Below are 114,994 nucleotides of genomic sequence, written 5' to 3'. Positions count from 1 at the left end.
GCAGTATAGCTCGGGCGCTACCCTGATCCGTTGTTTGGATGCGCCCAATGAGAATGCAAACGCCGCGAGTTCGACTGCCGAGCTCGGCAAAGAGCAAGGCAGGAGCCTCGCTAGCCTCTCTACGATGATAGGGCGTAACGCCGCCGATCTAAAGCGGTTCGTCACTCGCGGTTCGCCGCGACTTGCACCGCGGCGTGCGCTGCGGCGGGCATTGCCGAGATCATCGTCGCAAGGCCGCCCAGCATGATCATCGACACCCTCAAACCAGGTGCTTCCGCCGAAGCCGGAGCGGCTCCGCAAGCCGCAGAAATCCGGGCCGAATCATGACATCTGGGAGGCAGAAAATACCATTTGAAAAATACCCCCAAATATCCCGCACATTCAGCTCGCCGTATGGAACGTGTGAAAAGAAAGACCCCCACAAACCAAGCGGTTCTGCGCTTTCCTGACGATGTAAGGTAGTGATGATCGGAGAAATTGGTGGGCCCGGCAGGAATCGAACCCGCAACCTAGCCGTTATGAGCGGCCAGCTCTAACCGTTGAGCTACAGGCCCCACCGCCGCCTGCGTTAGCGCAAGCGTTTCCAAAGAAAAAGGGTGCCAAAGAAAAAGGGCGCTCCCGAAGGAGCGCCCTTTCCGACTCCAAAACGTTGTCGAGCGCAAGCGCCCGACACAGTCTTAGTTCATGTTGTCGGTCTTCTCGTCGGCAGCGTCGCGGACGTTGTCTGCTGCTGCGTTCATGTTGTCGGCTGCGTTCTCGAGCACGTCGGTTGCGACGGCGTTCGAGGTGTTGTCCGCCATGGCGTCCATGTTGTCAGCCTGCATTTCCATGTTGTCAGCCAGCATGTCCGCGTTGTTCTCAACTGCGGCGGCTTCTGGCGACTTGCTGCAGGCTGCGACGGACATCAGGCCGGCGGCAGCAGCGATCAGAACGATCTTCTTCATTCGAATGCTCCCAAGCATAGTTTCACTCGCGGCCGACCCGATTGCCGTCGCGAAGCCCCGTCAAATAGCGGCCCCCGACCGGCGGTCAATCCGCTAAATTCATCGCCCAGCAAGCTTTGCGACAGTCCGATGACGGGCGGGTTGCCGCAACTGGTCACTTTCTTGGCACGACCGAGCCGATTTCCTCGGGCGCATTGGCCACGATCGCGAGCATCGTCGTCCAGGCCGCGACGTTCTGGCGAAGCTGCTCGGGGTCGACCCGGTCGAGCGTATCGTCGGGCGTGTGATGCGTGTCGAAATAGCGCGTACCCGACTGGTTGAGGTCGATCGCCGCGACGCCGAGCGCCATGGTCGGGCCGACATCGGTGCCGTCACCGCCGACCCCTGCGCCGCGCGCGATGCCGAGCGGGGCGAGCGCGGAGGCGAGGCGATCGGCGACCGGCTTCGCGCTGTCGGGCAGGTTGGTCTCGAACCGCCAGACGCGGTCCGCGCCGAAATCGGATTCGCCCGCGGTGGCGTGCCGCTCGGTCTTGTGCGCCTCGGCATAGGCCTTGCCGCCAAAACCGCCGACCTCTTCGGCACCGAACCAGACGACGCGGATCGTCCGCCGCGGGCGCGGGCCGTCGAGGATCCGCTTGGCCGCCGCCGCGGTGATCGCCACGCCGCTCGCATCGTCGATCGCGCCCGTGCCGAGATCCCAGCTGTCGAGATGCCCGCCGACCAGCACGATCCCCGCCTTGGGATCGGTCCCCGGCACTTCGGCGATGACGTTCCCCGATTCGTGCGTGCCCGTCATCCGCGGGGTCAGGACGAGCGTCATCGTGATCGGTTTGCCGCGCGTCGCGATCCGTTCGATCAGCTCGGCATCGGGCACCGACAGCGCCGCCGACGGGATCGGCGTGACGCCCTCGGGGAAGTTGGTCGTGCCGGTATGCGGATTGCGGTGATGATCGGTGCCGATCGAGCGGATCACGATCGCGGCCGCGCCCTTGCTCGCCGCCATCGCCGGCCCCACGAACCGTGCGGGTCCGAACGCGCCATAGCTCGACCCGTCCTGCGTCGGCTCCATTGCGTTGCCGACATAGGCGATCTTGCCGGCAAGGCTCCCCGCAGGCGCCGCCGCCAGGTCGCCATAGGTCTTGAACACCACCACCTGCGCGGTCAGGCCTCCCACGGGCGTCGCACCCGAATTGCCGAGCGCGGTCAGCTTCAGCGCCTGCGGGAAGGGGGCGAGGATCGACCCCGTCTCGACGCCGCGCACCCAGACGGGCATCTGGTACGGCTCGATCCGCACGTTCTTGAACCCCAGCGCCTTCAGCTTCGTCACCGACCAGGCGCGCGCACGCGCCTCCGCCTCGGTCCCCGCCAGCCTGGGGCCGATCTCGGTCGTCATCCCCTCGACGATGTCATAGGCGACGTCGTCCTTGAGCGCGGCATCGCGGAGCGCTGCGACCTTCGCATCGACCGGGGCAGGGGCGGGTGGTGCGGTCCGCTGTGCCATGAGAGGAACGGACAGGGTGGAGGCGGCCAATACCGCGAGCGTGTGCTTCATCATCCGCGACAGCCTATGTCGCTGCTCCCCGTTTGCCAACGGCCCGCCGCATCGCTATCTGCGCACGTCAAATCCCGCCTCATTCAAGCATGGAGCTCGGCACCCACATGGCCGTCCAGTATACCTACGTCATGAAGGGTCTGACCAAGACCTTCCCCGGTGCCGCAAAGCCCGTTCTCAACAACATCCACCTCCAGTTCATTCCGTCCGCGAAGATCGCGATCATCGGCCCCAACGGGTCGGGCAAGTCGACGCTGATGAAGATCATGGCGGGCATGGATCCCGACTTCACCGGCGAGGCCTGGGCGGCCGAGGGCGTCAATGTCGGCTATCTCGCGCAGGAGCCTCAGCTCGATCCGACCAAGGACGTGATGGGCAACGTCAAGGACGGCGTCCGCCCCGTCGCCGACCTCGTCGACCGGTTCAACGCGATCTCCGCCGAGATGGGCGATCCGAAGGACGACACCGATTTCGACGCGCTGATGGAGGAGATGGGCGATCTCCAGGCCAAGATCGACGCGGTTGATGGCTGGGCGCTCGACAGCCAGCTCGAACAGGCGATGGAGGCCTTGCGCTGCCCGCCGGGCGATGCGTCGGTTGAAAATCTCTCGGGCGGCGAGAAGCGCCGCGTCGCGCTCTGCAAGCTGCTGCTCGAGAAGCCGCAGATCCTGCTGCTCGACGAGCCGACCAACCATCTCGACGCCGAGAGCGTGTCGTGGCTCGAGAATTACCTTAAGGAATATACCGGCAACGTCATCCTCGTGACGCATGACCGCTACTTCCTCGACAATGTCGTCAACTGGGTGCTCGAGCTCGATCGCGGCCGCTACTACACCTATGAGAGCAACTATTCGGGCTATCTGGAGAAGAAGGCGCAGCGCCTCAGCCAGGAAGAGCGCGAAGAGGCCGGCAAGCAGAAGGCGATCGCCGACGAGCTGGCGTGGATGCGCCAGACCCCCAAGGCGCGCCAGACCAAGTCGAAGGCCCGTATCCGCGCGTTCGACGAGCTGATGGAGAAGCAGGAGAATCGCGTCGCCGGCAAGGCCGCGATCCTGATCCAGCTGCCGTCGCGTCTCGGTGGCAAGGTGATCGAGGCGAAGGGTCTGACCAAGTCCTACGGCGACAAGCTGCTGTTCGACGGTCTCGACTTCACGCTGCCGCCGGGCGGCATCGTCGGCGTGATCGGCCCGAACGGCGCGGGCAAGTCGACGCTGTTCAAGCTGATCACCGGTCAGGAAACCCCGGACACGGGAACGATCGAGGTCGGCTCGACCGTCAAGCTCGGCTATGTTGACCAGAGCCGCGACGATCTCGATCCGAACAAGAATGTCTGGCAGGAAATCTCCGACGAGCTCGAGATCTTCCGCTTCGGCAAGCAGGAGATGGGCACGCGGGCGTATGTTGGCGCGTTCAACTTCCGCGGGCAGGATCAGCAGAAGAAGGTCGGCCAGCTGTCGGGCGGCGAGCGCAACCGCGTCCACATGGCCAAGATGCTCAAGGAGGGTGGCAACGTCCTCCTGCTCGACGAGCCGACCAACGATCTCGACGTCGAGACGCTGCGTGCGCTCGAGGAGGCGCTCGAGACGTTTGCAGGCTGCGCGGTGGTCATCAGCCATGACCGCTTCTTCCTCGATCGCCTCGCCACGCACATCCTCGCTTTCGAAGGCGACAGCCATGTCGAGTGGTTCGAGGGCAATTACGCGTCGTACGAGGAGGACAAGCGCCGCCGCCTCGGCGACGCCGCCGACCGCCCGACGCGTCTGGCGTACAAGAAGCTCACGCGCTGAGCGTCTGAGACCCGCCGCGGCCCATGTTTCCGGGCTGCGGCGCCCCCCCATCAACCCCGTCATCCTGACGAAAGTCAGGATCCAGGGTCACAGGCGGCCCGCTTGATTGCTCTGGATCCTGACCTTCGTCAGGATGACGAGGGTGGTGTAGGACCGAGCTGGTGCCTGCCACGCAAGCGCCATGTTGATCCCCTAACCGGGGTCGGTAGGAGACATATTGGTCCCCACGAACGGAGCAGGCGTGACAGTTATCGAACACTCCCCCGGTGGAGATGCCCCCCCGGGTGCGGGGGAGCTGCAATACCGGCTTCGCCAGCAATCGATACTGGCCGATTTCGGGATCGAGGCGCTGCGCGCGCGCGATCTCGAACCGATGCTCCAGCGCGCCACCGAATTGTGCGGCGAGGGGATGCGCTCGAAATACTGCAAGTTCCTCGAATATCGCCCCGAGCAGGACAGCCTGCTCGTGCGCGCGGGGATCGGCTGGGCGCCAGGCGTGGTCGGATCGGCCGAGATGCGCACCGATCTCGCTTCGCCCGCGGGCTTCGCGCTCGAGACCGGCCAGCCGGTCATCTCCAACCATCTCGAGAATGAGGAGCGGTTCCGTACGCCCGCCTTCATGGCCGAGCACCATATCCGTCGCGCGATCAACGTGCTGGTCGAGACGTCGGGGAAGCGCTTCGGCGTGCTCGAGGTCGACAGCCCCGACGAGGGCAAGTTCGAGCCCGCCGACCTCGCCTTCATGCAGGGGTTCGCCAACCTGATCGGCGTCGCGATCGAGCGGCAGCAGGCCGAACAGCGTTTGAGCGACGCGATGGAGCATCAGGAGCTGCTCACGCGCGAGGCGAGCCACCGCGTCAAGAACAGCCTCGCGCTCGTCTCGGCGATGCTCAACCTCCAGATGCAGGAGGATGACGACCCGCGCATTACCCGCCTGCTCGGCGACGCGCAGGCGCGCATCACCGCGATCGCACAGACACACGACCAGCTCTGGCGCGGCGAACAGGTCGGGATCGTCGCGCTCGACGACCTGGTCTGCGGAATCGCGACGGGGCTGGCCGAACAGGCGCCGCTGCACCGGATCGACTGCGACATCGACGCGATCCGGATCAGCGCCGATACCGCGATCCCGCTCGGCCTGCTCGTCACCGAGCTCGTCACCAACGCGATCAAATATGCGTACGGCGAGGGTGGCGGCGTCATCGCGGTGACGATTCGCAACGCCGACGGCCGGATCCTGCTGACCGTGTCCGACGACGGCGTCGGGCTGCCCGCCGATTTCGACCTCAAGGCCGCCTCGCGCAAAAGCCTCGGCATGCGGATGATCGGCAGCCTTGCCCGGCAGTTGCGCGGCACGATCGCGATCGAGAATGCCGCGCGCGGCACCTGTGCGGTCCTCGACATCCCCGACCCCAGGATCGTGCTCCCGGACTGATCGCTTGACGCGTGTATGATGTCCGTAGCACACCTCTCCCACAATGACGGGGTGGGGATGATGGACATGCTGATGATGCTAGCGGCCGCAGCGGCTGCGGTGACTGCGCCGCAGGGCGACAGGGTCAAGCCGATCGACCAGTGTTTCGCGATCTACCGCCCCGGCTCCCCAGCAGGCACGCAGGCCGCCGGAGCCGACCAGACCGTCATCGGCGCAACCCGCCAAATCATCCGCGCCATCCGCATCGACGGTCGCCCCGCCTGGGACATCGTCGTGCATCAGCGCGTGCCGATGGCGAATTTCGCGATGCGCGATCACTTCGTCTTGAACCGCGACGATCTGACGCCGATCACCTTCGACAACAGCCGGAGCGGGGTCGAGTATGTCGCGCTGCGCTACACCCCCGGTCGCATCGTCGGAACGAAGACCGACAAGGCCGTCGTCACGCCGATCGACGTCGCGGTGGCTGACCCCATCTGGGAGGGTAATCTCTGGGGCGTGACGTTCGGCGCGTTGCCGCTCGCGATGGGCAGGAGCTTCTCGCTGCCCTTCTACCAGTATGACGGCGGCATCGGCCGCTTCACGCTGACCGTTACCGGCAGCCAGAGCGTTGCGACACCGACCGGGCCCGTCGATGCCTGGAGCGTCGCGGTTCTCAAGGACGGCAAGCCCAGCGCCACCACGCTGATCGCGAAACGCGATGCTCGCGAACTGGGCAGCTTCGCCGCGCGGGGCGGGACGAAGCTCGGCGGCGACTGCACCGGTCTCGACTGAGCGACGGTGCGAGCGCTCAGCGGACCCGCTTGACGTAGATCCGACCGCCGTCACGGCGTTCGGTCTGGAAATTGGGCACCGCCTCGATCAGCTCGGACAGATGGTTGAAGCCATAGTTGCGCGCATCGAAGCTCGACCGGTTGCCCGCGCGTTGGCCCAGTTCTGTCAGGCTCTGATAGCCCTTCTCGTCGCGCTTGCCCGCGTTGTAGGCGTCGATCAGCAGCTTGATCAGGTCCGACCCGATCGGCTCGCCGCCGCGCGATCGGCGTGCGGCCGGCGCGGCGGGGGCAGGGGCCTTCTCGCCACCGATCGCGGGCGGCAGCGACAGCGGCATCGGCTCGGATTCGTCGTCGAGCGCGCTGACGTCGATGAAGCGCGTGCAGGCTTGGCGGAAACCCTCGGGCGTGCGGCTGGTGCCAAAGCCATAGACGGGCACGCCGTCCTGACGGATCCGCATCGCGAGCGGCATGAAGTCGCTGTCCGACGACATGATCCCGAACCCGTCGATCCGGCCGCGGAACAGCAGGTCCATCGCGTCGATCGTCATCTTCATGTCGGTCGCGTTCTTGCCCTTGGTCAGGTCGAACTGCTGCTGCGGCTCGATGCCGTGCTTGATCGACATGTCGCGCCACCCCTTGAGCGCAGGCTTGGACCAGTTGCCATAGACGCGTCGGACGTTGACCGTGCCGAGCTCGGCAAGAACGGTCAGCACCGGGTCGAGCGTCGCCGAGGAGGCGTTGTCGGCGTCGATGAGAAGGGCGACGTTGCGGGTTGTGGTATCGGCCATGCCGCCGGGATTAGCCGCGCCCGCGCCCCGCGTCCACGCTCCAAGCGCCGCCACCCGCCGCGGCGAGGTAGAGGAACACGAAACAATAGAGCACCGCCGCCTCGCCGCCATTGGCGATCGGGAAGGGCCCCTGCGGTGCGTGCGCGAGGAAATAGGCCGCCGCCGACATGCCCGACAGCAGGAACGCCACCGGCCGCGTGAACAGCCCGACGATCAGCAACGCGCCGCCCACGACCTCGATTGTGCCCGCGACGTAGAGCAACGGAGTCATCGCCATCGGGAAGGGCGGCAGCCCGAAGAACTTGGAAATGCCGTGGCTGAAGAATACCAGCGCAACGACGATGCGCATCACGCTGAGCAGGCGGGGGGACCAGGTGGCGGGTATCGGCATGGGATCTTCCTGAACGTCGTTGCGGTCCCGCTACGTCCTATGCGCGCGTGCCTGCGTCAACGCGCCGGATGGAAACGGATCGTTCAGCGATGGGAGATCAGGGATAGGCGATCGCGATCACCTCATATTCGCGCTCGCCCGCGGGCAGGTCGACGCGGCGGACATCACCGATCGTGGCACCCCGCAGAGCCCGTGCGAACGGCGAATTCCAGCCGATCCGCCCATTGCCCGCATCGGTCTCGTCATCGCCGACCAGCGTGAGCACGCGTTCGACATCCTCCTCGTCCGCCACCGTCACGCACGCGCCGAACCAGACGCGGCTGCGATCCTCCTGTGCGGCGGGATCGACCACCTTGGCCGCCTTCATCCGCCGCGACAGCCAGCCGAGCCGCCGGTCGATCTCGCGCAGCCGCTTGCGCCCATAGATATAGTCGCCATTCTCCGAGCGGTCGCCATTGCCCGCCGCCCAGGAGATCACCTCGACCAGCTTGGGCCGCTCGCTGCCGAGCAACAGCTCATATTCCTCGCGCAGCACCGTATAGCCTGCCGGGGTGATGTAGTTGGGCCGATCCATGCGTGCCGTCTCGTCCGGTTCAGCCGGGCCGGGTCTTGCCGAGATACCAGGACGTGCGTGCGACGCTGCGGCTCTTGGCGCGGGCGGGGTTCATCAGGTCGTAGACGACCGCATTCTCGATCACGCGCTGCACATAGTTGCGCGTCTCCTGATACGGGATCGCCTCGATCCAGTCGATGATGTCGACTGCACCAGTGCGCGGGTCGCCATTCGCGCGCAGCCACTTGTTCACATTGCCGCCGCCCGCATTATACGCAGCAATCGCAAGCGGATAGCTGCCATAGTTCGCATAGATCCGCTGGAAGTAGCTCGACCCCAGCATGATCGACAGATTGGGATCCGTCGTCAGCGACGCCTGGTTATAGGCGAGCCCGATCTTGCCCGACTGCTCGCGCGCGGTCGCGGGCATCAGCTGCATCAGCCCGCGCGCACCGGCATGGCTGATCGCGGCGCGATCGAACTGGCTCTCCTGCCGCGAGATCGCATGGATGATCGTCCAGTTGTCCTCATAGCCGGCGGGCACGCTGACGGTCGGGAAGCCCGCTGCGGAATAGTCGCTGAGCCCGTTCGCCAGCGCGCTGCGCCCGACCATCACGCCCAGATCGGGGCGGTTGATGCGGGTGGACAGTTCGGCGGCGAGCGCGTGGTCGGTGTCGGTCGTCGCATCCGCGGCGATCTGGCGGACGAACGCGGTCTGGTCCTGCCAGTCGGCGATCTGACCGAGGAACTTGACCGCGCGCACCGTCTCGCGCTGCTCAAACGCGGCGCGCACCGCGGGTGCGATCGCAAGGCTGGCCATCGGCGGTGGCGGGGTCAGCGCGCGGCCCATCCGCTCGGTCGCGAGCTGCCCGTAATATTGATCGCGGTAGCCGGCCGCCTGCGTGTAGAAGGCGGTGGCATCGGCCTGCCGGCCCGCCGCCTCGGCCGCGCGTCCCGCCCAGTAATAGCCTCGCGCCCGCACCACCGGCGAATTCGACCCACGCGCATAGCGGTCGAACAGCGTCATCGCATCCGCCGGCCGCCCGAGCTGCTTCATCGCCGCCTGCCCGCCGAGCCAGGCGAGATTGGTATATTCGTCGCGCTCGGCATAGGATTTGGCCGAGATGTTCGCCCCCGCCGGATAGGCATCGTCGATCTGCCGCGCGATGTCATAGGCGACCTGCCACTGGCCGTCATTCGCCGCGCCGCGCGCATTGGTCACCAGGATCTCGTACCATTCGCCCGCATTGCCCGGCCGGGTGGTCAGCGCCCGCGGCCGCGCGAGCCAGGCGCGCGCGCTCGGGCTCGCGCCGCTGTTGCGCAACCACACCGCGCGGTCGGCGACATAGCCCGCGTCGCCGCGATACGTCTCCATCGTCGCCGCGGACAGGTCGGACGCGTTCGGTGCATTGGTCCGGAAGGCGAGCCGCGCCTCGAACAGCGCGCGCTTGGCAGGGCTGACCAGCGGAAGCTGGCGCTGCGCTGCGCTCGTCTGTCCCGACCAGAGCAGCGCGTCCATCCGCGCGTCCTGATCGTCGCTCGACAGCGCGCCGGGGAAGCCCGTCGTCACCGCGACCTGATCGATCGGCGTCAGCCCGCCCGATCGCCATGCGGTGCGCACCGCGGCATAGGCGCGGTCGCGCTGCCCGGTCGCCTGCAATGCGCGCGCATAGGCAAGATTGCCCGCCGCGGACTGCGGCGGATAGCGCGTGAAGAAGGCGACGACGCTGCCGGGCGCGCCGCTGCCGATCCCCGCCTGACGCTCCGCCGCGCGGCGGTTGGCGGTCTCGTTCGGCCAGCCCGGATGCGCCATCAGAAATCCGGCATAGCTGTCGAACGGCAGCGCGTCGGTCTGTTGCAGCGCGCGCCACTGCGCGATCGTCGAGGCGATCGCGCCGTCGCTCGCCATCGGCTGCGCCTGCGGGCCGATATTCGAAAGCTGCGTCCGGTACCGGTCGAGCGTTTCCTGTCCGACCCCTGAAGATACCGCCGTGCCGGCCAAAGCCGCCAGGACGATGCTCGATTTGAACGCCAATGCTACCATGTGGACAGGATAGCAGTTTAACCCGTATCTGTCCTGAACGAAACGCCCGAATTCAGCGCGGCAGGAGCGCAATATACCGATGTTTGCAGGTTTTTCCTTTGCCGGGTCGATCCCGGCGCTCGTCACGCCGTTCGCCGCGGACGGCGCTTTCGACGAGAACGCCTATCGCGATTTCGTCGAGTGGCAGATCGCCGAGGGCTCGTCCGCGCTGGTCGCGTGCGGCACCACGGGCGAGGCAGCGACCCTGTCCTATGATGAGCATTTCCACGTCGTCCGCGTCTGCGTCGATCAGGCGAAGGGCCGCGTCCCCGTTATCGCGGGGGCAGGGTCGAACGACACGCGCGTCGCCTCGGCCAATCTGCGTGCGGCGCACGAGGCTGGCGCCGATGCCGCGCTGATGGTCCCGCCCTATTACAACCGCCCGAGCCAGGAGGGGATCTTCCGGCATTTCGAGGCGCTCGCCGCCGACGCGCCGCTGCCGATCATCCTCTACAACGTGCCCGGCCGCACCGTGACCGACATCCAGCCCGCGACGCTGGCGCGGGTCGTCACCGCCTTTCCGCAGGTGTTCGTCGGCGTGAAGGACGCCAGCGGCGTGCTCGCGCGCGTCTCGCAGCACCGCGAAGCCTGCGGGCCAGACTTCTGCCAGCTGTCGGGCAATGACGACCTCGCGCTCGCGTTCAACGTGATGGGCGGCACCGGCTGCATCTCGGTCACCGCGAACGTCGCGCCGAAGCTGTGCGCGGAGTTCCAGGCGGCCTGCCAGGCGGGCGATTTCGTCACGGCGCTCGCCTATCAGGACCGTCTCTATCCCCTGCACGACGCGCTGTTCACCGACGCGTCGCCGGGCCCGGTCAAATACGCCATGGCGCGGGTACGGGCCGGCTTCCCCGAGACGCTGCGCCTGCCGATGACCCCCGCCGGCGACGCCTCGCGCGCCGCGGTCGACGCGGCGCTGGCGCACGCCGGCCTGGTCTGATCCCCGTCCGTCATCCTGACGCACGTCAGGATGACGGGGGGACCGACAATTAACGTCCAACGCGATACCACGCCCGCTTCCCCTTCGCCCTCCGACCTCCTACATCGCGCATCCCATGGCACGCCCCAAACCCCCGACCTTCGAAAAGACCAAGATCGTCGCCGAGAACCGGCGCGCGCGGTACGACTATTATATCGAGCAGGTGTTCGAGGCGGGGATCGCGCTGACCGGCACCGAGGTGAAGGCACTGCGCGGCGGCGAAGGCTCGATCGCGGAGGCCTATGCCGAGGTGAAGGGCAGCACGGTCCAGCTCGTCAATTCGAACATCCCCGAATTCAGTCACGGCAACCGCTTCAACCATGAGCCCAAGCGGCCGCGCAAGCTGCTGCTGCACGAGCGCGAGATCAACAAGATGTTCGGCGCGGTCGCGCGCCAGGGCATGACGCTCGTGCCGCTGATGATCTATTTCAATTCCAAGGGCCGCGCGAAGGTCGAGCTCGCGCTCGCCAAGGGCAAGCAGAACCACGACAAGCGCGATTCGGTGAAGGAACAGGACTGGAAGCGCGAGCAGGGCCGGATCATGCGGGATCGTGGATAGGCCGTGACCAGGGCGCCGGTCGGTCTTTTCGGGCGCCTCGCGGCGTGGTCGCATCGCAATCTGCCGACCCGCGATTCGATGGAGCGCAACCGCCTGTTGCGCCCCGTCGCGCACCGCGTGCTCGCGCCCGAACTGTGGCGCTTCACCCGGCGCTCGGTGCCGCGCGGCGTCGCGCTCGGCATGGTCGCGGGGATCCTCGTGCCGGTCGCGCAGACCCCCGTCGCCGCGTTGTTCGCGCTGCCGTTCCGCGCCAATGTGCCGACCGCCGCGCTGACCACCTTCATCACCAATCCGCTGACGACCCCGCCGCTCTGGATCGCCGCCTATTGGATCGGGTCGTGGATGCTGCGGATCGACGCGCACGTCCCCGGCCAGCCGGTCGCCGAAGCCGCCGCGCAGGCCGACTGGATCCCCTGGCTGATGCAGGCCGGCCCCGCCACCGCGCTCGGCCTCCTTGCCATCACCATCGTCGCCTCGATCGGCGGCTATGCGCTCAGCGCGCTCGGCTGGCGGCTCTGGATTGCCCGCAAGTGGCGGCACCGCCACGATAATCGCGGATCGTAACAATCGTCACTATCTGTCGCCCGACGAATTGACGGAGCGTCTTATCGGCGTAGAACACACCGCATCCTGAAGTTCTTCCCCGAGGGTCCCTGATGCGTACGTCGATTGTCACCGCCATTCTGCTCGCCTCCGCCGCAACGGTCTCGGCCCAGACCAGTCAGACCCCGGCCCGACCGGCCGCCCCGTCGCCCGCGCTCGCCGGTGCGGCCAGCGGTCCCGTCGCGCCGAAGGATGCGAACAAGCCGCAGATCGGCGATTTCGGCTTCGACATGGCCGGGCGCGATACCGCGGTGAAGCCCGGCACCGACTTTTTCGACTATGCCAATGGCGGCTGGGAGAAGGCGACGCCGATCCCCGCCGATCGGTCGTCCTACGGCATGTTCCACGTCCTCCAGGACCTGTCGCTCGAACGCACCCGGACGATCCTCGACGCCGCGACCGCAAAGCCCGGCGACAAGGTCGGTGATTTCTACGCGAGCTTCATGGACGAGGCTGCGGTCAATGCGAAGGGCGCGGGCCCGGTGAAGCCGATGCTCGCCGCGCTCAAGACGACCACAGACAAGACCGCGCTCGTCACCCAGATTGCGAAGCTGCAGCGCCAGGGGGTCGGCGGGCTCGTCGGCGTCGGCGTGCAGCAGGACGACAAGGACCCGACCACCTATGTCGTCGGCTTCGGCCAGAGCGGTCTCGGGCTTCCCGACCGCGACTATTATCTGAAGGACGATGCCAAGCTCGCCGCGGTCCGCACCGCCTATCAGGCGTATCTCGCGCAGATGCTGACGCTCGCGGGCGAGCCCAACGCGGCCGCGCGCGCCGCGGCGGTGTTCGCGATGGAGAAGGGCCTTGCCACCGCGCACTGGACGCGGATCGAGAGCCGCGACGCGGACAAGACCTACAACAAATGGACCGCCGCCGATTTCGCGGCCAAGGCGCCCGGTTTCCCCTGGGCCCAGTACATGACCGCGATGGGCGTCACCGGCCGTCCCTTCTACCTCGTCGCGCAGCCGAGCGCGCTGACGGGCGAAGCGAAGGTCTTTGCCGATACCCGGGTGAACGTCCTTCAGGACTATGCGATGCTCAAGGTGCTGCGCGCCTATGCACCCTATCTCTCGAGCGATTTCGACAAGGCCAATTTCGGCTTCTACGGCACCACCCTGTCCGGCACGCCCGAGCAGCAGGTCCGCTGGAAGCGCGGCGTCTCGACCGTGTCGGGCGCGATGGGCGAGGCGATCGGCGAGCAGTATGTCGCGAAATATTTCCCGCCGGAATCGAAGGCCGCCGCCGACCAGCTCGTCAAGAACGTCATCGCGGCGATGGGCGACCGGTTGCGCAACCTCGCCTGGATGGCGCCCGAGACCAAGACCAAGGCGCTCGCCAAGCTTGCCGCCTTCACCCCCAAGATCGGCTATCCGGACAAATGGCGCGACTATTCCGCGCTTCAGGTCCAGCGCGGCGATCTCGTCGGTAACGTCGCGCGCGCCAACGCGTTCGACTATGATCGCGACCTCAAGAAGCTCGGCCAGCCGATCGACCGCGGCGAATGGTTCATGACGCCGATGACGATCAACGCCTATGCCAATCCGACGATGAATGAGGTCGTCTTCCCCGCCGCGATCCTCCAGCCGCCCTTCTTCGATCCGAAGGCGGACCCGGCGATTAACTATGGTGGCATCGGCGCGGTGATCGGTCACGAGATCAGCCACCATTTCGACGATCAGGGCCGCAAATACGATCAGAACGGCAAGCTCACCGACTGGTGGACGCCGCAGGACGTTGCGCGCTTCAAGGTCTTCACCGATGCGCTGGTCAAGCAGTACGACGCCTATGAGCCCTTGCCCGGGCTGCACGTGCAGGGCGGTCTGACGCTCGGCGAGAACATCGCCGATCTCGCCGGGCTGACCGTCGCCTATGACGCCTATCACCGCTCGCTCGGCGGCAAGCCCGCGCCGGTGATCGACGGCACCACCGGCGACCAGCGCTTCTATTATGGCTGGGCGGGCGTCTGGCGCAGCAAGTTCCGCGAACCCGCACTGCGTCAGACCTTGCTGTCCGATCCGCACTCGCCGGGTCACCAGCGCGTCCTCACCGTCCGCAACCTCGACCCCTGGTACGCGGCGTTCGGCGTGAAGCCCGGCGAGGCCAGCTACCTCGCCCCCGCAACCCGCGTCCGCATCTGGTAATCCGCTGACGCCGACCGCCCCAGATATACCCCACCCCGGCGAAGGCCGGGGCCCAGTTGGGGAACAGACGTAACGGCGGATTATCCCTCGTTACCAAACCCTTCCCATCCGTATCTCGCAATCTGTCTCGGCCGACCGCCCGAATTATCCACCACCCCGGCGAAGGCCGGGGCCCAGTTGGGGGACAGACGTAATGGCCGACTGTCCATCGTGACCAAGACCTTCCCAACTGGGCCCCGGCCTTCGCCGGGGAGGTGTACCGCGAACGAAATTCCAGGAGACTCGCATGAAGACCTACATCGCCGCCGGCCTGCTCGCCGCCACCGCGATCACCGGCGTCACCGCCGCCATCTCGCAGACCGCCGAACCAACCGCCGCACCCGCCGCGCCCGCCGCGACCGGCGCGCAATATGGCAGCTTCGGCTTCGACGAAAAGGGCATGGACAAGAGCGTCCAGCCCGGTGACGATTTCTACGCCTTCGCCAATGGCAACTGGGCGAAGACCACCCCGATCCCCGCGGACAAGTCGAACTACGGCGCGTTCAACTTCCTCTCCGACCTGTCCGAGACGCGCACCCGCGGCATCCTCGACACCGCGGCCAAGGACTCGAACTCGAAGATCGGCCGCGCCTATGCGACCTTCCTCGACACCGGCACGATCGAGGCCAAGGGGCTGGCGCCGATCCGGCCATGGCTCGCGAAGATCGCCGCACTGAAGGACCGGTCGGGCTATCCCGCGCTGCTCGCCGAGGCGGATCGCGCCGGGATCGGCGGCCCGTTCGGCAGCGGCGTCGGCCAGGACGACAAAATCCCCGAGCAGTACGCGCTCTCGCTCGGTCAGTCGGGGCTCGGCCTGCCCGACCGCGATTATTATCTCAGCACCGACGCCAAGCTGGTCGAGGCGCGCACCGCCTACCGCGCGCACATCGCGAAAATGCTGACGCTCGCCGGCGAACCCGATGCCGAGGCGCGCGCCGCCGCGTTGCTCGCGTTCGAGACCGAGATCGCCCGGGTCAGCTGGACCCGAGTCGACAGCCGCGACGCGACCAAGACCTATAACAAGATGACCGTCGCCGATCTCGCCAGGCGCGCGCCCGGCTTCGACTTCGCGGGCTATTTCAAGGCGACCGGCACGCCCGTACCGACCGTCATCGTCGCGCAGCCCTCGGCGATCACCGGCATTGCAAAACTCGTCGCGACCGCGCCGATCGGCGTGCTCAAGGACCAGCTGATGCTCCGCTCGCTCGACGGCTATGCGGACGTGCTGCCAAAGGCGTTCGACGCCGAACAGTTCGCCTTCTACGGCACCGTGCTCGGCGGCACGCCCGAGCTGGAGGCCCGCTGGAAGCGCGGTGTCCAGTTCACCAGCGGTGCGCTCGGCGACGAGGTCAGCAAACTCTACGTCGCGCAGTATTTCCCGCCCGAGACCAAGGCCGCAGCCGATGTGCTGGTGAAGAACGTGCTCGCCGCGATGGGCCGCCGGATCGACAAGCTCGACTGGATGGCGCCCGAGACCAAGCAGAAGGCGCATGCCAAGCTCGCCGCCTTCACCCCCAAGATCGGCTATCCCAGCCAGTGGAAGGACCTGTCCGCGCTGACGATCACGTCCGGCGACGCGTTCGGCAACGAATGGCGCGCGAACGAATGGCAGCATCAGGACAACATCGCCAAGCTCGGCAAGCCCCTGCAGCGCTGGGAATGGGGCATGACGCCGATGACGGTGAACGCCTATGCCAATTTCGGCATGGTCGAGATCGTCTTCCCCGCAGCCATCCTCCAGCCGCCCTTCTTCGATCCCAAGGCCGACGACGCGGTCAATTATGGCGGCATCGGTGCGGTGATCGGGCACGAACTGAGCCATCATTTCGACGACCAGGGTTCGAAATACGATGCCAAGGGGCAGCTCACCGACTGGTGGACGCCCAAGGACATCGCCGGGTTCAACGCACTCACCGGCAAGCTCGGCGCGCAATATGACGCCTATGAGCCGCTGCCGGGGATGCACGTGAAGGGCCAGCTGACGATGGGCGAGAACATCGCCGATCTCGCCGGGCTCACGGTCGCCTATGACGCCTATCACACCGCGCTCGGCGGCAAGGCGGCCCCCGTGCTCGACGGCTTCACCGGCGACCAGCGCTTCTATCTTGGCTGGGCGCAGGTCTGGCGCCGCAACTACCGCGAGGCGAATTTGCGTCAGCGGCTGCTGACCGATCCGCATTCGCCGTCGCAGCAGCGCGCCTCGGTCGTCCGCAATCTCGACCCCTGGTACGCCGCCTATCAGCCCAAGCCGACGCAGCGCCTGTATCTCGCGCCCGAACAGCGCGTGCGTATCTGGTGACCGGCCGCGTCCCTGCCCGGGAAACCGGGCGGGGACATGATGCTTGACCCCAAACCCCCGAACAGCGGAAGAGGCATCGCATGGTTTCGCTTCCGCCCCAGACCGGCCTCGGGCCGAACCGCCGCGCCGCCCTTGTCGCGGCGGTGACGGGGATCGCCGCATCGGGGCTGGTGCTCGGCATGATCGGCGACATCGTCGTCGCGGCGGCCTTTCTCGCCGCGGCGATCATCGTCATCGGCGCGGTGATCGTCTGGCGCGTGCTCGCGCGCGCCGGCAGCGCCGAACTGCGCACGATCGACTGGGACTTTACGCGGGCGGTGGCGCAGGCGAGCGGCGATGCAATCGCGGTGACCGATCGCGCGGGCCGGCTGGTCTGCGCGAACGACGCCTATGACGCGGTGTTCAGCGGCTTTCCGACCCCGCCGGGGCTGCCGCTCGATGCGAGTGGGGTCGTATTGCTCGCCGAGGCCGGACGCACCGCATGGCGCGACGGTCATGCGCAGGCGGAGCGGCTGGTCGCCAACGGGCTGCGCATCTCGGCATCGATCACCCGCGCCGGCGACGAGGCGGACATGCTCGTCTGGCGGTTCGTCACCGCGCCCGACTATGACCTCGCGCAGACCGCCGAACGGCTGATCGACGGGCCGACCGGCGACCGGCTCGGCGGCAGCGGGATCATGGCGGCGTTGCTCAGCGCCGACGGCCGCGTCCGCGCGACCAACCGCGTGCTCCGCGTCCGCGCGATCGGCGACGAGCATGAGGCGATCGAGGGACGCGACTTCGCGCGCTTCCTGATCACCGACAATCGCGGCCTCGTCCGCTTCGCGCGCGAGGGCGGCGCGGGGACGCCGCTGCGCGTGGTGCAGGTGCCCTTTGTCGAGGGCGACGACGCCCCCGTCCTCGTCATCCTGCTCGACGACGAGGAGGACGCGCCCGCGATCGGCGCGTCGGCCTCCGCGCATGTCCGCAGCCTCGTCAGCCTGATGCCGTTCAGCATGGCGCTGGTCGATCGTGAGGGCCGCTTCATCCAGATGAACGACTCGTTCCTGCGCGCCGCCGGGGTCGTCGGCGCCGCGCCGCCGCTCTACCCCGGCGATCTCGTCGTGCGCGAGGACAAGACCGCGGTCGCCGACGCGATCCGCCGGTTCGCGGGCGGGCAGACGCATTCGACCGACATGGCGGTCCGGCTGAAGGATCATCCCGACGAGCCGGTCGCGCTGACCATCGCCGGCGCGCGCGGGCTCGGCGACGCCGCGGTCCTGCTCAGCCTCAAGGACAATAGCGAGGAATCGCGACTGAAGCGCGAGGTGGCGCAGGCGACCAAGATGCAGGCGGTCGGCCAGCTCGCCGGCGGCGTCGCGCATGATTTCAACAACATCCTGACCGCGATCATCGGGCACTGCGACCTGATGCTGATGCGCCATTCGCCCGGCGACAGCGATTATGACGACATCCAGCAGATCCGCACCAACTCGAACCGCGCCGCCGGACTGACCCGCCAGCTGCTCGCCTTCAGTCGCCAGCAGACGCTGCGCCCGCAGATCCTGCAGTTGCCCGACGTCGTGTCCGAGGTCTCGAACCTGCTCAAGCGGCTGATGGGCGAGACCGTCCGGCTCGACATGATGCACGGCCGCAACCTGGGGCCGGTCCGCGCCGATCCGGGGCAGCTCGAACAGGTCGTCGTCAATCTCGCGGTCAACGCCCGCGATGCGATCCTGTCCGCCAACCCGCGCGGCGGCGGCACGCTGACCATCACCACGCGCTCCGTCTCGGCGACCGAAGTGCGGCAGATGGCCTCCGACATCCTGCCCGTCGCGGACTATACCGCGCTGATCGTCCAGGACACCGGCACCGGAATCCCGCCCGAGGTCCTGCCCAAGATCTTCGAGCCGTTCTTCACGACCAAGGAATTCGGCAAGGGGACCGGGCTCGGCCTCTCGACCGTCTATGGCATCGTCAAGCAGTCGGGCGGCTATATCTTCGCCGAATCGCAGCCGGGGCAGGGGGCGACCTTCACCATCTTCCTCCCCGTCCACGCCGCGCCCGCCGCGCCGCGGCTCACCGCGCCCAAGCCCGCGGCCAAGCCCGCCGACCTGTGGGGCACGGGCACGATTTTGCTGGTCGAGGACGAGGACATGGTCCGCGCAGTCGCCGAACGCGCGCTCACCCGCCAGGGCTATAGCGTGCTGACCGCGGAGAATGGCGAGGTCGCGCTCGAGATCATGGCGAAGAACGGCCGCCCCGATCTGCTGATCACCGACGTGGTGATGCCGACCATGGACGGCCCGACGATGGTCCGGCACGCCCGCGAGAAATATCCCGACCTGCCGATCGTCTTCATGTCGGGCTATGCCGAGGAACAGCTGCGCAAGTCGATCGACCTCGACAATGTCGAGTTTCTTCCCAAGCCCTTCTCGGTCCAGCAGCTTGCCGAAGCCGCGCGCGACGTTCTTGCGGCACGTTAAGCAACAAGATGTTGGCGCTCGGCGAAATTGCCGCCTAAGGTACAAAATATGAACGTGCCACAGCAGATCCTCATCGTAGAGGATGAACCGTTGATCGCCATGATGCTCGAGGATTTCCTCGAGGTGCTGGACAAGGGCGTCGCAGGGTCCGTCGACACCGTCGCCGATGCCCTGCACCGCATCTCGGCCGGGGGTGTCGACGCCGCGATCCTCGACGTCAACCTGCGTGGCGGTGAGAAGAGTACTCCGATCGCCGAACGGCTTGCAGAGGGCGGCATTCCCTTCGTGTTCGCGACCGGCGGTGGCGATGACGGCCTCGATCCGCGCTTCCGTGACCGGCCCCGCCTGCAGAAGCCGTTCACGATGGACGGCGTCGCCAAGGCGCTCGAAAGCCTCTGACGCCCGCCGCGCTCGCTTTGCGGCGGGTGCCCGGCCACGCCCGCGGCGGATAAAACTGCAAATCCATACGCAACTGTCTTGCGCAAAGGCCCCGTCTCGCGACATAGGCGGTCGCCATGACCCGTATATTCGATAAATCGCGCCTGCCGAGCCGGCATGTCTCCGTCGGTCCAGAGCGTGCGCCGCACCGCAGCTATTACTACGCGATGGGTATTCCCGAAGAGGATATCGCGCGTCCGTTCGTCGCGCTCGCATCCGCCGGCAACAACTCAGCCCCATGCAACACCACGCTCGATGCGCAGGCCGATGCCGCGCAGGCGGGCGTCATCCAGGGTGGCGGGATGCCGCGCCGCTTCAACACGATCACCGTCACCGACGGCATCGCGATGGGGCATCAGGGGATGAAGGCGAGCCTCGTCAGCCGTGAAGTCATCGCCGACTCGGTCGAACTCTCGGTCCGCGGCCATTGCTACGATGCGCTGGTCGGTTTTGCCGGGTGCGACAAGTCGCTGCCCGGCATGATGATGGCGATGCTCCGCCTGAACATCCCGTCGGTGTTCGTCTATGGCGGCTCCATCCTGCCCGGCCGCTATCAGGAGCGCGACGTCACCGTCGTCGACGTGTTCGAGATCGTCGGCAAATATGCCGCCGGTGCCTGCCCGCTGTCGGAGGTGCATGCGCTCGAGAAGGTCGCCTGCCCGGGTCACGGCGCCTGCGGTGGGCAATATACCGCCAACACCATGGCCTGCGTCGCGGAAGCGATCGGATTGTCTATTCCGAACAGCAACATGGTGCCAGCTCCTTACACGACGCGTGAACAGATCGCGGTGGCTGCGGGGGCGCAGGTCATGGAGTGCCTGGCCGACAATATCCGCCCGCGCGACATCTGCACCCGCGAGGCCTTCATCAATGCGGCGCGAGTCGTCGCCGCGACCGGCGGCTCGACCAACGCCGCGCTGCATCTGCCCGCCATGGCGTCGGAAGCGGGGATCGAGTTCGACCTGTTCGACGTCGCGGAGATCTTCAAGACAACGCCGTACATCGCCGACCTCAAACCCGGTGGGAAGTATGTCGCCAAGGACATGTACGAGGCGGGCGGCGTCTACATGCTGATGAAGACGATGCTCAGCGGCGGGTTCCTCGACGGCAGCTGCATGACCGTAACCGGCAAGACTCTGGCCGAGAATATCGACCAGGTGACGTGGAACCCCGACCAGAAGGTCATCTACGACATCAGCACCCCGCTGACCCCGACGGGTGGCGTCGTCGGCCTGCGTGGCAGCCTCGCCCCCGATGGCGCGATCGTGAAGGTCGCGGGGATGCATCGGCTGCAGTTCAGCGGGCCGGCGCGCGTGTTCGACTGCGAGGAGGACACCTTCGCCGCGGTCGAGGCGCGCGCGATCAACGAGGGCGAGGTTATCGTCATCCGCTACGAAGGTCCCAAGGGCGGTCCGGGCATGCGCGAGATGCTCTCGACCACCGCCGCGCTCTATGGCCTCGGCATGGGCGAGAGCGTCGCGCTGATCACCGACGGCCGTTTCTCGGGCGGCACGCGCGGCTTCTGCATCGGCCATGTCGGCCCCGAAGCTGCCGATGGCGGCCCGATCGCACTCGTCGAGGATGGCGACATGATCCATATCGATGCCGAGGCGGGGACGATCGATCTCGATGTTCCCGAGGACGTGATGGCGGCACGCCGCGCGGTCTGGGTCCCACGCAAGACCGATTACGGCTCGGGGGCGCTGTGGCGCTATGCGAAGACCGTCGGTCCGGCGTACAAGGGCGCGGTCACGCACCCGGGAGCCGCAGCCGAAACGCATGTCTACGCGGATATCTAAACGATCGCAGTATCTTGTCGGGCTTGTCTCGCTCCCGCTGGCAGCCTGCGGGAGCGGCAAGCCCGACACCGGTGACACGGCGTCACGCCGCGACGACCCACCCGTCATGCATGTCCCCTGCGCCAAGGGGGCCGCCGCTTTGGCCCCCGACTGCACGATCGAGCAGTCGCGCGGCGCTGATGGCGTGATCCTGACCCTCCGCCACGCCGATGGCGGCTTCCGAAGGTTGCGCGTCGCCCCCGACGGCCGCAGCGTCGTCGCCGCCGACGGGGCGGAGCGGGCGCAGGTCACGGCATCCGCGCCCGGCAGCATCGACGTCGCGCTGGGCACCGACCGCTACCGCCTCCCGGCGACGGTCCAGCCAAGTGCGAACGGCTCATGATCCGGATCGAGGGCCAGCCCGTCCTGACCGCCGCCGAGATGCGCGTTGCTGAGGATGCGGTGATCGCAACCGGGGTCGCGGTCGAGACGCTGATGGACCGCGCAGGCACCGCGATCGCGCACGCGGTCCACCGTCTGGCGGGATCGAACGCCATCTTGATCCTCTGCGGCCCCGGCAACAATGGCGGCGATGGCTATGTCGCCGCGCGCGTGCTCGCCGACCTGGGCGCAACCGTCCGCGTCGCCGCGCTGTCCCAACCCCGCACCGACGCTGCTAGGGCGGCAAGGGCAGGGTGGCCCGGCCCCGTCCAAACTCTCGTGGACGCGACGCCCGCTCCAATTCTCGTCGACGCCCTTTTCGGCACCGGCCTCACCCGCCCGCTGGATGGTCCTTCACCCCAAACCCCAAACACCCCCCCGGCGAAGGCCGGGGCCCAGTTGGGCACCGCTATCGACGACTCGCACGGTTCACCCAACTGGACCCCGGCCTCCGCCGGGGAGGTATCGATCGGGGAAAGACTCCACACCCTGACCAAAGCCGCCACCCTCGCCATAGCCATCGACCTCCCCAGCGGCCTCGCCACCGACTCCGGCCACGCGCTCACGACACCCCCCGTCTTCCACCTCACACTCGCCCTCGGCGCACTCAAACCCGCGCATCTCCTCCAGCCCGCCGCGCGCTATTGCGGCGAGGTCCGCCTCCTCGACATCGGTGTCCCCGTCACCAGCCGGACGGAAGTGCTCAAAAGCCCGCACCTCGCACCGCCCGGACCCGATGCGCACAAATACACCCGCGGCATGGTCGGGGTCATCGCCGGCACGATGGCAGGCGCCGCCGACCTCGCCGCGCTCGCCGCGATGCGCGCGGGCGCGGGCTATGTGACGCTGCTCGGCGACAGCGCCGGCCCGCCGCATGCACTCGTCCGCGCGGCGTTCTCCGACCACGCGCTCGCCAACGACCGGATTGGCGCGCTCGTCATCGGTCCAGGCCTCGGCCGCGACGCCACCGCCCGCGTCCGACTCGATGCCGCGCTCGCCGCCGGCCACCCGCTCGTCCTCGACGGCGACGCGCTCCGCCTGCTCGATCCCGACCGGATCCGCGCGCTCACCGTCCCCGTCATCCTCACCCCGCATGCCGGCGAATTCGACGCGCTCTTCGGGCGATCGGACGACGACAAGATCACCCGCGCCCGCGACGCCGCCGCCCGCACCGGGGCGGTCGTCGTCTTCAAGGGTGCGGACACCGTCATCGCCGCCCCCGACGGCCGCGTCCGGCTCGCGCCCGGCGCGAGCGACTGGCTGTCCACCGCGGGCACCGGCGACGTCCTCGCCGGCGCGATCGGCGCGATGCTGGCCGCAAGGCTCGATCCGCTCGCCGCCGCCGCCGCGGGTGTGTGGCTTCACGGCGAGGCTGCGCGTCGTTCGGGGCCGGCATTTATCGCCGATGACTTGGCGGATGCGCTCCGGTCGGCCAGAGCGTCCGTATGACCAGTGACCCAACGACCAAAACCATCGTCCGCGTCGCCGCGCGCGGCGACGGCATTACCGCCGACGGCCGCCACGCCGCCTTCACCGCGCCCGGCGACACGCTCGCCGCCGACGGCAGCGTGACCCACGGCCCGCACCACCAGACGCCGCCCTGCGTCCATTTCCCGACCTGTGGCGGCTGCCAGCTCCAGCATCTCGACGACGAGAGCTACAGCGCCTTCGTGACCGACCGGATCGCCTCGGCGCTCGACGGGCAGGGCCTGTCCGCGCCGATCCGCACCCCGCATATCTCGCCGGTCCGCAGCCGCCGCCGCGCGACGCTGCATGCCGAGGCCAAGGGCGGCAGGATCACGCTCGGCTTCACCGCCGAGAAAGCGCATCTGATCGTCGACATCAAGGAATGCTGGATCCTCGATCCGCGGCTGTTCGCGCTCGTCGCTCCCTTGCGCAGCCTGCTCAAGCGGCTCAACTTCCGCCGCCGTGCCGACATCCACCTGACGCTCGCGGACCAGGGTGCCGACATCCTCATCACCGGTTTCGCGCCCGAAGGCCTCCCCGCCGCCGAAGCGCTCACCCGGTTCTGCGAGGAGCACGGCATCGCTCGCGTCGCGTTCGACGACGGTCTGGGGCCGGAGACCCGCTGGGAGCCCGATGCGGTGACGATCACGCTGGGCGGCGTTCCCGTGCCGCTGCCACCCGCCTCGTTCCTGCAGGCGACCCCCGACGGCGAGGCCGCGCTCACCGCCGCGGTGCTCGAGGCGATCGGTACGCCCGCCACCGTCGCCGACCTGTTCGCCGGGCTCGGCACCTTCACGCTCGCGATCTCGGCGAAGGTTTATGCCGCGGAGGGCGCGCGCGACGCGCTGACCGCGCTCAAGGCCGCCGCGCACCGCCTGCAACGCCCCGTCTTCCCCGAGCACCGCGACCTGTACCGCCGCCCGCTGACCGTCGCCGAGCTCGACCGGTTCGACGCGGTGGTGATCGATCCGCCCCGCTCGGGCGCGCGGGAACAGGCCGGCGCGCTCGCCGCGTCGAAGACCCCGGTGATCGTCTACGTCTCGTGCAACCCGGCGAGCTTCGCGCGCGATGCCAAGGAGCTCTGCGACGCCGGCTGGCGGATCGACTGGATCCAGCCGGTCGGCCAGTTCCTCTGGTCGACGCATGTCGAACTCGCTGCGAAGTTCGTCCGCTAAGGTGTTAATTCCTCAGGGATAAACCGCAGCCACGAAGAACAACCCATCGGGCGGTGCATTCAGCCCCAGCATCGCCCGATCCTTCGCCGCCAGCGCGTCCGCGACGTCCCCGACCGCCCAGCGCCCCATGCCGACCAGCGCCAGGCACCCGACCATCGACCGCACCTGGTGATGCAGGAACGACCGCGCCGCCGCGTAGACGAACAGCCGCTCGCCCGCGCGCACCACGTCGAGCCGGTCGAGCGTCCGCATCGGGCTGTCCGCCTGGCAATGTGCCGACCGGAACGTCGTGAAGTCGTGCCGCCCGACCAGCGCGCGCGCCGCCTCCGCCATCGCCTCCGCATCCAGCGGCTGCGGCACCTGCCACGCCAGCCCGGCCTCGAAGCTCAGCGGCGCGCGCCGGTTGACGATCCGGTACTCGTACGACCGCCCGATACACGAGAACCGCGCATGCCAGTCGTCGTCCACCACCTCGCACGCCAGCACCGAAACCGGCGCCGGTTTGACCAGCGCGTTCAGCCCCTCCATCAGCCGGAACGCCGCGAGCGGCTTCTCGATGTCGACATGCGCGCGCATCGCGATCCCATGCACCCCCGCATCGGTCCGCCCCGCCGCCTGCACCGCCACGGCCTCGCCGGTCATCTTGAGCACCGCCGCCTCGAGCGCGGCCTGCACGCTCGGCCCATGCTTCTGCCGCTGCCAGCCCATGAAAGGCCGGCCGTCAAACTCCACCGTGAGCGCGAACCGCGTCAAAGCTGAGTCCCCGAGGGAATCGCAAACCCGCGCAGCAGTTCCTCGGCCGATGTCACGCCGCGCCCGGCCCGCTGTACCTGAGTCGGCCGGATCGCACCGTCGCCGCACCCGATCGTCAGCTCGGCATTTACGGTCAGCCCCTCGCACCCGAGAAAGCTGAACGGCAACACGTCCGCCGCCAGCACCTTCACGCGCTCGCCGGCGACCTCGAACCACGCGCCCGGCGCCGGGTTCATCGCGCGCACCAGCCGCTCGACCTCGACCGCCGACCGCTCGAAATCGATCCGCGCCTCCGCCTTGTCGATCTTGGCCGCATAGGTGACGCCCTCTTCGGGCTGCGGCCGGGCAGGGTGGGCGTCGAGATCGCCCAGCACCTCGACCATCAACCGCGCGCCCATCGCCGACAGCTCGGCGGTCAGATCCCCCGCCGTCTTCCCCGCAACGTCAGTCCGCCCCTCGAGCCGAACCGCCCCGGTATCCAGCCCGGCCTCCATCTGCATGATCCCGACCCCGGTCTTCGCATCGCCCGCGAGGATCGCGCGCTGCACCGGCGCCGCCCCGCGCCACCGCGGCAACAGCGAGCCGTGGACGTTAAGGCACCCGAACCGCGGCGCCTCGAGCACCGCGCGCGGCAGGATCAGGCCATAGGCGGCCACCACCGCGACATCAGCGTCGAGCGCCGCAAACGCTTCCCGCGCGGCGAGCCCCTCGGGCAGCGACGCCTTGAACGACACCGGCGTCCGAACCTCGATGCCCAGCGCCTCCGCCCGGACCTGGACCGGCGACGGCACCAGTTCGCGCCCGCGTCGCCCGCCCGGGCGTGCCGGCTGGCAATAGGCCGCCACCAGTTCGTGCCCCGCCGTGACGAGGGCCTCCAGCACCGGCACCGCGAAGTCCGGCGTTCCCATGAAGATGATCCGCATGCCCCTCTCGAACACGCTGGCGGGGAGCGACGCAACCCCCTATCTGGTCGTGATGGCATCCCCCGAGATCGAGGCGCTGACGCAGGCGCTGGCCCGGCTCCCCGGCCTCGGCCCCCGGTCCGCACGCCGCGCCGTGCTGCATCTGCTCAAGAAGCGCGACGCCGCGCTGGGGCCGCTGCGCGAGGCGCTGACCGCGGTCGACGAGCGGCTGGAGAATTGCAGCGTCTGCGGCAATGTCGACACGACCAACCCGTGCGCGATCTGCGCCGACCCGCGCCGTGACCAGCGCTCGCTCTGCGTCGTCGAGGAGGTCGCCGATCTCTGGGCGCTCGATCGCTCGCGGCTGTTCCCCGGTCGCTTCCACGTGCTCGGCGGTCGCCTGTCCGCATTAGAAGGCATCCGTCCCGAGGATCTCAGCATCGACAATCTCGTCCGCCGGATCGAGGCGGGGGGGATCGACGAGGTCGTGCTCGCGATGAACGCGACGCTCGAAGGCCAGACCACCGCGCATTACATCGCCGAGCGCATCGAACGCTTCCCCGTCCGCGTCACGCAGCTCGCGCACGGCCTGCCGGTGGGCGGCGAGCTCGACTATCTCGACGAGGGCACGCTCGCCCAGGCGCTGCGCGCGCGTCGCCCGATGGCCTGATCGTCGCGGCCTAACCCAAATGCTTGACGGCTCAACCCGCCGAACCTAGCTGCGCAGCATGACCGTCATGACCGTTCTCGAAGTCCCCGATCCCCGCCTGCGCCTCGTCGCGGAGCCGGTGGCGTCGGTGGACGATTCCACCCGTACGCTCGTCGCCGACATGATCGAGACGATGTACGACTTCAACGGCATCGGCCTCGCCGCGACTCAGGTCGGCGTGCAGCAGCGCGTCCTCGTCATCGACCTTCAGGAAGAGAAGGACGAAGAAGACAAGCCGATCAGGAATCCCAAGGCCTATATCAACGCCGAGATCCTTTCGGTCAGCGAAGAGATGTCGACCTATAACGAGGGTTGCCTCTCGATCCCCGAGCAATATGCCGAGGTCGTCCGCCCCGCCCGCTGCCGCGTGAAGTGGCTCGACGAGACCGGCGCCGCGCATGAGGAAGAGCTCGACGGCCTGCTCTCGACCTGCATGCAGCACGAGATCGACCATCTCGACGGCGTCCTCTTCATCGACCACATCAGCCGCCTCAAGCGCGACATGGTCCTCAAGAAACTCGCCAAGGCCCGCAAGCTCGGCTGACCCGGCGCCGGTCGTTAAGCCGACCGGCCAACCCAGACCAGTACCCCGGCGAAGGCCGGGGCCCAGGCAGGGAAGCCCCGCGTAATCGCGGGCGGCACACGCCAGAAACACCACCCCCAAAAACACCACCCCGGCGAAGGCCGGGGCCCAGTTGGCACGTCCCCGGCAATCACTCACTACCGCCCGCAAAGCCCAACTCCGCTCCAGTAGCGACCAAGGCCAACGCCCGAAGGTAGGAAAATCCCTCTGTCCCAACCACGTCGTTCGTGCTATGTTCTAACGATGACCTTTCAGACCGTGCCCCCCCAGCCGCCCGCGCCCAAACCCTGCCTAGCCGGGCGCCTCGCCGGAAATTGTACGGATCTCGGCGCAAAACACGCTTATCGTCTCAACATTCGCAACATTGGGACGCTGGCATGACTGAACTCGTGATCGTCGCGCTGCTCGCAGCCGCCGCCGGACTGTTGCTCGGCTGGCTGCTAGCCTCGCGTCGTGCCGGCGCACTCGCCAGCGATCTCGCGGTCGCCCGAACGCGGGCCGCGGACTATGATCTGGTCCGCACCGCACGCGACGCGGTTGAGCAGGAGCGCAATGCCGCGCTCCAGGATCTCGCCACGCTGCGTGCGCAGAATGCCGAGCGGGCCGGGGAGGCGGACCGCCTGCGCACCGATCTCGCGACGATCCGCGCCGACCGCGACGCCGCGCGCACCGAACTCGCCACCGAACATGCCCGCAGCGAGGCGTTCGAGGCGCGGCTGGTCGAGCTGCGCGACGCCAAGGACGTGATGGCCGCGCAGTTCGGCGACGTCGCCAACAAGCTGCTGAGCGACGCGCAAAAGACCTTCCTCGACCGCGCCGACGCCCGCTTCCGCCAGTCCGAGGAATCCGCCGGGCAGAACCTCAAGTCGATGCTCCAGCCCGTCAGCGACCGGCTGCAGCGCTATGAAGAGGGCGTCGCCAAGGTCGAGGCGGAGCGCCGCGACGCGTTCGGCGATCTCAAGGGGCAGATCGAACAGATGCGGCTCGGCCAGGAAAAGGTCTCGACCGAAGCCGCCAAGCTCGTCAACTCGCTGCGCAACGCGCCCAAGTCGCGCGGCCGCTGGGGAGAGCAGCAGTTGAAGAACGTGCTCGAGACCTGCGGCCTGAGCGAACATACCGATTTCCAGACCGAGGTCAGCGTCGCGGTCGGTGATGCCGATGAGCGCGCCGGCGCCCGGCTTCGCCCCGATGCGATCATCCGCGTCCCCGGCGGCCGCGCACTCGTCATCGATGCCAAGGTCTCGCTCAACGCCTATCAGGATGCCTTCGGTGCGGTCGACGAGGCCGAGCGGCTGGTCGGGCTGGCGGCACACGCCGCGTCGATGCGTGCGCATGTCAACGGGCTCGGCAACAAGGCCTATTGGAGCCAGTTCGCCGATACGCCCGACTATGTGATCATGTTTGTCCCCGGCGAGCATTTCCTCTCCGCCGCGCTCGAACATGATCCGACGCTCTGGGATTTCGCCTTTGAAAAGAGGGTCTTGCTCGCCACTCCTACCAATCTGATTGCGATCGCGCGGACGGTTGCTGCGGTCTGGCGGCAGGAAAAGCTCGCCAACGAGGCACGCAAGATCGGCGAGCTCGGCAAGGAGATGCACGATCGTCTCGCCAAGGTTGCTGACGATCTGCGCAAGGTCGGGGTCGGTCTCAACAGCGCGGTGAAGAACTTCAACGGCTTCACCAACTCGTTCAACGGCCGCCTTATGGTCACCGGCCGCAAGTTCCGCGACCTCAATATCGAGACCGGCGCGCGCGATCTCGAGGACGTTTCGTCGATCGACGCGCTGGCGCTCGGCGAGGGGCCGGCACTGATCGAAAAGCCGGAGACCGCGGACGTTTAATCCGTCTTTTCAACGCTGTTGGGCAAGAACCTCATAGGCCATCACCGCAGTGGCAACCGCGGCGTTCAGGCTGTCGGCCTTGCCCAGCATCGGAATCTTGACCAGCGTGTCGCAGCCTTCGGCCATCTCCGCCGGCATGCCCTGGGCCTCGTTGCCGGTCAGCAGGAAGGTCGGGGCGCTGTACGTCGCCGCCCGGTAATCGGTCTCGGTGTCGAGGCTCAGCCCGACCAGCTGCCCGGGACCGCTGCGGAGCCAGGCCTCGAACGGCGCCCACTCGGTCTTGACGACCGGAATGGTGAACAGCGCCCCCATGCTCGCCCGCACCGCCTCGACGGAGAACGGATCGACCGACTCGCCGATCAGGATCAGCCCGCCCGCCCCGACGGCATCGCCGGTCCGCAAAATCGTGCCGAGATTGCCCGGGTCCCGCAGTCGCTCGGCGACCAGCCAGATCCCCGCACTGGTCCGGTCCAGATCCTCAAGTGCCGCGTCGAACTCGTCGAACACGCCGACCACCGCCTGCGGATTGTCCTTGCCCGACAGCTTGGACAGGATGTCCGGCGTCGTCTGGATCGATTCGCCACCAGCCTCCTCGACATCCATCGACAGCGCATGGACCAGCGGGTGGTTGGCGCTCGCCGCGGCGTAGAAGAGCGTGCGGGGCAGGCGGCCGGTCTCGCGAGCCTCGGTCAGGATCCGCAACCCCTCGGCAAGGAACTGGCGTGCAGCCTTGCGATGTCGCTTGTCGCGAAGATCGCGGACATATTTGATCAACGGGTTCGAGAAAGCGGTAATTTCGCGAGGCATTTATCGGCCCTTCGGCGCGCGGAAACAGGGGAGGTTGCTCAACATGCGCTGCTCATGCCCGCCGCAACTCCGCACGGCAAGCGCTGCGGGGAAGGGGGCTCAATCCTCGCCGAACTTGGCTTCGACAAGTTCGACCAGCCGGGCAACGGTTTCGTCCGCGCCATCGCCGGTCGCCGATATGACGATCGAATCGCCCATCGCGGCCCCGAGCATCATCAGCCCCATGATCGACGTTCCCGTCACGCTCCCCGCGCCGTCCTTCTCGACCAGCACGTCGCAAGGTTGCGAGGAGGCAAGTGTGACAAACTTTGCGCTGGCCCGGGCATGCAATCCCCGGCGGTTGGTGATCAGGACCGTGCGCGCAACCGCGGTCACGCGGCCGCCTCGCCGAGAACCTCGGATGCGACGGATATATATTTCCGGCCGGCTTCACGCGCGGCAGCGACCGCCGCCACGACCGTCATCGCCTTGCGGGCCGATCCCAGCCGGATCAGCATGGGCAGGTTCATTCCCGCGATCACCTCCACCCGGCCCCGCTCCATCAGGGAGATGGCAAGGTTGGACGGGGTACCGCCGAACAGATCGGTCAGGACGATCACGCCGCGTCCCGCATCGACCTCGGCGATCGCCGTCGCGATATCCGCGCGGCGTTCCTCCATATCGTCATCGGGGCCGATCGCGATTGCCGCGACGCGTTCCTGTGGGCCGACGACATGGACCATTGCGGTCACGAACTCGTCGGCGAGCCGCCCGTGGGTCACCAAAACTAGGCCGATCATATCAGACGCTTCATACTCATAAGCCGACCGGTGGTCCCTCAAGCGAGTCCTGCGGCGCGGCCCCCAGGTCGCGATGGTTTACCGTGGGCGAAAAACCCTCTGCGCGCAACCGTCCGGCGATCCGTTCGGCGACATGAACCGATCGATGTCTCCCTCCGGTACACCCGATCGCAACGCTGACATAGGACTTGCCCTCCGCCTTGTAGCGCGGCAGCAACAGGAGCAGCAGATCCTCGATGCGGCTGACAGCGGCTTCATAGGCCGGATCGGCCATGACATATTGCGCAACCTCGGCATCCAGTCCGGTCCCAGGACGCAGCTGCGGATCCCAATGCGGATTTCGCAAAAACCGCATGTCGAAGACAAGGTCAGCGTTGCGCGGTAGCCCGCGCGCGAAGCCGAACGACTGGATCGACAGCGTCGGAGCACCCTGATCGTCCTGCGCGAAGCTGTGGCGGATCTGTTGCGCCAGCTCGTTGGCCGCCAATGTGGTCGTGTCGATCAACCGGTTCGCCCAGTCGCGCAGCGGCCGCAGCATTTCACGCTCGCGCGCGATCCCGTCGCCCGCGGGGCGATCGGGGGCTAGCGGATGACGCCGCCGTGTTTCCGAATAGCGTCGCTCGAGTTCTACCCCCGAACAGTCGAGAAACAGCGTCCCGATTTCCAGACCGTGCCGATCGCGGAGATCGCGGATGCGCCCGATGATGCGATCCGCATCAAAATCGCGCGTTTGCGAGCCAATACCAATCGCCAGGGGGGTGGAATCATCCATTTGTCCCTTTGCGCGCGGCGTATCTAGCAACCGATCGAGCAGCATCAGCGGTAGGTTGTCGACGATCTCCCAGCCCAGATCCTCAAGCGTCTTGAGGACGGTCGATTTGCCCGCGCCCGACATGCCAGTGATCAGCAGGATCGGCTTTGATTGGCGCGTCATGCGGAGAGAATTCCGTGTTTCAGAGCCAGTTCAACCTTCAGTGGAGCGGACGCCTGGAGTGGTTCGAGCAGGAGGACCGGGATATCGGCACCAGCGATCCGCCGCGCCTCAAGCTCGGGCATCCGCGGGACCTGACTTCCTAGCCGTACGAGCAAGGCGATGGGTATGTCGACAACATAGGGCATGACGATAATGCCGAGGCCGCGAACCTCGATCCGGCCTGCGATGGAAGCGGGTGGGTGTGCCAGCAACCGGGCACCCGAGCGCACCACGATGGTCTGGTCGTCGCTGACCAGCATTGCGCCGCGGTCGATAAGGCGAAGGGCGAGGTCGGACTTGCCGATGCCGGAAGGTCCTTCCAGCAGGACGCCCTGGCCGCCGATCGAGACGGTCGTCGCATGCAGGCGATCGGACGAGAGGACAGACAGAACTAGGGCTCCCTCATCGTGCATACAGCGGCAGATGGATTACGAACCGGGCACCGCCCAGCCGATCCTCGCGCGATTCGACGGTGATCGTGCCCTGATGCCCCTCGACGATGGTGCGCGCAATGGCGAGCCCCAATCCGGAGTGACGCCCGAAGGCTTCGCCGTCAGGTCTGACCGAGTGGAAGCGGCGAAAGATCGCATCGCGTGCGTCTGGAGGGACGCCCGGGCCCTCATCCTCGACACGAAGGACGACCTCGTGCGCGCCGCGCATTGCAGACAACGTGATCAGGCCGCGGTCGGGCGAGAAGGATACCGCGTTATCGATCAGGTTCTCGATCACACGCTCGAGCCGGGCGCCTTCGCCGAGCACGACGAACGGGCCATCGTCGCTGCGATCGAAGCGAAAACGGATTTCACGTTCGACGTCGCGAGCGAGGCGCTGCGACAGCAAGCCGTCGATCAGGCTGACCATGTCGATCGGTTCGAACTTTGCCCGGCTGAGCTGTGCGTCCAGTCGCGACGCGTCGGAGATGTCGGAGATCAGCCGATCTAGTCGATGGACATCGTCTCGCACGATCGCCATCAGCTGCTCCTTGAGGGCGGGATCCTGCACGCGTGACAGCCCTTCCACCGCAGACCGTAACGACGCCAGCGGGTTCTTCATCTCATGCGTAACGTCGGCGGCGAACGCTTCGGTCGCGTCGATGCGGGCCCTGAGCGCCAGGCTCATGTCCGACAGCGCCCTGGCAAGCATGCCCAGTTCATCCCGGCGCGACGGCAGTCGAGGGACCACGACTTCGCGCGCGCGCCCGAGCCGCACCCGCACCGCCGCCCGAGCGAGACGGCGCAGGGGCCGGACGATGGTGCGTGCAAGGAACAGCGACAGCAGCACGGACACGATTGAGACCAGCAACAGCACCATGCTCAGGCGGAAGCGTTCGATACGCACGGTGCGCGTGATGTCACGCGCGTTCACCGTCGTCATCACCACGCCGCCGCCCGGCACGCGGGCCGCAGCCGTTATCACTGGGGTGCGGTCGGGCGCGCGCCAGACCGTCGTGGAGATGCCATGCCGCAACCGTACGTCCTCGACGTCGGGCCAGCGTTGCCGCGGGCCGCGTTCGCGGTAAAGCGGTGCGCGGGGCGCCATCACGACCACGTCGATGACCGCGTCGAGAAAGCGCGCGGCATCCTGCCCCCAGTCTTCCTTGTCCGGGTCGTGCAGCACGAAACTGCGTAGCCCCAGTGCGCGACTGTCCTTGATGATCTGCCCGTCGCGGTCGAAGACCCGGATCTGCGAGCCCGTATCCTGCGCCAGCCGAACGATGAGCGGCTCACGCAGCGCCGGATCGACTGCGGCGATTGCCTCACCGATCAGCCGCGCCTCGCGTACGGCCTGCGCGACGCGGCTGTCGACGATACGGCTGCGATAGGAATCGAGGTAGAAAAAGCCGCCTGCGAGCAGCAAGAGCGCGAAGATATTGACGGCGAGGATGCGCCGCGTGAGCGAGATCTGACCCGACCAGCGTAATGTCAGGTCGCGACCGTCATCCTCGTTACGATCGCCCACGTCGTCGCCCGAATCGCTCCGTCCCATGCTAATCTTCGGAGAACCGATAGCCTGCCCCATACAGCGTTTCGATCGCGTCGAAATCTGGATCGACCTGTCGGAACTTGCGACGAAGCCGCTTTATGTGGCTGTCGATCGTCCGGTCGTCGACATAGATGTCGTCCTGATAGGCTGCGTCCATCAACTGGTTGCGCGTCTTGACGATACCCGGCCGCTGCGCGAGCGTTTCGAGGATCATGAACTCCGTCACCGTCAGCGTCACGGGTTCGCCAGCCCACAGGGTCCGGTGGCGCGCCGGGTCCATGCTGAGCCGTCCCCGGTCAAGCGGCCCGGCCGCCTCGGCCTCCGTCTCCGTGCCAGGCGACCGGGTCAACTCCGCGCGCCGCAGGATCGCCCGGACCCGCGCAATCAGCAATCGCTGCGAGAACGGCTTCGCGATATAATCGTCCGCCCCCATCGCAAGGCCAAGCGCCTCGTCGAGTTCGTCATCCTTGCTGGTCAGGAAGATGACAGGTATCTGGCTCTTTTCGCGCAGCCGCCGCAACAGTTCCAGACCATCCATACGGGGCATCTTGATGTCGAAGATCGCCAGATCGGGGGGATTGTCCGTCAAGGCCTTCAGCGCGGTCTCGCCATCCGAATAGACCCGCGTGACAAACCCTTCGGTCTGAAGGGCGATCGACACGGACGTCAGGATGTTTCGGTCGTCATCGACGAGCGCGATCGTTGCCGTCATGGTCTGGCTGTCATCTTCTTGGCGCCCGCCGGGATAAATCTCGGGCTGCGTAGGGCAAAGTGCTAGCGTACTCAACCGGGGTACACCAGACCGCGGCGTGAGTTGCACGCCCTCCGGTCGAATTGACCCGGATCACAGGCCCGCCTAGATCGAGCCTCAACGACATACATACGTATGCGCAAGTGTCTTATGGAGAGATGCCGTGTCCGATTTGCGAACCCCTGCCTCAGGGCTCGATGCGCAGGGAATTGAAACACATGCGGAGGTGCACTGGAATCTGGTGACCGCGCAGCTGGTCGAAGCCGCGCTCGACCGGGGTGAGGGGCGTCTGTCCGCCGACGGGCCCCTGGTCGTCGAAACGGGCGCCCATACCGGACGTTCGGCTCAGGACAAGTTCATCGTCCGCGACGCGGAAACCGGCGCGACCGTCTGGTGGGGCAAGAGCAACAAGCCGATGGCTGCGGCGCACTTTGCCGCACTGAAGGCAGATTTCTACGCCGCGCTGGCGCAGAAGAATACGCTGTTCGTTCAGGACCTATATGGCGGATCGCAACCCGATCACCGGGTGAATGTTCGCGTCGTCACGGAACTCGCCTGGCACAATCTCTTCATCCGGACGATGCTTGTCCGTCCGGAAGCGTCGGCGCTGAAAGGCTTTCAAGCCGACTATACGATCATCGATCTGCCCAGCTTCCAGGCCGATCCCGCGCGGCATGGTTGCCGCAGCGAAACCGTCATCGCGGTCAATTTCACCGATCGGCTCATCCTTATCGGGGGTACGAAATATGCCGGGGAGATGAAAAAGTCGGTCTTCGGCCTGCTCAACTACCTCCTGCCGCCGGCCGGGGTGATGCCGATGCATTGTTCGGCAAACATGGGCGCAAACGGCGATACCGCGGTGTTCTTCGGGCTTTCTGGCACCGGCAAGACGACCTTGAGTGCCGATGCCAGCCGAACGCTGATCGGCGACGATGAGCATGGCTGGTCCGATACCGCCGTCTTCAACTTCGAAGGTGGCTGCTACGCCAAGATGATCCGTTTGTCGGCCGATGCCGAGCCCGAGATCTTCGCGACGACGAAGCGGTTCGGAACGGTTCTCGAGAATGTCGTGATGGATCCCACCACGCGCCTGCTTGATCTTGACGATCACACGCTCGCGGAAAATAGCCGGGGCGCCTATCCGATCGACTTCATTCCCAACAGCTCGGCGGACAATATGGGTCCGGTTCCGCGGAACATCGTGATGTTGACCGCCGATGCCTATGGTGTGCTTCCGCCGATTGCCAAACTGACGCCGGATCAGGCGATGTACCACTTTCTGTCAGGCTATACGGCCCGCGTCGCCGGCACTGAAATCGGCGTGACCGAGCCCGATGCGACGTTCTCGACCTGTTTCGGCGCTCCGTTCATGCCGCGGCATCCCTCGGTTTATGGTAATCTCCTGAAAGCGCGGATCGCCCGCGGCGGGGTCGACTGCTGGCTGGTGAATACGGGTTGGACCGGGGGCAAATATGGTGTCGGCAGCCGGATGCCGATCAAGGCTACGCGTGCGCTTCTGAACGCTGCGCTGGACGGCAGTCTGAAGACTGCCGAATTTCGTACGGACCCTAACTTTGGGTTTCAGGTTCCGGTGAGCGTACAGGGCGTCGACGACGCCATCCTCGATCCGCGGACGACATGGGCAGATACCGATGCCTATGACGCGACAGCGGCAAAGCTGGTCGATCTGTTCGTCGAGAATTTCGCGCAGTTCTCGGAGCATGTCGATGCCAGCGTAATGCAGGCGGCGCCGAAGGTGACCGAAGCTGCGTGACAAACCGAGCGGCCCGGTAGGTTCGCGGGTGCCGGACCGGGATGGGGCGTCGAGCCCTTCTCGGTCCCGCCATCGACATTAAACGGGCCGTCCGAGACGTTGCGACGCCCGTCTACTGAGGTTCCACAGCCACCGCGCCGTCCATCACCGCGACGATCCTGACCCGCGTGCCGACCGCCGCGTCGGGCCCGCGTGCGGGCCAGCTGCCGTCACCGACGAGAACACGGCCTTGGCCACCAACGAGCGCCGTCTCGACCATCACGATCTGGCCGATCAATCGCGCCGCGCGGTCGTTCAGCAGCGGATCCCCGCCCTCGACCGGATAGTCACGATACCATCGTTTGCCGATCGTGACCGCGACCACACTCCAGACCGCGAAGGCTACAAGCTGTACGGCGACCGGCAGGTCCGGAAACGCGAGCGCCATCACCCCGGTGAACGCTGCGGCGATCGCCAGAAAGACCAGGAAAACGCCCGGAACAGCCAGTTCCGCGATTCCCAACACCAGCGCAGCGATCAGCCATGCAACGGCCGGTCCGACTCCATACATTAGCTTTTCGGCACTTCGTTGGCGTTCGACAGTTCAAATGGTCCCCTGGGTGACGGCTTCGCTGCCGAGGTGGCTGACGGCACCGTGTCGCGCAGGGCATCCTTCGCAATCTCGCCAATGCCACCCAGCGTTCCCATCAACTGGGTCGCCTCGACGGGAAACAGGATCGTCTTCGCATTGGGCGACGTGGCGAATTTGCCGATTGCCTCGACATATTTCTGCGCGATGAAATAGTTGATCGCCTGCGCGCCGCCCTCCTCGATCGCCTGCGACACGGCCCGGGTCGCTGACGCTTCGGCAACGGCCGCACGCTCGCGGGCCTCGGCATCGCGAAAGGCCGATTCCTTGCGGCCCTCCGACTCCAGGATCCGTGCCTGCTTCTGGCCCTCTGCCCGGAGGATTTCCGAGGCGCGTGAGCCTTCCGCGTCCAGAATGTTTGCGCGCTTCTCGCGCTCGGCCTTCATCTGGCGGCCCATGGCGTTGACGATGTCTGCTGGCGGACGGATGTCCTTGATCTCCACCCGGGTGATCTTGACGCCCCACGGCGTCGTTGCGTGGTCGACGACGCTCAGCAATCGCGCATTGATCTCGTCGCGCTTGCTCAATGTCTCGTCGAGATCCATCGAGCCCATGACGGTGCGAAGGTTCGTCGTCGTGAGCTGCAGCAGCGCCTGATACAGGTCGGACACCTCATAGGCGGCCTTGGCCGAATCCAGCACCTGGAAGAACACGACCCCGTCGGTCGATATCATCGCATTGTCCTTGGTGATGATCTCCTGCCCGGGAATATCGATCACCTGCTCCATCATGTTCACCTTCCGCCCGACGCGGTAGAAAAACGCCGGATAGAAATTGAAGCCGGGCCTTGCGACCGTGGTGAACCTTCCGAAATGTTCGATCGTGTACTGATAGCCCTGACGTACGATCTTGATACTGGTCATCAAATAGAACAGCACCAGCGCCACTGCGAGCCCGGCGACAATCAACCCCATCGGAATATCCCCCATGCGTGTAGTGCCCGGCTATAGCACGCCGTTCGCAGAGGGGCCTAGCCGTACGCGCCCGCTTTGGTTACATGGCGCGCCACCCCACACCCAGGATCGGCAGCTTTCATGGATATCCGCCTCGGCCTCACTTTCGACGACGTCCTTCTGTATCCGGGGGAATCGGACGTGCTGCCAAGCCAGGCGGACACGCGGACCCAGGTAACACGGGGGATAGCCCTCAACATTCCGATCCTGTCCTCCGCAATGGATACTGTGACCGAAGCGGACATGGCGATCGTCATGGCGCAGCTCGGCGGCATCGGCGTGCTACACCGTAACCTGACGATCGAGGAACAGGTTGTCGCGGTCCGTCAGGTCAAGCGGTTCGAATCGGGGATGGTGGTCAACCCGATCACGATCAAGCCGACCGCCACTCTGGGCGAAGCGCAGGCGTTGATGGCCGGCCATCGGATCAGCGGCATTCCGGTCGTCGAGTCGGATGGCAAGCTGGTCGGAATCCTGACCAATCGCGATGTTCGCTTTGCCGGGAACCCGCAGCAGCCGGTCAGCGAGCTCATGACGCACGAGAATCTTGCGACTGTATCGACCGAGGTCGGCAAGGAGGAAGCGCGCCGGCTGCTGCACCAGCGTCGCATCGAAAAGCTGCTGGTCGTCGATGCCGAGTATCGTTGCGTCGGCCTCATTACGGTCAAGGATATCGAAAAGGCCGTCATGTTCCCCGATGCGACCAAGGACGAAGCGGGCCGCCTGCGTGTCGCAGCGGCGACGACCGTCGGCGACAAGGGCTTCGATCGCACGGAACAGCTGGTCGACGCCGGATGCGACCTGATCGTCATCGACACGGCACATGGTCATAATCGTGACGTCGGGCGTGCCGTTGAGCGAGTGAAGAAACTGTCCAACTCGGTCCAGGTCGTTGCCGGGAACGTCGCGACGGGCGACGCCACCCGCGCGCTGATCGACGCGGGCGCGGACGGCATCAAGGTCGGCATCGGCCCCGGGTCGATCTGCACCACGCGGGTGGTCGCTGGCGTGGGCGTGCCGCAGTTGACGGCCGTGATGGATTGCGCCGAAGCCGGTCACAAGGCCGGCGTACCGGTGATCGCGGATGGCGGTATCCGCACGTCGGGCGACATGGCCAAGGCGCTGGCTGCAGGCGCATCGACCGTGATGATCGGGTCGCTGCTCGCCGGGACGGACGAGGCGCCGGGCGAAACCTTCCTCTACCAGGGCCGCGCGTATAAATCCTATCGTGGCATGGGTTCGGTCGGCGCTATGGGTCGCGGGTCTGCGGATCGCTACTTCCAGGGCGATATCAAGGACCAGCTGAAGCTGGTTCCCGAGGGCATCGAAGGGCAGGTTGCGTATAAGGGTCCGGCACGCGACGTCGTCCACCAGCTCGTCGGCGGGATCAAGGCAGCGATGGGCTATACCGGGTCGGCGACGATTCCGGATCTGCAGGCACGCGCGGAATTCGTCCAGATCACCGGTGCCGGCCTGATGGAGAGCCATGTCCACGACGTCACGATCACGCGCGAGGCCCCGAACTACCCGACGCGCTAGCATCGACGCCTCCCGATGCCGCAACGGGATCGGGAGGGCCCGCCGGCCGGGAATGTGGCAAGCGGATACCTGAAATCATTCCCTTCTACGTCCGGGAGGGGGTAGGGGCAGGGGATGATGATGATCCCCTACCAAATCACTGCCCGATATTGCGCAATCCCGGGAGGTCGGCCTTGACCCCGTCGGCGCGGACGCAGGCCGCGATCGAGCTGCTCGACCAGATCATCGCCGCTGCCCGCGAGAGTGGCGCGGCAGCGGACACGCTCATCGCCCGCTACTTCGCCACGCGTCGTTACGCTGGGTCGAAGGACCGTCGCGCCGTGCGTGAGCTCGTCTATGCGGCGATCCGCAAGGCAGGAGATCGACCTGAGAACGGCCGTGCCGCGATGCTGCTGGTGGCCGATGCTGACCCCGCGCTGGCCGCGACCTTCGACGGCTCGACCCATGCACCAGCGCCGATCGGCAAGGATGAACCGCGCGCACGCGCCGGCGTCGCGCCGCAATGGCTGACCAAGGCGTTGCGGGCATCGGGGCTCGATGGCGCGGCGCTCACCGATCTTGCGGGGCGTGCGACGCTCGACCTGCGGGTCAACACGCTCGTCGCGGATCGTCCCGCCGTGCTCGCCGCATTGCCCGACGCTGAGGCGACACCGCACGCTCCCGACGGAATCCGGCTGCCGACCGGCACGAACGTCGAGGCATTGCCGCTGTTCAACGAGGGAGCGCTGGAAGTCCAGGACGAGGGCAGCCAGATCGTCGGGCTCGCGATGCAGGCCAAGCCCGGCCAAAGGATCGTCGACCTCTGCGCAGGCGCTGGCGGCAAGACGCTCGCGCTCGCCGCGATGATGGCGAACACGGGTACCCTCCTTGCCTGCGATACCGATCGTAACCGGCTGTCACGGCTGGCGCCGCGCGCGACCCGTGCGGGCGCCGCGATCATCGAGACGCAGTTGCTCAACCCGACCCGTGAGATCGAGGCGTTGAGCGAATGGGCAGGCCGTGCGGACGGCGTGCTCGTTGATGCGCCTTGTTCGGGAACAGGCACGTGGCGACGCAATCCCGAGGCGCGCTGGCGCCTGACGCCCGACCGCGTGTCCAGATTGCAGTCGACCCAACAGCAGGTCCTGTCGGTCGCGGCAACGCTGGTCAAGCCGGGCGGCGCGCTGGTGTATATCGTGTGTTCGCTGCTTGATGCGGAAGGCACGGACCAGGTTGGATGGTTCCTGGGCGCGCATCCCGGCTGGACGACCGCGCCGCTGTCATTGCCTGCAGGCGCGGTCCATGGCCACGGGGTTCGGCTCGAACCGGGCCGCGACGGCACCGACGGATTTTTTGTCGCGCGCCTTATCAGCCCATGCTAGCCAAACCCGCTGTGCCCCGCCTGGAGACCATCATGCGTTTTTCGACCGTTGCCGTTGCCGCCGCGCTGACGGTCGTGTCCGTATCGACGTCGCTGAGCGGCCAACGGCCCGATACGCAGATTGATGCGCGGTCGTTGCAACTGCTCGCGCAGGGGCGAAGCCTCAAGGCGGCCGGCAATCTCGACGGTGCGACCGACATGCTCGAAACCGCGGTCGCGGTGGATCCGCGCAATCGCGCGGCGTTCGTCGAACTGGGCAGGGTCGCAGAGGCACGCGAACTGCCGGGCAAGGCAATCCGCCTTTACCGCGAGGCGCTGCTGCTCGAGCCCAACGACGTCACCGCGTTGCAGGGGCAGGGCAGTGCGTTGGTGATGAAGGGCGCGGTCGTCCGGGCCCGCGACAACCTCGCCAAGATCCGCACCATCTGCAAGGGTCCGTGTCCCGAAGCCGTGCAGCTTGCCGCGATCATCGCCAAGGGTCCGCCCATCACGACTGCGCAGGTCGTAAAGCCCGCGACCCCCGCCAAGGACTGAGCGGAACGACCTCAGCCGCTGACGGTGAGCGGCCGTGTCTTCGCAGCGCGCGCCAGTGCCACGAAATCCAGCACCGACAAGGTCTCCGCGCGTCGCGTCCCATCGATCCCGATCCGCTCCAGCGCATCGAGAGCACCAGGCACCGACTTCAGGCTCTGGCGGAGCATCTTGCGACGCTGGCCAAATGCGGCGCCGGTCAGCCGTTCGAGCAGGGCGAAGTCGACACCCTCGGGCGCGGCCTGTGGCGTGATGTGGACGACCGCGGACATGACCTTGGGTGGCGGCGTGAAGGCCGATCTGTGGACCGGCATCGCGATCAGCGACGCGCTTCGCCATTGTGCCAGCACCGCCAGACGTCCGTAATGGTCGCTATTGGTGGTCGCGACAATGCGTTCAGCGACCTCCTTTTGAAACATCAGCGTCAGCGATTGCCACCATGGCACCCAGTCCGCCGACAGCCAGCCGACCAGCAATGCGGTACCGACATTATAGGGCAGGTTGGAAACGATGTGTGGCTTTGTCGTGAATAACGCCGGTGCGTCGATCGCCAGCGCATCGCCCTCGATGACCTTCAGCTGCCCCGGGAACGCCTCGCCCAGTTCGGCCAGCGCCGGGATACAGCGGTGATCCCGCTCGATCGCCGTCACGCGCGCACCCGCCGCCAGCAAAGCGCGGGTCAGTCCACCGGGACCTGGGCCGACCTCGAGGACTTCAGCGTCGTGCAGGTCACCCGGCACAGCGGCGATGCGCGCCAGCAATTGCCCGTCGAACAGGAAATTCTGCCCCAGCGCCTTGCTGGCATTGAGGCCATGCCGCGCGATCACCTCGCGCAGCGGGGGGAGGGCCGGTGCCGGGGCGATCATCGACTTTCGGCGCTTTGCGCGGCACGCCGATCGGATGCCTGGCCGGCCATCGCGATAGCCGCGATCATGGCACCCGGTTCGGCGAGGTTTTTACCGGCGATCGGGAATGCCGTGCCGTGGTCAGGCGACGTACGCACGATAGGCAGCCCGAGCGTGATGTTGACGCCTTCGTCAAAATGGATGGTCTTGAGCGGCACGAGCGCCTGGTCATGATAGCAGCAAAGTACCGCGTCATAGGTCGCGCGCGCGCGCGGGTGGAACAAGGTATCTGCCGCAAAAGGCCCGGTCGCATCGATGCCCTCCGCGCGCAGCAGCTCGATCGCCGGGGCGATGATATCAATCTCCTCACGACCGAGCGCGCCCTGTTCGCCCGCATGCGGATTGAACCCGGCAAAGGCGAGCCTCGGGGCCGCGATCCCGAAATTCCGCGTCAACCCACGAGCCGTTGCCCGCCCCTTTGCGACGATCAGATCGACCGACAGCAGGGACGCGACGTCGCTGAGCGGTACATGCGTTGTGATCGGCACGACACGGAGTGACGGGCCGGCAAGCATCATCACGGCATTCTCGCCCGCGACGCCGAACCGTTCAGCGACGAACTCCGTCTGCCCGGGATGGGTGAAGCCAATCGCATAAAGCTTTGCCTTCGATACCGGCCCCGTGACCAGTGCGCGTGCTGCTCCGGTCTTGACCAGTCCCACCGCAAGCTCGAGCGCATGCAAGGCGCAACGGGCGCCCTCGACATCCGGATTCCCGGGCACGATCTCGCCCGCGTCTTCGACGCTCAGCACCGGCAGCGCACCGGCGAATACCGTGGCCGTTTCGGTAGGATCAGCGATCCGGACCACGGGCCCGGACCAGACCCGCTCGATCGCCCGGATGTCGCCGATCGCAACGAACGGGGGCAGATCGTGCGCAACACGCGCGGCCCAAGCCTTGGCGATGATTTCAGGTCCGATCCCCGCGGGGTCGCCCATCGAGACGGCGAGGGGGCGCGACTGCGGCATGTCAGGATCAGCGATATTCGACGACGGCGTCACGACGCAGATCGCGCAGTTTCTGCTGGGCCCGCAAATTGACGCGCTGCTGCTCGAGCTGTCCCTGGATCTGCTCCGAACTCGGCAGATTGCCTGACTGCGGATCGTCGCGTCCGCACAGGACGAGGGCACGTACGCCCTGTTCGGCGGACCCAAACGGCGGACTCGATTCGCCAACCTGCAACTTGAGCATCACTTCCTGAAGCTGCGGCGGAAGATCGCGGATCCGGACCGTATCATTGTCGACAACATCCGCGCCGATGCCCGCGGCGACCTTTTCGACGGTGCCGCACCCGCGCAGATCCTTCGTCGCTCTAGCGAACGCCTCGGCGCGAGCCGCGGCCTGCGCCTGCGAGGTATTGGGCGGGAAGCGCAACGTCAGCTGCTTCAGGCTGAGCCGCGCGTCGCGTGGGTCGGCGGTCAGCACCTGGCGCTTGTCGGTCAGGTACAGGATCGAATAGCCGCCCGACACCTCGATCGGACCGGCCACCTGACCGACCTGCATCGACTGCGTCGCCTGCGCGAGCTCGGCCGGCAGCGTCGATGCACGAACCCAGCCGAGATCGCCGCCGACCGCGCGGGTCGACGCCTCGGAGAATTGCCGCGCATAGGACTCGAACGGCTGCGTGCCCTTCTGGATTTCCTGGATCAGCTGGCGGGCATTGGCATAGACCTGTTGCCCGTTCGTCGCATTCCCGGCGAGGTAGATTTCTTTCAGGTTGAACTCGTCCGTACCCTTGGCCGCCTCGAGGCGGTCGATGATGCCTTTGACCTCCTCGTCACCGACGTTGACGAAGGGCTCGACGCGCCGCCGCAGATAGCGCTGCCAGGCCAGCTCGCCTTCGATCTGACGCTTGAGCGAGCGATCCGACGAGCCGGTCTGCCGCAGATAGGCCGCCATGGTGGCAGGGGTACGGTTGAACCGCTTCGACACCGCGTCATAGCTCTGCGTCAGTTCGGCGGGCGTGATCGTGATGTCGGCGGTCTTTGCCTCCTGGATCTGCAGCGTTTCGTCGATCAGCTGCCGCAGGACCTGGAGCTTCAACCGGTCGCGGTCTTCGGGCGAGAGCTTGGCGCCCTCATTGGCCATCGCGATCAAGGCGACGCGCTGATCGACGTCGGTGCCGGTGATCACGGAGTCGTTGACGATCGCCGTCGGCTTGCGGACGTTCGGATCGACCTTGCCGAAGATCTGAAGGTTCGTCGGCAGGTTAAGCCCGGTATTGTCGGGCACGCTCTGATCGGACACGGTCTGGCCGGATCCTCCAGCGGGCGCGGGCGCAGGCGTTGGCGCGGTCTGGGCAATGGCGCTTGCGGTCAGTGCGGCAAGGACCACAGCGCCGATTACGCGGCCACCACGCGCCGTCAGTCGAACATCATGCTTCAAGGTGTCGGTATCCCATCATCGCGTATCATCGCACGTGCCGCGCGGCCTACCCTGGCTTAGCTGAATGCGGGCTTAGCGGCCAAGATTGGTGAAGGCCAGCGTCAGCAGGAAACTGTTCCCCTTCCGCGCATCACCGGTATCGTTGTACGTCCGCCGCCACGTCGCGCCAAGCCGCAGGCAATCGTCTTCATACTGAACGCCGACACGGTGGCGGATCGGGCTGAAACCGTCGCTGACGGACAGCGGATCTTCCGCTTTGTTCGTCAAATCGACGACCCCCGATCCGAAGGCGGACCAGAACCGTGCGAACTGGACACGGCCAGCGACGCGGATCTCCTCGCGATCGCGCAAATCCTCGATCGCCGCGTCGATGTTGCGGTTCAGCTTGAGATAGCCGACGAGCACATAGGTTGCGCGCGATCCGATCGTCGCGTCGATCTCGTTGCGGCGGATCGCCAGGCTGTCCTTGTCGAGCCGGTAGCGGTGCACCACCGAGACAAAGTCGCGGATCCGTAATTCACTGCGACCGACGATATCGGAGAACCGGTCGCTGAGCCCCGTACCGTCGGGCAGGATCGTCGGCCGCGTACCCAGGCGATAGCTCTGCCCGATATTCGTCGTGAAGGCGATCCCGGGAAGGTCGAGCGCCCATTCGCCGCCATAGGTGGCGCGCGAGGAATCCTCGAACCGGTCATACCCGGCAAACCGGTTCAGTGCGAACAGGTTGGTATCGTCGAGGTCGACGGCGCGCGAATCCTCGTTGGGGATGCGCGTGTTGGCAATGCTCGGTGCGGCTACGAGCTGGACACGCGGCGTGAACCGCTGCGTGCCGCCGAGGAACGTGCCGATGAACGGCCATTTCACGTCGACGGCAGCTGCGCCGATCGCCCGCTTGTGAAATCCTTCGAGTCCGCGATAACTGACGATCGAGGTCGCGTCGGTGTTGTTCGTGTTATAGGCGTCGGCGCGGGCGAATGCCGTGAAGGTGACTTCCTGACCCCAGTTCGTCAGGCGCCGAAGATCCCATTGCGCGCTGGCGAACGCGCGCTGCGTGTCCTGTCCGTCGGTGCGTGTCAGCGCCAGCGTGTTGAGCTGGAGCTGCACGCGGCCCCCGACCAGTCCATCGTCGAAGCGCTTGCGATAGTCGATCTCGGGAAGCGCGATCGGCTGCTGACCTTGGCCGTCATTGACGCGCAGCGTCTGGACGTACCAGCCGGTCAGCGCGAAATAGCTGCTGTCGTCGATCCGCTCGAGGCTGGCCGTGCTGCGCAACCGGTCGTCGCGCGAGATGTCGTAGCGCCGCAGGAACGTCCGGTCGGTCGTCAGGCGGAGCGAGCCGCTGACACTCCAGTTGGGCGTCAGCTGATAGCGCGCCATGCCGTCGAGATAGCCGCGGAACGCCATGCTGGTGTCCGCCGAATTTGCCGTGGTCAGATCGTCGCTTCGGCGGCTTTCGGTCGCATAGGCGCGGAGGCTGAACGCGCCCCTGGTGCTGAGCGCGGAGTAGTCGGCCTGAAGCATCGGTAGGACGCTGGTGTAGAGGTGCGGCGTGACGACCAGGCCCTGGTTGGGCGCGAGCTTCACATAATAGGGAATGCTGACTTCGAAACCGTTGACCCGGCTATAGCCGCCATTGGGCGATAGCAGCCCACTGTCGCTGCCCCCACCGACGGGATTGGAGAATTTGGGCAGAGGCAGGCTGGGAAGGCCGAACAGGTGCAGCCGCGCGCCGGCATAATAGATCCGCTTGCGGTCGGGGCGATAGGTGACGCTGACCGCGGTGATCTTCCACGTTGGCTCCTTGGGGCAACCGGCCGAGTTGACGACGGCGCAGGGCGTATATGCGGCACTGCGCAGTTCGACCGTGCCATCAGCTTCGCGCGTCCCCTGCTTGGCGGCCAGCCTGCCGCCCTGTTCGAGCACGACCAGCATGTTGTCGACCACGCCGTCTTTCAGCGAGTCGGTCAATTCGATCGAGTCGCCATAGGCAATGTCGCCCTGGGGGTTGGTGACCGCGATATTGCCCGTCGCGAGGACCTTGCCGGTCTTGCGGTTCCACACCACCTTGTCGGCGCGCAGCCGATCGCCCTGGCGGAACATGCGGACTTCGCCAGTTGCCGTGACGATGTCGGCGTCGGTGTCATATTCGAGACCGCTGGCGCTGAACTGCACCTGATCCGGGTCCGTTGGGGTCGACGATGTCGGCGTTTCCGGTAGGGGCGGCGCAGCCGGACGCGCCTGGAGATCCTGCGCGCGCGCGGACGCTGGAAGCAGTCCCGATGCGAGCAAGGCGAGCGACAGGGCGCAACCCGCCATAAGGTCGATACGCAACACGATCCGAACCAACCCCTTTTGGAACTGCGGCCGGGCGCCGCCATACCGCGCCGCCTATCGCATCGTCCGCGCGTTGCTGCAATCGCCGTGCGTCGGATCACCGCTATCCACAGGCTTGATCGGCCGCGACCTTGCTTTGCCGCCTCCGCAGCATCAGCTTAGGGGCATCTAGCCCAGTTTATTCAATGTTTTTCGAGGTCCCCATGCAGATCGATTTCACCCCCGTCGCCAAGCCCGATGCGGCCATTCTCGCCGTGCCCGTTGCCAAGGACGGACTGTCCAAGACGCGATGGACCGCGATCGGGGATAGCGTCGAGGCGGTAGCGACGCAGGCCGCGGCCGCTGCCCGCTTCACCGGCGAAGCGGGGGCGATCATCGAGGTCTTCGTTCCGGTCGCGGACACGGTACGCCACCTCCTGTTCGTTGGCGTCGGTGCAGGCAGCGATGCGGATTGGGGGAAAGCGGGCGGTGCGGTCACCGCGCGCCTGCTGACGTCAGGCGCCATTGCTGTAACGATCGACCTGGGTGCCGCCTCGACGCCCCCGAGTGCTGCGGCTGCCGCCCGGTTCGCCGCAGCGGGCCTGCAGCGCGCATGGCGTTACGACACGTATCGCACCAAGCTTGCCGAGACGTCGAAGCCCAGCTTGACGACATTCACGATCGCCGGTGCCCCCGAAGGCACCGACGCGGCATGGGCTGAGCAGGCCGCGGTGAGTGGTGGCATGGATCTGACGCGGTGGCTCGTCACGTCGCCGCCGAACATTCTCTATCCCGAGAGCTTTGTCGAGAAGGTGACGAAGGACGTCGAAGGGCTGGGGCTCGAAATCACCGTCCTCGACGAAGCGCAGATGGCGGAACTCGGCATGGGTTCGCTGCTGAGCGTCAGCCAGGGCTCGCGACGCGAGGCCCGCCTGCTGGCGCTGAAATGGAACGGGGCCGCCGCCGACGTCCCGACGCTTGCCCTTGTCGGCAAGGGCGTGACGTTCGATTCGGGTGGTATCTCAATCAAGCCGGGCGCAGGCATGGAAGACATGAAGTGGGACATGGGCGGGGCAGGGGCCGTCGCCGGCGCCCTGAAGGCGCTGGCGGCCCGCAAGGCGAAGGTCAATGTGGTCGGCGTGATGGGATTGGTCGAGAACATGCCCGATGGCGCGGCGCTGCGACCAAGCGACGTCATCACGTCGATGTCGGGCCAGACGATCGAAGTCCTGAACACCGATGCCGAGGGACGGCTCGTGCTTTGCGACTGCGTAACCTGGGTGCAGAAGACGCATCAGCCTGCGACTATCGTCGATCTCGCGACGCTGACGGGTGCGATGATTGTCGCGCTTGGCACCGAGAATGGCGGCATCTTCGCCAATGACGACGCGCTGGCGGACCAATTGCTTGCGGCTGGTACGGCCAGCGGCGACACGCTGTGGCGTTTCCCGCTGTCGCCGGCCTACGACAAGCTGATCGACTCGCCGATCGCGGACATGAAGAATGTCGGCCCGCGCGGCGCAGGGTCGATCACTGCGGCGCAGTTCATCAAGCGCTTCGTCGACGAAGGCGTGAAATGGGCACATCTCGACATCGCGGGCATGGTCTGGTCGGACAAGCCGGGAACCCACCACGACAAGGGCGCGACCGGCTATGGCGTGCGCCTGCTCGACCGGTTCGTTGCCGACAATTTCGAAGGCTGAACGTCACCTATCCCGTCATCCCGGCAGCGGTCGGGATGACGGGGGGCACTTGGGCGGCAGTCTGAACTCGGGGAATGAGCATAATGCAGGTCGATTTCTACCACCTGACCACCCCGCTCGACCGCGTCCTTCCGCGAATCGCCGAGCGCGTCGTGCAGACCGGCGGTCGCCTTTTGATTGTCGCCGAACCCGAGGCGCAGCGTGTCGCCCTCGATCGGCTCCTCTGGTCCTATGCGCCGGAGAGCTTCCTGCCCCATGCGCATATCGGCGCAGGTGACGACGCGGCACAGCCCGTCCTGATTGCCAGCGACGTGACGACGGCCAACGCCGCGCGCAATGTTGCGATCGTCGATGGTCACTGGCGGGACGCGGCGCTCGATTTCGAGCGGGTGTTCCATGTTTTTGACGAAGAGGCGATTCGCGAGGCGCGGCTGGCATGGAAGGCGCTAGGCGATCGCGACGGTGTCGAGCGCCGGTACTGGAAACAGAACGATGCCGGCCGCTGGGAGCAAGCTGCCTGAAATTGGACGGCATAGGCGTTGCTTTGGGGCCGATCCGCGCCTAAGCGCCGCGCATCCAATTCCCGCCAACACAGGAGCCCGTGACCATCATGGCCGCGAACCGTACCTTTTCGATCATCAAGCCCGATGCCACCCGCCGCAACCTGACCGGTGCGGTCACCAAGATGCTCGAGGAAGCCGGCCTGCGCGTCGTCGCGTCGAAGCGCATCCAGATGACCCGTGAGCAGGCCGAAGGCTTCTACGCGGTGCACAAGGAGCGCCCCTTCTTCGGTGAGCTCGTCTCGTTCATGATCTCGGGCCCCGTCGTCGTTCAGGTTCTCGAGGGTGAGAACGCGATGCAGCGCAACCGCGACATCATGGGCGCGACCAACCCGGCAAACGCCGAGCCCGGCACGATCCGCAAGGAACTCGCTGAGTCGATCGAAGCCAATAGCGTTCACGGTTCGGATTCGGACGAGAATGCGGAGATCGAGATCGCCTATTTCTTCAAGCCCGAAGAAATCGTCGGCTGATGCTCTGGCGGCTGCGACGCGCGACGGTGGGCGATGCGCCCGCCCTCTCGCTCGTCGGAGCCGCCTCGTTTCTTGACGCCTACGCAACAGCATTTGCGGGCGTCGACATCGTCGATCATTGTACGCGGAACAACAGCGTCGCGGTCTTCGAGGCATGGCTCGATGATCCGGCAACGATCGTGACGCTCGCCGAATATGAGCCGGGCCATGCCCCGATCGGCTATTCCGTACTTACGAAGCCTGCATTTCCTATCGACACCGGCCCTCGCGATATCGAACTGCGCCGCATCTACCTCATGAAGCAGGCGCAGGGATCAGGTCTCGGTGCCGCGTTGATGGACCGGGCGCTCGCTGACGCGGCCGAGCGCGATTACGCCCGTGTGTTGTTGGGTGTGTGGGGCTTGAACGCCCGCGCCCGCGCCTTTTACGAACGCCAGCAATTCTCCGTGATCGGCACCCGGCCCTTCAGGATCGGGACGACGCCGTATACCGATCCGGTCTACGCCCGTGAAATCTGACGGTCGCAGGGGTAAGGTGCCTCGTTAGCGTTGTTGGCGTGTCCATAACGCGTCTAGCCTAGCCTGATCGCCGCCACGTTGCCTGAGCTTCAAGCCCTCCAGTTTCAGCGATCGGCCGAACGGAAACACACCGGCTTTCGTGCGCCAGATCACGTCGTAGATGCCGCTTGCCGAACCCGAGACATCGCCGTCGGTATAGGTGACGGCAATGAGGACCGGCAGCCGCCCGGCCTGATCGTCCGCGCCGCCGTCGGTGGCTTTCAGCAAGGCCTTTTCGAACCAGTCGCGTTGGATCTGATCCGTCAGGGCATCCTTGCGCTCGACGCTCAGCGCCGAGGGGAACGCGATCGTCGCCGTCTGGATGTCGTGCCTCTCGTCGCGCAGCAACATCAGCGAATCGCCATTCTCCGCCGCGACGGCTCGGATTTCGAAACGCCGGCTTTCGCGCTGTTCGCTGGCAAGTGCGCTCGCCTTCTCGGCCTTGTCCGCGTTGCGTTCGGACCAGTTGCTCCACAGCGTGAGTGCCGCGATGAGCACGCCAGCGACCGCGAGGACCTCTGCCAGCGTCACCCAGCGGCGACGCGTTTCGGCGGCTTCACGCCGTTCGGTTGGTGTTTCGCGGCTCATCAGACGTCTGCTTTCGACAGGGCGTTCATCGTGTCACGAACTCGGCGAGCGTTCTGGGGTATAGCGCATGTTCCGCGGCCAGCACGCGACTCGCCAGCGCGTCCGCGTCGTCGGCTGGCAGAATCGGGACTTCGGCCTGGCCCAGCACGACGCCGCCATCGAGTTCCTCGGTAACCAGATGGACCGAGCATCCTCCGGTGGCATCGCCCGCCGCGATCGCCCTCGCATGCGTATCGAGCCCCTTATATTTGGGGAGCAACGAGGGATGGATATTGACGATCCGATCGCGCCATGCGGCGACGAGTCCGTCGGAGAGCAGCCGCATATAGCCGGCCAGCGCGATGACATCGACCGCGGCGTCCCGGAGCGCCCGATCGATCGCCGCCTCAAAGGCCGGTTTACCCAACCCGCGGGGAGACAGCGCAAATGTCGCTATCCCCTCGGCCTTTGCCCATGCGATGCCGGCCGCCTCCGGCTTGTCGGACGCGACGAGCACCACCTCATAAGGGCAGTTCGCAGCGCGCGACGCCTCAACCAGCGCGATCATGTTCGATCCGCGCCCCGATAGGAGCACGCCGACGCGCGTTCTGTCAGCCATGAGTCGCGGTCCAGTCGGCGCGCGCGCTCCATGTGCCCGCCGAACCGCGCACGGTGCAGCCATGTGTCCCCGCCTCGATCCGCCCGATCGGGAATACCGTCTCGCCCGCGGCTTCCAGCGCAGCGGTGATCATTGTCACATCGTTAGCGTCGACGATAGCGACCATGCCGACGCCGCAATTGAAGGTCCGTGCCATCTCCTCCGGTTCGATAGCACCCTGCGCCTGAAGGAACGCCATGAGCCGGGACTGCTCCCAGGCATCCGCATCGACGGTCGCGTGAACGCCTTGTGGCAGAACCCGTGGAATGTTTTCGAGCAACCCACCGCCCGTGATATGCGCGAGGCCCTTGATGCGGCGTTCGCGCAGGAGCGGCAGCAGGCCGGCGACGTATATCCGAGTCGGTGCCATCAGATGGTCGATCAGCAGCTTGTCCTGATCGAACAGCGCCGGCCGGTCGAGTTTCCACCCGCGGTCGCTGGCGAGACGGCGGACCAGCGAGAAGCCGTTCGAATGCACGCCCGACGACGCCAGTCCGAGCATCACATCGCCCGCCGCGATATCGCGGCCGGTCAGCATGTTGGTCCGCTCGACCGCGCCGACGCAGAAGCCGGCGAGATCATAGTCGCCGTCCGCGTACATGCCCGGCATCTCCGCGGTTTCGCCGCCGATCAGCGCACAACCGGCCGTCTTGCAACCCTCTGCGATCGACGCGACTACGCGCTCCGCCACCGCGGCGTCGAGCTTGCCGCTTGCATAATAATCGAGGAAAAACAGCGGCTCTGCGCCCTGAACGATTAGGTCGTTCACGCACATCGCAACGAGATCGATGCCAACGCCGTCATGTCGGTTCCATTCGATCGCGAGCTTCAGCTTGGTGCCCACGCCATCGTTCGCCGCGACCAGCAAAGGGTCGACGAAGCCCGCCGCCTTCAGGTCGAACAGGCCACCAAAGCCGCCGAGATCGGCATCGGCACCGGGTCGTCGCGTCGAGCGGGCAAGCGGTGCAATCGCGCGCACCAGCGCGTTGCCGGCGGCGATCGAAACCCCCGCTTGAGCATAGGTATAGGGCGTGGCGGTGTCTGGCGTATCGGTCATGATCGGTGCTGCTAGCCACATCGCGCTTGGATTTCCACGTCTGCTTCGCCAAAAGGCCCGCGTGATGCGTATCCGTGCCCTTCCCATCGCGCTTGCCGGCGCCGCGCTCCTGCTTGGCGGCGGGGCCGTGCTCGCACAGATCGAGGGCGGCAGCCGCGGCGCAGCGCCCGTCGATAGCGGGAGTGCGTACGAGGTCAGCGGCGTCATCGTCGACGTCGCGGGCCCGTCCGCCGACGCTGCCCGCTATGGCGGCTGGCGACTGGCGCAGCGCAAGGCCTGGGTGCAGTTGTCGAATCGGCTGGGCGGGGGCGGCGCGCTGGTGTCCGACGGCACGCTCGATTCGCTGGTTTCGGGTATCGTCGTCGAGAACGAACAGATCGGGCCGCAGCGTTACGTCGCCAAGCTCGGCGTTCTGTTCGATCGGACTCGGGCGGGATCGCTCCTGGGTATCTCGACTTATTCGGATCGGTCGCAACCGATGCTCGTCATACCGGTCCAATGGTCGGGCGGTGTCGGGCAGGTCTTCGAGCAGCGGACGGAATGGCAGCAGGCCTGGGCACGCTATCGGACGGGTAACAGCAGCATCGACTATGTCCGCCCGTCGGGGTCGGGCCCCGACCCGCTACTGTTGAACGTCGGCCAGACGCAGCGGCCCGGCCGCGGCTGGTGGCGGACGATCATCGATCAATATGGCGCCAGCGACATTCTCGTTCCGGTCGTCACGCTATATCGCCAATCGCCGGGTGGCCCGGTGATCGGGGTGTTCGAAGCACGTCATGGCCCCGACAACGCGCTGATCGGCCGTTTCACGCTGCGGGTCGGGACCCCCGACGGGCTGCCGCAGCTCATGGACACCGGCGTCAAGCGGATCGATGACCTGTACCAGCAGGCGCGGCGGAACGGCACGCTGCGGGTCGACTACAGCCTTTCGCCGCCGCCTGCGCCCGATCCCATTGCGACTGAGACCGTCCCGGGCGATGAAACGGCCGACGCCAATACGGCCGTCCTGACGGGGGGCACCGGCCTCTCGATCACCGTTCAGTTCGATACGCCCGCAGCGGCGGCCGTTACCTCGACGGAGGCGGCGCTGCGGGCGATTCCCGGCGTCCGGTCGGCCGCGACGACCAGCCTCGCACTCGGCGGCGTGTCACTGATGCGTGTTGCCTATGATGGCGATCCGGCAGCGCTCAAGGCGGCGCTCGAAGCGCGCGGCTATCAGGTGTTCGGTTCGGGCCAGACCATTCGGATCCGCCGCACCGCACAACTTCTTCCGCCGGACTTGCCTGCGGACAATGCGACGACAGGGTGAGCGCGGATCGAATGACTCAAATTGCGCTGCCGCTCGGTTGGCCGGCGGATCCCCGTGACGACGCCTTCCTCGTAACTCCTTCAAATGTCCGTGCGGCGCAGACGCTGGAGCATTGGGCGACCTGGCCGGTGATGACCGCCATCCTGACCGGTCCGCGAAAGTCTGGCCGCAGCCTGCTCGCACGGATCTTCGCGGCCAAGAGTGGCGGGACGATCATCGACGACGCAGAACGCGTACCCGAGGCACAGCTATTCCACGCCTGGAACCAGGCCCAGGAAGAGCAAAAACCGTTGCTCATTGTCGCTGACGCGGCACCGCCCGAATGGAAGGTCAAGCTTCCTGACCTGCGATCGCGCCTTGCTGCGAGCCCGATCGCGGCGATCGGTGCACCCGACGACGAGCTCATGCGCCTGTTGCTTGCGCATCTGTTCGAGCGCCGCAACGTCGATGCACGGCCCGATCTCATCGACTGGCTCGCGTCGCGAATCGAGCGTAGTCATATTACCGTCACGCGAACCGTCGATGCGCTGGATCAGGAAACGATGGAACGCCGCAAGCGCTTGTCCATTAATCTTGCACGAACCACCCTGACCGAGGCTGGCCTGATCCTACGGCCGCAACTTGCCCTTGATCTGCCGCTTTTCACGTCACCTTAAGCCCCTAGAGGACCGATGAACCGTCCAGCGCATATCGTCCGCCAAGCGGAAGACGACGACGATCCCATCGGCGCTCAGCCGAACGACCGATTTTTCAACCGTGAGCTTTCCTGGCTCGCGTTCAATCGGCGCGTGATCGAAGAGGCGTGCAATCCGGCGCATCCGTTGCTCGAACGGCTTAGGTTTCTCTCGATTTCGGGATCCAATCTCGACGAGTTCTTCATGGTCCGTGTCGCCGGACTGAAGGGTCAGCAGACGCAGGACGTCGATCGTCGCTCGGCCGACGGCTTGACCGCCGGGCAGCAGCTGACCGCGATCATCCGCGAAGCGGACGCGCTGATGGAGAGCCAGCAGGCGGTCTGGGGTGATCTTCGTGTGCTGCTCGACGAAGCGGGGCTGTTTGTCCTGCGCCGCGATGCCGTCGAGGGCGAAGCCGATGACTGGCTCGAAACGCATTTTCGTGAGCAGATCTTTCCGATTCTGACCCCGCAGGCGCTCGACCCCGCCCATCCGTTCCCGTTCATTCCGAACCGCGGCCTGTCGGTAATCTTCGACCTCGTCCGCCGGTCGGACAACGAGCCGGTCCGCGAACTGGTCATGTTGCCGCACACCATGACGCGCTTCGTGCGGTTGCCTGGCGAGCCCGCGCGCTACGTCGCGATCGAGACGCTCCTCAAGCGGTTCGCGCCGGTGCTGTTCCCGGGCTATGAGGTGCTTGCCGCCGCGAGCTTCCGCGTCCTGCGCGACAGCGACATGGAGATCGAGGAGGAGGCGGAGGACCTTGTCCGCTACTTTGCCAACGCGATCAAACGCCGCCGCCGGGGCCGGGTAATCCGGCTCGAGCTGGAAACCGGGATACCGGACGTGCTGGCAGCCGTGCTCAAAGATGAACTGGGCGGGGCCGAGGCGATCATCACCGAAAGCGGCAATCTGCTGGGCATCGTCGATCTCGACGGACTGGTCGAGGAGGATCGCCCCGATTTGAAATTCCCGCCCTTCACGCCGCGCTTTCCGGAGCGAATCCGTGAATTTGGCGGTGATTGCTTCGCAGCGATCAAGGCCAAGGACATCGTCGTCCACCACCCCTATGAGACGTTCGAGGTGGTGCTGGCCTTCCTGAAGCAGGCGGCGAATGATCCCGATGTCGTCGCCATCAAGCAGACGCTCTACCGCGCCGGCAAGCAACCCGCGGTCATCAATGCGCTGATCACCGCGGCCGAGGCGGGCAAATCAGTCACCGCGGTGGTCGAACTCAAGGCACGGTTCGATGAGGAGCAGAACATGGTCTGGGCCTCCGCGCTGGAACGCGCAGGGGTGCAGGTCGTCTATGGATTCATCGACTGGAAGACCCATGCAAAGGTCTCCCTGGTCGTCCGCCGAGAGGGGCAGGCGTTCCGGACCTACTGCCATTTCGGTACCGGCAATTATCACCCCGTCACAGCCAAGATCTACACTGACCTCAGCTTCTTTACCGCCGACGCGGCGGTCGGGCGTGATGCTGCGCAGATGTTCAACTACATCACCGGCTATGTCGAACCGACGGACATGGCCCGCGTCAGCCTGAGCCCGCGCGACCTCCGGAAGAATCTGATGACCCTGATCGACGTCGAGATCGCCAATGCCCGCGCGGGGCGACCGGCAGGGGTCTGGGCGAAGATGAACTCGTTGGTCGACCCTGCGGTGATCGAGAAGCTGTACGAGGCGAGCGGGGCTGGGGTCGAAATCGACCTCATCATCCGCGGTATCTGCTGTCTCCGACCGGGTGTGCCCGGCCTGTCCGAAACGATCCGCGTCAAATCGGTGATCGGCCGGTTTCTCGAACACAGCCGTATCTGGGCTTTCGGAAACGGGAAGGCGTTACCGAATGACGGTGCAAAGCTGTTCATCTCGTCCGCCGACTGGATGCCGCGTAATTTCGATCGGCGCGTCGAATACATGCTGCCGATCCTCAACCCGACGGTGCACGACCAGATCCTCGACCAGGTGATGGTCGCCAATCTCATCGACAACGAACAAAGCTGGGAGCTAGGACCCGACGGCGATTATTCGCGCGTCGATCCCGGCGATCGTCCGTTCAACCTGCATCGGTATTTTATGACCAATCCGTCTCTTTCCGGCCGTGGTGCATCGCTTGCCACGAGCGCAACCGTGCCGACGCTTTCGCTCCGTCGACAGCGATGAGCGTTACCAACCTCCTGTTCGGCACCGCGACGCCAAAGGTTGAGGTCGACGACCATCCGCGCACCGGGATCATCGACATTGGATCGAACTCGATCCGGCTCGTCGTCTATCAGGGGCCGCCCAGACTGCCGGCGATCCGGTTCAACGAGAAGGTGCTGGCGGGCCTCGGCCGCGGATTGGCGGCGACGGGCACGATCGAAAAGTCAGCACTCAAGACGGCTAAGGTGGCGCTTGCGCGGTTTGCCGCGGTTGCGCGTGAGATGGAGTGTTCGACGCTGCGGACGGTTGCCACGGCAGCAGTTCGCGATGCCCGGAACGGTGGTGACCTCATCGCCGCGGCAGAGGAGTTGGGGCTCAAGGTTGAGACGTTGTCGGGCGGACAGGAGGCGAGCGCTGCGGGCTATGGCGTGCTGTCTGCGATCCCTGAGGCGGATGGCATCGTCGGCGATCTCGGCGGCGGCAGCCTTGAGCTCGTACGCGTCCGCCGTGGCAAGATCGAGGACAGCGTCTCGTTCCCCCTCGGCGTGCTGCGTATCGGACCGATGCGGGCGAAACGCGGCAAGGTGCTCGAGCGCCATGTCGCGCGGCTCGTACGCGACGCCGGCTGGGCCGCACGCGGGCAGGGACTGCCCCTGTATCTCGTCGGCGGGTCATGGCGCGCGCTGGCGCGGCTCGATATGGAGTTGTCGGACTATCCGCTGCCGATCATCCATCAATATTCGATGACCGCAGCGACCGTCACGCGCCTCAGTCGCACCATCCCGCAATTGTCCAAGCCACGCCTGAAAGCCATTCCGGGCCTGTCGTCCGGCCGGATCGCGACGCTTGGGGATGCCGCCGCGTTGCTCGGCATTCTCATGCGCCAGCTTGGTAGCAAGACGACGATCGTCTCCGCCTATGGCCTTCGCGAAGGGCTGCTCTACGGCGACCTCAAACCGGCGGCGCGGGCACTCGACCCCCTGATCGAAGCCGCACGCGAGGAGGGGCGCCTGCTCGGCCGCTTTCCCGAACATGGCGATCTGCTCGATCGCTGGATCGCGCCGTTGTTCGTTACCGAACCCCCTGCGGTGGCGCGCTTACGCCACACCGCCTGCCTCCTCGCCGACGTGGGTTGGCGCGCCAATCCGGAATTTCGCGCCGAGCGCGGGGTCGAAGTCGCGTTGCACGGCAATTGGGTCGCGATCGACGCACCGGGTCGCGGTATGCTCGCCCAGGCCCTGTATACCAGCCTTGGCGGTGACCTGGCCGCCGCGGATCCCGTGGAGCGCCTGGCGACACCCACAGAGATCCAGAGCGCAACGGCCTGGGGACTTGCGATGCGTCTCGGGCAGCGAATGAGCGGCGGGCTTGCCGGACCGCTCAAACGCTCGCGCATCACCGATGACGGCGTATCGCTGACGCTTACGCTGCTGCTCGCAGATCGGGGACTCTACGGGGAAGCTGTTGAGCGGCGGCACGCGGCGCTAGCCGCGGCCATCGGCCGGAAGCCGGTGCTCGCGATCGCTTGACCGGAGACGAACGCGCAATCAGGGTCAGGCGCAGGTGAAACGCTCGATCCTGCTCGCGCCGTCGACATAGACATTCAGGCGATCGTTCCGGAAGTCCATCGTCACCACGTCGTTCGGCGCGATCCACCGCAGCGTACGCGCGCCCGATCGGGCCAGCATCACATCCGCGCGCGCATCGCTTGCCCGCTTCCCAACCAGATCGCCCAGTGCCTCAATCTTGCACGCTGCACCGGGCGGGGTTGGCGTCGCAACATCGGGTGCGCCGTCGCGCATCTCGACCGGCATGCACCCCGCCGAAGCAAGCACGACCGCAAGCAGCGCCCGCTTCATGCCGCGTCCTCCGTACGGGTCATTTTCAACTTTCCGTTGATCACCGCAAAGGCCAGCCGGCCCTCGACCAGGTCCAGCGCGTCGCGGCCGAACTGGTCGAACCGCCACCCCTCCAGCATCGGCAAGCCCGTCCGCACGCCCGCGGCCAGCGCCTCGAGCTCGTCGGTCCTCGCAAGAAGTTTCGACGCTACATCAATATCTCGCGAGCGGATTTTGAGAAGGAGTTTGAGCAGATCCGCGACCAGCGAGCCCTCCTTGCCAAGACCCGGCTTGCGATCGTCGCGGGGCGGCAGCTCATCGTCGCCGAGCGGCTGTGCCTGCTCGATCGCGAGCATCAGTCGCGCCCCGATATCGTTGCCAGCCCAGGTGGCCGAAAGCCCCCGGACGCGGGCAAGGTCGGACTGTTTCCGCGGCGGGTGCCCTGCCATGTCACCAAGCGTCTCGTCCTTGACGATCCGCCCGCGCGGCAGATCCTTCGCCTGCGCCTCGAGTTCACGCCACCGCGCCAAGGCCTTCAACCGGCCGAGCACGTCGGGCTTGCGCCCAGAGATCCGAACGCGCTTCCAGGCCAGGTCGGGATCGTTCGCGTAATTGGCGATATCGCCGAGCCGCTCCATCTCCTGGTCAAGCCACACGCCGCGCCCGGTCTTGCGCAGCCGCTCGAGCATCTTGGGGAAGATCTTCGACAGATGCGTGACGTCGCCGATCGCATATTCGATCTGGCGCGCATCCAGCGGGCGCCGCGCCCAGTCGGTGAACCGCGCGCCCTTGTCGACCGCGATGCCGAGCCAGCTGTCGACCAAGTTTGAATAGCCGATCTGTTCGCCCTGGCCGAGCGCCATCGCCGCGACCTGCGTGTCGAACAGCGGGAAGGGGGTCTTGCCCGTGAGGTTATAGACGATCTCGATATCCTGCCCGCCGGCATGGACGACCTTCAGCACGTCGTGATTCTCGACGAGCAGATCGAGCAGCGGCTTCAGGTCGATCCCCGGCGCCATCGGGTCGATCGCCGCGGCTTCCTTGTCGTCGGCGATCTGGATCAGGCAAAGCTCCGGGTAATAGGTGCTCTCGCGCATGAATTCGGTGTCGACGCACACATAGTCGGCGTCGGCCAGGCGCGCGCACAGATTGGCGAGCGTGGCACTGTCGGAGATAAGCGGGTGGATATGCATCGCTCGTCCATAGCGAGGCTCCCCCATGTTGACAAAGGGGCGCCTTGACAAAGGCCGGTAGGGAAGGGAAGCGCGGGCCATCCAATTCCCGTCATCCCAGCAAACGCTGGGATCTCCCGTCGCAGGGCGCACCCTTGCTGCACGAGATCCCCGCAAACGCAGGGACGACGTATGAGAGACGAGACACATGCACGCCTATCGCACCCATAACTGCGCCGCCCTCCGCCCCGAACAGGTCGGCGAGGAGGTCCGCGTCTCGGGCTGGGTCCACAAGAAGCGCGATCATGGTGACCTGGTCTTCATCGATCTGCGCGATCATTACGGCATCACGCAGATCGTCACCGACGTCAGCGGCCCCGTCTTCAAGGTCATCGAGGGCCTGAAGAGCGAGAGCGTCGTCACGATCACCGGCAAGGTGACCGCACGCGCGCCCGAAGCGGTAAATCCGAACCTGCCGACCGGCGGGATCGAGGTCCGCGCGACCGCCGCGACCGTCCAGTCGATGGCAGGCGAGCTGCCGATGCCGGTCGCTGGCGAGGCCGAGTATCCCGAGGATATCCGCCTGCGCTATCGCTATCTCGACCTGCGGCGCGAGCGGCTGCACGCGAACATCATGCTGCGTTCGAAGGTCATCACCTCGCTGCGCAACCGCATGAACGATCAGGGCTTCACCGAATTCCAGACGCCGATCCTGACGGCGTCGTCGCCAGAGGGCGCGCGTGACTATCTGGTGCCGAGCCGCGTGCATCCGGGCAAGTTCTACGCGCTGCCGCAGGCACCGCAGATGTTCAAGCAGCTGCTGATGGTCGCGGGCTTCGATCGCTATTTCCAGATCGCCCCCTGCTTCCGCGACGAGGACGCGCGCGCCGATCGTTCGCCGGGCGAATTCTACCAGCTCGATTTCGAGATGAGCTTCGTCACGCAGGACGACGTGTTCAACGCGATCGAGCCCGTGCTGCACGGCGTGTTCGAGGAGTTCGCCGATTGGCAGGGCAAGGGACGCCAGGTCTCCGCCCTGCCGTTCAAGCGCATTCCCTACCGCGAATCGATGCTGAAATACGGCAGCGACAAGCCCGATCTGCGCAACCCGATCCTGATCCACGACGTCGGCCACCACTTCGTTGACTCGGGCTTCGGCCTGTTCGCGGGCATCGTCGCCGGGGGTGACGTGGTTCGCGCAATCCCTGCGCCGAACACCGCCGAGAAGAGCCGCAAGTTCTTCACCGACATGAACGACTGGGCGCGCGCCGAAGGGCATGCGGGGCTCGGCTACATCACGCAGAAGAACGGCGAACTTGGCGGCCCGATCGCCAAGAATCACGGCGAGGAAGCGACGCGCAAGCTGATCGCGGAGATGGGCCTCGGGCCGAACGACGGCATCTTCTTCGCCGCCGGCAAGGAACTCCCCGCCGCCAAGCTCGCCGGCGCAGCCCGCGCGCGCATAGGTGCGGATCTCGGCCTGATCGACGAGAACCGGTTTGAGTTCTGCTGGATCGTCGACTTCCCGATGTTCGAATATGACGAGGACGCCAAGAAGGTCGACTTCAGCCACAACCCGTTCTCGATGCCGCAGGGCGAGATGGACGCGTTGGAGAACAAGGATCCGCTCGATATCCTGGCGTACCAGTACGACATCGTCTGCAACGGCGTCGAACTGTCGTCGGGTGCGATCCGGAACCACCGGCCTGAGATCATGTACAAGGCGTTCGAGATCGCCGGCTACACGCAGGCCGATGTCGACACGAACTTTGCCGGCATGATCAACGCGTTCAAGGTCGGCGCACCGCCGCATGGCGGCTCGGCACCCGGCATCGACCGGATGGTCATGCTGCTCGCGGGCGAGCCGAACATCCGCGAGGTCGTGCTGTTCCCGATGAACCAGAAGGCCGAGGACCTGATGATGGGCGCACCGAGCCCGGTCAGCCCGCGCCAGCTGAAGGAGCTCAACATCAAGCTCACCGTCGATGGGCCGAAGGACCCGGCCAAGACGGTGACGCCCGCCGCTGGCTGACGCCGAGGCGGCTCGGCCGCCTCGGTCCTTTCCGTCCCGCCCCTAGTGGCCGCCTGATCTTCTGGAGTTTGCTTATGCCCATCGATCTTGCCCATTATGAAGCCGGCGACGCCTATGACGGCAAATACAAGCGCGACTTGGCAAAGCTTCAGAAGAGGCTTGAGCACATCCAGGTCGCGCATATCGTCAACAAGCGCCCCGCTGTGGTGATGTTCGAAGGGTGGGATGCGGCGGGGAAGGGCGGTATCATCCAGCGGTTGTCGGCCGAGTGGGATCCCCGTACTTACCGCGTCTGGCCGATCGCCGCCCCGAGCGCCGACGAGAAGGCACATCACTTTCTCTGGCGCTTCTGGAAACGGTTGCCGGCGGACGGGAACATCGCCGTCTTCGATCGGAGCTGGTACGGCAGGGTACTGGTCGAGCGGGTCGAGGAATTCGCCACGCGCCGCGAATGGGAGCGCGGCTATGACGCGATCAATGCCTTCGAAGCGGGACTGATCGAGAACGACACCACGCTGATCAAGATCTTCGTCCATATCACCCAAGCGGAACAGGACCGGCGGCTGGAGGCGCGGCTGCGCGACCCTTGGAAGCACTGGAAAACCGGTCTCGACGACTATCACAACCGGTCGCGACGCGAGGACTATCTCGCCGCGATGCATGAGATGTTCGCACGCACGGACACCGCGGCCGCGCCGTGGATCGTCATCGACGGGAACGACAAGAAGGCGGCACGGATCGCTGCGCTGACCGTCGTCGCAGATCGCCTGGAGGGCGGAGTCGCGATGGTGCCCCCGCCGCTTGATCCCGCCGTCCTCAAGGTCGCGAAAAAGGCCCTCAAGCTTTAATCGTCGCAAAGCGCAACCCCGCTTTTGGTCGCGGTCCTCTGCAGCTATATCCATTTTGGTCGAAATTCTAACGCCTTCCGAACAACTTATGTTAGCGTGAACAGCTTCCGATGATGGTTAGGCTTGCCCTAAGATAATGGGCGTGTCCGAGTAGCGGACGGCCATTCAGTGGGCGTAGGTCATGACGGAACGCGGTCGAATAGGTGTCGACACCTCAGGGGCGATTGTCGAGGTGGACGCGACGTTCTGCCACACGCTCAATGCGACAGCCGCCATTTTGCTTGGCAGCAACATGCTCGATTTCACCGCGCCTGCCGACCGCGAGCGCTGCCGGCGACTGATGCGTCGCGTGGTGCATACCGGATCCCCGATCAGCACTACCAAAAGGCTGGTCAGAACCGACTCGTCGCATCTCTGGGTGCAGGGCCATTTATCGATCGCGCCGCCAGGGACCGAGGTCTGCGTGACGATGATCTTCGAGGAAACCATGCCTGGGTCCGGCGAGGTCAAACCCGAAGCCTTGTTGAAGACGGCCCAGCTGACGCTGGATGCCCGGCGCGCGCGCGGGGCAATATTCTGCCCGTCGTTGTTTGCCGACAGCGCGTGGGACATCCTGCTTGCGGCCTATGTCAGCGAGGCCGAGGGCGTTCTCCTGACGCCGACCGACCTTGAACCGATGCTCGGGGTCGGACACGCCACACTGACCCGCTGGATTCGCGCGCTCGAGGTTCAGGGGCTGATCGAGTTCGAGGCTGCCGGCGACGGGCGAGCGGGGGGTGCGGCGTTTCAGCTCACGTGCGATGCGCATCAACGGTTCGAACGGTATCTGTCCGATCGATATGCCGTCGCGGTATCGGCTGCGACGGATCTGGAACGGTTCCGCTGAGCCGGTCGGTGCGGTACGACGTGGTAAGTGCGCCCGCTCCGCATATGCGCCGGCGCGGGGGCGTTCTTGCCGGCTTCGCAGGATACCCGTGATATCGGGCGAAGAACCGCATGTGTGTTGTTTCATATAGCCGGGATCGCTATCTGCCTGCCATGAACGAGATGACCCCGCTCGCCGCGCCGCGCGCTCGAAAGCCCGACTGGATCCGCGTCAAGGCCCCGACATCCGCCGGCTTCGCCAAGACCCGCGAACTGATGCGCTCGAAAAGCCTGACGACGGTCTGTGAAGAGGCCGCATGCCCGAATATCGGCGAATGCTGGTCGAAGAAGCATGCAACGGTCATGATCCTCGGCGATACCTGCACCCGCGCCTGCGCCTTCTGCAACGTGAAGACCGGCATGCCCCGCGCGGTCGACCGGATGGAGCCACAGAATGTCGCCGATGCCGCGGCGCAGATGGGGCTGAACCACATCGTCATCACATCGGTCGACCGCGACGACCTTCCCGATGGCGGCGCTTCGCAGTTTGTGAAGGTCATCCAGGCAATCCGCGCGTCGAATCCCACTACGACGATCGAAATCCTGACGCCCGATTTCCGCAACAAGGCGCAGGCCGCGATCGAGTCGATCGTCGAGGCGCGCCCCGATGTCTACAACCACAACCTCGAGACAGTTCCTCGCCTGTACCCGACGATCCGGCCTGGCGCGCGCTATTATGCCTCGTTGCGCTTGCTCGAGAGCGTGAAACGCCACGACCCGTCGATTTTCACCAAGTCGGGCGTGATGCTTGGGCTGGGCGAAGAGCGCCTCGAGATCCACCAGGTCATGGACGACATGCGCTGCGCGGACATCGATTTCCTGACGATGGGCCAGTATCTTCAGCCCACGCCACGCCATGCCAAGGTGGCCGAGTTCGTCACGCCCAAGGCCTTCGATGCCTATGCGTCGATCGCCCGGGCCAAGGGATTCATGCTTGTTGCATCGTCGCCACTGACGCGGTCGAGCTACCATGCTGGGGACGACTTCGCGCAGCTTCGGGCGGCGCGTGATGCCAAGCTCGGGGTCGCACGGATCTGATGCCCAAGCATTCCGAAACACGCCATCTACCCTATACACCCGAACAGATGTTCGATCTGGTCGCCGATGTCGGCCGCTACGCCGAGTTTCTGCCATGGGTCAGTGCGATGCGCGTCCGTTCGAACAGTGAGACGGAAACGCTCGCGGACATGATCGTCGGCTTTAAGGGCTTGCGCGAGACGTTCACGTCACGTGTGCAGAAGACTCGACCGACCGAGATCCTCGTCGACTATGTCGATGGTCCGCTCAAATATCTTCGCAACGAATGGCGTTTTCGTCCTGAGGGGCAGGGGTGCGCGGTCGACTTTACCGTCGACTTTGCTTTCAAAAACCGGATGTTCGAGCTGATCGCGGGTCAGGTCTTCGGTGCCGCATTGCGCAAGATGATTGGCGCGTTCGAGACGCGCGCGGCCGAGCTTTACGGTGCGACATCCTCGACCGGCAGCAAGAGTTCGAGCGCGCACAGCGCAGCCTGAAGGCGGATACCGCCGCGGCCGAGATCGCCAAAATCCTTGCGATCTGCGTCGACATCGCTGCGATCGCCGCCCTTCTCGGCACGGGCGAAGACCACCGTCCCGACCGGCTTCTTCGCCGATCCACCGCCGGGCCCGGCGATGCCGGTGATGGCGACGGCAACATCCGCGCCCGACTGCTCGAGTGCGCCCTGCGCCATGCTCCACGCGACGGCGATCGACACCGCACCGAAAGTCTCAAGCACGTCTGAGCTGATCTTGAGCAGTTTCAGCTTGGCCTCGTTCGAATAGGTCACGAACCCGATTTCGAACACGTCGGAACTGCCCGGAATTTCCGTCAGCGCCGCAGCGACGAGGCCCCCGGTACAGCTTTCAGCAACCGCGACGCGTCGTCCGAGGGCGCGATTTGCCTCGATGACCTTGCGTGCCGCGTCGATCAGCTGGGGAGGGAGAAGGGTATCCATCAGCGGCTCTCCGTTGCCGTGCAGAGCGGAAGGTCGGGCGTCGATCGATCTCCGCGGCGTGCCTTGTCAGCCTTGAGATAGCGCAGCGTCTCGACGACGATGCCAGCGGTGTTCCGCGGCGGCAGCGGCTGGAGCAGCGTCACGAGCCGATCGATCGTCCCACAGTCGCGCGCCGCGATGCGTCCGACAATCTGCGGGACGAGCAGGCTCGTCAGCAATGGCCGGGCATAGTCGGACTGGAGAAGCGCATCGACCGCAGGGTCGCTAAGCTTTACGATCGCGGCCCGAGCGGACGGCCAGGCGCGATCCGCTTCGATCTGATAGCGCGCGATCAGTGTACTGGACTGGTTGCGCACGAGGCTGGTCGCGGGAAGCCTTGCCGCGCAGATTCGGCCCGTTTCACGGATGATGTCGGGCAGCGCGACGAGCGTCATCGCCTCCGCCTCGGGGCCGGAGATGCAGGGGGACTGTGCCGATACCGGCGTTGCGATAAGGGCGGCGAGCGTCAGTGCGGCAGCGAACCTCATGCGCCGACACGGCCACGATTCGAAGGGAGGCTGATCGTCGCGACCGCCTGCGCCGCAATGCCCTCGCCCCGTCCCGTGAACCCGAGTCGCTCGGTCGTCGTCGCCTTCACGCTCACCCGGTCCGTGGCGAGGTCGAGCAGATCGGCGATCCGGTTCGTCATCGCCGCGCGGTGCGGTCCGATCTTGGGCATCTCGCACAGAATGGTCAGGTCGACGAAGTCGATCCGACCGCCTTTGGCCGCGATCAGCTGCGCGGCATGCTGCAGGAACTGCGCGGAGTCGGCACCTTTCCACTGCGGATCGCTCGGGGGGAAATGCGTGCCGATATCACCCGCGGCGATCGTGCCGAGCAACGCGTCGGTCAGCGCATGCAGCGCGACATCGGCATCGCTATGGCCGGAAAGCCCCTTGTCGTGCGGGATCCGGACGCCGCCAAGCCATAATTCCTCGCCCGTTTCCAGCCGATGGACGTCGAAGCCCATCGCGGTTCGGCTTTCATAGGGCGCGCGCGCTTCAGCGGCGGCAAAATCGTCGGGGTGAGTCACTTTGTCGAGCATCGGATCGCCCTGCACCAACGCGACGCTGCCGCCAACCCGTCGCACCATCTGGGCATCGTCGCTGGCATCTTCATCGGCCGGCCAGGCAGCGTGCGCGGCGCGCAGCTTAGCGATCCGGAAGCCCTGCGGCGTCTGGACCCGGTATACGGCCTCGCGCGGAACGACTTCGCCGAGCATGCGACCGGTCAGCGTCGTCGCGCCGCGCGCCAGCGTATCCGCTACCGGCAGCACAGGCACCGCGGCGTCGCTGTTCGTCAGCGCTGCCACGACCGCGCTGATGACCCCGGCAGGAAGGAACGGCCGGGCGGCATCGTGAACGAGAACGTGATCCAAATCGGACAGGGCAGCGATTCCCCTCAGTACCGAATCCCGGCGGGTCCTGCCCCCGACGATGACCGTCGCGTCCGTAACGCCTCCTGCTGCCAGTACCGCCTTTGCATGGTCCAGCTGACCTTCGGCAACGACGACCCTCACGGCGTCGATCGCCGGGTGCGCGGACATTGCGGTAACCGCGTGCATGAGCATCGGCCTTCCCGCAACGGTCGCGAATTGCTTGGGGAGGGTGCCGCCAGCGCGGGTGCCGGACCCGGCTGCGACGATCAGGGCGACGGTGCGGCGCTTTGTCATGGGCGGCGATTAGCGTCTTGAGCGCGGCATCGCCAGTGCAGGCAGTCGTTCCCATGACGTCGCGCACGACGGGAACAGCTAGACCAGCCTTGCCATTTCTGGCATCGCGGCCTATGTTCTGCCTCTTTTTTGGGCAGCTTATGCGTAATCTCTCACCTATCCAGATCGGCACCGTGCGGATTGAAAGTCCGGTCGTCCTCGCGCCCATGACGGGCGTGACGGATATGCCGTTCCGTACGCTTGTGCGGCGATATGGATCAGGGCTTAACGTTACCGAAATGGTCGCGAGCCAGGCTGCAATCCGCGAGACCCGCCAGTCGATCCAGAAGGCGGCATGGGATCGCCTCGAAGAGCCGGTGTCGATGCAACTGGTCGGGTGCACGCCCTATGAAATGGGCGAGGCCGCGCGGCTGAGTCAGGATCGCGGTGCCGCGATCGTCGACATCAACATGGGATGTCCGGTCCGTAAGATCGTCAATGGGGATGCCGGGTCCGCGCTGATGCGTGACGTCAAGCTGGCGACGGCGATCGTATCTGCGACGGTGAAGGCGGTCGATGTCCCGGTCACGTTGAAGATGCGTATGGGCTGGTGCCACGACAGTCTCAACGCACCCGAATTGTCCAGGATCGCAGAAGATCTCGGGGTGAAGCTGATCACCGTCCATGGCCGGACGCGGAATCAGATGTACAAGGGAAGCGCCGATTGGGGCTTCGTGCGCCGGGTGAAGGACGCGGTGTCGATCCCCGTGATCGTCAATGGCGACATTTGTTCGATCGAGGATGCCGAAGCGGCGCTCGACCAGTCGGGTGCGGACGGCGTGATGATCGGACGCGGCGCCTATGGGCGGCCTTGGCTGCTCAATCAGGTCATGACCTGGTTTGCGACCGGACGCCGCGTGGCCGATCCGTCAATCAACGAGCAATATGAAGCGATTGCAGGGCATTACGAGGCGATGCTCGAGCACTATGGGATCGAGACAGGTGTCAACATGGCCCGCAAGCATATCGGCTGGTACACCAAGGGCCTGCATGGGTCGGCGGAGTTCCGGAACCGGGTGAACCAGGTGGCGGACCCCAACCAGGTCAAGGCGATGCTGGCGGAGTTCTACGCGCCCTGGCGTCACCTTGAAGCCGCCTGAGTCGGATCGGCGCGACCGTCCGGGGTTCAACGACGTCTTCGCGGCGCTGCCGGTGGCGGTCGTCGTGGTCGATCCTGACGACAGGATAGCCCATGCCAATGCGCTGGCGGAGCAATTGCTCAACCTGTCGGAACGCCTCATGGTAGGGCAGCCGATCGCGGCGATACTCCCGCCCCCCGACGAATCCCGCAAGCACGATAATCGCGGCCTCGCCGTCTTTGATACCGAGATCGCGACCGCCCGCGGCGTGAAGATCCGCGTCGACTTTGCCGAGACGATCATGCCCGATCATCCCGGCTGGCGCGCGATCACACTGCACGTTCCCGCCATCTCGCGACGGCTGGGCTATTCGGCGGACCGTACTGCGGGCGCGCGCGCGGCAGTCGGGGCCGCGGCGATGCTCGCACATGAGATCAAGAATCCCTTGTCCGGCATCCGCGGGGCCGCGCAGCTGCTCGATGCCGGCGAACTGACCACGCTGATCACGACCGAGGTGGACCGAATCGCGGCGCTGATCGATCGCATGCAGGACTTCAGCGATACGCGCCCGCTCCCGCTCGCCAGCGAGAATATCTACCCGTTGTTGACGCACGCGCGTCGCCTCGCGCTCGCCGGTTTTGCGCGCGGAATCGCGATCGAGGAGCGGTTCGATCCCTCGCTACCGCCCGCGCATATCAATCGCGACGCGGTCCTTCAGATTGTCATCAACCTTCTGAAGAACGCACGTGAAGCCGTTGCAGATCAACCAAATCCCCTGATCATCATGACCACGGCCTATCGCCACGGGATCACCGTCAGCAGCGCGCCGGGCAAACCGCGTCTCCCGTTGCCGATTGAGATCTGTGTGTTCGACAATGGCCCCGGCGCGCCTGCTGATATTGCCGATCACCTGTTCGATCCCTTCGTGTCGGGGCGCCGTGAAGGGCAGGGGCTGGGTCTCGCCCTCGTCGACAAGCTGACGCGCGATATGGGCGGGATCGTGCAATATGCGCGTGAGGGGATTCCAGAAATGACCGTTCTTCGCCTGCTGCTGCCAAGAGCCACATCATGAGCACTGTGCTGGTCGTCGACGACGACGCCGCAATTCGCACCGTCGTCGCGCAGGCGTTGCGGCGCAGCGGCCACGACGTAACCGTCGCCGACAGCCTCGCGCAACTCGAACGCGCCCTGGCTGTGGCGATACCCGACGTGCTGATCACGGACGTGGTGCTGCCCGACGGCGACGGCATCGACCATGTCCGCAATGTCGCCGAACGCCACCCGACGCTGCCGATCATCGTCCTGTCGGCGCAGAACACGCTGACCACCGCGGTACGCGCGGCGGAGGTCGGTGCGTATGAATATCTGCCCAAGCCCTTTGATCTCGACGTCTTGTCGCGTGCGGTGACGGGGGCGCTGGCGCGGGGCGGGGTGCTGTCCGATGACCGGATCGGCGACGAGGATCGTGCACTGCCGCTGATCGGCCGGTCCGCGGCGATGCAGGACGTCTACCGGGTCATCGCACGCGTCATCTCGAACGATCTGACCGTGCTGATATCCGGCGAATCGGGCACCGGCAAGGAACTGGTCGCCCGGGCTATCCACGACCTCGGCCAGCGGAGCGCCGCGCCGTTCATCGCGATCAACATGGCCGCCATCCCGCGCGAATTGATCGAGGCCGAACTGTTCGGGCATGAGCGCGGCGCCTTTACCGGTGCCGCAACGCGAAATGCCGGTCGTTTCGAGCAGGCGACGGGCGGCACGCTGTTCCTCGACGAAATCGGCGACATGCCGATGGAGGCGCAGACCCGGCTGCTTCGCGTGCTGCAGTCGGGCGAGTTCACGAGCGTTGGTGGGGCGCGCACGATCCGGGTCGATGTCCGCATCCTGGCCGCAACCAACCGCGATCTGGCGGCGCAGGTGGCCGCGGGACATTTCCGGGAAGACCTGTTCTACCGTCTCAACGTCGTGCCGGTCACCTTGCCACCGCTCCGCGAGCGACGGCAGGACGTCGCCCTGCTCGCACGACATTTTCTCGATCATGCGGCGATCCAGGGTCTGCCGCGACGTCAGTTGGCGGGGGATGCGATCACCGCGCTCGGCGCGTATGACTGGCCGGGCAATGTTCGCGAACTCGAAAACCTGATGCGCAGGCTAGCGGTGCTCGCGCGCGATGAGGTCATCGGCGCCGAGGCTATCCACGCGATGCTGGGCGCGCGAACACCGACCGCCACTGCAACCGATCTCGACATCGCCGGCGCGGTGAAGGCACTGATTGGGCGGATCGAGCGGGAAAACCCGGCAGCGCTCGACGATGGCAGTCTGTACGACCGCGTCATCGGTGAGGTCGAGCGTCCGTTGATCGAACTGATGCTTGCCCGGCATGGGCAGAACCAGCTTCGCGCCGCACGTGCGATGGGAATCAATCGCAACACGCTGCGCAAGCGTCTCGACACGCTCGGGATCGATATCAGCGGCGACATGACCGAGATGGACGCGGCAGGGTTACGCTGACCCGGCCATTATGTGGTTTCCCGGCAACAATTGTCGTTGTATCACGGCAACGATGATCGCCCCCGCGACGCTTGCCATCGAAGACGACGTGCCACCGCACCGGTTCGCAGTGACGCCTGCGCTTGAGGCGCTGGTGGTCGCGCTGGCGATTACCGTCGCGGTCGCGAGCTATGTGCTCATCAGCGGCGCCAATTCACCCCAGCGTTTGATGCCGCCACCGCTGATTGCGCTGCTGCTGATCGCCAACCTCGTCCCGGGCATCGCATTGCTGATGCTGCTCGGCCGGCGGGTGGCGATGCGGCGCGCTGCGCGGTCCCCGGTTGGCGGTGGCGGCCGCCTGCACGTCCGGCTCGTTGCCTTGTTCTCGATCGTCGCCGCGGTGCCGATGCTGCTGGTGACGATCTTCGCGTCGCTGCTGTTCCAATATGGCGTGCAATTCTGGTATTCGGATCAGGCACGCGGGATGCTCGAAAACGCCACCGAACTCGCCCAGTCGTCCTACGCGCGCCAGCTCAGCCGCTGGGAAGAGGCGAGCGTCACTATGGCAGCGGATATGTCCAATTACCTGCGGGAGCGATCGCTGCAGAGTCCGGGCTTTTCAGGATTTTTCTACCAACAGGTCTATTTCCGGAGCCTGTCCGAAGCCGCGCTGTTCAAGGTCACGCCACAGAACGAAATCCAGACCTTCGCGGTTGTGAACCCCTATGAAATCGACTTTACACGACAGGTGACGCCCGAGGCGATCCGCGAACTCCGGAGCGGCAAGCCCGCCGCAGTATCGGTGACGGGGGATCGTATCCGCACGATCACGATGCTGCCCGGCGCCGACGAACTCTTCCTTTATGCCGGGCGCGTCGAGGATACCAAGCTCCTGTCGGAGCAGACGACGCGCGCCAACGCCGTGCTGGCAAGCTATCGGCAGCTGCTTGCCCGGTCGCGCAGCCTCCAGCTCCTGTTCAACGCAGCCTTGCTGGGCATTTCCCTGCTTATCGTTGGCGTTGCTGTCTGGATCGCGCTGGCTGTAGCGGATCGTCTGGTACGCCCCGTCGGCGAGCTGGTCGATGCGGCACGTCGGGTGGCCGAGGGGGATTTGACCGCGCGCGTGCCAGATCCGCGCAGCCGCGACGAGGTCGGAACGCTGGCGCGCGCGTTCAACCAGATGACCGGTCGGCTGCAGGAGCAGAACAGCGATCTGATGACCGCGAACGACCAGCTCGAGACCCGTCGTGCGCTGATCGAGGCGGTTATGGCGGATGTTTCGGCGGGCGTCGTCGCGACCGCGAAGGACCGCGTGATCCGGATTGCAAATCGCTCTGCGATCCAGCTGCTCGGCGCGGACGGTCTGGTTGGCAAGCCATTGCACGAGGTTGCGCCCGAACTCGACGCGCTCGTGCAGGAGGGAGGACGCGAAGCGATCGTCCAGGTCGGCCAGGCCGGCGATGCGCGGACACTCGCCGTCCGGATCGCACATGCGCCGACCGGCCCGATCCTCACATTCGACGATATCACGCAGCAACTGCTCGACCAGCGCCGCGCCGCCTGGTCGGACGTCGCCCGCCGGATCGCGCACGAAATCAAGAATCCGCTGACGCCGATCCAGCTCGCCGCGGAGCGCCTGCAGCGGCGCTATGGGGGCAAGATCCCCGCGGAGGACGGGACATTTGCGCGGCTCACCGACACGATCATCCGCCAGGTCGCGGACCTGCGCCGGATGGTCGATGAATTCTCGTCATTCGCACGGATGCCCAAGCCCGTCTTCCGCGAGGAATCACTGCTCGACGCCGCACGCCAGGCGATGTTCCTCCACGAGGTGGCGCATCCGGGGATCCGTTTTCTGCTGGTTCATGACGACCCCGGTCCGATGCTCGTGTGCGATCGCCGGCAGATCGGGCAGGCTCTGACGAACATCGTCAAGAACGCGGTTGAGGCGATCGAGACGCGCGGCGACGACGAGGGCGGGGCGGTTACCATGACCCTGACCGAGACGCGCCACGATGGAACGGCGCACTGCGTCGCGATCGAAGTCGCCGACACGGGGATCGGTCTGCCGGTCGAACGCGACCGGATCATCGAACCCTATATGACGACGCGCGCGCGCGGGACGGGGCTCGGGCTTGCCATCGTCAAGAAGATCATCGAGGAACATTGCGGGACGATCGCGTTTTCGGATCGTCCCGGTGGGGGCACCATTGTCACCATGAACTTCGACGCCAGAGCGCTGGTCGCGCTTGATCAGGGGGCATCCGCACCCGAGCCGGCAGGGGATGGCCAGCTCGTCGCAATGACTCGCAATCGGACATGAATTGATGGCGCTCGATATTCTCGTCGTGGACGACGAACGTGACATTCGCGAACTGGTGGCCGGCGTCCTGGAGGACGAGGGCTATCAGACGCGCGATGCGGGCGACAGCGACGCCGCGCTCGAAGCGATCGCGGCGCGGCGGCCGTCGCTCGTGCTGCTCGACGTCTGGCTTCAGGGGTCGCGCCTCGACGGGCTGGAGTTGCTCGACGAAATTAAACGGCGCGATCCGTCGATCCCGGTGCTCGTCATATCGGGTCACGGCAATCTCGACACCGCGGTCGCGGCGATCCGGCGGGGCGCATCGGACTTCATCGAAAAACCTTTCGAGGCCGAGCGACTGCTCCTCATGGTGGCGCGCGCGACCGAGACCGAACGGCTGCGCCGCGAGGTCGCCTCGCTGCGGGCCACGGTCGGCCGCGAGACCGATCTCACCGGCAATTCGGGGGCGATCAACGGCGTCCGGGCAACACTCAAGCGTGTCGCCGCGACCGGCAGCCGCGTGCTGATCATGGGCGGGGCAGGGGTCGGCAAGGAGGTCGCTGCTCGCCTTCTGCACGGCTGGAGCCTGCGCACCGATGCGCCATTCGTGATCGTCAGCGCCGCGATGATGACCCCTGAACGTGTCGACGAAGAATTGTTCGGCGCGGAGGAGGGCGGGGACAAAATCCGCCCCGGGCTGCTCGAGCAGGCGCATGGCGGAACGCTGTTCCTCGACGAGATCGCCGACATGCCGATCACGACCCAAGCGCGGATCTTGCGGGTCCTGACCGACCAGAGCTTTACGCGGATCGGCGGTACCAGGGTCGTCAAGGTCGATGTGCGTGTGGTGTCCGCGACGGCGCGCGACCTCGTCCACGAGATTGCCGAGGGTCGGTTTCGCGAGGACCTCTATTACCGGTTGAACGTCGTGCCGGTGGCTATCCCGCCGCTCGCGGATCGCCGCGAGGACATTCCTGCGCTGGTCCAGCATTTCATCGCGCATTATGCGGCGGAACGCCGGGTCCGGACACCGGAAATCGCGCCCGATGCGATGGTTGCGCTGCAATCCTACGACTGGCCGGGAAATGTGCGCCAGCTTCGCAACGTGGTTGAACGGACGATCATCCTCGCGCCGGGCGACCGACTGGGGCGCATCGATCTCGACCTGCTGCCGGCCGAAGTCCTGGGCGATCAGGGCGACATGGGCAGCGCCGGGGGGACCGCGATCATGGGCTCGCCGCTACGCGAGGCGCGTGAAACCTTCGAACGGGAGTATCTGCGCGTGCAGATCCGTCGGTTCTCCGGCAACATCTCGCGCACCGCGAGCTTTATCGGGATGGAGCGATCGGCGCTGCACCGGAAGCTGAAGCTGCTCGGGATCACCGAGACGCGCGACGATTGATCGCATATCCGTCGCCCGCCCCTATGGACGAAGCGGTACCGGGAACATAGATTAGACGCTCGCCCGGCAATCGGGTGATCTCCGACGCCGGGAAACGGCGCCACGCGGGCAAAGTCCCGCCAAAAACAAGGGTTATCCCATTGGCCGAAAAAATTGGCTCGCTCCAGGACCTGTTCCTCAACGCACTGCGCCGCACCAAGACCCCCGTCACGATGTTCCTCGTCAAGGGCGTCAAGCTCCAGGGTATCGTCACCTGGTTCGATAATTTCTCGGTGCTGTTACGTCGCGACGGTCAGTCCCAGCTCATCTACAAGCATGCGATCTCGACGATCATGCCCGCGGGACCGATGGACGTCGCCGCGATCGTAAACGCCGTCGCAGAAACGCAGAAGAAGCAGCCGCTTCTGCAGGAAATCTTCCTGAACGCGGTCCGCAAGTCGGAAGACAGCGTGACCATGTTCCTGATCAACGGCGTCATGCTCCAGGGCCAGATTGCCGGCTTTGACCTGTTCTGCATGCTGCTCCAGCGCGAAGGTATGGCGCAGCTCGTCTACAAGCACGCGGTGTCGACGATCCAGCCTGCGCGGCCCCTGAACCTTGCCGAGGATCCCGACGACAGCGATGAGACGGATGCGGTGGACGACGCATGATCATGACGGCCTGGGGCAATGCGCATGAGTAGTGGTTTCGACCGTGACCGCGACGAGTTCGCCCGCGGCACGAAAGCGATCGTCGTCTTGCCCGACCAGGGTGATGCGACACGCGATATCGACGCACGGCTTGAAGAGACGGCGGGCCTTGCCGCCGCCATTGGCGTGGAGGTGGTCGAACGGATCGCCTATCGCGTCCGCCAGGCCAAGCCGGCAACGTTGATCGGCAGCGGGCAGGTCGAGCTCCTCGCGACGCAGGTGCGAATGGAGGAAGCGGGGCTCGTCGTGTTCGATGCGAGCCTGAGCCCGATCCAGCAGCGCAATCTCGAAAAGGCGCTGGAAACGAAGGTCATCGACCGCACCGGGCTGATCCTCGAAATCTTCGGGGAGCGCGCGGCGACGGCCGAAGGGCGGCTGCAGGTTGAACTTGCGCATCTCGACTATCAGGCTGGCCGGCTCGTCCGGAGCTGGACCCATCTCGAGCGTCAGCGCGGCGGGTTCGGCTTTCTCGGCGGGCCTGGTGAAACCCAGATCGAGGCGGATCGCCGGCTCATCCGGGACCGGATGGCGCGGCTCCGGCGCGAACTCGAGCAGGTCAGCCGCACCCGCGGCCTGCACCGGGAGCGACGCCAGCGAGCCCCTTGGCCCGTCATCGCGCTAGTCGGCTATACCAATGCCGGAAAGTCGACGCTGTTCAATCGGTTGACCGGTGCCGACGTCATGGCCGAAGACCTGCTGTTCGCGACGCTGGATCCGACGCTTCGGCAAATCCGATTGCCCGGTATCGACAAGGCGATCCTGTCCGACACGGTCGGGTTCGTCTCGGACCTGCCAACCCAGCTCGTCGCGGCATTCAAGGCGACGCTCGAAGAAGTGGTGTCCGCCGATCTGCTGATCCACGTCCGTGATATCGCGCATCCCGATACGGAGGCGCAACGTGCCGATGTCGAGGCGGTGCTGGCGGACATCGGCGTCGACGATATGACCCCGCGGTTCGAAGTCTGGAACAAGCTGGATCTGCTCGATCCTGCCGACCATGACGAGATTGTCGGGGAGGCTGAGCATCGCGAGGATGTCGTGGCGATCTCGGCGCTGAGTGGGGAGGGGGTGGACCATCTCGTCGAGCAGGTCGCTGCCAAACTGACGGATGCGCATCGCCGCTATCACATTACGCTCGATGCGACGGACGGCGCAGGCGCGGCATGGTTGCACGCGCATGGCGAGGTGCTCAGCAGTTTCGCGGACGGGCTGGCCACCACCTATGACGTACGGCTGTCCGACACCGATTACGACCGGTTCAGCCGCCGCGACGTTTGACCGTCTGCCAAAGCGCTTCCTTCTCCTCAAGCGACAAAGCTTCGAAGCCCGCACCGGCGATGTGTTCCATCGCCCGGAACCGGGCTTCGAACTTTGCGTTGCCCGCGCGTAACGCCACTTCGGGATCAATACCGAGGTGGCGGGCATAATTGGCCACAGCAAACAGAAGATCGCCGACCTCTTCGGCCAGTGTGTCGGCGGTTGCTGTCGCAATCTCGTCGAGTTCTTCGTGCACCTTGGCCAAGGAACCGGTTGGATCGGGCCAGTCGAACCCGACCCGCGCAGCACGCTTTTGCAGCTTGTCGGCTCGCGCCAGCGAAGGCAGCGCGGTGGCGACGCCGGCGACCGCACTCTGGTCAGGCTTGTTCGCGCGCTCGGTCGCCTTGATCGTTTCCCAGCCGGGCGATGTCTCCGCCGGACCGAAGATGTGCGGGTGTCGGCGCTCCATCTTGTCGCTGATCGCGTCGATGACGTCGGGCAGGGCAAATGCACCCGCTTCCTCTGCAATGCGGGCATGGAATACCACCTGCAACAACAGGTCGCCGAGTTCGTCCTTCAGATCGGCAAGATCGCCGCGTTCGATCGCGTCGACGACCTCATAGGCCTCTTCGATCGTGTAGCGAGCAATCGTCCTCGATGTTTGAACACGGTCCCATTCGCATCCCGTATCCGGATCGCGCAGTCGCGCCATGATGGTCGTGAGGCGGTCAATCATGGCGGCGCTCCGCATAAAGTGAGGATGACGTGGAGATCGCCGTTGCTACGACAAAATCAAAAGCTTCATAACGAATCACTCTCGATCCGATAATATACATTATGTAAAATGCTCTGGGGTTGGTATGTGTCAGGCCTCGAGGATCTGCCCATCAAAGCCCGGCTCCACTGTGTCAGGCAGTTCGGCCCTCAACGCTACATAGTCCATGCTGTTGTCCATATGGATAAGCGCGGTCCGCCCCGGCCTGAACGCATCGACCCAGCCCAAGACGGCTGAAAGTTGCGGATGCGTCGGATGTGGACGACGGCGCAGTGCATCGACCACCCATACGTCCAGCCCGGTATACAGCGCGGCCATATCGTCGGTCATGATGTTGAAATCGGTCGCATAACCGATTGCCTTGCCATCGGCCTCGAAGCGCAGCCCAGCGGCGTGGATCGATCCGTGCGGCTGATCGGTAACACGAATGTCGATCGCGCCGATCGTCAGCCGGTCCGGAAGGACCGCCCCGGTGATCGTCGACGGATAACCGCTGCGGCCCCGGAACGCATAGGTGAAGCGATCCTCGAGCGCGGCGAGCGTCGCGGGCCGGGCAAAGCCGATCACGGGCGTGCCCATTGCGTGATAGAGCTGTCTGAGGTCATCAATGCCGTGGCAGTGATCAGCGTGATCATGCGTCCAGATGACCGCATCAACCTCGGAGACGTTCGCCGCAAGCAACTGCTCGCGCATGTCCGGCCCTGTATCGATCAGGATCCGCGTTCCGGCATGCTCAACAAGCGCGGAGACGCGCGTACGTCGGTTGCGCGGTTCGGCGGGATCGCAGGCACCCCAGTCATTGCCGATCCGGGGAACGCCGGACGACGTCCCCGAGCCGAGGATCGTGATCTTCACGCGCGATGCGCCACGACCGGCGTATCGCCGGGCCGCGTCTTGGCGAACAAAGTATGGAAGTTTTCGGCGGTCCGCTGAGACAACTCGCCGACGGAGACGCCGCGCAGGTCCGCCACGAACTGCGCGGTGTCGGCGACAAAGCCGGGCTCCCCCGTCTTGCCCCGATTGGGCACGGGCGCAAGAAAAGGCGCGTCGGTTTCGATCAGCAGCCGTTCGATCGGCAAGCGTGCCGCGATCGCCTGAAGGTCGCGCGCGTTCTTGAACGTCACGATCCCCGACAGCGATATATAGAGGCCAAGTTCCAGTGCCTTGTCGGCAAATGCTGCGCTCGCTGTGAAACAGTGGATGACGCCGCCATAGGCCCCCTTCCCCATCTCGTCCGACAGGATCGCCGCGGTATCCTCTTCGGCATCGCGGGTATGCACGACAATCGGCAGGCCGGTTTCACGCGCCGCGTCGATATGCGCGCGGAAGCTCAGCGCCTGGCGTGCACGATCGGAGGTCTCGCGGTAATAATCGAGCCCGGTCTCACCCAGGCCCACGACCCGCGGGTGACGTGCGCGCTCGACCAAACGCGTCGCGTCGATCGCGGGATGGGCATCGGCTTCATTTGGGTGGATGCCGACCGTCGCCCATACATCGGCCTCACGGTCCGCGGTGGCGATCACCGCATCCCATTCACTTTCACGCGTCGAAATGTTGAGCATCGCCGTCACACCGCGCGCCCGCGCGCGATCGAGGACCGCCTGCTGATCCTCGATCAAGCCGGGGTAATTCAGGTGGCAATGACTGTCTGCAAGCATCAGGCGTCGGTCTCCGCAGGCATCTCAAGCCGTGGGAACGCGCCGGTCGGCGCGACGATCCGGAAATCGCTTAAGGCCTGCCGATCATACCAATCGTCATCCGCAAGCGCGGCATGGTCGCGGCCCTCTGCACCGATCTGGTCGAGGACCTTGCCCGCTGCGCTCGGCACGACCGGAAGGATCGTGATGGCGAGCATCCGGATCGCACGCACCAATGTCGCCAGCACCGTGTTCATCCGTGCCGGGTCGGTCTTGCGCAACGCCCAGGGCGCCTGGACGTCGATATACTGGTTGCAGGCAAAGACGCCCCGCATCCACGCCTCGATGGCATGCGACAGAGCGAGGTCTGCAAAGCCGGATCTGAACGCGGCGCAGGCCGCGGTGACGTCTTGGAGCAGCGCAGCGTCGGCCGGCTCGATCGCCGTCGCCATGGGCAATGCACCGTCCAGGTTCTTGGCAATGAACGACAATGTCCGCTGGGCCAGATTGCCGAAGCTGTTCGCGAGCTCGGCGTTGACCCGCGTCACGATCGCCTCGGCCGAATAGCTGCCATCCTGCCCAAAGCTGACGTCGCGAAGGAAGAAATAGCGCAGGGCATCGACGCCGAACGCGTCAGCCAGCTCCATCGGATCGACGACGTTACCAACCGACTTCGACATCTTCTCGCCACGGGTCAGGAGAAAGCCGTGGCCAAAGACGCTTTTGGGGAGCGGGATGTTCGCGGACATCAGGAAAGCAGGCCAAAAGACCGCATGGAAGCGGACAATGTCCTTGCCGATCAGGTGAAGGTCCGCCGGCCAGAATCGCGCCAGATTTGCGTCGTCCGTTCTGGTGTTCGGATAGCCCGTCCCCGTGAGGTAATTTGTGAGCGCGTCGACCCAGACATACATGACATGACCCGGGCTTCCCGGCACGGGCACGCCCCAGTCGAAGCTCGTCCGCGACACCGAGAGGTCGGACAGGCCCCCTTCGACAAAGCGCATGACCTCGTTGCGGCGGCTCTCAGGACGGATGAAGTCGGGGTTCGCGGCGTAGAGGTCGAGCAAGGGCTGCTGATATTTCGACAAGCGGAAGAACCAGGTTTCCTCGGCAGTCCATTCGACCGGCGTGCCTTGCGGAGACCGGCGATCGGCGCCCTCCCCCGTCAGTTCGGACTCGTCGTAAAAGGCTTCGTCGCGAACCGAATACCAGCCCTCATAACGATCGAGATAAAGGTCCCCGGCATCCGCCATCGCTTCCCAGATCGCCTGGCTCGCCGCGTAATGATCGCTATCGACGGTCCGGATGAACCGATCATAGGATATATCAAGACGGTCCGACATCCCGCTGAAATAGGACGACATTTCATCCGCGAACTCGCGAACGGGGACGCCGCGGTCGCGGGCGGCCTGGACCATCTTCAGGCCGTGTTCGTCGGTCCCGGTCTGGAACAGCACGTCGCGTCCGGCCTGGCGCTGAAAGCGGGCGATCGCGTCGGCTGCAACCATTTCATAGGCATGGCCGATATGCGGTCGGCCATTGGGATAATGGATTGCGGTGGTGATGTAGTAAGGGTCGGCCATGTCAGCGCTCCTAGAGCATCCCCCGAAGGAGGTGAAGCCCATGTCGCCGCCTTCATCAGGTGCGCAGTGTCGCAAGGATTCCCGACAGCTCGAAGACGGTCGCCTGCGCATCAAGTGACAGGCCAATGGCGGCGGCCGACAGGTCACGCGCTGCAGCATGCGCGTCGAGGGCGATCTTGAGCCGCGCGCCCGAACGGTCCCGCGCCGCGTGGGCGATGAACGCCGGCACGCGATCGAGAAACGCCTCATAGCGGGGTTGCGACGCCTTCCCAGCAAGGGACTTCGCCAGCCGGAGACGATGGCCGTTATCGCGATCGCCTTCGTCGGCGATCCGCGCAATCGCTTCGTCGAGGCTCGCAATATCGAGACCCGCGTAGCGCAGCGCCCTGCCCGGCGCTCCCTCACTCGCACGTACGAGGGCAGATATCTCGTCGTGGTCGAGGTCCGGCTGCGCCAGTCGCAACGTCACCGCGACCTCGTCGGGCGTCAGTGCCTCGAACCGCAAGACCCGGCACCGCGACCGGATCGTTGGCAACAACCGTCCCGGCGCGTGGCTGACCAGGAGGAATATCGTCCCGGCGGGTGGTTCCTCAAGGTTCTTGAGCAACGCATTGCTGCCGCCGCGCTCCAGATCGTCGATCGCGTCGATCATGACGACCCGGCGCGGGCTCATCGATGGCGTCGTCGCAAAGAGCGGCTGGAGCGTGCGGACCTGCGCGATCGTTATACTGCGCGCAAGATCCTGGTCGGGCTTTTCAGGATCCTTGGGCAGACGCGTCAGCAGGCGGAAATCGGGGTGCGAACCCGCCTCGATCAGCGCGCGCGTGGGGTCGCCGGCCGGCACGGCAAACCCGCGCGGCTCGGTCGACCCGCCGCGCGCATCGGCCAGCATGCGCATCGCCGCCAGCCGTGCGAAGCTTGCCTTGCCAACGCCCTGCGGGCCGGTGAACAGCCACGCATGGTGAAGCGCGCCGCTTTGCATCGCCGCGGCGAAAGCGGACTGCGCCGCGGCATTGCCGATTATGTCGGTCATGCCGGCGACGGGCTCACCCGAACGGTGCACACGCGCGCCGGCACGCCGAGCCTCAACCGAACAGCCCGGTAAGCCCAGACCAAGCGCGCCCGAAGAACCCGGCTTCGGCAACGTCCTTTTCCGCGACCAGCGGCATACGCTGCTCGACCCCGTCAGGCATCGACACGACCAGATCCGCGATGTGCTGGCCCGCCTTGATCGGCGCCTTGATCGGCCCCTGATAGACGACCTTGGCGTTCAGGTTCGGCGATGTCCCCGCCGGCACGGTGACGGTCAGCGCCTTGGGCGCCATGAGGCCGACGCTCGATGAGCCGCCCATCTGCACGCTGGCCTCCTCGACCTTCCGACCCTTCGCTACGATCGGCTTGGACTGCCACGCGCGGAAGCCCCAGTCCATGAACCGTACTGACTCGTTCGCGCGCTCTGTCGAACTCTTCAGGCCGGCGACGACCAATACCAGACGGCGACCATTCTGCTCGGCCGACCCGGTGAATCCGTATCCGGCTTCTTCGGTATGTCCGGTCTTCAACCCATCGGCACCCGCGACGCGGCCGAGCAGCGGATCACGATTGGCCTGGGTAATCGCGCTGCCGCCCATGGTCTTGCCCCAGGTGAAATCGCGCTTTGCATAAAATTGCTTGTAGAGTTGGGGATGGTTGGTGATCGTCGCCGATGCCAGCTTGGCCAGATCATGCGCAGTGACATAGGTCACGCCGTTGTCTGGCCACCCGTTCGACGTCCCGAAATGACTGTCCTTGAGGCCGAGCTGTGCCGCGACGCGGTTCATGCGCTCGGTAAAGGCGGGCTCCGAACCCGAGATCGACTCCGCGAGAACGACGCAGGCGTCGTTGCCCGACAATGTCACGATGCCATATAGCAGATTGGCCACGCTGACGCTCTCGTTCGCCGACAGGAACATCGTCGAACCCGCTGACGGACCATGCCATTTTGCCCAGGTCTCCGGCCGGACGGTGACCATGTGATCGAGCTTGAGCTCGCCTTTTTTGAGCATGTCGAACGCGACATAGACCGTCATCATCTTCGCCATCGACGCAGGCGGCATACGGCGATCGGCATCCCGTGCGAACAGGACCGCGCCCGACGACAGATCTTCCATATAGGCGATCGGTGCGCTGGTCTGGAACTGTGGCGCAGCGGCGATAGACGGCGTCGCAAGCGCGATCATTGCCAGCGGCGCGATGGCGATGCGGCGCCGGACCATTTGAGTAAAGGGCAGCGTGTTCATGGGCAGCTTCGTCATGATATCCGTTACGTCAAAGAGGAACACGATGGGAGGCAGGCTCGCGGCGCCGCCGGGACCTTATCGAAGTCATAGCCGCGCTTGGCAACCGCGTCACGCTTGGCTTTGAGTCTATCGGGCACGCCGGTTAGCGCTCGACTGCATCCGCCAGCAGCCCCACCGACAGCGCATAAAAATTCGAACAATTATAGTCGAGGATCACGCGGTAATTGCTCGTGAGCAGATACGCCGTGGCGCCTGAACCGTCGGGTTCGAGCAGCGTCGCCATGACATTGTCGGCCGGCCACGAGGCGCCTTGCGTCATCACACCCATACCGCGCCACTCGGCGATCGTTCGCCAGCCGCTATGCCGTTCGAACACGCGCGGGCACCGCGGCGACACGAGCCGATTGCGTACCTGCGACCGATCGAATCCCTGCGGCACGGAGACCGCGACGCCCCAGGGTTGGCCACTGCGCCAGCCGGCATTGGTAAAATAATTGCCGATCGACGCCAGCGTATCGGCCGGACTGTTCCAGATATCCGCGCGGCCGTCACCATCCCCGTCACGGGCCAGTCGTAGATAGATGGACGGCAGAAACTGTGGATTGCCCATCGCGCCTGCCCAGCTACCCTTGAGTTGTTCGCGGGAAATGCCCCGGTCGACGATCTTCAAGCCGGCAATGAACTCGCCCGCAAACAGCGATCGCCGACGCCCCTCATAGGCGAGGCTCGCGAGCGACCGCAGAATGTCGAAATTTCCGGTGTAGCTGCCGTAATTGGTCTCATGCCCCCAGATCGCAACCATGATCGATTCGGGCACGCCTGTTTCGCGCTCGATACGCTGCAGCCTGCCCCGCTGCGCCCGATAGGTTTCCCGACCGCGTCCGATCCGCGCCGCGTCGACATGCTGCGCCTTGTACGGCGCGAAGGCCGGAATGGCGCTGCTTGTGCCGCCGCCCGGCTGTGCACGATCGAGCGCGATGACACGCTCGTTCAGCGTCAACGTGGGAAAGACGGAGTCCACCGTACGCGCCGTGACTCCGGCCTCCAGCGCCTGCGTACGAAGCTGGCCGAGATAGGCCTGAAACCCCGCCTCGTCCTGCGCACATGCGGGGGTGGTGACCGCGGTCATCGCCGCGACGGTCAAAGCGCCACGTCGCAACGCACTCGATAGGATAGATTTTGCCCACATGCCGACCGCTCTGCCATAGGGGCGTCCGCATCGGAACCTCGTCCTGACGCAAGCATGGCTCGCATCGACGCGTGGACCGCCCGCTACGCTGCTACCCTTCTCCGCCGAGGCTATCGTTCGGGTGCCGGCCCCGTCCTTCAGTGACGACTTTCCCTGCCCGCCGACACGAAGCTGCTTGCCTTTCGTCAACCGCACCCGCTAAGGGCTGCGGCGTCGGGGAGTGGCGCAGGCTGGTAGCGCACCTGGTTTGGGACCAGGGGGTCGCAGGTTCGAATCCTGTCTCCCCGACCATGTTGCGCTTGATCGCGACAAACCCGATAGTCCGGGATTATTCCATCGGTATGATCTCGACGATGTCGAGCAGGGATTCGAAGCGCGGACGAGGCAGTATCAGCCGCCAGCGCCGGTTACCGATGCGCTCCATCACACCCGCCAGATCGCGATTTGCGTCGGTGCCGTAGCGCATCGGACGCTGTTCGTCGCCCAACGCCATGCTGCCGAGGAAGATCGCACGCGGTCGCGGAGCCGAATCTGCCCGCGATTCGCGGTACAGCGTCCCGGACGGACGTTGCGATCCTCCCAGCCGCGTGAACGTCAGGTCCCCGTCTCCCCCCGTGCGTGCTGGCTGTTCGATGCGGCACGAGAACCAGCCATAGGCAATGAAGCGTGACGCGCCCGCTCCAGGCGCCCCGAGCTTGATCGTGCGACATCGATAGGTGCCGATCGGTGGCAACGGATCGGGGAGTGCCCGGTCCGGATCGAACAATTGAGGATCCGCGGCAATCTCACGCTGCGGGATCTGCGCAAGCGCATCCATCCACGCATCGCGCCAGTCGCGCAGCCTTGCGCGGTCGGCAACCGTCGCTGCCGTGCGCCATCCTGCCCCTCGTCCGGTGGGATCGGTTCGCTCGACTTCGGGGGACGGCGCGCTGGCGATCCGTTTTCCGCCCCCGCAGGCGACGAGCAAGACGCATGTCGCCAACGCCCCGATCGCGCGTCGCGCGTCGGCACGGGTACCGCCGACACCTGTCATGCTGCCGTCCAACCGCCGTCCATCGACAGATTTGCGCCGGTCATCGCGCTAGCCTCGTCGCGGCACAGGAAGAGTGCGAGCGCTGCGACCTGCTCCGGCGTGACGAAGGCCTTGGTCGGCTGCGCGGCGAGCAGAATGTCGTTGACGACCTGCTCGTGGGTCATCCCGCGTGCCGCCATCGTGTCCGGAATCTGATCCTCGACCAGCGGCGTCCAGACATAGCCTGGCGAGATACAGTTGACCGTGATGTTATCGGTCGCGGTTTCGAGTGCGATCGTCTTGGTCAGTCCGGCGATGGCATGCTTGGCCATGACATAGGCCGACTTGTTCGGGCTAGCGACCAGCGAATGCGCCGACGCGGTCGAGATGATCCGGCCCCAGCCTCGGCGCCGCATATGCGGAATCGCCGCCCGCATCATATGCCAGGCCGACGCCATGTTGATCGCGATGATCCTATCGAAGGTCGCGACGGGAAAATCCGCAATCCCCGCGACATGCTGGATGCCCGCATTGTTGACGACGATATCGCAATTCCCCGTTTCCGCGACCGCGCGCTCGACCAGTGCGGCGATCTCGTCGGGGCGGGTCATGTCGGCGGCATCGTAAAGCGCAGTCGCGCCGCTGATTGTACTCAGCGCCGCACGCTCCGCCTCGATCGTCGCGGCGTCACCAAAGCCGTTGAGAACGACACAGGCCCCCTCCCCCGCAAAGGCCCGCGCATAGGCAAGACCGATCCCCGATGTGGATCCGGTGATGACCGCCGTCCTGCCCGCCAGAAACATTGTCTCGTCCCCCATTTTGACGCGGCCAGAACGCCCCGCCTGCCGTACAACGCTTTGTCATGCCTTCCAAAGGTCGGCAGAATACGATTAGACCCGGCAAGCCAATCGGATGCAACTCCGCATCGTCCCATGCATTTCGTTACCACTCCAGAATGAAAGTCTTAAGACCATGCGGCTCGATGATTTCGACCCCAACATCAACGTCGAGGATCAGGGCCGCGGCGGCGGTTCGGGCGGCGGCGGAGGCGGCGGCCTTCTGTTCGGCCTACTGCCGCTGATCGGCAGCCGTTTCGGGTGCGGCGGCATCGTCGTCGTGTTGATCGTGATGGCGCTGTTCGGCGGCCTCGGCAATATCGGTGGCATGCTGGGTGGCGGCTCGGCGCCCAGCGCACCCTCCGGGCAGATAGCGCAAGGTGGGGCCGGCCGCGGCGGCGAACAGGGTTCCGGCACCAACGCGCAGTCGATCTGCACGCTGAACCCCGAGCGACGCGCCGCGTGCAACGCCTTCAGTTCGGCGCAAAAGACCTGGGCCGCGATCTTCGCGAAAAACGGCGAACAGTTCCAGGCGCCCAAGCTCAGCTTCTTCGACGACAATGGCCGTTCGGGCTGCGGCGCAGCACAGGCGGCAATGGGCCCCTTCTACTGCCCGACCGACAACGGAATCTTCTTGGACACCAGCTTCTTCGACGAGCTGGCCAACCGGTTCGGCGCGCGCGGCGACTTTGCGCAGGACTATGTCATCGCGCATGAATTTGGCCACCACATCCAGAATCTGGTCGGCACGTCGAGCCAGGTTTCACGCGCGCAGCAGCGCGCCGGATCGAGCGAGGGCAATGCGCTGTCCGTTCGCCTGGAGCTGCAAGCTGATTGTTTCGCCGGTGTCTGGGCGGCTGCCAATCGCGACCGTCTCGAGCCTGGTGACATCGAGGAGGGCATGACCGCTGCGCAGGCGATCGGCGACGACACGCTTCAGAAGCAGGCTCAGGGCCGGGTTGTGCCGGACAGCTTCACGCACGGCACCTCGGCGCAGCGTCAGACCTGGCTTCGTCGTGGTCTCGACAGCGGAGACCCGAAGGTGTGCGACACCTTCTCCGGCGCGATCTGATTAACTGCCCCCTCCCGCACTGCCGGGAGGGGGCTAAGTGCTCAGAGCTTGACGAGCATCTTTCCGGTATTTCCACCAGAAAACAGACCGAGGAACGCTTCGGGCATCGCGTCGAGGCCATCATGCACGGTTTCCTGCCGCTGCAACGTGCCCGCCTTCAGCAGGGCGCCCATGTCCGTGTAGAACTCCGCAGCCCGATCCATGAAATCGCTGACGATGAAGCCGCGGATCTGGATACGGTTACCGATCAGCCTTGCGAGATAGCGCAGTTCAGTCGCCGCGCCGCTGTTGTAGACGTCGATCATGCCACAGATCGCGAACCGGGCGTGCAGCTTGGCGTGCGCCAAAGCTGCATCGAGATGTTCGCCACCGACATTATCGAAATACACGTCGATGCCGCCCGACCCGAGCGCGGCCACAGCTTCGCCTAGAGCTTTCACGACCGGCGTACCGGACTTGTAGTCGATCACGGCATCAGCGCCGAGCGACTTGACCCAGGCGCATTTGTCCGCGCCGCCTGCCGAACCGATCACCGTCATGCCCTTCGCCTTGGCGACCTGGACGACGGTCGACCCCACCGCGCCCGCCGCGGCCGAAACGAAGACGGTATCGCCGGACTTGGCAGCTGCAACCTCGAGCAAACCAAAATAGGCGGTCATGCCCGGCATGCCGAGCTGCCCCAAAAACGCCTGCGGATCGACCGCCAGTTCCGGCAGCTTCTGAACTTGGTTTGCCGGCAGCGTCGCTTCGTCGCGCCATCCCGCCATATGCTGGACGAGATCGCCCGCCTTCAGACCCTCGGCCCGGCTTTCCACAACTTCGCCGATCGCACCGCCCTGCATCGGCTTGCCCAGCTCGAACGGCGGGGTGTAACTTTTCACGTCGTTCATGCGACCGCGCATATAGGGATCGACCGAGAGCCAGCGGTTGGCGATGCGCACCTCTCCATCGGCCAGTTCGGACTGTGCAACGTCGATCATCTCAAAGTCGGTATGCTTAGGCATGCCTTGCGGACGCGTCTTCAGGCTCCATGCACGGGACATTCTTCACTCCTGTCGTTGAGGTTTCATGACTCGGGTATGGCGCAGAACGGATCCCCCGCCAAGCGGCAGAGGCACAGATTACGTGCATGTCTGCAGCGAGCCTGCCCGTCAATCGCCCGCGCCCTGATCGAAGTTCCGCCGGCCGTTGCCGGGTGCGCCCGTGCGAGCCACGTTCGGGATGAATGTCCCGTGTTCAAAACATGAGGGAGAGCGCGCGGCGGTGGATTGCATGCCGGCGGCGCCATCGCTAATATCGCAATATCCGGCGTCGCCGGACCGCGCGGGGCCGTAGCTCAGATGGGAGAGCGCTGCAATCGCACTGCAGAGGTCAGGGGTTCGATTCCCCTCGGCTCCACCAGCGCGACCTTTTCGATACTGTCACCGTCTTTGATAAAGCGGCAAGTGAGGGCGTGTCCGGCGCTAACGTGTTCGGTGCCGGAGCGGACGGCGCCGCTGATAGAATCTCTATCCTGGGCGGCGGCAGAATCAGCCCGTCACAGCGCCGTCCGTCCGGTGCAGACCGCAAACGCGGCGCCTTGGTGCCGAACATCCCGCGGACGGTCGCAAGCAGTCGCGCGTTGCGCGGGGTCCACAGACGTCAATCGGCCTGCGCATCTGCCGTTTCGGTCTGACGTTCCCACCGCAGATACGTCAGACGATCGCGCAGCCGCGGCTCGCGTGCATGCTGCTCCAGCGTTGCCAGTTGGACGAGCGACGATGGCCCCAGCCGCCCCACATAGCAGAGGTCGAGCGGCGGCCCCGCCTTACCCATTTCGAGCGCTGTGCGAACATTCCAAGCCGCCGCGACCGCGCCAAGATCCACAACGCTCGCCGTCACCAACGCAGTCACAGCCGCCAGCGCATTGGCGTTGATCAGGCACGCCGCCGACCTATCGGCCAGCAATCGCCAGCCGATCAGCGCCAGGCCCGTTGCCACGAGTCCCATCCATGAAGTGCCGACAGTCGCAGCACCGTCATCCCGTAGGCGTCGACATAATCGAGCGTTCGCAATGCACTCGACGCGACCAGCAGCAGGTTCTGGACGAGCCAGACCGTCACCAGCCGCCGCACCAGCGGAAGCGACGCGGCTGTACTGCCCGGACGGAATGCCAACAACACGAATACGCCGGCGAGCGCTGCCGTTACGATCAACGAATACGTGCCACGGTGCGCATAGTCCGCCATCGTCACGCCCGAGGGCACTCCCGCGCCGCTCGACAGGAACACAATGTCGAGCCCATTCTCAACCGCGAAGATCGTATTGAACGTCACGAGTAAGAGAGTCAGCTGCGCCACCGCCGGCTCGAACACCGTACCGATCGAGCGATCGCCGAAACGCGATGGACCCGTCGTATAAGGACTTGGCCGCAGGCTTGCCCAGATGGTGATCAACACGCAGAGGCCGAACAGCGTGCGCCAGATCGTCGCCCACGGATCCGGCAGCACGATTTGCGAAAACGCCCAGCCGATCAGCGGGTTGGCGTTCGCGAACAGCCCAAGGAACGTCGCGCCGCCTACCAAAGGCAACGCGGCGACGGCCCCGATAGCGCGGAAGCGCTGGAGGGCAGTCCTCGACGCTGGCGGACTATCGACACCCGCGCCGCATCCTTCAGCGGCGCAATGGCGGCGGATATCGCGTGCCAGCCGAGCCTGCGCGCCCAGGCGAGCGCATCGTCGAACCCGTGCCGCGGCAGGAGTGCGGCAAGCGAGACAGCCGTCCAGAACAGAACCCAGCCGAGGAAGCTTGGATCGTCGATGAGTACCACCGCCAATCCGGCGCCGGAAAGCAACACCAGTCGCGCCGATCCGTCTTTCCAGATCCCCCGTCGCGTCAGGAACAGGGCGGTAATCCAGGCCAAAGCGAACCCACCAACCACCGCGCCATTGCCGTCGTCGATCGGTATCTCCGCCAGGAAAGGCAGCGCCGATTTTGGCCATCAGTCTTCCATGACGACTCATCTTCGCGCTCCCCGACTGTCGAGGTTCTGCTTTGCAGCGGTCCCGTGAGCGTCAGATCGCAATGTCCGCGTACGATCCGTTCACTTGTCGTACAGATCCTGTGCAGATGATGAATCCAAACCCGGGCGGTGTCCTCAGCGCGCGTTGCGAAAGTCTTGGCGCAGGGCTAGCCTCCGTTCGGGGAGCATCGACACATGGAGTTCAAAATCCGGATCGGCCGGCGTTTCGTAACGAAGCGTTGTCGTCTGTCCGCTACCAGTTCGCCGATGTACAAGCAGCGCCCTCAACATTGCTACGGCTTATGTTCGCGATCTTCCTGACGACCGCTTACGCGCCGTTTGCGATCGCGTTCGTTATAATGTTCGGGATCGGGCTGATCGAGGCGATCGGCCTTGGGCTCGGCCATCTTGATCTCGACGCGGACGTTTATGCCGAAACCGATAGTGGCGTGCTCGATTGGCTCGGGTTCGGTCACGAACTGCCGATCCTGATCTGGCTGACGTCATTACTCGGCTGCTTCACGCTCACCGGGATAGCCATTCAGCAAGGTGCGACCGCGTTGACCGGCGGCCCACTGCACTGGGGTCTCGCCTCGGGTGGTGCGCTGGTCGCTGGCAGCCTGCTCAACACCCTCGCCGCAAACGGGCTTGCCCGGATCATGCCCGGCTTCGAAACCAGCGTGATCTCCACTGACGACTTTCTCCGCCGCCGCGGCACCATCCTCGAAGGCACCGCCCGCCGCGGATCGCCGGCCCGTGCAAAGATCGTCGATCAGCATGGTCAGGCGCACTTCATCATGGTCGAGCCGCACGACGACGCCGACGTGATCGCCACCGGCGAGACCGCCCTGATCGTCCGCCGCGACGGCAAACTCTTCTACGCGCTGCCCGACGCCAACGCGCTCCTGCAGTCGATCTGATCACAATCATAACCGGGGAGGGTTTCATGCCCGCACAGCTTCTGAACGTCCTTATCTACGCCGGTATCGTGCTGTTCGCGCTTGTCGTGATCGGCATCATTCTGACTCGGCTCTACCGGCGCGCGACCAAGGATGTTGCGCTGATCCGCACCGGTTTCGGCGGCGAAAAAGTCGTCCTCAACGGCGGCATCATGGTGATCCCGGTGCTTCATGAGTTGATGCAGGTCCGCCTGACGACGGTGAAGCTGGAGGTCTCGCGCCTTAACAAGGACGCGCTGATCACGCTCGACAAGCTGCGCGTCGACGTCGTCGGGCTGTTCCACATCAAGGTGAAGCCCGACGCGGAATCGATCGCCGCCGCGGCGCAGACGCTTGGCGATTCGGTCAACAGCCCCGACGCGGTGAAGTCGCTGCTCGACGGCAAGCTCGTGTCCGCGCTGCGATCGGTGGCCGCGACGATGACGATGGAGCACCTCCACGCCAACCGCGCCGACTTCATCCAGAAGGTGCAGGAGGCGCTGATGACCGACCTGGACATGAACGGGTTCCAGCTCGAGTCCGTTAGCATCACGCACTTCGACCAGACCGCGTTCGAGCATTTCAACGAGAACAACGCGTTCGACGCCGAGGGGCTGACCGTGCTCACGCGGACGATCGAGGAGCGCAAGAAGATCCGCAACGACATCGTCGCGACCAACCGCGTCGAGATCGAGCAGCGCAACCTCGACGCCAACAACCAGTCGCTCGAGATCGCGCAGGCCGCCGAACAGGCGCGCCTGACACAGGAGCAGACGCTGTCCGCGCGCCGTGCGGAACAGGCCACCGCGATTGCCACCGCCGAGGCCGAGCAGACCCGCCTCGCCGAGATCGCCCGCATCACCGCGGGCCAGGCGCAGACCGTCGCGCAGACCGAAGCCGACAAGGTGATCCAGACCGCCACGATTGCGCGTGACGGCGCGATCCAGACCGCGACGATCGAGCGCGACAGGACGATCGAGATCGCACGCATCACAACAGCGGTGCAGACCGCGCAGAAGTCGGAAGAGGAATCGACCGCCACCGCTGCAGCCAACGAGGCGCGCGCGCTCGCCGTCCGCGCCGAGGAAAGTGTGGCGACGGCCAAGGCGACCGAGATCGCCAACCGCAACAAGAACGTCGCCGTGATTGCCGCCACCCAGCGCGCGCAGGAAGAAGCCGTTGGCATCACCGTTGCTGCAACGGCCGAAAAGGAAGCCGCGGAAGCTCGTGCGAGCGCCCTGCGTACTGAAGCAACCGCCGAAGCAGATGCAGAGAAGGCGCGCGCGGAAGGGCGCGAGGCGGCCTTCAAGGTCGACGCGGCAGGTCAGGCGTCGTTGAACGAGGCGACCAACTTGCTGAGTGACTCGCAAACCGCACTGCTGATCCGCCGCGCAATGCTAGAAGCGTTGCCCGCGATTATCGCTGCGGCGAGCAAGCCGATGGAGAACATCGACAAGATCAGCATCCTGGATGCGCGGGGCCTGCACGGTGACAGTGGCAGCGATGGCGCCTCCGGGGGCGGCCAAGGCAACCTCGCCGACGCTGCGGTCGCAGCCGCTATGCGCTACCGCGTCGGCGGCCCGCTCATCGATGGCCTGATGGCGGAACTCGGCATGACCGGCAGTTCGTTGAACGGCATGCTCGCCGGGAGCAGCGCGGATGCGGCGCCTGCCCGAGCCTCCTCCAACGATGCCCACAAACATTCCGCTTCACTTAATGGTGGGACGGGCAACCCGCCGGCCTGATCGGAGGCACTCGAAGGCCCAGCCCTTGAAAATCGATCTGCGCTTCGAAGAAGACGGAGCGCAGATCTTCGCCAGAAACGCCCTGAGTGTAAGGACCGGGTCCGCCCCTGCCCTGCGTCCAGGCGCGATCGACGGCCCATTGGCAACATTACCCCATCGGCCTTGCGCTCTACCGCGGGTGCCGTTCGAGACGTGCTGTTCGACCCAGTCTGCAATGACAACGCCAAACTCGCCCGTATCGGACGGATCGTGCGATTCGTCGCGTGGGATGCTGCGATCGGCGCAGGCGTGCGGCGATGGTCTGGACCATTAGGGCAACCTGCGGCATCGCGGCCGTGCCAGGGGGCTGGAGCGTAAACGTGTTCAAGACAATGTGGAAAATGCCGGCAAAACTGCTCCGACGTGGGGTTGCCGAAAGCCCTGTCGACGGCGAGGACGCGGCGCCGGTCGCGGACGAGCAGATCGCTTCGGGCTCGCTAGAGGACATGATAAAGGCGGCGGACGAACTTGCCGCCGAGGATGCCGACGCATTGATCATAGAATGCGTCGGTCGCGACCGGCCCATCACCTGGGCGGAAATTCAAGGATTGCGCCATGCGACGACCTTCCCGGTCGGCGTGTAGCAGTCGATTGACCCCTTCCTAGCGGCGGAACTTGCCGAGCAGTCGTTCGAGCAGGCTTGGCTGCATCGCGATCAACTGCTGCTGGCGAAACCGGTCACGATCGGCTGCGGCACGCCGGTAAAGGGCGTCAAGCCTGTCCGCACCATAGCGGTCCGACAGGCGTGGCGGAGACTGATCGACGCGGTGAAACGAGGGCTGGTCGCGCTCGGGTCGGTGGGACATAACAGGCATTGATCGGGTTCCGGTGACAGGATGGCAGCCAAAATACACACGCTTTTTACCACCTTTTCAACACGCTTGGTCGTGAGCGGTTCCCGAAAGCGTGCTGAATCGAGGCGTTTTGGCGAAAACCGGCGGAACTTTCCAGCCTTCCACAAGACCCGTTTCCCGGGTCGAGATTCCGGCATTCGGGACCATCGGCAACGTCTGCTGTACAATCACGACGCAGGTCGGGTAGGCGCCGACCATGGGTGAAATCGACAGACTCGTTCCTTCCGGCGTCATCGAACAATGGGTATTCCATCTGCGGCGGCAGCGGGCCCGTGCGGCGGATACCATCTGGTTGATCGATCAAGGTTTCACGCTTCACGATGGCAAGTGCGGCACGCCGACGCACGACGCGACGGCACGCTGGCGCGCCGAGCAGGAAACCGTCATCGCGGAGGTCAGCGATCTTCTCAAACTCTATGACGAGATCAATTTGGGTCGCGACGTCCCGGCGGATGCCGATAGCGACCAAGGCCGTGCCGACAGGCGTTGAGCATTGTCACGGACCTGACCGGCTAGGCAGTTACATAGGAACGCAGCGATGCGGCAGTCCACGACCCAGATCACGATCGATACCCGCCGGCAGGGGCTGGTCGACATTACCGCCCCGATCCGGCGCTGGGTCGATGCGCAGGCGATGCAATCCGGGTTATTGACGGTGTTTTGTCGCCATACCTCCGCATCGCTGCTCATCCAGGAAAATGCCGCGCCCGAGGTCCGAACGGATATCGAGGCTTATTTCGAGCGCATCGCACCGGAATCAAGTTCGTATCTGCACGACGACGAAGGGCCCGACGACATGCCCGCGCATTTGCGCGCCGCTCTCACGCAGGTACAATTGTCGATCCCAGTGATCGACGCCACGCTCGCGCTCGGCACGTGGCAGGGAATCTACTTGTTCGAGCATCGCCGTCGTCCTCATGGTCGCTCGCTGGCGCTTCATCTGATCGGGGAATGACCCTGCGGCGCGGACGACGGCCTATGACCGCGCCACGCGGTTTATTCATCCAGCGTCATGGACCCGTGGACCAATCCCGTTCATCAACCGTTCCACCACTGAAGGCTAATGTAAGGCGTTTCGCCGCATTCGCCGCGAACGGAGACGACAATCATGTTCATCATGCCTGGTCGCAAGGTCCTGCTGGCAGCTCTCGCCACGAGCACGTTGCTGGTCGCGGGTTGTGCGACCGAAACCACCTACCGCCCGGCCACTGGCCAGGGGTTCAACCGTACCGGCTATAGCGATCGCCGGATCGAGGATAACCGCTTCCTCGTCAGCTTCGCGGGAAACAGCGTCACCTCGCGCGACACCGTCGAACGCTATCTCTTCTTCCGCGCGGCGGAACTCACGCTCCAGCAGGGATATGACTATTTCCTGATGGCGGACCGAGACACCAATCTTCAGTCGCGCACCTATTCGACTCCCGGAATTGGCGGTGGGTTTGGTTATGGCGGTTTTGGCGGCTATTGGGGCCCGTCGTGGCGCTATCGCGGCCGCGGCTTCGGCTGGCGGAGTTGGGATCCCTATATCGGTGGCGGCTTCGGTGGCTTTGGCGGCGGCGGTTTCGGCGGCCCATGGGGCAACGACTTCGACGTCCGCACGATCGACCGCTACGAAGCGACGGCCGAGATCGTGATGCGCAAGGGGCCGATCCCGCGCGACAACATCCGTGCGTTCAATGCCAAGCAGGTCGTCGACAATATCGGGCCGAGCGTCATCCTGCCGAAGTAAGCGGCGTCGCGGCCGCACCGCCGCAACCACGCACACAAGCAAAAGCCGGACCGTCCCCCTGGGACGGCCCGGCTTTTTATTGCCTGCTATGCTGCCATCGGGGCACGGTCGCCAAACGGCCGACCCGAGACAGCAGCGTTCAGACCGCGCCGTGGCACTGCTTGTATTTGCGCCCCGACCCGCACGGGCATGGCGCGTTGCGGCTGACCACGCCTTCCCAGTTCGCCGGATCCTCGCCGATATCCGCGGCCTGGGGCTGTGGGATCTGCATCGGCGGGAGCTGCGAGGTAATGTGCCCCATGGTCCCCGCGTCGCGATCGTAGGAATTGTCCTCGCCGGTGAACGGATCAAAGTGTGTCGTGATGAAATCGGGCAGCTCGGGCAGGCCGACCGGCGCCTGGATCTGGAACTGCGCATGCGCGATCGTCTTGGTCACGTCCTCGCGGATCGTCTCGAGCATCCGCTGGAATAGCGAGAACGCCTCCTGCTTATACTCGTTGATCGGCGTCTTCTGCGCATAGGCGCGCAGATGGACGACCTGGCGCAGCGCGTCGAGCGTCGCCAGATGCTCCTTCCAGTGATGGTCGAGATTCTGCAGCAGGATCGACTTCTCGACCGACGTCCACGTCTCAGTGTCGAGGTCTGCGGATTTCGTCGCGATCGCCTCGTCCGCCATTGCACGGATGCGTTCCTCGACGATCTCGGGATCGATCGCCTCTTCGAGCAGCCACGCCTCGATCTGCGGCTCGAGGTTGAGCACCTCGGCAAGCCGCGTCTTCATCCCCGCAATGTCCCACTGTTCCGGATAGGAATTGGGCGGGCACGCTTCACCGACGATGACGTTGACCGTCTCCGCACGCATGTCCGTCACCACGTCGCCGACGGTGTCGGCATCCATGATGTCCGCGCGCTGCTCGTAGATGACCTTGCGCTGCTCGTTCATCACGTCGTCATATTCGACGACCTGCTTGCGGATGTCGTAGTTGCGCGCCTCGACCTTCTTCTGCGCGGTCTCGATCGCCTTCGACAGCCACTTGCTCCCGATCGCCTCGCCATCCTCGATATTGTTGCGCATCATCTTGGCGAACAGCGTGTCCGGCCCGAAGATCCGCAGCAGATCGTCGTCGAGGCTCAGATAGAAGCGCGACAGGCCGGGATCGCCCTGACGACCCGAGCGCCCGCGCAGCTGGTTGTCGATGCGCCGGCTCTCGTGGCGCTCGGTACCGAGCACGAACAGGCCGCCCGCGGCGAGCACCGCCTGCTTCTCGGCCTCGATCTCGGTCTCGATCCGCGCCGCCTCGGCGGCATATTCGGGCGTGCCCTCGACCAGATCGGGATGCTCGTCGAGCATGCGGAATTCGAGATTGCCGCCCAGTTTGATGTCGGTGCCGCGGCCCGCCATGTTGGTCGCGATCGTCACGGCGGACTTGCGTCCGGCCTGCGCGACGATGTGCGCCTCCATCTCGTGGAAGCGCGCGTTCAGCACCTTGTGCTCGACCGCCTCGCCGACGAGGAACTCGCTCAGCAGTTCGGACTTCTCGATCGATACCGTGCCGACGAGCACGGGCTGGCCGAGATCGGCGTGATGCTTGATCTTCTTGGCGATCGCCGCGAACTTGTCCTTGGTGTCCTTGTAGAACTCGTCTTCCTCGTCGACGCGCTTGACCGTGACGTTGGTCGGGATGCTGACGACGTTGATCTTGTAGATGTCGTAGAACTCGGCCGCCTCGGTCGCCGCCGTACCGGTCATGCCGCCGATCTTGGGGTACATGCGGAAATAGTTCTGGAACGTGATCGAGGCCATCGTCTGGTTCTCGGGCTCGATCTGGACGCCTTCCTTGGCCTCGACCGCCTGGTGAAGGCCGTCCGACCAGCGCCGGCCGTCCATCATGCGACCGGTGAACTCGTCGATGATGATGACCTTACCGTCCTTGACGATGTAATCGATGTCCGACTTGAACATCACGATCGCGCGCAGCGCCTGATTGAGGTGGTGGACGACCTGCGTGTTCTCGAAATCGTATAGGTTGGCGCCTTCGAGCAGCCCTGCCGCCTCGAGCATCCGCTCGACCTTCTCGGTGCCGTCCTCGGTGAGGATGATCGTCTTCTGCTTTTCGTCCTTGTCATAGTCACCGGGGACGAGCTGCTTCACGACCGCATCGACCTGGATATACAGCTCGGATTTGTCGTCGGTCGGCCCCGAGATGATCAGCGGCGTACGCGCTTCGTCGATCAGGACCGAATCGACCTCGTCGACCACCGCGAAGTTGAAGCGGCGCTGCACCATCGAACTGCGCTCGTACTTCATGTTGTCGCGCAGATAGTCGAAGCCGAACTCGTTGTTCGTTCCGTAGGTGATGTCGGCGGCATAGGCGGCGCGACGCTCCTCGTCCGACAGGTTCGGCACGATCACGCCGATCGTCATGCCAAGGAAGGTATAGACCTGCCCCATCCACTCCGCGTCGCGCGCGGCGAGATAGTCGTTGACCGTGACGACGTGGACGCCGTCGCCCGGCAGCGCGTTCAAATAGGTCGCGAGCGTCGCGACGAGCGTCTTGCCCTCGCCGGTACGCATCTCGGCGATCTCGCCGCGGTGAAGGACGATGCCGCCGACCATCTGCACGTCGTAATGCCGCTGGCCAAGCACGCGCTTGGCCGCCTCGCGCACCGTGGCAAATGCCTCTGGAAGCAAGTCGTCGAGCTTCTCGCCGTAAGCGAGTCGGGCACGGAACTTCGCGGTCTGCCCGGACAATTCCTCGTCCGACATCGCGACGAGCGAAGGCTCGAACGAGGCGATCTTCGCGAGGATCGGGTTGAGCGACTTGACGTAGCGGTCGTTGGACGACCCGAACAGCGATTTGGCAAAGCCACCGAACATGGGCTGATTTCCTGATTATAGGGCGCGACGGCACGCGGAGGCACGCACGCGCAAAGAGGAGAAGTGGCCCGCAGGCCGAGAGATCAGGCGCGCGGCGCTATTCGCGCCGACGGTCTACCCAGATAGGGGCCGTGATGATCGCGACGACGGGCAGCGTCGCCGAGGTGGCAACGTCGTCGAGCGAGGCGAGCGCGGCGACCGGTCGTACCGCGACCTTTGCCACCGCCACCGCCGCGGTCTGCGCGCAAATGCTGCCCTGCGCCACTGCCTGTGCGGACTGCCCACGCACACCCGGCACCGCGCCGGTCAGCGCGGACAGGAGGGCAGAAAGGAGAAGCAGCAGGTTCATGCGAGACCGGCTGTATGCGAGCTTGCGCGTAAAATCTACCATTCGTCGGACGGAAGCACCCGGCGAACGCGCGGACGCTCGATCCGTAAGGGGACGGCGTGGTGCGTAGGAACGACGACCCTGACGGACGCTCGTCGACCGTCGACGCGCGCAGATGTCATGCGATAGCCCCCAACCGCACGGGACACCGGTCGACGGGCGGCTGTCAGACGCGACCCGCGATCTTGCGGGCCGGACCGCAGCGACTATGAAGGCCGGATGCAGATCTCGCCGCTCGCCTTGCCCTTCCCCGCCGCCCCTTTGATCGACGGGGTCGTGCCGCATGTCGCGCGTGCCGGCTACAAGGCCTGGGACCGGTGCGACCTGACGTTCGTGACGCTCGATCCGGGGACGGTCGTTGCGGGCGTCCTTACGCAGAGCAAATGTCCGTCGCCCGAGGTCGAGTGGTGCCGTGCGGCGCTGACGCTTGGGCAGGCGCGCGCGCTGGTCGTCAATGCGGGCAATTCGAACGCCTTTACTGGTGCGCGTGGCCGTGCAGCGGTCGAGGCGATCGCCGCACGCACGGCAGCGCATCTTGGCTGTCAGCCTTCGGACGTGTTCGTCGCCTCGACTGGCGTGATCGGTGTGCCGTTGCCGATCGACAAGGCCGAAGCAGGACTCGACGCCGCGTTCGCCGCCGCACCGTGCGGCTGGGAGGACGCCGCCGCGACGATCATGACCACCGATACATTTACCAAGGGCGCGGTGACGACCGCGGTGATCGGCGATCGGACCGTCACTTTGATCGGCATCATCAAGGGTTCGGGGATGATCGCGCCGGACATGGCGACGATGCTCGGCTTCATCTTCACGGATGCCGCGGTCGAGCCCGCGTTTCTCCAGGCCGCACTGTCCAAGGCCAATGCGCCGAGCTTCTCGTGCATCACCGTCGACAGCGACACCTCGACCAGCGACACGGTCCTCGCATTCGCGACGGGCAAGGCGGGCAACGCCCCGCTCAGCGACGACGACAGCATCGGCGCCGACGCGTTCCGCGCGGCGCTGGCCGATCTGTGCCATCAGCTCGCCCTGCTCGTTGTCCGCGACGGCGAAGGCGCGCAGAAGCTGATCGAGATCCAGGTGACCGGTGCGGACAGCGACCGCAGCGCCCACCGCATCGCAATGAGCATCGCCAACTCGCCTTTGGTCAAGACGGCGGTCGCCGGCGAGGACGCCAATTGGGGTCGTGTCGTGATGGCCGTCGGCAAGGCGGGAGAGCCTGCCGACCGCGACACATTGTCGATCCGGTTCGGCAATACGCAAGTGGCTGAGGGCGGGCTCGCGCTCAGCGGCTATGACGAGGCGCCCGTTGCGGATCATCTGAAGGGGCAGGACATCGAGATCGGCGTCGATCTAGCGCTGGGCGACGGTGCGGCCACGGTGTGGACCTGCGACCTGACGCACGGCTATATCTCGATCAACGCCGACTATCGAAGCTGAGCTCACCTCTAGCCGCCACCTCCAAAAAAGGCTGAGGTGGCGGTAGCGGCGCGTACCGTCTTAGGCGAGTTCGCCCTCGAGCCACGCCTTGAGCTGACCCTTGGGAGCCGCACCGACCTTTGTCGCTGCCGGGGCGCCGCCCTTGAACAGGATCATCGTCGGGATTCCGCGCACGCCATACTGACCCGGCGCATCGGGGTTCTCATCGATGTTGAGCTTGGCGATCGTCACCTTCTCGCCCAGTTCCTCGGACAGCTCCTCGAGGCTCGGCCCGATCATCTTGCACGGCCCGCACCATTCGGCCCAGAAATCGACGAGCACGGGGCCGTCGGCGTTCAGCACGTCGGCATTGAAGCTCGCATCGGTGATCTGCTTGGTCGCCACTGAAATATCTCCTTCGTTATACCGTAATCTAGGGTTCGGCTGCACGCGTCTCAACCGTCGACAGCCTAGCTTTGCTCCGTCATCGCATAGCGCGGCTTGTGCCTGTCGAGCATATCGGCTGATATCTCGATCAATCGGGGTGCCGCGGTGTACAGCAACGCCGCCTCGATCGTCCGCCCCGGAAAGATCACCCGCAACGCCGCCGCATAGGCCGCCATCTGCTTGAGATGATAGTCCGGCACCTCGTCGAGCCCGCGCGGCGCACGCCGCCCGGTCTTGAAGTCGATCACCCGGATGGTCTCCGCGCCGATCAGCAGCCGGTCGACCGTTCCAGACACCACGATGCCGTCCGCCAGCGTGGCCGCGATCGGCGCTTCGGCAAGCGAGTCGATACCGAACAGGTCTGCGAAGCGCGGATCCTCGATCACGCCGATCGCGCTTGCTGCGATTTCCGCTCGCGCGGCGGGATCGAGAACGCCACCGGCCTGGCCGAGCCAGCGATCCGCCGCCGCCGCCCGCGAACCGCCGTCGACAGCGGGAAGGCGCTCGAGCAGCTTGTGGATCAACGCGCCGCGTTCGGCCGCAAGCCGCATCTCCGGAGTCGGCGGCGGGTCGGACACCGCATCCTCGCCGAGCGCGGACGGTGACAACGGGCGCGACGGTCGTGATTCCTTCGGTGCCGCGTGCCGGGCCCAGTTGGGTATCGTCTGGGACGGCACGGCCGCGTCGTTAGCAGCGGGCTTGACCGGTACCGGAGACTCCGTCCCGTCGCCGACGAAGACCCGCTCGCCCTCCGCGTCCGGCACGCCCAACGCCGTCAGTGCACGATCCGCAGCGCCATACCAGCTCGTCACCGGCGCAACGCCCTGCGCCCGCGTACCGAGCGCGCCCGCGATGACCAGACGTTCCTCGGCGCGGGTCGCCGCGACATAGAACAGCCGCCAATGCTCCTCCAGTTCGCGCCGCTCGGCTGCCGTCACCACCGCATCGAGGGGGCCACCCCGCTCGCTGCTGCGCGGACGGAACACCGGCAACGGGGCGACCATGTCCTCGGGAGTCCATTTCAGGATCGATCGCGGTGCGGCGGCGGGGTCGGCGGTCGCATCGGCGAGGATGACCAAGGGTGCCTGCAGGCCCTTGGCGCCGTGCGCGGTCATCACGCGCACCGCATCGAGCGGCGCCGACGGATCGCGGACGATGTCGACATCGCCGCGATCGAACCAGTCGAGGAAGCGCTGCAGCGACGGTGTCGTATTGCTCTCGAACGTCAGTGCAGCGTTGAGCAGTTCCTCGATCGGATCGCGCGCTTCGGTCCCCAGTCGCAGGATCAGCTTGCGCCGTCCGTCGAGCGGCCCGGACAGGAGCTCCTCCAGAAACTGATATGGCGTTGCGATGTCCGCACGTGCGAGCATCGCGAGCAGCGGCGCGAGGCGCTCGGCGGACTGCGTCCGCTGAAGATGCCGCCACAACGGGCCGGCCTCACGTGGCGCCGCCGCCATCAGTTCGTCCTGCGTCCAGCCGATCAGCGGCGAGACGAGCAGCGATGCCAGGCTCAGATCGTCTTCCGGCTGCAACACGAAGCGGATCGTCGCGAGAAGATCCTGGACCGCGAGCGGCGCGTTCAGACGCAGCCGATCGACGCCCGCGACGGGCACGCCCTCGGCATAGAGCCGCGCGACGATCAGCGACGCGAGGTCGCCGCGCCGCTTCACGAGGATCATCACATCCTCAGGGCGCAGCCGTCGCCCCTTGCTCTCGAGCATCAGCCCGTCGGGCGCGAGCCAGCGTCGGACCGCCTTGGCGATATCGCCCGCAAGCTTGCGGACCGCATCCTCGACCCAGCCCTCCTCGTCGTCCTCGCTTCCCCCTGCGATGACCGGTGGCCATAGCGTCACGCTGCCCGGGCCCTTGACCTCGCTGGCATGGACCTCGAGCTCGCCGATCGCGCCAAGCCCCGGCTCGCCCGCCGCAGCGACTGCGGCATCGACGAACGCGAGGATCGGCCGGGTCGACCGGAAGGAGTGTGTCAGCGACAGCCGCTCAAGCGGCAGGCCCCGCTCCGCCTCCGGCCATTCGTCGTCACCCGCAACCTCGAGCGCGCGCCGCCCGAAATGCAGCTCTGCGGCGGCGAAGTTGAACGGGTCGGTTCCCTGGAAGCCGAAGATCGCCTGCTTCCAGTCGCCGACCGTGAACAGCGTGCGCGTCGAAGGGGCATAGATGCCGCGCCCGACAAAGAATTCGTCGGCCAGCGCCCGCACGATCCGCCACTGGTCGGCATTGGTGTCCTGCGCCTCGTCGATCAGGACATGCTCGGTCGCCTGATCGAGCTTGTAGCGGACCCATTCGCCGATGCCGGGCTGGTCGAGCAACGCCACGGTCGTCGCGATCAGATCGTCGAAATCGACCCCGCCGACACGCCGTTTCGCGAGTGCATAGGCACGCGCATAGTCGCGCCCGACCTCCAGCCCGTCGGCGAGAAGATCGGCATAGGCCACGCGCTGGATCATCGATGCAATATCCGCACAGGCCGCGCCGACATCCTGTGCCAGGATCTCATAGTCAGGTTCGAGATCGATCAGCTTCTTCTGTGCCTTGCGCGGCTCGCCCTTGGCCGTCAGCACGACGCCTGCGAGATCGGGGAGCATTGCCGCACGGTCCGGCGACGCGAGCCACGTCTCGACCACCGCCGCCTGCTTCAGCCCTGTCGCGGTTCCCCACGCCCGGTTGGCTGCGCCGATCCGCGTGATGGCGTCGATATCCAGCGCCTCGCACCAGTCCGCGACCGCCTCGTCGATATCGCCCGCGGGTAGTTCGAGCGTCCGACGCAACCAGGGCCGGATACCCGACGGCAACGCCTCGAGCGCGGGCAACGCGCGGGCGCAGGCCATCAGGAACCCCTCGGCACCGCCCTCCCCCATCCGCAGCGACAAGCGACCGACGATCTCGACGGGACGTTCCCGCCCCTCACGCTCGGCGTCCGCGAGCATCCCCGCCAGCGCCTCGCGTGCAAGCCCGGCTTCCTCGCGCGCCTCCAAGGGGCGAAAACCGGGGGTCAGCCCAGCTTCGACCGGAAACGCCGCCAGCAGGCCCTGACAGAAACCGTGGATCGTCTGGATCCGCAGCCCGCCCCCCGGCGCGTCGAGCACCTTGGCAAACAGCGTCCGTGCACGATCCTGCAACGCCTGGTCCGGGACCTCCCCCAGGGCGATCAGATCGGCACCCAGCGCGGGACCGGGCATCCGCACCCATGCGGCAAGACGCCCGTTGATCCGCTGTGCCATTTCGGCGGCGCCCGCCTTGGTGAAGGTCAGGCACAGGATCGCGCCCGGATCGACACCGCGCAGCAAGAGCCGAAAGACGCGCGCCGCGAGGACCTGGGTCTTGCCGGTTCCCGCCGATGCGGACAGCCAGACATGAGCGCTGGGGTCACTCGCCGCCGCCTGCGCGCCCTTGAGACGGGGCAATGTGCGAAGCTCGCCGCTATTCACGACCATACCATTCATCGCGGCGCATCAGCTGGTCATACTCGGCATAGGGGGCGTATTCCGGCACGAGCTTGGCGGTGAAGGCGGCGCTGCCGGTCAGCCAGTTTCCCGCGACCTCGGTGAAATTGTGCGCCGCCGTCGCGGTGAATTCTGCGGTCGGGATCTTGTCGCGTTTGCCCTCGGGATCGACCGGACTCTCGACATAGCCAAACGCATCGCGCTTCTTGCCAAGCGACCAATATTCGAACGCACCCGCCTTGCCCGCGACATCGGCAAACCCGCCGCGCTCGGCGATCAGCCCCAGCAACCCCAGCTGCAGGCTATAGCCGGCGCGCACCGCGGTCGCCGAGGGCGGCTTGCCGGTCTTGTAGTCGATGATCGCCAGCTCGCCGCCGGGCAGCCGGTCGACACGGTCGTACCGTCCGCGCAGCGTCACCCCCGCAATCGCGATCTCGCCCTTGCCTTCCGCGCTGGCGACGACCCGGCCATCGACGGCCTGCGCCGCGATCGTACCCGCGATCCAGTCGATCGCCTCGAGCAGCCGCGGCTGCCAGAGCGCGCGCATCATCGGGTGTGTCCGCTCGTCGCGCAGCATCGCCTCGGCCCGCGGCCGCAATGCATCGATCGCGCAGGCGTCGTGCTTCCACCATTGTTCGAGAATGTCGTGGACCGCGGTGCCGCGCCACGCCGCGCTCGGATCCGCATCGACCGGGTCGAGCGGCATCAGTCCGAGCACCCGGCGCGCGTAGAAGGCATAGGGGTCGGCCTTCAACCGGTCGACCTCGGTCACCGAAATCAGCCTTGGCCGCAGCGCGGCGATCGGCGACGGTGCCGGACGGTCGGAGGGCCGGTGCGCCCGCGGATCGTCGAGATCGCGTGTCCACGCCTCCAGCGCCTCGGCGCGCTCGAACCTGTCCCCCGCAAGTGCCTGCAACCGCAGCCAAAGTCGCGACGCCAACGCCGGCGATTTGGCGTCGCGGCGCGCACGTGTGACGATCGCCCGCGGCGCGCCGAGCGCCTGAGCGAAATCATGCGCCGACGTCCCTACCTGCCGCTCGAGGCCCGGCAGCCCTAGCTCGGCGCGTATCCGCGGCGCGAGCCACGGATCTGGCGCGGGACGACCCGGCCACATGCCTTCGTTCAGCCCGCCCAGAACCATCAGGTCTGCGGTCTGCAATCGCGCCTCGAGCAGGCCGTAGATCGCCAGACGCGGATGCGCGCCCTGCAATGGCCGCACCGCAACCTCGTCGAGCAAGTTCCGCAAGAGCTGCGCAAGTTCGCCCGGATCGACGAGTGGCGGACCAGCATCGGCTTCGATTTCGAGATCCGCAAGGCATTGCGCTGCGGCACGCCCTGCGGGGCCGGCCCAGAGTTCATCGCCGCACAGCGCCGCGGCCGTCTCGCGAACGATCGCCAGCAACGGGCCGAGCGGCTGGGCGCCGCGTTCGAAAACCGTGGCGATCGGCGTGAGCAGCGCTTGCGCCTCGGGCCACCAGCGCTTCGCCGTTCCGGCACGCAGATGCGCATCGACAGCATCGAGCCCCGCGGCGGGCCGCGGTCCGCGCAACGCGCGATCGAGCGCGCGAACGCCGTCGAGCCACGCCAGCCGGGTATCGCCACTGCGGACCAGCGGGTGCTTCAGCAACGCCAGCAACGCGAGCGGCGCGAAACGCTGTGCCGCAGCCTCGACCAGCGCGAGGATGAGGGTCCCGGGCGGGAGGATCGACAAGGGCCGGCCCGCGCTGTCGTCGATCAGGATCTGCCAGCGCCCAAGATGCGCCGCGACACGCCGCGCCAGAGCGCGATCGGGCGTAACGAGCGCGGCTGTCCGTCCCGGCTCCTCCAGCACGCCGCGCAAGGCCAGCGCGATCGCCTGCGCCTCTTCGGCGGGCGTTGCCAGTTCGGCGACCGTCACCCCCTTCAGGCGGCGATCCTCTGCCCCCAGCCGGGTCCACTTTCCCGTGAAGTCGGCGGGGGCCAGTGCATTGGCGATAGCGCGGCTTCGGGTCGTGTCGGCGTCATGGCCACCGCCCTCGCGCCAGGTCGCAACCTCGGCGCGCCCGACGCCCATGCGTTCGAGCAGGAGCTTTAAATGAAATTGCGGATGCGTTTCGATCGACCGCCGCGTCAGCCCGGTATCCGGGTTTCGCGGGTGGGGTCCCAGCGCATCCCACTCCTCGTCGGGCAGGTGCAGATCGAGATCCGCGAACACTACCATGCCGCCTGGCAGGTCTGCGACGCAACGCAGGGCGCGCGCGACCGACGGCGCGGAGTCGGTGACGCCCGCAGCGCAGACCAGCCCGGCCGGCGGCGTCGCACGCCACCGCACCACCAATCTGTCGAGCAGCGCGGCGCGCCGAGTCGCCGCGTCGATCCGCCCCAGGCGGGCCAGCTCGCCCGGCCATCGCTGCAACACGACGTCGAACGTCGACAATGCGCGCTGCCAGTGTTCGGTCAGTTCGGGACCGAGTTCGATCTCGTGCAGGCGCGTCGGCGCGACCTCCTCGACGAGCAGCTGGTCGAGCGTCTTGGCGAGTTCGCCGGCAAGTCGGACCGCCTCGGCCGCATCGATCGGATGCCCCCCACGCCGGCGTTCTTCCGACACCAGCCGCGCAAGGATCATCCGCCGCTGATAGGGCGGCACTGCTGGCAGCGGCGGATCGACATCGTCCGCAGGATCGAGCGCCGCGCCGACCGCTTCGCCCAGCCCAGTGTCGCCCAGCGCGATCATCCGCGGCAACACCAGCCCCCCGCCGCTCGCCCGCACGAACGCATCGGTCACCGCCCGGATCGCGCGGTTGTTCGGCAACAGGATCAGCGCGCGGGCGAGCGCCAGCGGATCCTGCCCTGCCCGCCGGAGCAAACCCGCGACCAGCGCGTCGGCAAAGGCGCGATGGGCGGGGATGGTGTAGAGGGTTGGCCCCGTCCGTTCAGCCACCGGCCAGGATCGCCTCGGTCTTCGGAATTGCGCCGGGCGTGCCAACGTCGAACCACAGGCCCTGATGGACCTGGCCAAATGCACGACCCGCGGCGATCGCACGGTCCCAGAACAGGTTCGTCGAAAACGGTCCCTCGGGCCAATCCGCGATGACGCGCGGGTGGAGAATCTGGATGCCCGTAAAGGCGAAGGGTGCGACCCGCCCCGGCTTGCGTCGTCCGGTGATCCGCCCGTCCGCTGCCAGATGGAAGTCGCCGGGACCGCCATGATTGTGCGCGCGGGCGAGCGGAACCATCAGCAGCAGCGCATCCATCGTCGCATCGTCCCAGCGCGACGCAAGCAGGCGGATCGCGTCGACCGGTCCGTCAATCCAGAGATTGTCGCTGTTGACCACCAGAACCGGCGCATCGCCGAGCAGGGTACGTGCCTGAACCAGCCCGCCGCCCGTCTCCATCAACCGGCGACGCTCGTCCGAAATCACGACCTCGATATCGGGGTAACGATCGGTGACATGCGCCTGCAACGTATCCGCCAGATAGTGAACATTGACCACCGCGCGGGCGATCCCGGCACGCTGCAGCCGATCGAAGACATGGTCGATCAGCGCCTTGCCGGCCACTTCGACCAGCGGCTTGGGGCGCGTCGCGGTCAACGGCCGCATCCGTTTGCCGAGCCCGGCCGCCATCACCATCGCCGTCTCGGGCACCGTCCCGCGCGGGATCGGACGGATCATCCGCTGGCCGCTCATGCCGCCAACGCCAGCGGGTCGCCGCGCAATGCTGCCGGCACATTGGCATCGAACCAGGCCGCGACCGGTGCCATCACCGGCTGGGCCAGGTCACGCTCGAGATACGTCCAGACCCGGGGACACAAGGTCGGGTAGCGCAGCTTGCCGTCGCGCTTCCACAGCCGCGTGAAGATGCCGAGGATCTTGGCGTTCCGCTGCGCGCCGAGCACGTGATAGGCGTCGAGAAACTCGTCACCGACGCCCGTCGCTTCGCGGTAGCGCGCGAGCATCGCTGCCTCGACCACCGGATCGACGTCGCGGCGGGCATCCTGCAACAGCGACACGAGGTCATAGGCCGGGTGCCCGGCGAGCGCATCCTGGAAGTCGAGCAGGCCGAGCGCTCCGTCCGGCGCGAGCAGCATCAGGTTCTCCGCATGATAATCGCGCAGGACGGTGACGGGGTCGGTCGCGATCCCGTGATCGAACACGGCGTCCCATGCCGCATCCCAGCCCGCCCGGTCCGGGACGATCCCGAGGGCCGGGCAATACCAGTCGACGAACAGCGCGGCCTCGCGCGCCAGGACGGCACGATCATAGGGTGCGAATGGTCCGGCCGGGTGCGAGTGAAGACGGCCGAGCAGGTCGATCGCGGGCGCGTAGAGCGCCATGCCCTTGTCGGACGATGCGTCGATCGCCTCGCGCAACCGATCATCGCCGAAATCCTCGATCAGCACGAGCCCCTGCGTCAGGTCGCTCGCGAGGATCGCAGGCGCCCGGAACGTCCGCTCGACCAGCCACTGTGCGACCGCGATGAACGGGCGCGGGTCTTCATGTGGCGGCGGCGCGTCCATCAGGATCGCGTGGCGTGTCCCGGCGACGACGCGGAAATAGCGACGGAACGAGGCATCCCCCGCAACCGGCAGGAGCGTCGCCCCCGCCCAGCCATGCGCGTCGAGAAATGCGGCGGCGCCCGCCGGGGGTGTCATATCGGCCATCGCCGCGTCCAACCCTCCGGCACTCCGGCTGTCAAGCCGCGCGTGCCGTCCGGTTCGATCGTGAGGTCGAGCCGAAGCGCGTCCGGCCAATAGTCCGGCCCCGCCCGCTCTGGCCATTCGACGATCAGAACGGAATCATAACGCGCGTCGTCAAGCGCGAGCTCGACGATCTCGTCCGGATCGTCGATCCGGTACAGATCGACGTGGAGCACCGGCAGACGCACCTCGGGTGGTGCATAGGGCTGGACGATCGCGAAACTCGGCGATGGCGCCTCGCCGACCAGACCGAGCGCGGCCAGCAGCCCGCGTGCCAGGCTCGTCTTCCCCGCGCCGAGCGTCCCCGTCAGCGCAATCACGTCACCCGCCTTGACGTGCGCTGCCAGTTTCGCGCCGAACGCCTCGGTCGCGGCGGGATCCTCTAACCGCAGCACGGTCATGCGACCGAACCCGGGCAGCGTGCGTGTCCCTTCAAAGCGATGATCATCTCCGCGGTAGTTCGACCGTGATCAGCGTGCCGTTTCCGGGTTCGGATACGAGATCGATCGTGCCGTTATGCGCCTCGACGAACTGCTTGGCGAGCGGCAGGCCGAGCCCCAGCGCACGATCGCCGATCGTCTTGGATTCGGCGAACCGGTCAAACGCATGCGCGACGCCTTCCGCGCTCATCCCCGCGCCGTCATCCGACACGACGATCCGCGCATGCGTTGCATTGCCGTCGGCGTGCAGGAGAATCCGCCCCCCCTCGGGCGTACCGGCGACCGCGTGACGCAGCAGATGCTCGACGATCTCACGCAGTCGCTTGGGATCGCCGCAGATACGCCCGGTCGAGCGCCCGATCTCGATCGCGAAGTCCAGCTTGCGACGCCGCGCGGTCGCCTGGATCGAGCCTGCCGCGGCGCGGGCGACCACCGCCAGCTCGACATCGGTGCGCACCATCTCGGTGCTCTCGCTCTCGGTCCGGGTCAGGTCGAGCACGTCGTCGACCAGCAGCCCGAGCCGCTCGACCGATTCGAGAATGGCCTCGAGATACCCCCCGGCCTGTTCGCTCATCGGCCCGGCATAGCCACCGTGCAGCATCTCGGCGAAACCACTGATCGACGTCAGCGGCGTCTTGAGCTCATAGCTCATGTTCGCGACGAACGCCGTCTTCACCTTGTCCGCCGCCTCGAGCGCGTTCGCGCGTTCGCGCAAGGCCTGCTCCGCACGCCGGCTGTCGGTGATGTCGAGCATCGTGAACAGCGCGTTGCCGTCGGGCAGCGGGACGCCCGCGAATTCGAAATGCCGGCCGTCGGCAAAGGCCACGCGGCCCCCGCGCTGCTGCCGTCCGGCGGTCGCCGATCGCACGAGATCGGGGATCAGCGCCGACCGGTTGGGCGTCATCAACTTGCCCGCGGCCGCATCGGCAAAGACGTCGACACGCGGATGACCCGCAAGGAATTCCTCTTCGAGGCCCCACAGCACCCTGAATCGGTTATTCCACAATTGCAGCCGGCCGTCGGCGGCGAACACGCCGAGCGCCTCGAACAGGTTGTCGAAGGTGGCGGTACGGACGCGCAGCAGCGTGTCGCGCGCGCTGGCGAGCTGGACATGCTCGGTGCGGTCCTCGAAGATCAGCAACAGCCCGCCATCGGGCAAGGGCTGGGCGACAACGCGCAAATGCGTACCGCCGCGCAGGTGCCAGATCTCCTCGCTCGCGCCGCCGTTCGGCATGGTCCCGGTCTGCATGAACCATGCGCGACGCTCGGCCTTCCATGCCGGAAAGTCGCGGACCTCCGGGAGCCTGTCCGCTTCGCGCATCCGTTCGAGCACGCGGTCGAATTCGGGACGGTCGGCGAGCCACTCCGCCCGCATCGCGAACATGCGCCGGAACGGCTGGTTGCAGAAGACCAGGCCGCGGTCGCCACCGAACTGCGCGACCCCCGCCGACAACCGGTCGAGCATCGCCCGCTGCGCCTCGGCAAAGCGCTTGGCGCCCGAGCGCGCCTGCTCGAGATCCTCGATGTCGATCGCAAAGCCCGCCACCCCGCCGGTCGGCAGCGGCACGTCATAGATCTGGAGCGACCGACGGGCCCCGTCGATCGTCGCGGGCAGGACCTGCTGGTGCGGCCGCCCCTGCTCGCGCGCGGCGGCGGCACCCGCCAGCGGCCCGCCGCGCCCCGATCCCTCGACGAGTTCGAGGCCGCGCGCGACCACGTCCTGCGCATCCTGGCCCTCGACGGCCGCGACATAGGCGGAATTGACCATCGACAGCCTGAGATCGCGCGCCCGGTACCACATCGGCAGCGGCGCCGCTTCGATCAGCCCGGTCAGCGCCTCATAGGCGGCACCAAGCCGCGCCGTCTCAGTGCCGAGGCGCTTGATCTCGGATTCGCTGTCCGTTGCATCGAACGCCCAGATCAGGATGCTGCCAGTTGCCCCCATCGCACCAGGCGCACGCGCGCCGCGCAGCGTGATGGCCCGCGTCGAACCGACGGGGCGGACGGCACGGACGAAGGGCCGGCCCGAACGCTGTGCAGCGGTCACATCAGCGGTCAGCGCGGCAGCATCCTCGGGTGAGAGCCCGGATTCCTCACCCGCCAGATCCATCAGATAGCGTGGCGCCGGAATACCCAGCCAGTCCGCCATCCGCTGCGGCATCTCCACTCGTCCATCCGAGCGGACGACCGTCGCGACGGCCGGCGACCCATCGAGCAACGCGCGCATCGTCGCATTCTCAGCGAGGGTCGTCGCGACGCCGGCGCGCGCGCGCAATCCCAGGAACAGCAGCAGCCCGCCAAGCCCGAGCAGCAGCAGCGTCGCAACGCCGGCCAGAACGGTCGCCCATGTTCCGGGGACCGTCATGTCCCGGAGACACTCTTCGCAACGAGATCGGGAAACACGGTAACCGCCATGGCTCCGTCTACGCCAACAGCGCCCCCCGGGGGAAGACGGCGATCGGGAAATCGCATGCGGCTGATCGGGTGCCTCACCTGCACGCTTGGCGGCTCCGGCGCGTCAGCCCGAGGCGCTGGAAACCCAATCCCTCCAGACTGTTGCAAGGATGAAACACATTGTAAAAAAACGATCCTATTCGTCTCAATCGAGTGGATCGGGCCGCGCCGCGCGGCCTAACGGCGGCGCATCGACGAAGGTCAGCGGCTTTGCCCCTTCGTCGGAATGTTTCAGTCGAGAGTATTAAATGACCCAAGCCTATCGTCGCAGTCTGCTCGCCACGAGCCTCCTCGTTGCGGTTTCCACGCTCCCCGCTGCCGCACAAACCGCTCCGGCAACGCCTGCGGCCACGCCCGAGGCAGCCGCTCAGGCAGAGGCTTTGGAGCCAGCGACCCCGACCCAGACCGCGACGGATCAGAACCCGCAGGGTGCTACAGAAGCGCCGGCAGGCGAGATCGTCGTGACCGGCTCGCGCATCGCATCGCCGTCGGCCACCGCCGCCTCGCCGCTCCAGAGCGTCGGCATCGCGCAGATCCAGCAGGCCGGCGCGATCAACGTACAGGACGTCCTGCTCCAGAATCCGGCATTCGGTACGCCGGGCGTCAGCCGCACCAATTCGAGCTTCGCGACGCAGGGCGCGGGCGTAGCGACGGTCAATCTGCGCAACCTTGGCGAGGACCGCACGCTGGTCCTCGTCAACGGCCGCCGCTTCGTCTCGGGCCTTCCGGGCAGCAGCGCGGTCGATCTCAACGTGATTCCGACGCAGTTCCTCGAGAACGTCGACATCCTGACCGGCGGCGCATCGGCCGTCTACGGGTCCGACGCGGTCGCGGGCGTCGTCAACATGATCTACAAGACGAAGTTCGACGGCATCCAGCTCGACGGCCAAGTCGGCATGTCGCAATATGGCGACGGCTTCGACCGTCAGGTCAATGCCCTCGTCGGGAAGAACTTCGCTGACGATCGCGGCAACATCATGCTGTTCGGTGGCTATTCGAAGCAGGGTACAGTGCTGAAGCGCGACCGTTTCACCGAGGCGGGTTCAAGCGCCGTCGATTCGACAAGCCGCGGCTATCTAACAGGCAACGATGCCGAGCTGTTTACGCCGCAGCGGCCGTATCTTTCGGGGTTTGCGCCGCAGGGTCGCTATTATGCCGGCGACAGCACCTTCACCTATGGTCAGGATGGCGCGCTGCGCGATTGCGCGTCCGCCAACGGCACGGGGGGCTGCGTCAATGCCGATGGTACGGCCGCGGGCCCGGACGGCTTCAACCGGTCCGACTTCCGTTATCTCGCCGTTCCCGTCGAGCGCTACGTTGCCGCCGGCCGCGCAAATTACGAGGTGTCGCCTGCACTCAACCTGTTCGTCGAGGGCAATTATGCCAAGACCAAGGTCAGCACCGTGATCGAGGCGTTCCCCCTCGATTCGACCTTCAGCAACCCACGCAATTCGGGCCAGATCCCGATCCAGACGGTCGTCGGCGGCGTAACCTATCGCAACCCCTATGTGCCAGACGCGATCTTCAATGCTGCGACGGACACCGACAATGATGGACTGCGGGACATCTATTTTGATCGCCGTCTCGCCGATTTCGGACCCCGGACGATCCGGTCCAGCCGTGACCTGTTCCGCATCGCGGGCGGCGCAAACGGCAAGTTCCTCGAAGACCGCTTTAACTATGAAGTTTATGGGATCTATGGCCAGACCAAAGAAGACCAGGTCGGAACCGGCCAATTTAATACCGCTAACTTCTTCCAGGCGCTAAATTCTTATCGCGACCCAGCAACGGGGCAGATCGTGTGCGCCGATCCGACCGCGCGCGCAGCAGGCTGCGTTCCCGCCAACATCTACGGCGCGGGCGCGCTCGCACCGGCGGCCGGCTATCTCGCCGTGCCGACCACGCTCAGCACGAAGGTCACGCAGACCGTTGCCGGCGGCAACGTATCGGGCAAGCTCTTCTCGCTGTTCGGCGCCGACCCGATCGGCTTCAGCGTCGGTACCGAATACCGCCGCGAGAGCAGCCGCAACGACTTCGATCTGCTCACCCAGCAGGGCCTGAACGGCAACAACGCGCTGCCATCGACCGCGGGACGTTTCCATCTCTGGGAAGGGTTCGGCGAGGTCGTCGCACCGATCATCCAGGACAAGCCGTTCTTCCAGTCGCTGAGCGTCCGCGGCGCGATCCGCGTGTCCGATTATTCGACCGTCGGCACCACCTACAGCTACAATTTCGGCGGCGAATGGGCACCGGTCGAGGATATCCGCTTCCGCGTGATGCAGGCGCGGTCGGTGCGTGCGCCGAACATCAACGAGCTGTTCCAGGCTCCGCAGCAGAATTTCCCAAGCGTCAACGATCCCTGCATCGGCGTGACCGCGGCGACGGCCGGAACGCTCGGCACGACCTGCCGTGCCGCGTCCGGCGTGCTCGCCAACATCGCGGCGAACGGCGGCGCGTTCGCCGCGAACCAGGCCGATATCCAGGGCGTCACCAGCTTCGAGGCGGGCAATCGCAACCTCCAAGAAGAGAAGGGCGATTCCTTCACCGCGGGCGTGGTGATCAACCCGCGTTCGGTCCGAGCGCTGCGCAACCTCGTCGTCACGGTCGATTACTTCAACATCCGGATCAAGGATGCGATCGTCCAGACGCCGCTGCAATACATCGTCAACCAGTGCTACCAGCAGGGCAATTCGGATTATTGCAGCCAGATCACGCGCCGTGCGGCCGCGCTCGGGCCGAACAGCGCCGGGTCGCTCGACCAGCTGACGACCAGCTTCCTCAACAGCGGTGGCGTCAAGACCCGGGGCATCGATACGGTCATCACCTATCGCCAGGATCTCGCCGATATCGGTCTCGCCGGCACACTTGGTCTGCGAGGCTCATACACGCATCTGATCTCGGGCTACACGGTGCCCCTGCCCGATGCGGATCGTGACTATTTCGCGGGTGAGATCGGTGCGTCGCGCGACCGGTTTACGACGAACCTGTCCTATGACATCGATGGTGTCGGCTTTACGACGACGGGCACCTGGATGAGCCAGGCAAGCCTCGACGACCAGTTGACCGGCGCCCGCCCGGGTACCAATCCGCTGTACCGCGTCCGTCCGCAATTCTACCTGGACTCGCAGATCCGTTTCCAGACGAACGACGGCTTCGAATTCTACGTCGGCGGGTCGAACCTGCTCAATAACAAGCCGCCCTATCTCGCCGATATCGGCGCGTCGGCCGGCCAGGATACCGATGCGGGCACTTATGATCCGCTCGGCCGCCGCTATTATGCAGGTGTCCGGATCAACTTCTGATCCCCGGACACATCGTACCTCAGGAGGGGAGCCGGCAACGGCTCCCCTTTTTTGTCCGAGCGACATGGACAAAAAAAGGGCGCGGGCCGCGGGAGGATATCCCGATGCCCGCGCCCTTCACGTCTGGAGGATGGCGATCACGCCGCCATGAACATCTCCGGCGGCAACGCCATCAGCGACTCCGCGCCACCCTCGATCTTGCGACGCAGCGCGCCCGC

General features: G+C 65.8%; 101 protein-coding genes, 3 tRNA genes and 1 pseudogene (1 of these 105 only partly in view). 52 read left to right on the top strand and 53 right to left on the bottom strand.

The annotated features are described in order from the left end of the window. Positions 1-478: 478 nt before the first annotated feature. The 3 genes from IFT87_RS14120 to IFT87_RS14110 form a co-directional block, all read right to left on the bottom strand. Positions 479-554, bottom strand: a tRNA-Ile gene (locus tag IFT87_RS14120). Between the two features lie 123 nt (positions 555-677). Continuing rightward, positions 678-944, bottom strand: coding sequence for a hypothetical protein (locus IFT87_RS14115; protein WP_031393308.1), 267 nt, complete (start codon positions 942-944; stop codon positions 678-680). A 154-nt stretch (positions 945-1,098) separates the two neighbouring features. Next, positions 1,099-2,499, bottom strand: a complete 1,401-nt coding sequence (locus IFT87_RS14110) for a M20/M25/M40 family metallo-hydrolase (RefSeq protein WP_037530663.1) — start codon at positions 2,497-2,499, stop codon at positions 1,099-1,101. A gap of 104 nt (positions 2,500-2,603) precedes the next feature. Between IFT87_RS14110 and ettA the strand changes: the two genes are divergently transcribed. From ettA to IFT87_RS14095, 3 genes are all read left to right on the top strand, one after another. Next, positions 2,604-4,283, top strand: a complete 1,680-nt coding sequence (gene ettA, locus IFT87_RS14105) for an energy-dependent translational throttle protein EttA (protein ID WP_031439507.1) — start codon at positions 2,604-2,606, stop codon at positions 4,281-4,283. A gap of 241 nt (positions 4,284-4,524) precedes the next feature. Then, positions 4,525-5,718 (top strand): sensor histidine kinase, encoded by a 1,194-nt coding sequence (locus IFT87_RS14100; protein WP_234387710.1) that lies wholly within the window; start codon positions 4,525-4,527, stop codon positions 5,716-5,718. 66 nt (positions 5,719-5,784) lie between these two features. After that, on the top strand, positions 5,785-6,492 hold the full coding sequence (locus tag IFT87_RS14095) for a DUF3108 domain-containing protein (RefSeq protein WP_192190966.1): 708 nt from the start codon (positions 5,785-5,787) through the stop codon (positions 6,490-6,492). 16 nt (positions 6,493-6,508) lie between these two features. On the opposite strand, the gene IFT87_RS14090 is transcribed toward IFT87_RS14095, so the two are convergent. The 4 genes from IFT87_RS14090 to IFT87_RS14075 form a co-directional block, all read right to left on the bottom strand. Further along, positions 6,509-7,279 carry an NYN domain-containing protein gene (locus IFT87_RS14090; protein WP_031439510.1) on the bottom strand — a complete coding sequence of 257 codons (771 nt, stop codon included), beginning with the start codon at positions 7,277-7,279 and terminating at the stop codon, positions 6,509-6,511. Between the two features lie 10 nt (positions 7,280-7,289). Next, positions 7,290-7,670, bottom strand: coding sequence for a DoxX family protein (locus IFT87_RS14085; protein WP_037530659.1), 381 nt, complete (start codon positions 7,668-7,670; stop codon positions 7,290-7,292). 97 nt (positions 7,671-7,767) lie between these two features. Beyond that, the gene (gene greB, locus IFT87_RS14080; RefSeq protein ID WP_037530657.1) at positions 7,768-8,244 is read right to left on the bottom strand and encodes a transcription elongation factor GreB; all 477 of its coding nucleotides are present in this window, start codon (positions 8,242-8,244) and stop codon (positions 7,768-7,770) included. 19 nt (positions 8,245-8,263) lie between these two features. After that, entirely contained in the window at positions 8,264-10,267 is a 2,004-nt protein-coding gene (locus IFT87_RS14075) for a lytic transglycosylase domain-containing protein (protein ID WP_192190965.1), read from the bottom strand. 79 nt (positions 10,268-10,346) lie between these two features. Between IFT87_RS14075 and dapA the strand changes: the two genes are divergently transcribed. The 11 genes from dapA (at position 10,347) to IFT87_RS14020 (ending at position 24,690) form a co-directional block, all read left to right on the top strand. Further along, positions 10,347-11,246: a 4-hydroxy-tetrahydrodipicolinate synthase gene (dapA, locus tag IFT87_RS14070; protein ID WP_192138891.1), complete on the top strand. Its 900-nt coding sequence runs from the start codon at positions 10,347-10,349 to the stop codon at positions 11,244-11,246. Positions 11,247-11,361: 115 nt separating this feature from the next. Beyond that, a complete protein-coding gene (gene smpB / locus IFT87_RS14065; protein ID WP_031395420.1) occupies positions 11,362-11,844 on the top strand; it encodes an SsrA-binding protein SmpB in 483 nt (160 codons plus the stop codon). 78 nt (positions 11,845-11,922) lie between these two features. After that, positions 11,923-12,408, top strand: coding sequence for a DUF2062 domain-containing protein (locus IFT87_RS14060; protein ID WP_051916534.1), 486 nt, complete (start codon positions 11,923-11,925; stop codon positions 12,406-12,408). Positions 12,409-12,500: 92 nt separating this feature from the next. Beyond that, complete coding sequence (locus tag IFT87_RS14055) at positions 12,501-14,588, top strand: M13 family metallopeptidase (RefSeq protein ID WP_192190964.1); 2,088 nt, start codon at positions 12,501-12,503, stop codon at positions 14,586-14,588. A gap of 286 nt (positions 14,589-14,874) precedes the next feature. Continuing rightward, positions 14,875-16,926, top strand: a complete 2,052-nt coding sequence (locus IFT87_RS14050; RefSeq protein ID WP_192190963.1) for a M13 family metallopeptidase — start codon at positions 14,875-14,877, stop codon at positions 16,924-16,926. Positions 16,927-17,006: 80 nt separating this feature from the next. Further along, entirely contained in the window at positions 17,007-19,391 is a 2,385-nt protein-coding gene (locus IFT87_RS14045) for a hybrid sensor histidine kinase/response regulator (RefSeq protein ID WP_056676793.1), read from the top strand. Between the two features lie 48 nt (positions 19,392-19,439). Then, positions 19,440-19,790, top strand: coding sequence for a response regulator (locus tag IFT87_RS14040; protein ID WP_031396103.1), 351 nt, complete (start codon positions 19,440-19,442; stop codon positions 19,788-19,790). A 116-nt stretch (positions 19,791-19,906) separates the two neighbouring features. Next, a complete protein-coding gene (ilvD, locus tag IFT87_RS14035; RefSeq protein ID WP_192190962.1) occupies positions 19,907-21,628 on the top strand; it encodes a dihydroxy-acid dehydratase in 1,722 nt (573 codons plus the stop codon). Positions 21,629-21,734: 106 nt separating this feature from the next. After that, positions 21,735-22,010 carry a hypothetical protein gene (locus IFT87_RS14030; RefSeq protein WP_249403358.1) on the top strand — a complete coding sequence of 92 codons (276 nt, stop codon included), beginning with the start codon at positions 21,735-21,737 and terminating at the stop codon, positions 22,008-22,010. Continuing rightward, positions 22,007-23,497, top strand: a complete 1,491-nt coding sequence (locus tag IFT87_RS14025; protein ID WP_192190960.1) for an NAD(P)H-hydrate dehydratase — start codon at positions 22,007-22,009, stop codon at positions 23,495-23,497. Before IFT87_RS14030 ends, IFT87_RS14025 begins: the two co-directional genes overlap by 4 nt. Then, positions 23,494-24,690: a class I SAM-dependent RNA methyltransferase gene (locus IFT87_RS14020; RefSeq protein ID WP_192190959.1), complete on the top strand. Its 1,197-nt coding sequence runs from the start codon at positions 23,494-23,496 to the stop codon at positions 24,688-24,690. The genes IFT87_RS14025 and IFT87_RS14020 overlap by 4 nt, the downstream gene beginning before the upstream one ends. 12 nt (positions 24,691-24,702) lie before the next feature. Here the strand turns inward: IFT87_RS14020 and truA are convergent, their stop codons facing one another. Both truA and fmt read right to left on the bottom strand, forming a co-directional pair. After that, entirely contained in the window at positions 24,703-25,443 is a 741-nt protein-coding gene (gene truA, locus IFT87_RS14015; RefSeq protein WP_037528489.1) for a tRNA pseudouridine(38-40) synthase TruA, read from the bottom strand. Continuing rightward, positions 25,440-26,366 (bottom strand): methionyl-tRNA formyltransferase, encoded by a 927-nt coding sequence (gene fmt, locus IFT87_RS14010; RefSeq protein WP_192190958.1) that lies wholly within the window; start codon positions 26,364-26,366, stop codon positions 25,440-25,442. Before fmt ends, truA begins: the two co-directional genes overlap by 4 nt. 52 nt (positions 26,367-26,418) lie before the next feature. Here fmt and recR point away from each other — a divergent pair, with 52 nt between their 5' ends. The 3 genes from recR (at position 26,419) to rmuC (ending at position 29,478) form a co-directional block, all read left to right on the top strand. Continuing rightward, positions 26,419-27,015, top strand: a complete 597-nt coding sequence (gene recR, locus IFT87_RS14005; protein ID WP_031393413.1) for a recombination mediator RecR — start codon at positions 26,419-26,421, stop codon at positions 27,013-27,015. Between the two features lie 58 nt (positions 27,016-27,073). After that, positions 27,074-27,598, top strand: coding sequence for a peptide deformylase (gene def / locus IFT87_RS14000; RefSeq protein ID WP_031438987.1), 525 nt, complete (start codon positions 27,074-27,076; stop codon positions 27,596-27,598). A 416-nt stretch (positions 27,599-28,014) separates the two neighbouring features. Next, positions 28,015-29,478 (top strand): DNA recombination protein RmuC, encoded by a 1,464-nt coding sequence (gene rmuC / locus IFT87_RS13995; RefSeq protein WP_107933760.1) that lies wholly within the window; start codon positions 28,015-28,017, stop codon positions 29,476-29,478. Positions 29,479-29,487: 9 nt separating this feature from the next. On the opposite strand, the gene IFT87_RS13990 is transcribed toward rmuC, so the two are convergent. From IFT87_RS13990 to IFT87_RS13960, 7 genes are all read right to left on the bottom strand, one after another. Beyond that, positions 29,488-30,285, bottom strand: coding sequence for a TrmH family RNA methyltransferase (locus IFT87_RS13990; RefSeq protein ID WP_037528485.1), 798 nt, complete (start codon positions 30,283-30,285; stop codon positions 29,488-29,490). A gap of 99 nt (positions 30,286-30,384) precedes the next feature. Beyond that, the gene (locus IFT87_RS13985; RefSeq protein ID WP_031393409.1) at positions 30,385-30,660 is read right to left on the bottom strand and encodes an HPr family phosphocarrier protein; all 276 of its coding nucleotides are present in this window, start codon (positions 30,658-30,660) and stop codon (positions 30,385-30,387) included. Further along, positions 30,657-31,064 (bottom strand): PTS sugar transporter subunit IIA, encoded by a 408-nt coding sequence (locus IFT87_RS13980; protein WP_031393408.1) that lies wholly within the window; start codon positions 31,062-31,064, stop codon positions 30,657-30,659. Before IFT87_RS13980 ends, IFT87_RS13985 begins: the two co-directional genes overlap by 4 nt. A 16-nt stretch (positions 31,065-31,080) precedes the next feature. Next, a complete protein-coding gene (rapZ, locus tag IFT87_RS13975; RefSeq protein ID WP_031438990.1) occupies positions 31,081-31,998 on the bottom strand; it encodes an RNase adapter RapZ in 918 nt (305 codons plus the stop codon). Beyond that, complete coding sequence (locus tag IFT87_RS13970; RefSeq protein WP_192190957.1) at positions 31,995-32,450, bottom strand: HPr kinase/phosphorylase; 456 nt, start codon at positions 32,448-32,450, stop codon at positions 31,995-31,997. Before IFT87_RS13970 ends, rapZ begins: the two co-directional genes overlap by 4 nt. After that, positions 32,440-34,023, bottom strand: a complete 1,584-nt coding sequence (locus tag IFT87_RS13965; protein ID WP_192190956.1) for a sensor histidine kinase — start codon at positions 34,021-34,023, stop codon at positions 32,440-32,442. Before IFT87_RS13965 ends, IFT87_RS13970 begins: the two co-directional genes overlap by 11 nt. 1 nt (position 34,024) lies before the next feature. Then, positions 34,025-34,732 (bottom strand): response regulator transcription factor, encoded by a 708-nt coding sequence (locus IFT87_RS13960; RefSeq protein ID WP_031393404.1) that lies wholly within the window; start codon positions 34,730-34,732, stop codon positions 34,025-34,027. Between the two features lie 202 nt (positions 34,733-34,934). Here IFT87_RS13960 and IFT87_RS13955 point away from each other — a divergent pair, with 202 nt between their 5' ends. Beyond that, positions 34,935-36,545, top strand: coding sequence for a phosphoenolpyruvate carboxykinase (locus IFT87_RS13955; RefSeq protein WP_031438993.1), 1,611 nt, complete (start codon positions 34,935-34,937; stop codon positions 36,543-36,545). 112 nt (positions 36,546-36,657) lie between these two features. On the opposite strand, the gene IFT87_RS13950 is transcribed toward IFT87_RS13955, so the two are convergent. After that, a complete protein-coding gene (locus tag IFT87_RS13950) occupies positions 36,658-37,095 on the bottom strand; it encodes an NfeD family protein (RefSeq protein WP_192190955.1) in 438 nt (145 codons plus the stop codon). Then, the gene (locus IFT87_RS13945) at positions 37,095-38,087 is read right to left on the bottom strand and encodes an SPFH domain-containing protein (RefSeq protein WP_031438995.1); all 993 of its coding nucleotides are present in this window, start codon (positions 38,085-38,087) and stop codon (positions 37,095-37,097) included. The genes IFT87_RS13950 and IFT87_RS13945 overlap by 1 nt, the downstream gene beginning before the upstream one ends. 120 nt (positions 38,088-38,207) lie before the next feature. Here IFT87_RS13945 and guaB point away from each other — a divergent pair, with 120 nt between their 5' ends. From guaB to IFT87_RS13930, 3 genes are all read left to right on the top strand, one after another. After that, on the top strand, positions 38,208-39,665 hold the full coding sequence (gene guaB / locus IFT87_RS13940) for an IMP dehydrogenase (RefSeq protein ID WP_031393400.1): 1,458 nt from the start codon (positions 38,208-38,210) through the stop codon (positions 39,663-39,665). 173 nt (positions 39,666-39,838) lie between these two features. Next, on the top strand, positions 39,839-41,026 hold the full coding sequence (locus IFT87_RS13935; RefSeq protein WP_192008943.1) for an RsmB/NOP family class I SAM-dependent RNA methyltransferase: 1,188 nt from the start codon (positions 39,839-39,841) through the stop codon (positions 41,024-41,026). Between the two features lie 32 nt (positions 41,027-41,058). Beyond that, the gene (locus IFT87_RS13930) at positions 41,059-41,559 is read left to right on the top strand and encodes a tetratricopeptide repeat protein (protein WP_128082084.1); all 501 of its coding nucleotides are present in this window, start codon (positions 41,059-41,061) and stop codon (positions 41,557-41,559) included. Positions 41,560-41,570: 11 nt separating this feature from the next. Here the strand turns inward: IFT87_RS13930 and rsmA are convergent, their stop codons facing one another. The 4 genes from rsmA to IFT87_RS13910 form a co-directional block, all read right to left on the bottom strand. Next, on the bottom strand, positions 41,571-42,422 hold the full coding sequence (gene rsmA, locus IFT87_RS13925) for a 16S rRNA (adenine(1518)-N(6)/adenine(1519)-N(6))-dimethyltransferase RsmA (RefSeq protein WP_037528481.1): 852 nt from the start codon (positions 42,420-42,422) through the stop codon (positions 41,571-41,573). Next, positions 42,419-43,429 carry a 4-hydroxythreonine-4-phosphate dehydrogenase PdxA gene (pdxA, locus tag IFT87_RS13920; RefSeq protein WP_084215043.1) on the bottom strand — a complete coding sequence of 337 codons (1,011 nt, stop codon included), beginning with the start codon at positions 43,427-43,429 and terminating at the stop codon, positions 42,419-42,421. The genes rsmA and pdxA overlap by 4 nt, the downstream gene beginning before the upstream one ends. Before the next feature lie 7 nt (positions 43,430-43,436). Further along, on the bottom strand, positions 43,437-44,780 hold the full coding sequence (locus tag IFT87_RS13915; protein ID WP_426290647.1) for a peptidylprolyl isomerase: 1,344 nt from the start codon (positions 44,778-44,780) through the stop codon (positions 43,437-43,439). Positions 44,781-44,918: 138 nt separating this feature from the next. Beyond that, a complete protein-coding gene (locus IFT87_RS13910; RefSeq protein WP_192191132.1) occupies positions 44,919-47,162 on the bottom strand; it encodes an LPS-assembly protein LptD in 2,244 nt (747 codons plus the stop codon). A 221-nt stretch (positions 47,163-47,383) separates the two neighbouring features. On the opposite strand from IFT87_RS13910, the gene IFT87_RS13905 reads away from it, so the two are divergent. The 4 genes from IFT87_RS13905 (at position 47,384) to IFT87_RS13890 (ending at position 50,413) form a co-directional block, all read left to right on the top strand. After that, complete coding sequence (locus IFT87_RS13905; protein ID WP_192008941.1) at positions 47,384-48,862, top strand: leucyl aminopeptidase; 1,479 nt, start codon at positions 47,384-47,386, stop codon at positions 48,860-48,862. 83 nt (positions 48,863-48,945) lie between these two features. Beyond that, complete coding sequence (locus IFT87_RS13900) at positions 48,946-49,383, top strand: DNA polymerase III subunit chi (RefSeq protein WP_037528477.1); 438 nt, start codon at positions 48,946-48,948, stop codon at positions 49,381-49,383. An 89-nt stretch (positions 49,384-49,472) separates the two neighbouring features. Beyond that, positions 49,473-49,895, top strand: coding sequence for a nucleoside-diphosphate kinase (gene ndk / locus IFT87_RS13895; protein ID WP_031393391.1), 423 nt, complete (start codon positions 49,473-49,475; stop codon positions 49,893-49,895). Between the two features lie 26 nt (positions 49,896-49,921). After that, complete coding sequence (locus IFT87_RS13890) at positions 49,922-50,413, top strand: GNAT family N-acetyltransferase (protein ID WP_328799342.1); 492 nt, start codon at positions 49,922-49,924, stop codon at positions 50,411-50,413. Between the two features lie 24 nt (positions 50,414-50,437). On the opposite strand, the gene IFT87_RS13885 is transcribed toward IFT87_RS13890, so the two are convergent. Genes IFT87_RS13885 through purM form a run of 3 tightly spaced genes read right to left on the bottom strand, consistent with a single transcriptional unit; the run spans position 50,438 to position 52,734 of the window. After that, positions 50,438-51,040, bottom strand: a complete 603-nt coding sequence (locus tag IFT87_RS13885; protein WP_031393389.1) for a hypothetical protein — start codon at positions 51,038-51,040, stop codon at positions 50,438-50,440. Positions 51,041-51,065: 25 nt separating this feature from the next. Continuing rightward, a complete protein-coding gene (gene purN / locus IFT87_RS13880) occupies positions 51,066-51,638 on the bottom strand; it encodes a phosphoribosylglycinamide formyltransferase (RefSeq protein WP_037528472.1) in 573 nt (190 codons plus the stop codon). Beyond that, positions 51,631-52,734: a phosphoribosylformylglycinamidine cyclo-ligase gene (gene purM, locus IFT87_RS13875; protein WP_037528499.1), complete on the bottom strand. Its 1,104-nt coding sequence runs from the start codon at positions 52,732-52,734 to the stop codon at positions 51,631-51,633. Before purM ends, purN begins: the two co-directional genes overlap by 8 nt. A gap of 64 nt (positions 52,735-52,798) precedes the next feature. Here purM and IFT87_RS13870 point away from each other — a divergent pair, with 64 nt between their 5' ends. The 4 genes from IFT87_RS13870 to IFT87_RS13855 are packed head-to-tail and all read left to right on the top strand — an operon-like array spanning position 52,799 to position 58,388. After that, positions 52,799-54,043 carry a heavy-metal-associated domain-containing protein gene (locus tag IFT87_RS13870; protein WP_031439006.1) on the top strand — a complete coding sequence of 415 codons (1,245 nt, stop codon included), beginning with the start codon at positions 52,799-52,801 and terminating at the stop codon, positions 54,041-54,043. An 11-nt stretch (positions 54,044-54,054) separates the two neighbouring features. Continuing rightward, positions 54,055-54,699: a DnaA ATPase domain-containing protein gene (locus IFT87_RS13865; protein ID WP_031439007.1), complete on the top strand. Its 645-nt coding sequence runs from the start codon at positions 54,055-54,057 to the stop codon at positions 54,697-54,699. 15 nt (positions 54,700-54,714) lie between these two features. Continuing rightward, entirely contained in the window at positions 54,715-56,880 is a 2,166-nt protein-coding gene (locus tag IFT87_RS13860; RefSeq protein WP_031439008.1) for an RNA degradosome polyphosphate kinase, read from the top strand. Continuing rightward, positions 56,877-58,388, top strand: coding sequence for a Ppx/GppA family phosphatase (locus IFT87_RS13855; RefSeq protein WP_192008940.1), 1,512 nt, complete (start codon positions 56,877-56,879; stop codon positions 58,386-58,388). The genes IFT87_RS13860 and IFT87_RS13855 overlap by 4 nt, the downstream gene beginning before the upstream one ends. Positions 58,389-58,412: 24 nt before the next feature. On the opposite strand, the gene IFT87_RS13850 is transcribed toward IFT87_RS13855, so the two are convergent. Both IFT87_RS13850 and rnd read right to left on the bottom strand, forming a co-directional pair. Continuing rightward, a complete protein-coding gene (locus tag IFT87_RS13850; protein WP_052148993.1) occupies positions 58,413-58,718 on the bottom strand; it encodes an I78 family peptidase inhibitor in 306 nt (101 codons plus the stop codon). Then, entirely contained in the window at positions 58,715-59,890 is a 1,176-nt protein-coding gene (gene rnd, locus IFT87_RS13845) for a ribonuclease D (protein ID WP_031439011.1), read from the bottom strand. Before rnd ends, IFT87_RS13850 begins: the two co-directional genes overlap by 4 nt. 187 nt (positions 59,891-60,077) lie before the next feature. Here rnd and aspS point away from each other — a divergent pair, with 187 nt between their 5' ends. The 5 genes from aspS to IFT87_RS13820 all read left to right on the top strand — a co-directional run bounded on the left by aspS (position 60,078) and on the right by IFT87_RS13820 (position 65,187). Then, entirely contained in the window at positions 60,078-61,901 is a 1,824-nt protein-coding gene (aspS, locus tag IFT87_RS13840) for an aspartate--tRNA ligase (protein ID WP_183936475.1), read from the top strand. Positions 61,902-61,975: 74 nt separating this feature from the next. Beyond that, complete coding sequence (locus tag IFT87_RS13835; RefSeq protein ID WP_192008939.1) at positions 61,976-62,749, top strand: polyphosphate kinase 2 family protein; 774 nt, start codon at positions 61,976-61,978, stop codon at positions 62,747-62,749. A 181-nt stretch (positions 62,750-62,930) separates the two neighbouring features. Next, positions 62,931-63,635: a PAS domain-containing protein gene (locus IFT87_RS13830; protein WP_081874044.1), complete on the top strand. Its 705-nt coding sequence runs from the start codon at positions 62,931-62,933 to the stop codon at positions 63,633-63,635. Positions 63,636-63,787: 152 nt separating this feature from the next. Further along, entirely contained in the window at positions 63,788-64,711 is a 924-nt protein-coding gene (lipA, locus tag IFT87_RS13825; RefSeq protein ID WP_031393377.1) for a lipoyl synthase, read from the top strand. Then, positions 64,711-65,187 carry a type II toxin-antitoxin system RatA family toxin gene (locus IFT87_RS13820; RefSeq protein WP_031439015.1) on the top strand — a complete coding sequence of 159 codons (477 nt, stop codon included), beginning with the start codon at positions 64,711-64,713 and terminating at the stop codon, positions 65,185-65,187. The genes lipA and IFT87_RS13820 overlap by 1 nt, the downstream gene beginning before the upstream one ends. Here IFT87_RS13820 and IFT87_RS13815 read toward each other — a convergent pair. The 3 genes from IFT87_RS13815 to IFT87_RS13805 are packed head-to-tail and all read right to left on the bottom strand — an operon-like array spanning position 65,130 to position 67,359. Further along, entirely contained in the window at positions 65,130-65,648 is a 519-nt protein-coding gene (locus IFT87_RS13815; RefSeq protein WP_031439016.1) for a CinA family protein, read from the bottom strand. The genes IFT87_RS13820 and IFT87_RS13815 overlap by 58 nt on opposite strands. Beyond that, positions 65,648-66,175 carry a hypothetical protein gene (locus tag IFT87_RS13810; protein WP_031439017.1) on the bottom strand — a complete coding sequence of 176 codons (528 nt, stop codon included), beginning with the start codon at positions 66,173-66,175 and terminating at the stop codon, positions 65,648-65,650. The genes IFT87_RS13815 and IFT87_RS13810 overlap by 1 nt, the downstream gene beginning before the upstream one ends. Then, complete coding sequence (locus IFT87_RS13805) at positions 66,172-67,359, bottom strand: bifunctional 2-C-methyl-D-erythritol 4-phosphate cytidylyltransferase/2-C-methyl-D-erythritol 2,4-cyclodiphosphate synthase (protein WP_037528468.1); 1,188 nt, start codon at positions 67,357-67,359, stop codon at positions 66,172-66,174. The genes IFT87_RS13810 and IFT87_RS13805 overlap by 4 nt, the downstream gene beginning before the upstream one ends. Before the next feature lie 140 nt (positions 67,360-67,499). On the opposite strand from IFT87_RS13805, the gene dusB reads away from it, so the two are divergent. Genes dusB through hflX form a run of 7 tightly spaced genes read left to right on the top strand, consistent with a single transcriptional unit; the run spans position 67,500 to position 76,641 of the window. Next, positions 67,500-68,498: a tRNA dihydrouridine synthase DusB gene (gene dusB, locus IFT87_RS13800; RefSeq protein WP_031439019.1), complete on the top strand. Its 999-nt coding sequence runs from the start codon at positions 67,500-67,502 to the stop codon at positions 68,496-68,498. Continuing rightward, entirely contained in the window at positions 68,485-69,549 is a 1,065-nt protein-coding gene (locus IFT87_RS13795) for a two-component system sensor histidine kinase NtrB (RefSeq protein WP_031439020.1), read from the top strand. Before dusB ends, IFT87_RS13795 begins: the two co-directional genes overlap by 14 nt. Then, the gene (gene ntrC / locus IFT87_RS13790) at positions 69,546-70,991 is read left to right on the top strand and encodes a nitrogen regulation protein NR(I) (RefSeq protein ID WP_037528464.1); all 1,446 of its coding nucleotides are present in this window, start codon (positions 69,546-69,548) and stop codon (positions 70,989-70,991) included. Before IFT87_RS13795 ends, ntrC begins: the two co-directional genes overlap by 4 nt. A gap of 52 nt (positions 70,992-71,043) precedes the next feature. Beyond that, entirely contained in the window at positions 71,044-73,293 is a 2,250-nt protein-coding gene (locus IFT87_RS13785) for a sensor histidine kinase (RefSeq protein WP_192008938.1), read from the top strand. A 4-nt stretch (positions 73,294-73,297) separates the two neighbouring features. Next, entirely contained in the window at positions 73,298-74,674 is a 1,377-nt protein-coding gene (gene ntrX / locus IFT87_RS13780; RefSeq protein WP_031393368.1) for a nitrogen assimilation response regulator NtrX, read from the top strand. A gap of 50 nt (positions 74,675-74,724) precedes the next feature. Continuing rightward, positions 74,725-75,324 (top strand): RNA chaperone Hfq, encoded by a 600-nt coding sequence (gene hfq / locus IFT87_RS13775; RefSeq protein WP_414711870.1) that lies wholly within the window; start codon positions 74,725-74,727, stop codon positions 75,322-75,324. Between the two features lie 24 nt (positions 75,325-75,348). Next, positions 75,349-76,641 (top strand): GTPase HflX, encoded by a 1,293-nt coding sequence (gene hflX / locus IFT87_RS13770; RefSeq protein WP_037528497.1) that lies wholly within the window; start codon positions 75,349-75,351, stop codon positions 76,639-76,641. Here hflX and mazG read toward each other — a convergent pair. From mazG to IFT87_RS13735, 7 genes are all read right to left on the bottom strand, one after another. After that, positions 76,622-77,356 (bottom strand): nucleoside triphosphate pyrophosphohydrolase, encoded by a 735-nt coding sequence (mazG, locus tag IFT87_RS13765; RefSeq protein ID WP_128082083.1) that lies wholly within the window; start codon positions 77,354-77,356, stop codon positions 76,622-76,624. The genes hflX and mazG overlap by 20 nt on opposite strands. 129 nt (positions 77,357-77,485) lie before the next feature. Then, complete coding sequence (locus IFT87_RS13760; protein ID WP_037528460.1) at positions 77,486-78,250, bottom strand: MBL fold metallo-hydrolase; 765 nt, start codon at positions 78,248-78,250, stop codon at positions 77,486-77,488. Then, positions 78,247-79,053 carry a TatD family hydrolase gene (locus IFT87_RS13755; RefSeq protein ID WP_031439027.1) on the bottom strand — a complete coding sequence of 269 codons (807 nt, stop codon included), beginning with the start codon at positions 79,051-79,053 and terminating at the stop codon, positions 78,247-78,249. Before IFT87_RS13755 ends, IFT87_RS13760 begins: the two co-directional genes overlap by 4 nt. After that, positions 79,053-80,615 carry a methionine--tRNA ligase gene (metG, locus tag IFT87_RS13750; RefSeq protein WP_192008936.1) on the bottom strand — a complete coding sequence of 521 codons (1,563 nt, stop codon included), beginning with the start codon at positions 80,613-80,615 and terminating at the stop codon, positions 79,053-79,055. The genes IFT87_RS13755 and metG overlap by 1 nt, the downstream gene beginning before the upstream one ends. Before the next feature lie 55 nt (positions 80,616-80,670). Then, positions 80,671-81,648 carry an AAA family ATPase gene (locus IFT87_RS13745; protein ID WP_031439029.1) on the bottom strand — a complete coding sequence of 326 codons (978 nt, stop codon included), beginning with the start codon at positions 81,646-81,648 and terminating at the stop codon, positions 80,671-80,673. A gap of 52 nt (positions 81,649-81,700) precedes the next feature. Further along, a complete protein-coding gene (locus IFT87_RS13740) occupies positions 81,701-82,870 on the bottom strand; it encodes a D-alanyl-D-alanine carboxypeptidase family protein (RefSeq protein ID WP_192191130.1) in 1,170 nt (389 codons plus the stop codon). Positions 82,871-83,036: 166 nt separating this feature from the next. After that, positions 83,037-84,023, bottom strand: coding sequence for a lytic murein transglycosylase (locus tag IFT87_RS13735; RefSeq protein ID WP_128082085.1), 987 nt, complete (start codon positions 84,021-84,023; stop codon positions 83,037-83,039). Positions 84,024-84,297: 274 nt separating this feature from the next. Between IFT87_RS13735 and IFT87_RS13730 the strand changes: the two genes are divergently transcribed. Then, positions 84,298-84,374 (top strand) — tRNA-Pro (locus IFT87_RS13730). Between the two features lie 37 nt (positions 84,375-84,411). On the opposite strand, the gene IFT87_RS13725 is transcribed toward IFT87_RS13730, so the two are convergent. Together IFT87_RS13725 and IFT87_RS13720 are read right to left on the bottom strand one after the other, a co-directional pair. Continuing rightward, positions 84,412-85,116, bottom strand: a complete 705-nt coding sequence (locus IFT87_RS13725; protein ID WP_084215044.1) for a DUF4893 domain-containing protein — start codon at positions 85,114-85,116, stop codon at positions 84,412-84,414. Then, the gene (locus tag IFT87_RS13720; protein WP_192191128.1) at positions 85,113-85,898 is read right to left on the bottom strand and encodes a 3-hydroxybutyrate dehydrogenase; all 786 of its coding nucleotides are present in this window, start codon (positions 85,896-85,898) and stop codon (positions 85,113-85,115) included. The genes IFT87_RS13725 and IFT87_RS13720 overlap by 4 nt, the downstream gene beginning before the upstream one ends. 169 nt (positions 85,899-86,067) lie before the next feature. Here IFT87_RS13720 and ypfJ point away from each other — a divergent pair, with 169 nt between their 5' ends. Next, positions 86,068-87,003 carry a KPN_02809 family neutral zinc metallopeptidase gene (ypfJ, locus tag IFT87_RS13715; protein WP_037528455.1) on the top strand — a complete coding sequence of 312 codons (936 nt, stop codon included), beginning with the start codon at positions 86,068-86,070 and terminating at the stop codon, positions 87,001-87,003. A 41-nt stretch (positions 87,004-87,044) separates the two neighbouring features. Here ypfJ and IFT87_RS13710 read toward each other — a convergent pair whose 3' ends face one another. Further along, positions 87,045-88,046 (bottom strand): NADP-dependent oxidoreductase, encoded by a 1,002-nt coding sequence (locus tag IFT87_RS13710; protein ID WP_084215041.1) that lies wholly within the window; start codon positions 88,044-88,046, stop codon positions 87,045-87,047. Between the two features lie 282 nt (positions 88,047-88,328). Between IFT87_RS13710 and IFT87_RS13705 the strand changes: the two genes are divergently transcribed. After that, positions 88,329-88,404: transfer RNA gene (locus IFT87_RS13705), tRNA-Ala, on the top strand. A 240-nt stretch (positions 88,405-88,644) separates the two neighbouring features. Here the strand turns inward: IFT87_RS13705 and IFT87_RS21040 are convergent. Both IFT87_RS21040 and IFT87_RS13690 read right to left on the bottom strand, forming a co-directional pair. Next, positions 88,645-89,567: pseudogene (locus IFT87_RS21040) on the bottom strand (DUF4153 domain-containing protein). Then, positions 89,561-89,905 carry a hypothetical protein gene (locus IFT87_RS13690; protein WP_192008930.1) on the bottom strand — a complete coding sequence of 115 codons (345 nt, stop codon included), beginning with the start codon at positions 89,903-89,905 and terminating at the stop codon, positions 89,561-89,563. The pseudogene IFT87_RS21040 and the gene IFT87_RS13690 overlap by 7 nt, the downstream one beginning before the upstream one ends. Before the next feature lie 401 nt (positions 89,906-90,306). On the opposite strand from IFT87_RS13690, the gene IFT87_RS13685 reads away from it, so the two are divergent. The 3 genes from IFT87_RS13685 to IFT87_RS13675 all read left to right on the top strand — a co-directional run bounded on the left by IFT87_RS13685 (position 90,307) and on the right by IFT87_RS13675 (position 93,310). Then, the gene (locus IFT87_RS13685; RefSeq protein WP_037528451.1) at positions 90,307-90,924 is read left to right on the top strand and encodes an OB-fold-containig protein; all 618 of its coding nucleotides are present in this window, start codon (positions 90,307-90,309) and stop codon (positions 90,922-90,924) included. Between the two features lie 26 nt (positions 90,925-90,950). Then, complete coding sequence (locus IFT87_RS13680; RefSeq protein ID WP_244180761.1) at positions 90,951-92,687, top strand: flotillin family protein; 1,737 nt, start codon at positions 90,951-90,953, stop codon at positions 92,685-92,687. 296 nt (positions 92,688-92,983) lie between these two features. Beyond that, a complete protein-coding gene (locus IFT87_RS13675) occupies positions 92,984-93,310 on the top strand; it encodes a hypothetical protein (protein WP_192008928.1) in 327 nt (108 codons plus the stop codon). 18 nt (positions 93,311-93,328) lie between these two features. On the opposite strand, the gene IFT87_RS13670 is transcribed toward IFT87_RS13675, so the two are convergent. Further along, a complete protein-coding gene (locus IFT87_RS13670) occupies positions 93,329-93,532 on the bottom strand; it encodes a hypothetical protein (RefSeq protein WP_031439040.1) in 204 nt (67 codons plus the stop codon). A gap of 244 nt (positions 93,533-93,776) precedes the next feature. Between IFT87_RS13670 and IFT87_RS13665 the strand changes: the two genes are divergently transcribed. The 3 genes from IFT87_RS13665 (at position 93,777) to IFT87_RS13655 (ending at position 95,309) form a co-directional block, all read left to right on the top strand. Continuing rightward, entirely contained in the window at positions 93,777-94,070 is a 294-nt protein-coding gene (locus IFT87_RS13665; RefSeq protein ID WP_042466279.1) for a hypothetical protein, read from the top strand. Between the two features lie 48 nt (positions 94,071-94,118). Next, entirely contained in the window at positions 94,119-94,535 is a 417-nt protein-coding gene (locus IFT87_RS13660; protein ID WP_031439041.1) for a secondary thiamine-phosphate synthase enzyme YjbQ, read from the top strand. A gap of 153 nt (positions 94,536-94,688) precedes the next feature. Beyond that, a complete protein-coding gene (locus tag IFT87_RS13655) occupies positions 94,689-95,309 on the top strand; it encodes a CC0125/CC1285 family lipoprotein (RefSeq protein WP_183937588.1) in 621 nt (206 codons plus the stop codon). A gap of 139 nt (positions 95,310-95,448) precedes the next feature. Here IFT87_RS13655 and secA read toward each other — a convergent pair whose 3' ends face one another. Then, positions 95,449-98,187, bottom strand: a complete 2,739-nt coding sequence (gene secA / locus IFT87_RS13650) for a preprotein translocase subunit SecA (RefSeq protein WP_192008927.1) — start codon at positions 98,185-98,187, stop codon at positions 95,449-95,451. Between the two features lie 97 nt (positions 98,188-98,284). Then, positions 98,285-98,536, bottom strand: a complete 252-nt coding sequence (locus tag IFT87_RS13645; protein WP_037528446.1) for a hypothetical protein — start codon at positions 98,534-98,536, stop codon at positions 98,285-98,287. A 258-nt stretch (positions 98,537-98,794) separates the two neighbouring features. Here IFT87_RS13645 and argJ point away from each other — a divergent pair, with 258 nt between their 5' ends. Continuing rightward, positions 98,795-100,015 carry a bifunctional glutamate N-acetyltransferase/amino-acid acetyltransferase ArgJ gene (gene argJ, locus IFT87_RS13640; RefSeq protein ID WP_037528444.1) on the top strand — a complete coding sequence of 407 codons (1,221 nt, stop codon included), beginning with the start codon at positions 98,795-98,797 and terminating at the stop codon, positions 100,013-100,015. Positions 100,016-100,075: 60 nt separating this feature from the next. Here argJ and trxA read toward each other — a convergent pair whose 3' ends face one another. The 7 genes from trxA to IFT87_RS13605 form a co-directional block, all read right to left on the bottom strand. After that, positions 100,076-100,399: a thioredoxin TrxA gene (gene trxA, locus IFT87_RS13635; RefSeq protein ID WP_031393340.1), complete on the bottom strand. Its 324-nt coding sequence runs from the start codon at positions 100,397-100,399 to the stop codon at positions 100,076-100,078. A gap of 65 nt (positions 100,400-100,464) precedes the next feature. Then, positions 100,465-103,893, bottom strand: coding sequence for a double-strand break repair helicase AddA (gene addA / locus IFT87_RS13630; protein WP_192191126.1), 3,429 nt, complete (start codon positions 103,891-103,893; stop codon positions 100,465-100,467). Next, the gene (gene addB / locus IFT87_RS13625) at positions 103,880-106,822 is read right to left on the bottom strand and encodes a double-strand break repair protein AddB (RefSeq protein ID WP_192008925.1); all 2,943 of its coding nucleotides are present in this window, start codon (positions 106,820-106,822) and stop codon (positions 103,880-103,882) included. The genes addA and addB overlap by 14 nt, the downstream gene beginning before the upstream one ends. Further along, the gene (locus IFT87_RS13620; RefSeq protein WP_031439047.1) at positions 106,815-107,570 is read right to left on the bottom strand and encodes a nucleotidyltransferase family protein; all 756 of its coding nucleotides are present in this window, start codon (positions 107,568-107,570) and stop codon (positions 106,815-106,817) included. The genes addB and IFT87_RS13620 overlap by 8 nt, the downstream gene beginning before the upstream one ends. Further along, entirely contained in the window at positions 107,567-108,535 is a 969-nt protein-coding gene (locus IFT87_RS13615) for an aminoglycoside phosphotransferase family protein (RefSeq protein ID WP_031439048.1), read from the bottom strand. Before IFT87_RS13615 ends, IFT87_RS13620 begins: the two co-directional genes overlap by 4 nt. Further along, positions 108,532-108,981, bottom strand: coding sequence for a tRNA (adenosine(37)-N6)-threonylcarbamoyltransferase complex ATPase subunit type 1 TsaE (gene tsaE / locus IFT87_RS13610; protein ID WP_052148991.1), 450 nt, complete (start codon positions 108,979-108,981; stop codon positions 108,532-108,534). Before tsaE ends, IFT87_RS13615 begins: the two co-directional genes overlap by 4 nt. Positions 108,982-109,024: 43 nt before the next feature. Continuing rightward, positions 109,025-111,385, bottom strand: coding sequence for a PAS domain-containing sensor histidine kinase (locus IFT87_RS13605; RefSeq protein WP_107045841.1), 2,361 nt, complete (start codon positions 111,383-111,385; stop codon positions 109,025-109,027). Between the two features lie 337 nt (positions 111,386-111,722). On the opposite strand from IFT87_RS13605, the gene IFT87_RS13600 reads away from it, so the two are divergent. After that, positions 111,723-114,776, top strand: coding sequence for a TonB-dependent receptor plug domain-containing protein (locus IFT87_RS13600; protein WP_192008923.1), 3,054 nt, complete (start codon positions 111,723-111,725; stop codon positions 114,774-114,776). A gap of 137 nt (positions 114,777-114,913) precedes the next feature. Here the strand turns inward: IFT87_RS13600 and IFT87_RS13595 are convergent, their stop codons facing one another. Next, positions 114,914-114,994: the final stretch of an acyl-CoA dehydrogenase C-terminal domain-containing protein gene (locus tag IFT87_RS13595; RefSeq protein ID WP_192008921.1), read on the bottom strand. 1,722 nt of this gene lie beyond the right edge of the window; the window shows 81 of its 1,803 coding nt (coding positions 1,723-1,803); its start codon lies off the right edge, out of view; the stop codon is at positions 114,914-114,916.

Source organism: Sphingomonas sp. CFBP 8765 (assembly GCF_014841445.1).
Lineage (GTDB): Bacteria > Pseudomonadota > Alphaproteobacteria > Sphingomonadales > Sphingomonadaceae > Sphingomonas > Sphingomonas aerolata.
Note: the sequence above shows the minus strand (reverse complement) of the source record. Positions and strands in the feature narration are given on the sequence as shown.

Bases quoted from the DNA above. Each gene is read 5' to 3' on its own strand.
- IFT87_RS14115 (WP_031393308.1), bottom strand. From the start codon at position 944: ATGAAGAAGATCGTTCTGATCGCTGCTGCCGCCGGCCTGATGTCCGTC.
- IFT87_RS14110 (WP_037530663.1), bottom strand. From the start codon at position 2,499: ATGATGAAGCACACGCTCGCGGTATTGGCCGCCTCCACCCTGTCCGTT.
- ettA (WP_031439507.1), top strand. From the start codon at position 2,604: ATGGCCGTCCAGTATACCTACGTCATGAAGGGTCTGACCAAGACCTTC.
- IFT87_RS14095 (WP_192190966.1), top strand. From the start codon at position 5,785: ATGCTGATGATGCTAGCGGCCGCAGCGGCTGCGGTGACTGCGCCGCAG.
- IFT87_RS14090 (WP_031439510.1), bottom strand. From the start codon at position 7,279: ATGGCCGATACCACAACCCGCAACGTCGCCCTTCTCATCGACGCCGAC.
- IFT87_RS14085 (WP_037530659.1), bottom strand. From the start codon at position 7,670: ATGCCGATACCCGCCACCTGGTCCCCCCGCCTGCTCAGCGTGATGCGC.
- greB (WP_037530657.1), bottom strand. From the start codon at position 8,244: ATGGATCGGCCCAACTACATCACCCCGGCAGGCTATACGGTGCTGCGC.
- IFT87_RS14075 (WP_192190965.1), bottom strand. From the start codon at position 10,267: ATGGTAGCATTGGCGTTCAAATCGAGCATCGTCCTGGCGGCTTTGGCC.
- dapA (WP_192138891.1), top strand. From the start codon at position 10,347: ATGTTTGCAGGTTTTTCCTTTGCCGGGTCGATCCCGGCGCTCGTCACG.
- smpB (WP_031395420.1), top strand. From the start codon at position 11,362: ATGGCACGCCCCAAACCCCCGACCTTCGAAAAGACCAAGATCGTCGCC.
- IFT87_RS14060 (WP_051916534.1), top strand. From the start codon at position 11,923: ATGGAGCGCAACCGCCTGTTGCGCCCCGTCGCGCACCGCGTGCTCGCG.
- IFT87_RS14055 (WP_192190964.1), top strand. From the start codon at position 12,501: ATGCGTACGTCGATTGTCACCGCCATTCTGCTCGCCTCCGCCGCAACG.
- IFT87_RS14050 (WP_192190963.1), top strand. From the start codon at position 14,875: ATGAAGACCTACATCGCCGCCGGCCTGCTCGCCGCCACCGCGATCACC.
- IFT87_RS14045 (WP_056676793.1), top strand. From the start codon at position 17,007: ATGGTTTCGCTTCCGCCCCAGACCGGCCTCGGGCCGAACCGCCGCGCC.
- IFT87_RS14040 (WP_031396103.1), top strand. From the start codon at position 19,440: ATGAACGTGCCACAGCAGATCCTCATCGTAGAGGATGAACCGTTGATC.
- ilvD (WP_192190962.1), top strand. From the start codon at position 19,907: ATGACCCGTATATTCGATAAATCGCGCCTGCCGAGCCGGCATGTCTCC.
- IFT87_RS14030 (WP_249403358.1), top strand. From the start codon at position 21,735: ATGCATGTCCCCTGCGCCAAGGGGGCCGCCGCTTTGGCCCCCGACTGC.
- IFT87_RS14025 (WP_192190960.1), top strand. From the start codon at position 22,007: ATGATCCGGATCGAGGGCCAGCCCGTCCTGACCGCCGCCGAGATGCGC.
- IFT87_RS14020 (WP_192190959.1), top strand. From the start codon at position 23,494: ATGACCAGTGACCCAACGACCAAAACCATCGTCCGCGTCGCCGCGCGC.
- fmt (WP_192190958.1), bottom strand. From the start codon at position 26,366: ATGCGGATCATCTTCATGGGAACGCCGGACTTCGCGGTGCCGGTGCTG.
- recR (WP_031393413.1), top strand. From the start codon at position 26,419: ATGGCATCCCCCGAGATCGAGGCGCTGACGCAGGCGCTGGCCCGGCTC.
- def (WP_031438987.1), top strand. From the start codon at position 27,074: ATGACCGTCATGACCGTTCTCGAAGTCCCCGATCCCCGCCTGCGCCTC.
- rmuC (WP_107933760.1), top strand. From the start codon at position 28,015: ATGACTGAACTCGTGATCGTCGCGCTGCTCGCAGCCGCCGCCGGACTG.
- IFT87_RS13990 (WP_037528485.1), bottom strand. From the start codon at position 30,285: ATGCCTCGCGAAATTACCGCTTTCTCGAACCCGTTGATCAAATATGTC.
- IFT87_RS13980 (WP_031393408.1), bottom strand. From the start codon at position 31,064: ATGATCGGCCTAGTTTTGGTGACCCACGGGCGGCTCGCCGACGAGTTC.
- rapZ (WP_031438990.1), bottom strand. From the start codon at position 31,998: ATGACGCGCCAATCAAAGCCGATCCTGCTGATCACTGGCATGTCGGGC.
- IFT87_RS13970 (WP_192190957.1), bottom strand. From the start codon at position 32,450: ATGCACGATGAGGGAGCCCTAGTTCTGTCTGTCCTCTCGTCCGATCGC.
- IFT87_RS13965 (WP_192190956.1), bottom strand. From the start codon at position 34,023: ATGGGACGGAGCGATTCGGGCGACGACGTGGGCGATCGTAACGAGGAT.
- IFT87_RS13960 (WP_031393404.1), bottom strand. From the start codon at position 34,732: ATGACGGCAACGATCGCGCTCGTCGATGACGACCGAAACATCCTGACG.
- IFT87_RS13950 (WP_192190955.1), bottom strand. From the start codon at position 37,095: ATGTATGGAGTCGGACCGGCCGTTGCATGGCTGATCGCTGCGCTGGTG.
- IFT87_RS13945 (WP_031438995.1), bottom strand. From the start codon at position 38,087: ATGGGGTTGATTGTCGCCGGGCTCGCAGTGGCGCTGGTGCTGTTCTAT.
- guaB (WP_031393400.1), top strand. From the start codon at position 38,208: ATGGATATCCGCCTCGGCCTCACTTTCGACGACGTCCTTCTGTATCCG.
- IFT87_RS13930 (WP_128082084.1), top strand. From the start codon at position 41,059: ATGCGTTTTTCGACCGTTGCCGTTGCCGCCGCGCTGACGGTCGTGTCC.
- rsmA (WP_037528481.1), bottom strand. From the start codon at position 42,422: ATGATCGCCCCGGCACCGGCCCTCCCCCCGCTGCGCGAGGTGATCGCG.
- pdxA (WP_084215043.1), bottom strand. From the start codon at position 43,429: ATGCCGCAGTCGCGCCCCCTCGCCGTCTCGATGGGCGACCCCGCGGGG.
- IFT87_RS13910 (WP_192191132.1), bottom strand. From the start codon at position 47,162: ATGGCGGGTTGCGCCCTGTCGCTCGCCTTGCTCGCATCGGGACTGCTT.
- IFT87_RS13905 (WP_192008941.1), top strand. From the start codon at position 47,384: ATGCAGATCGATTTCACCCCCGTCGCCAAGCCCGATGCGGCCATTCTC.
- IFT87_RS13900 (WP_037528477.1), top strand. From the start codon at position 48,946: ATGCAGGTCGATTTCTACCACCTGACCACCCCGCTCGACCGCGTCCTT.
- ndk (WP_031393391.1), top strand. From the start codon at position 49,473: ATGGCCGCGAACCGTACCTTTTCGATCATCAAGCCCGATGCCACCCGC.
- IFT87_RS13885 (WP_031393389.1), bottom strand. From the start codon at position 51,040: ATGAGCCGCGAAACACCAACCGAACGGCGTGAAGCCGCCGAAACGCGT.
- purN (WP_037528472.1), bottom strand. From the start codon at position 51,638: ATGGCTGACAGAACGCGCGTCGGCGTGCTCCTATCGGGGCGCGGATCG.
- purM (WP_037528499.1), bottom strand. From the start codon at position 52,734: ATGACCGATACGCCAGACACCGCCACGCCCTATACCTATGCTCAAGCG.
- IFT87_RS13870 (WP_031439006.1), top strand. From the start codon at position 52,799: ATGCGTATCCGTGCCCTTCCCATCGCGCTTGCCGGCGCCGCGCTCCTG.
- IFT87_RS13865 (WP_031439007.1), top strand. From the start codon at position 54,055: ATGACTCAAATTGCGCTGCCGCTCGGTTGGCCGGCGGATCCCCGTGAC.
- IFT87_RS13860 (WP_031439008.1), top strand. From the start codon at position 54,715: ATGAACCGTCCAGCGCATATCGTCCGCCAAGCGGAAGACGACGACGAT.
- IFT87_RS13855 (WP_192008940.1), top strand. From the start codon at position 56,877: ATGAGCGTTACCAACCTCCTGTTCGGCACCGCGACGCCAAAGGTTGAG.
- IFT87_RS13850 (WP_052148993.1), bottom strand. From the start codon at position 58,718: ATGAAGCGGGCGCTGCTTGCGGTCGTGCTTGCTTCGGCGGGGTGCATG.
- rnd (WP_031439011.1), bottom strand. From the start codon at position 59,890: ATGCATATCCACCCGCTTATCTCCGACAGTGCCACGCTCGCCAATCTG.
- aspS (WP_183936475.1), top strand. From the start codon at position 60,078: ATGCACGCCTATCGCACCCATAACTGCGCCGCCCTCCGCCCCGAACAG.
- IFT87_RS13835 (WP_192008939.1), top strand. From the start codon at position 61,976: ATGCCCATCGATCTTGCCCATTATGAAGCCGGCGACGCCTATGACGGC.
- IFT87_RS13830 (WP_081874044.1), top strand. From the start codon at position 62,931: ATGACGGAACGCGGTCGAATAGGTGTCGACACCTCAGGGGCGATTGTC.
- lipA (WP_031393377.1), top strand. From the start codon at position 63,788: ATGAACGAGATGACCCCGCTCGCCGCGCCGCGCGCTCGAAAGCCCGAC.
- IFT87_RS13820 (WP_031439015.1), top strand. From the start codon at position 64,711: ATGCCCAAGCATTCCGAAACACGCCATCTACCCTATACACCCGAACAG.
- IFT87_RS13815 (WP_031439016.1), bottom strand. From the start codon at position 65,648: ATGGATACCCTTCTCCCTCCCCAGCTGATCGACGCGGCACGCAAGGTC.
- IFT87_RS13810 (WP_031439017.1), bottom strand. From the start codon at position 66,175: ATGAGGTTCGCTGCCGCACTGACGCTCGCCGCCCTTATCGCAACGCCG.
- IFT87_RS13805 (WP_037528468.1), bottom strand. From the start codon at position 67,359: ATGACAAAGCGCCGCACCGTCGCCCTGATCGTCGCAGCCGGGTCCGGC.
- dusB (WP_031439019.1), top strand. From the start codon at position 67,500: ATGCGTAATCTCTCACCTATCCAGATCGGCACCGTGCGGATTGAAAGT.
- ntrC (WP_037528464.1), top strand. From the start codon at position 69,546: ATGAGCACTGTGCTGGTCGTCGACGACGACGCCGCAATTCGCACCGTC.
- IFT87_RS13785 (WP_192008938.1), top strand. From the start codon at position 71,044: ATGATCGCCCCCGCGACGCTTGCCATCGAAGACGACGTGCCACCGCAC.
- ntrX (WP_031393368.1), top strand. From the start codon at position 73,298: ATGGCGCTCGATATTCTCGTCGTGGACGACGAACGTGACATTCGCGAA.
- hflX (WP_037528497.1), top strand. From the start codon at position 75,349: ATGAGTAGTGGTTTCGACCGTGACCGCGACGAGTTCGCCCGCGGCACG.
- mazG (WP_128082083.1), bottom strand. From the start codon at position 77,356: ATGATTGACCGCCTCACGACCATCATGGCGCGACTGCGCGATCCGGAT.
- IFT87_RS13755 (WP_031439027.1), bottom strand. From the start codon at position 79,053: ATGCTTGCAGACAGTCATTGCCACCTGAATTACCCCGGCTTGATCGAG.
- metG (WP_192008936.1), bottom strand. From the start codon at position 80,615: ATGGCCGACCCTTACTACATCACCACCGCAATCCATTATCCCAATGGC.
- IFT87_RS13745 (WP_031439029.1), bottom strand. From the start codon at position 81,648: ATGACCGACATAATCGGCAATGCCGCGGCGCAGTCCGCTTTCGCCGCG.
- IFT87_RS13740 (WP_192191130.1), bottom strand. From the start codon at position 82,870: ATGGTCCGGCGCCGCATCGCCATCGCGCCGCTGGCAATGATCGCGCTT.
- IFT87_RS13735 (WP_128082085.1), bottom strand. From the start codon at position 84,023: ATGACCGCGGTCACCACCCCCGCATGTGCGCAGGACGAGGCGGGGTTT.
- IFT87_RS13725 (WP_084215044.1), bottom strand. From the start codon at position 85,116: ATGACAGGTGTCGGCGGTACCCGTGCCGACGCGCGACGCGCGATCGGG.
- IFT87_RS13720 (WP_192191128.1), bottom strand. From the start codon at position 85,898: ATGTTTCTGGCGGGCAGGACGGCGGTCATCACCGGATCCACATCGGGG.
- ypfJ (WP_037528455.1), top strand. From the start codon at position 86,068: ATGCGGCTCGATGATTTCGACCCCAACATCAACGTCGAGGATCAGGGC.
- IFT87_RS13710 (WP_084215041.1), bottom strand. From the start codon at position 88,046: ATGTCCCGTGCATGGAGCCTGAAGACGCGTCCGCAAGGCATGCCTAAG.
- IFT87_RS13685 (WP_037528451.1), top strand. From the start codon at position 90,307: ATGTTCGCGATCTTCCTGACGACCGCTTACGCGCCGTTTGCGATCGCG.
- IFT87_RS13680 (WP_244180761.1), top strand. From the start codon at position 90,951: ATGCCCGCACAGCTTCTGAACGTCCTTATCTACGCCGGTATCGTGCTG.
- IFT87_RS13675 (WP_192008928.1), top strand. From the start codon at position 92,984: ATGGTCTGGACCATTAGGGCAACCTGCGGCATCGCGGCCGTGCCAGGG.
- IFT87_RS13670 (WP_031439040.1), bottom strand. From the start codon at position 93,532: ATGTCCCACCGACCCGAGCGCGACCAGCCCTCGTTTCACCGCGTCGAT.
- IFT87_RS13665 (WP_042466279.1), top strand. From the start codon at position 93,777: ATGGGTGAAATCGACAGACTCGTTCCTTCCGGCGTCATCGAACAATGG.
- IFT87_RS13660 (WP_031439041.1), top strand. From the start codon at position 94,119: ATGCGGCAGTCCACGACCCAGATCACGATCGATACCCGCCGGCAGGGG.
- IFT87_RS13655 (WP_183937588.1), top strand. From the start codon at position 94,689: ATGTTCATCATGCCTGGTCGCAAGGTCCTGCTGGCAGCTCTCGCCACG.
- secA (WP_192008927.1), bottom strand. From the start codon at position 98,187: ATGTTCGGTGGCTTTGCCAAATCGCTGTTCGGGTCGTCCAACGACCGC.
- IFT87_RS13645 (WP_037528446.1), bottom strand. From the start codon at position 98,536: ATGAACCTGCTGCTTCTCCTTTCTGCCCTCCTGTCCGCGCTGACCGGC.
- argJ (WP_037528444.1), top strand. From the start codon at position 98,795: ATGCAGATCTCGCCGCTCGCCTTGCCCTTCCCCGCCGCCCCTTTGATC.
- addA (WP_192191126.1), bottom strand. From the start codon at position 103,893: ATGGTCGTGAATAGCGGCGAGCTTCGCACATTGCCCCGTCTCAAGGGC.
- IFT87_RS13620 (WP_031439047.1), bottom strand. From the start codon at position 107,570: ATGAGCGGCCAGCGGATGATCCGTCCGATCCCGCGCGGGACGGTGCCC.
- IFT87_RS13615 (WP_031439048.1), bottom strand. From the start codon at position 108,535: ATGACACCCCCGGCGGGCGCCGCCGCATTTCTCGACGCGCATGGCTGG.
- tsaE (WP_052148991.1), bottom strand. From the start codon at position 108,981: ATGACCGTGCTGCGGTTAGAGGATCCCGCCGCGACCGAGGCGTTCGGC.
- IFT87_RS13605 (WP_107045841.1), bottom strand. From the start codon at position 111,385: ATGACGGTCCCCGGAACATGGGCGACCGTTCTGGCCGGCGTTGCGACG.
- IFT87_RS13600 (WP_192008923.1), top strand. From the start codon at position 111,723: ATGACCCAAGCCTATCGTCGCAGTCTGCTCGCCACGAGCCTCCTCGTT.